Origin of the sequence: Sphingobacterium sp. HJSM2_6, from assembly GCF_049316305.1 — a bacterium.
Taxonomy (GTDB): Bacteria; Bacteroidota; Bacteroidia; order Sphingobacteriales; family Sphingobacteriaceae; genus Sphingobacterium.
In genome coordinates this window covers 115,343-230,685 of the sequence record NZ_JBMOXB010000001.1, presented here as the reverse complement: position 1 = coordinate 230,685, position 115,343 = coordinate 115,343, and the positions used below count along the sequence as shown (strand labels likewise).

The 115,343-nt window shown below is 36.7% G+C and carries 100 protein-coding genes, 2 tRNA genes, 1 other RNA gene and 3 riboswitches (1 of these 106 cut by a window edge); of the genes, 55 read left to right on the top strand and 48 right to left on the bottom strand.

Features of this window, described 5'->3' with window-relative positions; genetic code table 11:
• Positions 1–88 precede the first annotated feature (88 nt).
• Complete coding sequence (locus ACFRAE_RS00985; RefSeq protein ID WP_422795244.1) at positions 89–1,999, top strand: amidophosphoribosyltransferase; 1,911 nt, start codon at positions 89–91, stop codon at positions 1,997–1,999.
• An 82-nt stretch (positions 2,000–2,081) separates the two neighbouring features.
• Here the strand turns inward: ACFRAE_RS00985 and ACFRAE_RS00980 are convergent, their stop codons facing one another.
• Positions 2,082–2,867, bottom strand: a complete 786-nt coding sequence (locus ACFRAE_RS00980; protein WP_422795243.1) for a murein L,D-transpeptidase catalytic domain family protein — start codon at positions 2,865–2,867, stop codon at positions 2,082–2,084.
• A 69-nt stretch (positions 2,868–2,936) separates the two neighbouring features.
• Complete coding sequence (locus ACFRAE_RS00975) at positions 2,937–3,968, bottom strand: L,D-transpeptidase (protein WP_422795242.1); 1,032 nt, start codon at positions 3,966–3,968, stop codon at positions 2,937–2,939.
• A gap of 133 nt (positions 3,969–4,101) precedes the next feature.
• Between ACFRAE_RS00975 and ACFRAE_RS00970 the strand changes: the two genes are divergently transcribed.
• The gene (locus tag ACFRAE_RS00970) at positions 4,102–4,527 is read left to right on the top strand and encodes an NUDIX hydrolase (protein ID WP_422795241.1); all 426 of its coding nucleotides are present in this window, start codon (positions 4,102–4,104) and stop codon (positions 4,525–4,527) included.
• 59 nt (positions 4,528–4,586) lie between these two features.
• Here ACFRAE_RS00970 and ACFRAE_RS00965 read toward each other — a convergent pair whose 3' ends face one another.
• The gene (locus ACFRAE_RS00965; protein ID WP_422795240.1) at positions 4,587–5,180 is read right to left on the bottom strand and encodes an outer membrane beta-barrel protein; all 594 of its coding nucleotides are present in this window, start codon (positions 5,178–5,180) and stop codon (positions 4,587–4,589) included.
• Between the two features lie 309 nt (positions 5,181–5,489).
• A complete protein-coding gene (locus ACFRAE_RS00960) occupies positions 5,490–8,150 on the bottom strand; it encodes a heavy metal translocating P-type ATPase (protein ID WP_422795239.1) in 2,661 nt (886 codons plus the stop codon).
• A 132-nt stretch (positions 8,151–8,282) separates the two neighbouring features.
• Between ACFRAE_RS00960 and ACFRAE_RS00955 the strand changes: the two genes are divergently transcribed.
• A complete protein-coding gene (locus tag ACFRAE_RS00955; RefSeq protein WP_422795238.1) occupies positions 8,283–9,572 on the top strand; it encodes a Gfo/Idh/MocA family protein in 1,290 nt (429 codons plus the stop codon).
• On the opposite strand, the gene ACFRAE_RS00950 is transcribed toward ACFRAE_RS00955, so the two are convergent.
• Both ACFRAE_RS00950 and panB read right to left on the bottom strand, forming a co-directional pair.
• On the bottom strand, positions 9,569–10,171 hold the full coding sequence (locus tag ACFRAE_RS00950) for a hypothetical protein (RefSeq protein WP_422795237.1): 603 nt from the start codon (positions 10,169–10,171) through the stop codon (positions 9,569–9,571). The two genes, ACFRAE_RS00955 and ACFRAE_RS00950, sit on opposite strands and share 4 nt — an antisense overlap.
• Before the next feature lie 2 nt (positions 10,172–10,173).
• Positions 10,174–10,989, bottom strand: coding sequence for a 3-methyl-2-oxobutanoate hydroxymethyltransferase (panB, locus tag ACFRAE_RS00945; protein ID WP_422795236.1), 816 nt, complete (start codon positions 10,987–10,989; stop codon positions 10,174–10,176).
• 120 nt (positions 10,990–11,109) lie between these two features.
• Here panB and ACFRAE_RS00940 point away from each other — a divergent pair, with 120 nt between their 5' ends.
• The 5 genes from ACFRAE_RS00940 to ACFRAE_RS00920 all read left to right on the top strand — a co-directional run bounded on the left by ACFRAE_RS00940 (position 11,110) and on the right by ACFRAE_RS00920 (position 14,734).
• On the top strand, positions 11,110–11,853 hold the full coding sequence (locus tag ACFRAE_RS00940; protein ID WP_422795235.1) for an RluA family pseudouridine synthase: 744 nt from the start codon (positions 11,110–11,112) through the stop codon (positions 11,851–11,853).
• A gap of 3 nt (positions 11,854–11,856) precedes the next feature.
• On the top strand, positions 11,857–12,456 hold the full coding sequence (locus ACFRAE_RS00935) for a redoxin family protein (protein ID WP_422795234.1): 600 nt from the start codon (positions 11,857–11,859) through the stop codon (positions 12,454–12,456).
• Positions 12,457–12,458: 2 nt separating this feature from the next.
• A complete protein-coding gene (pyrF, locus tag ACFRAE_RS00930; protein ID WP_422795233.1) occupies positions 12,459–13,292 on the top strand; it encodes an orotidine-5'-phosphate decarboxylase in 834 nt (277 codons plus the stop codon).
• A gap of 85 nt (positions 13,293–13,377) precedes the next feature.
• Positions 13,378–14,127: a hypothetical protein gene (locus tag ACFRAE_RS00925; protein ID WP_422795232.1), complete on the top strand. Its 750-nt coding sequence runs from the start codon at positions 13,378–13,380 to the stop codon at positions 14,125–14,127.
• 4 nt (positions 14,128–14,131) lie between these two features.
• Positions 14,132–14,734 (top strand): hypothetical protein, encoded by a 603-nt coding sequence (locus tag ACFRAE_RS00920; RefSeq protein WP_422795231.1) that lies wholly within the window; start codon positions 14,132–14,134, stop codon positions 14,732–14,734.
• A 77-nt stretch (positions 14,735–14,811) separates the two neighbouring features.
• Here the strand turns inward: ACFRAE_RS00920 and ACFRAE_RS00915 are convergent, their stop codons facing one another.
• The 4 genes from ACFRAE_RS00915 to ACFRAE_RS00900 all read right to left on the bottom strand — a co-directional run bounded on the left by ACFRAE_RS00915 (position 14,812) and on the right by ACFRAE_RS00900 (position 20,523).
• Entirely contained in the window at positions 14,812–16,314 is a 1,503-nt protein-coding gene (locus ACFRAE_RS00915) for a hypothetical protein (RefSeq protein WP_422795230.1), read from the bottom strand.
• 659 nt (positions 16,315–16,973) lie between these two features.
• A complete protein-coding gene (locus ACFRAE_RS00910; RefSeq protein WP_422795229.1) occupies positions 16,974–19,217 on the bottom strand; it encodes a TonB-dependent siderophore receptor in 2,244 nt (747 codons plus the stop codon).
• Between the two features lie 3 nt (positions 19,218–19,220).
• Positions 19,221–19,400, bottom strand: a complete 180-nt coding sequence (locus tag ACFRAE_RS00905) for a hypothetical protein (protein WP_422795228.1) — start codon at positions 19,398–19,400, stop codon at positions 19,221–19,223.
• Positions 19,378–20,523 (bottom strand): PepSY-associated TM helix domain-containing protein, encoded by a 1,146-nt coding sequence (locus ACFRAE_RS00900; protein ID WP_422795227.1) that lies wholly within the window; start codon positions 20,521–20,523, stop codon positions 19,378–19,380. The genes ACFRAE_RS00905 and ACFRAE_RS00900 overlap by 23 nt, the downstream gene beginning before the upstream one ends.
• 317 nt (positions 20,524–20,840) lie before the next feature.
• On the opposite strand from ACFRAE_RS00900, the gene ACFRAE_RS00895 reads away from it, so the two are divergent.
• The 9 genes from ACFRAE_RS00895 to ACFRAE_RS00855 all read left to right on the top strand — a co-directional run bounded on the left by ACFRAE_RS00895 (position 20,841) and on the right by ACFRAE_RS00855 (position 31,217).
• On the top strand, positions 20,841–21,755 hold the full coding sequence (locus tag ACFRAE_RS00895; protein ID WP_422795226.1) for an AEC family transporter: 915 nt from the start codon (positions 20,841–20,843) through the stop codon (positions 21,753–21,755).
• Positions 21,756–21,856: 101 nt separating this feature from the next.
• Positions 21,857–22,822 carry a formylglycine-generating enzyme family protein gene (locus tag ACFRAE_RS00890; protein ID WP_422795225.1) on the top strand — a complete coding sequence of 322 codons (966 nt, stop codon included), beginning with the start codon at positions 21,857–21,859 and terminating at the stop codon, positions 22,820–22,822.
• 43 nt (positions 22,823–22,865) lie between these two features.
• Positions 22,866–24,179, top strand: coding sequence for a Gfo/Idh/MocA family oxidoreductase (locus tag ACFRAE_RS00885; RefSeq protein WP_422795224.1), 1,314 nt, complete (start codon positions 22,866–22,868; stop codon positions 24,177–24,179).
• A 2-nt stretch (positions 24,180–24,181) separates the two neighbouring features.
• Positions 24,182–25,192 carry an FAD:protein FMN transferase gene (locus ACFRAE_RS00880; protein WP_422795223.1) on the top strand — a complete coding sequence of 337 codons (1,011 nt, stop codon included), beginning with the start codon at positions 24,182–24,184 and terminating at the stop codon, positions 25,190–25,192.
• Positions 25,193–25,215: 23 nt separating this feature from the next.
• Positions 25,216–26,142, top strand: a complete 927-nt coding sequence (locus ACFRAE_RS00875) for a hydroxypyruvate isomerase family protein (RefSeq protein ID WP_422795222.1) — start codon at positions 25,216–25,218, stop codon at positions 26,140–26,142.
• Positions 26,143–26,242: 100 nt separating this feature from the next.
• Entirely contained in the window at positions 26,243–27,496 is a 1,254-nt protein-coding gene (locus ACFRAE_RS00870) for a nucleoside permease (protein WP_422795221.1), read from the top strand.
• Between the two features lie 12 nt (positions 27,497–27,508).
• A complete protein-coding gene (locus tag ACFRAE_RS00865; protein WP_422795220.1) occupies positions 27,509–29,194 on the top strand; it encodes a GMC oxidoreductase in 1,686 nt (561 codons plus the stop codon).
• Between the two features lie 17 nt (positions 29,195–29,211).
• Positions 29,212–30,636 (top strand): Gfo/Idh/MocA family protein, encoded by a 1,425-nt coding sequence (locus tag ACFRAE_RS00860; protein WP_422795219.1) that lies wholly within the window; start codon positions 29,212–29,214, stop codon positions 30,634–30,636.
• 11 nt (positions 30,637–30,647) lie between these two features.
• Positions 30,648–31,217 carry a gluconate 2-dehydrogenase subunit 3 family protein gene (locus tag ACFRAE_RS00855; protein WP_422795218.1) on the top strand — a complete coding sequence of 190 codons (570 nt, stop codon included), beginning with the start codon at positions 30,648–30,650 and terminating at the stop codon, positions 31,215–31,217.
• Between the two features lie 75 nt (positions 31,218–31,292).
• Here ACFRAE_RS00855 and ACFRAE_RS00850 read toward each other — a convergent pair whose 3' ends face one another.
• Positions 31,293–32,024, bottom strand: coding sequence for an acyl-[acyl-carrier-protein] thioesterase (locus ACFRAE_RS00850; protein ID WP_422795217.1), 732 nt, complete (start codon positions 32,022–32,024; stop codon positions 31,293–31,295).
• Positions 32,025–32,132: 108 nt separating this feature from the next.
• Between ACFRAE_RS00850 and ACFRAE_RS00845 the strand changes: the two genes are divergently transcribed.
• Together ACFRAE_RS00845 and ACFRAE_RS00840 are read left to right on the top strand one after the other, a co-directional pair.
• Positions 32,133–32,399 (top strand): hypothetical protein, encoded by a 267-nt coding sequence (locus tag ACFRAE_RS00845; protein WP_422795216.1) that lies wholly within the window; start codon positions 32,133–32,135, stop codon positions 32,397–32,399.
• A 191-nt stretch (positions 32,400–32,590) separates the two neighbouring features.
• Entirely contained in the window at positions 32,591–34,096 is a 1,506-nt protein-coding gene (locus ACFRAE_RS00840) for an NAD(P)H-hydrate dehydratase (RefSeq protein ID WP_422795215.1), read from the top strand.
• Between the two features lie 28 nt (positions 34,097–34,124).
• On the opposite strand, the gene rnhA is transcribed toward ACFRAE_RS00840, so the two are convergent.
• From rnhA to lon, 3 genes are all read right to left on the bottom strand, one after another.
• Positions 34,125–34,631 (bottom strand): ribonuclease HI, encoded by a 507-nt coding sequence (gene rnhA / locus ACFRAE_RS00835; protein ID WP_422795214.1) that lies wholly within the window; start codon positions 34,629–34,631, stop codon positions 34,125–34,127.
• Between the two features lie 69 nt (positions 34,632–34,700).
• Entirely contained in the window at positions 34,701–35,246 is a 546-nt protein-coding gene (locus tag ACFRAE_RS00830) for an FUSC family protein (protein WP_422795213.1), read from the bottom strand.
• Positions 35,247–35,653: 407 nt separating this feature from the next.
• On the bottom strand, positions 35,654–38,113 hold the full coding sequence (gene lon, locus ACFRAE_RS00825; protein WP_422795212.1) for an endopeptidase La: 2,460 nt from the start codon (positions 38,111–38,113) through the stop codon (positions 35,654–35,656).
• Positions 38,114–38,432: 319 nt separating this feature from the next.
• Between lon and ACFRAE_RS00820 the strand changes: the two genes are divergently transcribed.
• Positions 38,433–39,104, top strand: a complete 672-nt coding sequence (locus tag ACFRAE_RS00820; protein ID WP_422795211.1) for a tetratricopeptide repeat protein — start codon at positions 38,433–38,435, stop codon at positions 39,102–39,104.
• A 65-nt stretch (positions 39,105–39,169) separates the two neighbouring features.
• Here the strand turns inward: ACFRAE_RS00820 and ACFRAE_RS00815 are convergent, their stop codons facing one another.
• A complete protein-coding gene (locus ACFRAE_RS00815; RefSeq protein WP_422795210.1) occupies positions 39,170–41,203 on the bottom strand; it encodes a M3 family metallopeptidase in 2,034 nt (677 codons plus the stop codon).
• 105 nt (positions 41,204–41,308) lie between these two features.
• On the opposite strand from ACFRAE_RS00815, the gene ACFRAE_RS00810 reads away from it, so the two are divergent.
• Positions 41,309–41,749, top strand: coding sequence for a hypothetical protein (locus ACFRAE_RS00810; protein ID WP_422795209.1), 441 nt, complete (start codon positions 41,309–41,311; stop codon positions 41,747–41,749).
• A 114-nt stretch (positions 41,750–41,863) separates the two neighbouring features.
• On the opposite strand, the gene ACFRAE_RS00805 is transcribed toward ACFRAE_RS00810, so the two are convergent.
• The 4 genes from ACFRAE_RS00805 to argS form a co-directional block, all read right to left on the bottom strand.
• Positions 41,864–42,979 carry an MBL fold metallo-hydrolase gene (locus tag ACFRAE_RS00805; protein WP_422795208.1) on the bottom strand — a complete coding sequence of 372 codons (1,116 nt, stop codon included), beginning with the start codon at positions 42,977–42,979 and terminating at the stop codon, positions 41,864–41,866.
• A 99-nt stretch (positions 42,980–43,078) separates the two neighbouring features.
• Positions 43,079–44,275 carry an NAD(P)/FAD-dependent oxidoreductase gene (locus ACFRAE_RS00800; RefSeq protein ID WP_422795207.1) on the bottom strand — a complete coding sequence of 399 codons (1,197 nt, stop codon included), beginning with the start codon at positions 44,273–44,275 and terminating at the stop codon, positions 43,079–43,081.
• Complete coding sequence (locus ACFRAE_RS00795) at positions 44,275–45,348, bottom strand: Gfo/Idh/MocA family protein (protein ID WP_422795206.1); 1,074 nt, start codon at positions 45,346–45,348, stop codon at positions 44,275–44,277. Before ACFRAE_RS00795 ends, ACFRAE_RS00800 begins: the two co-directional genes overlap by 1 nt.
• Before the next feature lies 1 nt (position 45,349).
• The gene (argS, locus tag ACFRAE_RS00790) at positions 45,350–47,131 is read right to left on the bottom strand and encodes an arginine--tRNA ligase (RefSeq protein ID WP_422795205.1); all 1,782 of its coding nucleotides are present in this window, start codon (positions 47,129–47,131) and stop codon (positions 45,350–45,352) included.
• A 109-nt stretch (positions 47,132–47,240) separates the two neighbouring features.
• On the opposite strand from argS, the gene ACFRAE_RS00785 reads away from it, so the two are divergent.
• Positions 47,241–48,632: an arginine decarboxylase gene (locus ACFRAE_RS00785; protein ID WP_422795204.1), complete on the top strand. Its 1,392-nt coding sequence runs from the start codon at positions 47,241–47,243 to the stop codon at positions 48,630–48,632.
• A gap of 198 nt (positions 48,633–48,830) precedes the next feature.
• On the opposite strand, the gene ACFRAE_RS00780 is transcribed toward ACFRAE_RS00785, so the two are convergent.
• Positions 48,831–49,070, bottom strand: coding sequence for a hypothetical protein (locus tag ACFRAE_RS00780; protein WP_422795203.1), 240 nt, complete (start codon positions 49,068–49,070; stop codon positions 48,831–48,833).
• Positions 49,071–49,635: 565 nt separating this feature from the next.
• The gene (locus tag ACFRAE_RS00775; RefSeq protein ID WP_422795202.1) at positions 49,636–50,046 is read right to left on the bottom strand and encodes a hypothetical protein; all 411 of its coding nucleotides are present in this window, start codon (positions 50,044–50,046) and stop codon (positions 49,636–49,638) included.
• 203 nt (positions 50,047–50,249) lie between these two features.
• On the opposite strand from ACFRAE_RS00775, the gene rnpB reads away from it, so the two are divergent.
• Both rnpB and ACFRAE_RS00765 read left to right on the top strand, forming a co-directional pair.
• Positions 50,250–50,618, top strand: an RNA gene (rnpB, locus tag ACFRAE_RS00770) — RNase P RNA component class A.
• A 47-nt stretch (positions 50,619–50,665) separates the two neighbouring features.
• On the top strand, positions 50,666–52,045 hold the full coding sequence (locus tag ACFRAE_RS00765) for a sigma-54-dependent transcriptional regulator (RefSeq protein ID WP_422795201.1): 1,380 nt from the start codon (positions 50,666–50,668) through the stop codon (positions 52,043–52,045).
• Positions 52,046–52,614: 569 nt separating this feature from the next.
• Here ACFRAE_RS00765 and ACFRAE_RS00760 read toward each other — a convergent pair.
• From ACFRAE_RS00760 to ACFRAE_RS00725, 8 genes are all read right to left on the bottom strand, one after another.
• Complete coding sequence (locus ACFRAE_RS00760; RefSeq protein ID WP_422795200.1) at positions 52,615–53,796, bottom strand: homoserine dehydrogenase; 1,182 nt, start codon at positions 53,794–53,796, stop codon at positions 52,615–52,617.
• 1 nt (position 53,797) lies between these two features.
• On the bottom strand, positions 53,798–54,856 hold the full coding sequence (locus ACFRAE_RS00755) for a homoserine O-acetyltransferase family protein (RefSeq protein WP_422795199.1): 1,059 nt from the start codon (positions 54,854–54,856) through the stop codon (positions 53,798–53,800).
• Between the two features lie 50 nt (positions 54,857–54,906).
• Positions 54,907–56,208 carry an O-acetylhomoserine aminocarboxypropyltransferase/cysteine synthase family protein gene (locus tag ACFRAE_RS00750; RefSeq protein WP_422795198.1) on the bottom strand — a complete coding sequence of 434 codons (1,302 nt, stop codon included), beginning with the start codon at positions 56,206–56,208 and terminating at the stop codon, positions 54,907–54,909.
• Positions 56,209–56,456: 248 nt separating this feature from the next.
• A riboswitch (SAM riboswitch) is annotated at positions 56,457–56,570 on the bottom strand.
• A gap of 182 nt (positions 56,571–56,752) precedes the next feature.
• On the bottom strand, positions 56,753–57,184 hold the full coding sequence (locus tag ACFRAE_RS00745; protein ID WP_422795197.1) for a hypothetical protein: 432 nt from the start codon (positions 57,182–57,184) through the stop codon (positions 56,753–56,755).
• A gap of 185 nt (positions 57,185–57,369) precedes the next feature.
• Complete coding sequence (gene dapA / locus ACFRAE_RS00740; RefSeq protein WP_422795548.1) at positions 57,370–58,245, bottom strand: 4-hydroxy-tetrahydrodipicolinate synthase; 876 nt, start codon at positions 58,243–58,245, stop codon at positions 57,370–57,372.
• Between the two features lie 22 nt (positions 58,246–58,267).
• Entirely contained in the window at positions 58,268–60,286 is a 2,019-nt protein-coding gene (gene ligA, locus ACFRAE_RS00735) for an NAD-dependent DNA ligase LigA (RefSeq protein ID WP_422795196.1), read from the bottom strand.
• 123 nt (positions 60,287–60,409) lie between these two features.
• A complete protein-coding gene (locus tag ACFRAE_RS00730; RefSeq protein WP_422795195.1) occupies positions 60,410–61,441 on the bottom strand; it encodes a glycosyltransferase family 2 protein in 1,032 nt (343 codons plus the stop codon).
• A complete protein-coding gene (locus tag ACFRAE_RS00725) occupies positions 61,441–62,307 on the bottom strand; it encodes a lysophospholipid acyltransferase family protein (RefSeq protein ID WP_422795194.1) in 867 nt (288 codons plus the stop codon). Before ACFRAE_RS00725 ends, ACFRAE_RS00730 begins: the two co-directional genes overlap by 1 nt.
• 74 nt (positions 62,308–62,381) lie before the next feature.
• Between ACFRAE_RS00725 and ACFRAE_RS00720 the strand changes: the two genes are divergently transcribed.
• Complete coding sequence (locus ACFRAE_RS00720; protein WP_422795193.1) at positions 62,382–62,990, top strand: WbqC family protein; 609 nt, start codon at positions 62,382–62,384, stop codon at positions 62,988–62,990.
• A gap of 62 nt (positions 62,991–63,052) precedes the next feature.
• Positions 63,053–63,712, top strand: a complete 660-nt coding sequence (locus tag ACFRAE_RS00715) for a hypothetical protein (RefSeq protein WP_422795192.1) — start codon at positions 63,053–63,055, stop codon at positions 63,710–63,712.
• A 509-nt stretch (positions 63,713–64,221) separates the two neighbouring features.
• Here ACFRAE_RS00715 and ACFRAE_RS00710 read toward each other — a convergent pair.
• The 3 genes from ACFRAE_RS00710 to ACFRAE_RS00700 all read right to left on the bottom strand — a co-directional run bounded on the left by ACFRAE_RS00710 (position 64,222) and on the right by ACFRAE_RS00700 (position 66,361).
• Positions 64,222–64,836, bottom strand: a complete 615-nt coding sequence (locus tag ACFRAE_RS00710; protein ID WP_422795191.1) for a sugar O-acetyltransferase — start codon at positions 64,834–64,836, stop codon at positions 64,222–64,224.
• A 197-nt stretch (positions 64,837–65,033) separates the two neighbouring features.
• Positions 65,034–65,666, bottom strand: a complete 633-nt coding sequence (locus ACFRAE_RS00705) for a nitroreductase family protein (protein WP_422795190.1) — start codon at positions 65,664–65,666, stop codon at positions 65,034–65,036.
• Positions 65,667–65,698: 32 nt separating this feature from the next.
• The gene (locus tag ACFRAE_RS00700) at positions 65,699–66,361 is read right to left on the bottom strand and encodes a TetR/AcrR family transcriptional regulator (protein ID WP_422795189.1); all 663 of its coding nucleotides are present in this window, start codon (positions 66,359–66,361) and stop codon (positions 65,699–65,701) included.
• 64 nt (positions 66,362–66,425) lie between these two features.
• Here ACFRAE_RS00700 and ACFRAE_RS00695 point away from each other — a divergent pair, with 64 nt between their 5' ends.
• Positions 66,426–67,259: a patatin-like phospholipase family protein gene (locus ACFRAE_RS00695; protein WP_422795188.1), complete on the top strand. Its 834-nt coding sequence runs from the start codon at positions 66,426–66,428 to the stop codon at positions 67,257–67,259.
• Between the two features lie 22 nt (positions 67,260–67,281).
• Here the strand turns inward: ACFRAE_RS00695 and ACFRAE_RS00690 are convergent, their stop codons facing one another.
• Positions 67,282–68,106: an alpha/beta fold hydrolase gene (locus ACFRAE_RS00690; RefSeq protein ID WP_422795187.1), complete on the bottom strand. Its 825-nt coding sequence runs from the start codon at positions 68,104–68,106 to the stop codon at positions 67,282–67,284.
• A gap of 135 nt (positions 68,107–68,241) precedes the next feature.
• Between ACFRAE_RS00690 and ACFRAE_RS00685 the strand changes: the two genes are divergently transcribed.
• From ACFRAE_RS00685 to ACFRAE_RS00660, 6 genes are all read left to right on the top strand, one after another.
• Positions 68,242–68,315, top strand: a tRNA-Arg gene (locus ACFRAE_RS00685).
• 643 nt (positions 68,316–68,958) lie between these two features.
• A tRNA-Arg gene (locus tag ACFRAE_RS00680) sits at positions 68,959–69,032 on the top strand.
• Between the two features lie 71 nt (positions 69,033–69,103).
• Positions 69,104–69,673 carry an adenylate kinase gene (locus tag ACFRAE_RS00675; RefSeq protein WP_422795186.1) on the top strand — a complete coding sequence of 190 codons (570 nt, stop codon included), beginning with the start codon at positions 69,104–69,106 and terminating at the stop codon, positions 69,671–69,673.
• A gap of 25 nt (positions 69,674–69,698) precedes the next feature.
• Positions 69,699–70,697, top strand: a complete 999-nt coding sequence (gene obgE / locus ACFRAE_RS00670; RefSeq protein WP_422795185.1) for a GTPase ObgE — start codon at positions 69,699–69,701, stop codon at positions 70,695–70,697.
• 46 nt (positions 70,698–70,743) lie between these two features.
• Positions 70,744–71,517, top strand: a complete 774-nt coding sequence (locus tag ACFRAE_RS00665) for a TIGR02757 family protein (protein WP_422795184.1) — start codon at positions 70,744–70,746, stop codon at positions 71,515–71,517.
• A 20-nt stretch (positions 71,518–71,537) separates the two neighbouring features.
• Positions 71,538–71,604, top strand: a riboswitch (Fluoride riboswitch).
• 71 nt (positions 71,605–71,675) lie between these two features.
• A complete protein-coding gene (locus tag ACFRAE_RS00660; RefSeq protein WP_422795183.1) occupies positions 71,676–72,941 on the top strand; it encodes a voltage-gated chloride channel family protein in 1,266 nt (421 codons plus the stop codon).
• A 5-nt stretch (positions 72,942–72,946) separates the two neighbouring features.
• On the opposite strand, the gene ACFRAE_RS00655 is transcribed toward ACFRAE_RS00660, so the two are convergent.
• The 3 genes from ACFRAE_RS00655 to ACFRAE_RS00645 are packed head-to-tail and all read right to left on the bottom strand — an operon-like array spanning position 72,947 to position 74,993.
• Positions 72,947–73,381 (bottom strand): GNAT family N-acetyltransferase, encoded by a 435-nt coding sequence (locus ACFRAE_RS00655; RefSeq protein WP_422795182.1) that lies wholly within the window; start codon positions 73,379–73,381, stop codon positions 72,947–72,949.
• The gene (gene gap, locus ACFRAE_RS00650; RefSeq protein WP_422795181.1) at positions 73,378–74,379 is read right to left on the bottom strand and encodes a type I glyceraldehyde-3-phosphate dehydrogenase; all 1,002 of its coding nucleotides are present in this window, start codon (positions 74,377–74,379) and stop codon (positions 73,378–73,380) included. Before gap ends, ACFRAE_RS00655 begins: the two co-directional genes overlap by 4 nt.
• A complete protein-coding gene (locus tag ACFRAE_RS00645) occupies positions 74,376–74,993 on the bottom strand; it encodes a peroxiredoxin family protein (RefSeq protein WP_422795180.1) in 618 nt (205 codons plus the stop codon). The genes gap and ACFRAE_RS00645 overlap by 4 nt, the downstream gene beginning before the upstream one ends.
• Before the next feature lie 318 nt (positions 74,994–75,311).
• Between ACFRAE_RS00645 and ACFRAE_RS00640 the strand changes: the two genes are divergently transcribed.
• Both ACFRAE_RS00640 and ACFRAE_RS00635 read left to right on the top strand, forming a co-directional pair.
• Positions 75,312–76,193, top strand: a complete 882-nt coding sequence (locus tag ACFRAE_RS00640) for a helix-turn-helix domain-containing protein (protein WP_422795179.1) — start codon at positions 75,312–75,314, stop codon at positions 76,191–76,193.
• A 168-nt stretch (positions 76,194–76,361) separates the two neighbouring features.
• Complete coding sequence (locus tag ACFRAE_RS00635) at positions 76,362–77,519, top strand: Gfo/Idh/MocA family protein (RefSeq protein ID WP_422795178.1); 1,158 nt, start codon at positions 76,362–76,364, stop codon at positions 77,517–77,519.
• 76 nt (positions 77,520–77,595) lie between these two features.
• On the opposite strand, the gene secDF is transcribed toward ACFRAE_RS00635, so the two are convergent.
• Positions 77,596–80,610 carry a protein translocase subunit SecDF gene (gene secDF, locus ACFRAE_RS00630; RefSeq protein WP_422795177.1) on the bottom strand — a complete coding sequence of 1,005 codons (3,015 nt, stop codon included), beginning with the start codon at positions 80,608–80,610 and terminating at the stop codon, positions 77,596–77,598.
• 391 nt (positions 80,611–81,001) lie between these two features.
• Complete coding sequence (locus ACFRAE_RS00625) at positions 81,002–81,478, bottom strand: hypothetical protein (protein ID WP_422795176.1); 477 nt, start codon at positions 81,476–81,478, stop codon at positions 81,002–81,004.
• 214 nt (positions 81,479–81,692) lie between these two features.
• Between ACFRAE_RS00625 and guaB the strand changes: the two genes are divergently transcribed.
• Positions 81,693–83,168, top strand: coding sequence for an IMP dehydrogenase (gene guaB / locus ACFRAE_RS00620; protein WP_422795175.1), 1,476 nt, complete (start codon positions 81,693–81,695; stop codon positions 83,166–83,168).
• 179 nt (positions 83,169–83,347) lie between these two features.
• Positions 83,348–83,470 carry a 30S ribosomal protein THX gene (locus ACFRAE_RS00615; RefSeq protein WP_422795174.1) on the top strand — a complete coding sequence of 41 codons (123 nt, stop codon included), beginning with the start codon at positions 83,348–83,350 and terminating at the stop codon, positions 83,468–83,470.
• A gap of 47 nt (positions 83,471–83,517) precedes the next feature.
• On the opposite strand, the gene ACFRAE_RS00610 is transcribed toward ACFRAE_RS00615, so the two are convergent.
• Entirely contained in the window at positions 83,518–84,381 is an 864-nt protein-coding gene (locus ACFRAE_RS00610; RefSeq protein WP_422795173.1) for an AraC family transcriptional regulator, read from the bottom strand.
• Positions 84,382–84,516: 135 nt separating this feature from the next.
• On the opposite strand from ACFRAE_RS00610, the gene fucP (ACFRAE_RS00605) reads away from it, so the two are divergent.
• The 15 genes from fucP (ACFRAE_RS00605) to ACFRAE_RS00535 all read left to right on the top strand — a co-directional run bounded on the left by fucP (ACFRAE_RS00605) (position 84,517) and on the right by ACFRAE_RS00535 (position 103,382).
• A complete protein-coding gene (fucP, locus tag ACFRAE_RS00605; RefSeq protein ID WP_422795172.1) occupies positions 84,517–85,767 on the top strand; it encodes an L-fucose:H+ symporter permease in 1,251 nt (416 codons plus the stop codon).
• A gap of 11 nt (positions 85,768–85,778) precedes the next feature.
• Positions 85,779–86,108, top strand: a complete 330-nt coding sequence (locus tag ACFRAE_RS00600) for an L-rhamnose mutarotase (RefSeq protein WP_422795171.1) — start codon at positions 85,779–85,781, stop codon at positions 86,106–86,108.
• A gap of 14 nt (positions 86,109–86,122) precedes the next feature.
• Positions 86,123–87,778, top strand: coding sequence for a UxaA family hydrolase (locus tag ACFRAE_RS00595; protein WP_422795170.1), 1,656 nt, complete (start codon positions 86,123–86,125; stop codon positions 87,776–87,778).
• A 30-nt stretch (positions 87,779–87,808) separates the two neighbouring features.
• Positions 87,809–88,573: an SDR family NAD(P)-dependent oxidoreductase gene (locus ACFRAE_RS00590; RefSeq protein WP_422795169.1), complete on the top strand. Its 765-nt coding sequence runs from the start codon at positions 87,809–87,811 to the stop codon at positions 88,571–88,573.
• Positions 88,574–88,733: 160 nt separating this feature from the next.
• Positions 88,734–89,591 carry a fumarylacetoacetate hydrolase family protein gene (locus tag ACFRAE_RS00585; RefSeq protein ID WP_422795168.1) on the top strand — a complete coding sequence of 286 codons (858 nt, stop codon included), beginning with the start codon at positions 88,734–88,736 and terminating at the stop codon, positions 89,589–89,591.
• A gap of 12 nt (positions 89,592–89,603) precedes the next feature.
• Positions 89,604–90,434: an amidohydrolase family protein gene (locus tag ACFRAE_RS00580; RefSeq protein WP_422795167.1), complete on the top strand. Its 831-nt coding sequence runs from the start codon at positions 89,604–89,606 to the stop codon at positions 90,432–90,434.
• A gap of 5 nt (positions 90,435–90,439) precedes the next feature.
• Entirely contained in the window at positions 90,440–91,228 is a 789-nt protein-coding gene (locus ACFRAE_RS00575; RefSeq protein WP_422795166.1) for an SDR family oxidoreductase, read from the top strand.
• Positions 91,229–92,004: 776 nt separating this feature from the next.
• Positions 92,005–93,171: a glycoside hydrolase family 172 protein gene (locus ACFRAE_RS00570; protein WP_422795165.1), complete on the top strand. Its 1,167-nt coding sequence runs from the start codon at positions 92,005–92,007 to the stop codon at positions 93,169–93,171.
• A 6-nt stretch (positions 93,172–93,177) separates the two neighbouring features.
• Entirely contained in the window at positions 93,178–94,425 is a 1,248-nt protein-coding gene (locus ACFRAE_RS00565) for a DUF6786 family protein (protein WP_422795164.1), read from the top strand.
• A 10-nt stretch (positions 94,426–94,435) separates the two neighbouring features.
• Positions 94,436–96,199: an L-fucose isomerase gene (locus ACFRAE_RS00560; protein WP_422795163.1), complete on the top strand. Its 1,764-nt coding sequence runs from the start codon at positions 94,436–94,438 to the stop codon at positions 96,197–96,199.
• A 9-nt stretch (positions 96,200–96,208) separates the two neighbouring features.
• Positions 96,209–97,543, top strand: a complete 1,335-nt coding sequence (fucP, locus tag ACFRAE_RS00555) for an L-fucose:H+ symporter permease (protein WP_422795162.1) — start codon at positions 96,209–96,211, stop codon at positions 97,541–97,543.
• An 8-nt stretch (positions 97,544–97,551) separates the two neighbouring features.
• The gene (locus tag ACFRAE_RS00550; protein ID WP_422795161.1) at positions 97,552–99,198 is read left to right on the top strand and encodes a ribulokinase; all 1,647 of its coding nucleotides are present in this window, start codon (positions 97,552–97,554) and stop codon (positions 99,196–99,198) included.
• A gap of 28 nt (positions 99,199–99,226) precedes the next feature.
• Positions 99,227–101,299 (top strand): hypothetical protein, encoded by a 2,073-nt coding sequence (locus tag ACFRAE_RS00545; RefSeq protein ID WP_422795160.1) that lies wholly within the window; start codon positions 99,227–99,229, stop codon positions 101,297–101,299.
• A gap of 26 nt (positions 101,300–101,325) precedes the next feature.
• Positions 101,326–102,312 (top strand): LacI family DNA-binding transcriptional regulator, encoded by a 987-nt coding sequence (locus ACFRAE_RS00540; RefSeq protein ID WP_422795159.1) that lies wholly within the window; start codon positions 101,326–101,328, stop codon positions 102,310–102,312.
• 179 nt (positions 102,313–102,491) lie between these two features.
• Positions 102,492–103,382 (top strand): AraC family transcriptional regulator, encoded by an 891-nt coding sequence (locus tag ACFRAE_RS00535; protein ID WP_422795158.1) that lies wholly within the window; start codon positions 102,492–102,494, stop codon positions 103,380–103,382.
• 374 nt (positions 103,383–103,756) lie between these two features.
• Here ACFRAE_RS00535 and ACFRAE_RS00530 read toward each other — a convergent pair whose 3' ends face one another.
• Positions 103,757–104,200 (bottom strand): DUF6702 family protein, encoded by a 444-nt coding sequence (locus ACFRAE_RS00530; protein WP_422795157.1) that lies wholly within the window; start codon positions 104,198–104,200, stop codon positions 103,757–103,759.
• Between the two features lie 702 nt (positions 104,201–104,902).
• Between ACFRAE_RS00530 and ACFRAE_RS00525 the strand changes: the two genes are divergently transcribed.
• Entirely contained in the window at positions 104,903–105,478 is a 576-nt protein-coding gene (locus tag ACFRAE_RS00525) for a HupE/UreJ family protein (RefSeq protein WP_422795156.1), read from the top strand.
• Entirely contained in the window at positions 105,475–107,826 is a 2,352-nt protein-coding gene (locus ACFRAE_RS00520) for a M1 family metallopeptidase (protein ID WP_422795155.1), read from the top strand. Before ACFRAE_RS00525 ends, ACFRAE_RS00520 begins: the two co-directional genes overlap by 4 nt.
• A 51-nt stretch (positions 107,827–107,877) precedes the next feature.
• Here the strand turns inward: ACFRAE_RS00520 and ACFRAE_RS00515 are convergent, their stop codons facing one another.
• The 8 genes from ACFRAE_RS00515 to thiS form a co-directional block, all read right to left on the bottom strand.
• Positions 107,878–108,432 carry a GNAT family N-acetyltransferase gene (locus ACFRAE_RS00515; protein WP_422795154.1) on the bottom strand — a complete coding sequence of 185 codons (555 nt, stop codon included), beginning with the start codon at positions 108,430–108,432 and terminating at the stop codon, positions 107,878–107,880.
• Positions 108,433–108,495: 63 nt separating this feature from the next.
• Complete coding sequence (locus ACFRAE_RS00510; protein WP_422795153.1) at positions 108,496–109,206, bottom strand: HesA/MoeB/ThiF family protein; 711 nt, start codon at positions 109,204–109,206, stop codon at positions 108,496–108,498.
• A gap of 9 nt (positions 109,207–109,215) precedes the next feature.
• Positions 109,216–110,340 carry a 2-iminoacetate synthase ThiH gene (thiH, locus tag ACFRAE_RS00505; protein WP_422795152.1) on the bottom strand — a complete coding sequence of 375 codons (1,125 nt, stop codon included), beginning with the start codon at positions 110,338–110,340 and terminating at the stop codon, positions 109,216–109,218.
• A gap of 2 nt (positions 110,341–110,342) precedes the next feature.
• Positions 110,343–111,122 carry a thiazole synthase gene (locus ACFRAE_RS00500; protein WP_422795151.1) on the bottom strand — a complete coding sequence of 260 codons (780 nt, stop codon included), beginning with the start codon at positions 111,120–111,122 and terminating at the stop codon, positions 110,343–110,345.
• A complete protein-coding gene (locus ACFRAE_RS00495; protein ID WP_422795150.1) occupies positions 111,106–111,729 on the bottom strand; it encodes a thiamine phosphate synthase in 624 nt (207 codons plus the stop codon). The genes ACFRAE_RS00500 and ACFRAE_RS00495 overlap by 17 nt, the downstream gene beginning before the upstream one ends.
• Positions 111,713–112,333 carry a thiamine phosphate synthase gene (locus ACFRAE_RS00490; RefSeq protein WP_422795149.1) on the bottom strand — a complete coding sequence of 207 codons (621 nt, stop codon included), beginning with the start codon at positions 112,331–112,333 and terminating at the stop codon, positions 111,713–111,715. The genes ACFRAE_RS00495 and ACFRAE_RS00490 overlap by 17 nt, the downstream gene beginning before the upstream one ends.
• Entirely contained in the window at positions 112,330–114,144 is a 1,815-nt protein-coding gene (thiC, locus tag ACFRAE_RS00485; protein WP_422795148.1) for a phosphomethylpyrimidine synthase ThiC, read from the bottom strand. Before thiC ends, ACFRAE_RS00490 begins: the two co-directional genes overlap by 4 nt.
• A 25-nt stretch (positions 114,145–114,169) precedes the next feature.
• Positions 114,170–114,376, bottom strand: a complete 207-nt coding sequence (gene thiS, locus ACFRAE_RS00480) for a sulfur carrier protein ThiS (RefSeq protein ID WP_422795147.1) — start codon at positions 114,374–114,376, stop codon at positions 114,170–114,172.
• Between the two features lie 60 nt (positions 114,377–114,436).
• Positions 114,437–114,534: riboswitch (TPP riboswitch) on the bottom strand.
• Between the two features lie 290 nt (positions 114,535–114,824).
• Between thiS and ACFRAE_RS00475 the strand changes: the two genes are divergently transcribed.
• Positions 114,825–115,343, top strand: the 5' portion of a protein-coding gene (locus tag ACFRAE_RS00475; protein ID WP_422795146.1) for an EamA family transporter. It continues 339 nt past the right edge of the window; the window shows 519 of its 858 coding nt (coding positions 1–519); its start codon is at positions 114,825–114,827; the stop codon falls past the right edge of the window.

Genomic DNA, 115,343 nt, shown 5'->3' with positions numbered 1-115,343 from the left:
TGAGGGCAATATTTTTGCTGTTTTTTTACATTAAGATGTATAGCAGTTTTTTTTAATTTTCTGTACCTTTGTGCCATCAATTGAAGCTATGAGTGACGCTATAAAACACGAGTGCGGAATCGCACTTATCCGACTGCTAAAACCCTTATCTTATTATCAAGAAAAATACGGCACGCCCTACTACGGCATCAACAAATTGTATTTGCTTATGGAAAAGCAACACAATAGAGGCCAAGATGGTGCAGGTATTGCTACTATTAAATTTGATGTCAAGCCAGGTAATAGATACATATCCAGGTATCGCGCAATGGGATCTTCTGCAGTAGCAGAAATATTTGAGTATGTTCAAAAGAAATTTGCCGCTGTGCAAAAAGCCTATCCTGAGGAATCTAAGGATACGCAATGGCTTAAAGACAATGTAAGTTTTACCGGTGAAGTTTTATTAGGGCATTTGCGCTATGGTACGCATGGTAAAAATAGCATTGAAAGTTGTCATCCTTTCCTTCGACAAAATAACTGGATGACTAGAAATTTAGTGGTTGCAGGGAATTTCAACATGACAAATGTGGATGAACTATTGCAACAATTATATGATTTAGGGCAGCATCCTAAGGAGCAGGCTGATACAGTTACTGTATTGGAAAAAATCGGTCATTTCTTAGATGAAGAAAATCAAAAACTTTTTGATCATTTCAAACAAGATAGCTTATCTAATATCGAGATCAGTGCTCATATTGCGAAAAACTTAGATGTCACCAAGATATTAAAACGTTCCGCTAAAACATGGGATGGGGGATATACCATTGCAGGTATTTTTGGTCATGGCGATGCATTTGTCATGAGAGATCCCGCAGGTATTAGACCAGCTTATTATTATCAAGATGATGAAGTTTTAGTTGTAGCTTCTGAAAGACCTGTTATTCAAACGGCCTTCAATATTCCATTAAACTCGGTTAAGGAAATCAAACCTGGACACGCATTGATTGCGAAAAAGGATGGTACAGTATCGGAAGAAATGTTTAGAGAGCCTGTAGAGCAAATGTCTTGTTCTTTCGAACGGATCTATTTCTCTAGAGGATCTGATGCGGATATTTATAAAGAGCGTAAATCTTTAGGTCACTTGTTATGTCCTCAAGTATTGAAAAGTATCAATAACGATATTAAAAATACCGTATTCTCTTTTATTCCGAATACCGCGGAGGTATCTTATTATGGAATGATGGAGGGTATTAATAATTTCGTACGTAATTATCAAAAAGAAGTGCTACTTAACCGTTCGGATAAAATAACCGATGGCGAATTGGACGAAATGCTAAGTATTACTCCTCGTTTTGAAAAGTTAAATGTTAAAGATGCGAAGTTAAGAACCTTTATCACGCAAGATGCAGATCGACAAGATATGGTTCAACATGTGTACGATACAACCTACGGGATCGTAAAAGACCATACCGATACTATTGTCGCTATCGATGATTCTATCGTTCGGGGAACTACGTTAAAACAAAGTATCCTGACCATCTTAGATCGTTTAAATCCTAAGAAAATAGTGATTGTTTCTTCGGCTCCACAAATTCGTTATCCTGATTGTTACGGGATAGACATGTCACGTATGGGAGAATTTGTTGCATTTGAAGCTGCGATTTCTTTACTTCGTAAAAATGGCTTGGCTCATATAATCGAAGAGGTATATCAAAAATGTTTAGCTTCTGTAACTTTACCTAAAGATAAAGTGGAAAATTACGTAAAAGCAATTTATGAGCCTTTTACGATGGAACAAATTTCTGAAGAGATAGGACTAATCATCAGACCACATAATTTAAAAGCAGAGTTGGAAGTGATTTTCCAAAACCTAGATAATCTGCATGTGGCTTGTCCTAACCATAAAGGCGATTGGTATTTCTCTGGAAATTATCCAACACCTGGAGGCAATAAAGTCGTAAACAGAGCTTTTATGAATTGGATGGAAGGCAAGAATGTTCGTGCTTATTTCAGCAGTTAATAGAAGATATGAAATATAAAAAGAATGGCTTAGGATCTCCTAAGCCATTCTTTTTATACCTAAATACGAAAGTTGTAGTCTATTAATTTAAGATAGTTTTGCTATCATCTTCTACCGCTATCGGTTGTTTCGCAATTAACATATGGTTGCTGTCAATAGCTGGTTTCTTAACCATTTTAGTTGCAGCTAAATATTGTTTATTATTTGCATATATATAAACCAATGAGCCATCTTTAATGGTATTAATGATAGGTTTGTTTAACTCCCTCGGAAGAGCAGGACAGCCATAGCTTCTTCCCAAACGGCCTGTATTACGGATGACATCCTGACTGCAATAATCTGCACCATGTATCACAATAGCACGAGGTTTCGCTTGATCATTGATTCCTTTTTCCAAACCATCCAATCGTAGAGAATAACCATTGCCACCCATGTAAGTTCCTTCGGTCACATAAAATCCTAAGGAGCTCTGAAAAGAACCATGTCTATTGGAAAAACTAGTCGCGTATTTTTCACCACTATTTCTACCATGAGAAACGATAGTATGGTACAATAGTTTCTTTGCTTTCAAATCAAGGACATACATCCGTTTATCGGTAGATGGAAGTGTGAAATCTATAATCGTAATGATATTCTTATTCTTGGGTGCTAATTGATTATACCCTTGCATTGCTTCTTCAAAAGCTTCCCATTTAATAATTTCCTTTAAATTCAAAGAATCATATAAATCTTGAATAGGATTATTCTTAATGATTTCCGTTTTATTTTTAACGATGGGAATTAGTGTTTCAGTGGGTTTAGGGCTTAGGCTAGAAGTAAAAACAGAACTTGCAATTATTCCTAATGTTATCAATTTTAATTTATTCATAAGCACTATATCCTATTTGATGAATAACAAAATTAGGAAAAAATAAATAATAAAAATGTTAAAACTCTATTAATCAATGACAATCACTAGTGATTCAAAGGGTTTTGACATATCATATACAAATTTAGCATGAGATGACGCATTTCTGACACACATGTGCGATCGTGCTGTTGTCCCTAAAGACCAGCTGTATTCCACAATGGCTCCTTTAGGATTGTTTACCGGAACACCATGAATATAGGCTCCATTAGTAAATCGACTCGCATAGGGCGCAAATCCCTCAATACTCGTAGTACCATCCTTATAATAGAACATTTTAGCTTTCTTCTCTTGGATAAAAAAGATTCCAACAGGTGTTTCCATTGCATGAGGTGGTTTATGCTGTCCTGAGGTCGCAGGATTCATACTGCGTACCTTCCAGCTAAGTTCATCCGTACGTTCCAATAAACAGATATTTTGATTCGTAACATCAACAAAAGCAATGTGATTGATGCTAATTTCCTCACTGAGCGATTTGACGTATCTTTTCGGGACAAACCATTCCCCTTCGAATGATATCCCTTTTATCTTCACCATATCTGTCGTATCACTGCCAATGATACTGACCACAGATCCATCCCGACCATAAATACTTGGTTTAGCTGAAGTTTCAGCAGCATAAAGTGGAGCGGATTGGTATCGCTCGGTTCCTAAGGTGTCCGAAACTCTTTTGTAGGCATTCCTAACGAAATGTTCCACAACAGGAGCTTCCTTATTTTTATTCTTATAGTTTTGTAAAACCCCATAATGATGAGGTTCCCTTTGAAAGTTTTCTACATTTGCTAGGCGTTCTTTGATTTTATCAAATTGAAAATATCGACTCGTGTCTTTATAAGGATATGTTTCTTTTAACGTATGTTTATCATACGTTAGTTCGATATCCAAAGTGATATCTTTCGCTGTCCTTGGTCTTAAGCGTTCAATTTCTTCCGCTTTTTTAATTTGTTCTAATGAATCTTTTTTTTGCTGATCCGCTTTATCTAAGGGTTTTGAGCTTGGATTTTGACAAGCTGTAACACATAGTATTGCCAATACCAAGCAGTATAACACATAATTTCTCATCAATTATATCGGTATTTCTGGTTTTAAAAATCAATTTGCTTCGTAAGTCATGATTCTTATGAAGCTACAATAATTATCTTAAAAATCATTCCATAATTTAATTATCTTAAATTTAAATTCAATTATTAACAAGATGCAGGTAAATCCTTTTATAAAAATCGCTGTTGCTATCATCATAAATGATAAAAACCAGCTCTTAACGGTTCAAAAGTTTGGCTCTACCTATTATCAATTGCCAGGTGGAAAAATTGAAGCGAATGAAAAACCTATTGATTCGCTATTAAGGGAGCTCAATGAAGAATTAAATTTGCAATTCCAGGAGGACGATTGCCAATTTATGGCAGTTCACGAAGCACAGGCTGTCAATGAACAGGGGAAAACTGTACGAGGGTTTATTTTTAAAATAAAGTTGAACAATGAGTTAAGTGATCTAAAAGTTCAAGCGGAACTAAAGGAATTGCTTTGGCTTGATACTACAGCCATAGCGGATGTAAAATTAGCAAATCTATTAAAGCAATTTGCTTTACCTATATGGTTAGAAGATAACAGTGGAAATTAGGCATACAAAAAAAGCTGCTTCCATTAGAAGCAGCTTTTAAAACAATGATTATATTTTAATTAAAAATGGAAAGTAACACCTACAGATGGAGTAAATGAACTAGCATTTAAACCGTAAGTTTTCGATGTAGATTTTGAATCAGTACCTTCAGTTTTTGAAGTGTTGCTCTCAAAGTATAAACCTCTTACTTTAAAATCAATACCGATATTACTTGTCGGGAAAAATGCGATACCTGGAGCTAATTCAACACCGTAACGTTCAGTGGTTCCAGTTTTCGTATCGTTTCTTTTTTCAGTACCCCATGCCATAGGAACTGATAATTGTCCAAAGAATTTTACAGGACCTTGATTGGCGCTGTATAGTCTTCCGAAAGGCGCTACTACAAATGAGTTATTCGTTATTTTGTTATCTGAAGTTGAAATATTGTCACTCCAATTGTATCCAATGCCTGTACCAATTGCTATATTATCAGCAACAAAATAACCTGCCGAAGGAACAATTCCAAAAGAGGTTGTTTCTACATCATAATTTTTATATGACTTATTTTCAAAAGATACTTCACCACCTACTATAAATTTACCTTTTTCGGTTTGTGCTTGAGTTGCAAATGTAATTGCAGATACTGCAGTTAACGTAAGTAATAATTTTTTCATGTTATATATTTTAATTACTGACTCTATTGTCATATATGGTCAAATATTCAATCTCTGTGCCAAAACTTAAATTTAATACTTTAACCGTATGCTGATAATCTGTTGTTTTTTAATTAACGGTTTGATAGCAAGCTTTTTACGTCATTTGTAAAGTTTGTGTCATTTTGGTTAATGACAATTCTCTTACAATACCTAAGTAGCGCTTAATCTGACAATTTGGTTGAACAATAGCTGTTGTTGACAAACAGTCAGTTTAATAAATCATATTGTCAGTTAAACTAATTTCTTTTTGGCAGTTTCTAGCTATAGTTAGTTCAGTTTGCGATTATTCAACCTTAAGGAGTTAAGAATAACAGAAACCGAGCTTAAGCTCATGGCTGCAGCAGCTATCATTGGAGACATCAATATTCCAAAACTAAAATAAAAGAGACCTGCAGCGACTGGTATACCGATAACATTGTATAAAAATGCAAATCCTAAATTCTGTTTGATATTCCTAATCATCGCCTTACTCAATTGATATGCTTTATGAACGGCTGATAGATTTCCCTTCACTAAAGTAATTGCGGAACTTTGAATAGCGACATCTGTGCCATTGCCCATTGCAATCCCAACATCTGCTTGCGTGAGTGCTGGAGCGTCGTTGATTCCGTCCCCCATCATAATTACTACTTTTCCATCTCCTTGCAGTTTTTTTATACCTTCCAATTTATCTGCTGGCAAAAGGTTTCCTTTCACCTGTTTGATATTCACCATTTTTGCTATCAAATCTGCTGTGTGCTGATTATCACCTGTAAACATGTATACATCTAAACCTTCCTGTTGAAATTTCTGAATCACTTCTTTGCTGTTTTCTTTAAGGTCATCAAATGCAGCAATAATACCTGCAATTTGATGATCAATAGCTAAAATAGAAACCGAATTGCCTTCAAGCTGTAAGGCATCTATCTGTTGTTCCTGTTCCAAGTTTAAGGATATCCCTTGTTCTTTCATCAACCTTAGGGTGCCTAATAGAACCTGCATATGGAAAATTTTTCCTTGAACACCACGACCACTAAGATTTTCAAATTGGCTAACATCCAACAAAGCTAATTGAAGCTCATGCGCACGATCCAACATCGCCTGAGCTAAAGGATGGGTACTGCTTTTATTTACAGATGCGGCTATTTGTAAGATATCTTGCTCTTTAAATTGCGCATTCCAGGATTGTATAGTCGAAACGGTAGGCTTACCCGCGGTGATCGTCCCTGTTTTATCCACAACTAGCACATCCGCTTTCGCCATTTGCTCCAAAGCTTCGGCATGTTTTATTAAAATTCCATTTTTTGCACCTTTCCCAATACCCACCATGACAGACATAGGTGTTGCCAATCCTAAAGCGCAGGGACAAGCAACAATTAAAACAGCAAGCATGTTGGAAAAAGCTAATGCCACATTATTTTCTATTGCTAACATGATCCAAACAAGAAACGTCAATAGCGCTATTGCAATAACCGTTGGTACGAATATTTTGGACACTTTATCCGTAAGTTTCTGAATAGGAGGTTGACTGCGACTAGCATCATTGACCAGTTGAATTATTTGTGCCAATAAGGTTTCGGTTCCTACACGTTTCGCTTCCATCAATAGTTCATGATTCCCATTGATTGTTCCCGCAATAACAGTATCACCAATTACTTTTTCTACCGGAATAGGTTCACCAGTGATCATGGATTCATCAATAGCGCTCATACCTTCCGAGACGATACCATCCACCGGAATTTTATCTCCAGCTCGGACTTTCAATACATCACCTTGTTGAACTTGATGAATAGACACCTTAGTTTCTTTCCCATCGCGTACTAAAATTGCTTCCGCGGGACTAAGTTTTATTAATTCTTTGATAGCTGCATTCGTGCGAGAATGTGCTTTAGCCTCCATCAGTTGCCCGAGTAGTACTAAGGTTAAGATGACACATACCGATTCAAAATATAAATGAACCTCCCCATGATGCCCCTTCAATTCCGAAGGAAATAATTGTGGAAAGAAAAGTGCGAATAAACTAAACACAAATGCAGCGGCAGAGCCAAGACCGATCAAACTAAACATATTTAAATTCCAAGTTTTAAATGATGTCCAAGCACGTTCAAAAAACATCCAGCAAGTGTAAAAAACTACAGGTAAAGTAAAAATCAGTTGCAGCCAAGATTGAATATGATAAGGGATAAATTGGCTAATGGGTTGTCCAGGTAACATATCTCCCATAGAAAGGATAAATACTGGAATTGTACAAGCTAGACTGATCCAAAACTTTTTCAATAAATCTTGATAATGCTTATCCTCTTCTGGATCTGGTTGATTTACCTGTAAGTCCATTCCGCAAATTGAGCATTGACCCGGATGGTCTTGAACGATTTCAGGATGCATAGGACAGCTAAAGGTAACAGCTAAACTTGTCGTTGGAATTTTTTCCAAATTCATCCCACAAACTGGGCAATAGCCAAATTCATCGTACACCTTATCTCCCTCACACATCATCGGACAATAATATTTACCTGCTTGTGCAGATCGATTGGATGCAGAATGAATGTTATGTTGCTGGTATTCAGCACTAAAGTCAACCTTCTCTACCGGACGTAAATGCATGTGGCAAACCGGACAATTCCCAGGTTCGGCATAGGTCTTATCTTTTCCCTCGCAAAACATAGGACAGATGTACTGGTTACTTTCAGACACTTCGGCTTGATGTTGATGGCTAGTTGCTGGCTCATCTGAATGCGGATCCTGCAATTGATATTGACCACCTAAATCATTCAATTTTTCTTGTAATTCAGTAAATTGAATAGGACTATCCGTATGGATTTCGGCCTCAGCACGCTCTAAATTCACTTTCGCACGAACACCTTCCAGTTCATTTAACTTTTTTTCAACCATATTTCTACAGCCTCCACAGGTCATTCCAGATACTTTATAGGTGATGTGTTTGTGCATGATTTTCGTTTTAATGTATAGTACAAAGTTCGTTATAAACCATATATCCTTTGTTACACAATTTCCATAATATGTTATAAAATTATTGGCTTTGCCTAAATACTTTACTATTTTAGTACAAAACCTAATAATATGTCAATAAACCGTAGAGATTTTCTTTATAAGTCAGCAATGTTGATTCCCGCCTTGCAACTATCTCAATTATATGCAAAAACTGGTTCGAACTCGAAAATTAGAATTGGAGCCATTGGAATTAAAGGAATGGGCTGGTCCAATATCAATTCCATGCTTAAACATCCCGATGTAATTTGTACTGCCATCTGTGATATTGATGAGGCTGTGATTACAGAACGTTTGAAACAATTGAAAGAATTGGGGCAGCATCCTACGGTATATAAAAACTATCAAGAATTACTTCAGGATAATCAAGTAGATGCTGTTATGATTGGCACGCCCGATCATTGGCATTGTTTGATGATGGTCGATGCGGTGAAAGCAGGTAAACATGTTTATGTCGAAAAACCAATTGGCAATTCTATCGTTGAGTGTAATACGATGTTAGCGGCAAAAAATAAATACCAGAAGTTGGTGCAGGTCGGGCAGTGGCAACGGTCTCAAAAGCATTTTAAAGATGCCATAGATTTTGTGCATTCGGGGAAATTAGGCAAAATACGACTGGTAAAATCTTGGGCTTATTTAGGCTGGAAGCAGCGTGTGCCAGTAGTAGCAGATTCGGCAATACCTGCAGGTGTGGACTATAAGGCTTGGACTGGACCTGCAAAATTAACAGCTTTCAATGCCAACCGTTTTCATTACAACTTCCGCTGGTATTGGGATTATGCGGGTGGGTTAATGACCGATTGGGGAGTGCATTTATTAGATTATGCACTATTAGGAATGAAAACATCAGATCCAAAATCCATTATGGCGGCAGGAGGAAAGTTTGCCTATCCAGATGATGCAGGCGATACGCCAGATACGTTAACTACAGTTTACGAATTTGATGGATTTAACATTCAGTGGGAACATGCCACAAGTATCAGTGGTGGTCCTTACCAAAGGGAGCATGGCATAGCCTTTATAGGTAATAATGGCACATTAGTTTTAGATCGTAATGGCTGGGAAGTGATACCGGAAGGAACTAAAATGGAAAAAGTACCCTTACAAAAACGAGTAGATAATGGCCTGGATTTACATACTGTTAATTTTATCGAAGCGATAAAGGCGAATAATCCAGCGATGTTAAATGCCCCATTAGAAGTCGGAGCACATATCGCCAAATTCTCCCAAATGGGAAATATAGCTTATCGAACAGGCAAGAAGATTTATTGGAAAAAAGATACGCAATCCTTTGTGGAGTCCGAAGCAAATAAATTGCTTGCAGCATCGTACAATAATGGGTATAAAATACCTAAAGTTTAAATAATTGGGTAAAGAGAACTGGAACTTTTGACCTCGTAATTATCCTTCATCGTTTTAAAAAAACCTTTATTTACAGGGTTTACTTCTAAGATTAAGGGTAAATAAATTTGGTTATTATGTATTGTTAAGGCATAATAACCAAATAATATATCTTTATTTTTCTGAACAGATTTTACCTCTTTTATGGCTTGAATATCTCGAAGTAAGTTAAATTGCGTACGATTACCACTTGTCCATTCAAGGATTACTTCATTATTGGAGGGGTTGTACCAAACTTGTTGATTTTTAGCGTATTTCAATTGATTGTTTAATAACAATAATTGACTCATCAGGTATAAACTGATGGGTAGAAGGATTAATAAAATTTTTACTTTCATCGCTAGAAATATGATCAGTAAAAACAATATCAATCCAAAACCTGCCGTGGCGACCGTACTTTTAATAATTTTATTCAGTATTTGAGCACCACATTCTATGCCTATAAATCCTTGTTGCTGCTTTCGTTCGGCCACTAAGGAATTTCCTTTCATGACTATTTTTCGAGTAATAAAATAGAGCAGTATGCCAATCAAAGCGGCAATCAACACGAATTTTTGCATTTTTAGTATTGTTCTTTTTCGTTCGGATAATCTCCAGCTTTCACATCTGCCACATATTGACTAGCCGCTTTCGAAATTTCTTCAAATAGGTTAAGGTACTGCCTCAAAAACTTAGGTTTAAACTCCTGGGTTATACCTAACATGTCGTTTACGACCAGGACCTGACCGTCACAACCGTTCCCAGCACCTATACCTATGGTTGGAATAGCTAGTGTTTTTGAAACTTCTTCGGCCAATGCTGCTGGTATCTTTTCCAATACTATAGCGAAACAACCGGCTTCTTGCAATGCCAAAGCGTCTATTTTTAATTTTTCAGCTTCGGCATCTTCTTTCGCCCGTACGCCGAAGTCTCCAAATTTATAAATGGATTGGGGGGTCAAACCAAGATGACCACAAACTGGAATTCCGGATTGAACTATTTTTTTAATATTATCGATGATCTCTAGCCCACCTTCCAGTTTTAGGGCATGTGCTCCAGATTCTTTCATCATGCGTACAGCAGCTTTATAAGCATCTTCTGTAGCGCCTTGATAGGTGCCGAAAGGCAAATCCGCTAATACCATCGCTCGATTCGTAGCACGTGCAACGGAAGATGCGTGATAGATCATTTGGTCTAAGGTAATCGGTAAGGTAGTTTCATACCCTGCAAAAACATTTGCTGCTGAATCCCCCACGAGTAAAATCTCGACTCCTGCCTGATCCAATATGCGGGCCATCGAATAATCATAAGCCGTTAGCATACTGATTTTTTCGCCTTTATCCTTCATATCGCGAATGCTCGATGTGGTGATTCGCTTAATTACCTTATTTACCGACATGATACTTCTTTTTTGTTGCTAAAATAGACATTTTTATACTAGTATCCACTTGAATCTTAGTTCATTGGTTAAAAACGGCTGAATAATAGAAATTTAGCCTTTATTTCTTATTTTTGCAACATGGTTTCACAAGAACAAAATCACTTTAAATTTCCCAAATTTCAAGATTTAATCATCCATGAAGATGATAACTTGATTGTTATCAATAAACCCCCATTCATAGCTTCCCTAGATGCTCGTGATGGAGGAGAGATCAATATCCTTCGGTTAGCTAAAAAATACCATGCAGATGCACAAGTATGTCATCGCTTAGACAAGGATACTTCTGGGGTCTTATTGATTGCTAAAAATCCAGAAACTTATCGCCTGATGTCTATTGAATTTGAAAAGCGTCGTGTTGAAAAAATTTATCATGCTATCATCGGAGGAACCCATGTTTTTGAAGACCTAAAGGTTGATTTACCCATCTTGAATCAGGGTAATAAAAATGTGACTATAGATCGTTATTTAGGTAAACCTTCCGAAACGATTTTTAACAGTATTCGATACTTTAAACAATTTACCTTGGTGCAATGTAAACCCATTACTGGACGGATGCATCAAATCCGAATTCATTTAGCTACGCAACATGCCGCTATTGTCGGAGATACCCTTTATAAAGGAAAACCCGTTTATTTATCGCAAATTAAAAAGCGTGGATATACCTTATCCAAAGATCAGGAAGAACAAACCATTATGAAGCGCTTCGCATTACATTCTCGTTCGGTCAAATTTCAATTGAATGGTCAAGAATATGCGTTTGAGGCAGAATATCCAAAAGATTTTGCTACTTTGTTGAAGCAACTTGAAAAATTTGATACTTAAGCTATGACCAAGAAACCCATTTCCACCAAAAGTGTTGTTTATTATATTGTACTAATTATTGTTGTTCTATTGATGGTTATTCCTACAAGCCGGAAATGGATGGCAGAAGGAATGCAGAAAATTGGTCTGTTTAAGCCAGCCATTGAACAAGCTAAATCCGCATCCACCATGCCTGTTTCTCCCTTGTTGGCTGTAGAAACAGCTATGTTTTCGGATGATACTGGCAAAACATTCAGTACCCAAGACCTCAAGGGTAAAGTGGTATTTCTTAATTTTTGGGCTACTTGGTGCGGTCCTTGCCGTGATGAAATGCCTTCCATCCAAGCACTTTATAATAAGTATAAAGATCATGATCAAATCGAATTTTTACTTGTAGAAATTGAGCATAATGCCGACGGTGCCAAGGAATTTTTGGCGAAGGAAAACCTAAAATTACCTATTTTTTATCCCGAAAGTGAAATTCCCGAAGCCTGGTTGAGTGGATCCATTCCAAGTACTGTTGTATTAGATAAACAAGGAAATCGCGTATTCGATCATAAAGGTATGGCCGACTATTCGACCAAAGAATTTGAAGATTTTATCATCTCCCAAATTAATAAATAACGATGACCAAGCAAGGTTTAATAGATTTAATCAAAGCCAAAAAAAGTTTTTTATGTGTGGGTTTAGATACCGACATTAAGAAAATTCCAGCCCATCTATTAGATGAGGAAGATCCAATATTTTCGTTTAATAAAGCAATCATTGAAGCCACTTCAGATCTTTGTGTGGCTTATAAGCCCAATATAGCCTTTTTTGAAAGCTATGGTGTCAAAGGCTGGGAAGCGTTGCGGAAGACTAGTGAACTAATACCAAGCGATTGTTTCAGTATTGCTGATGCCAAACGCGGCGATATTGGCAATACGTCCACTCGCTATGCTGAAGCCTTTTTCAATCCAGAAGTTTCAGGTTTAAATTTTGATTCCATTACCATTGCTCCTTACATGGGTAAAGATTCTGTCACCCCATTTTTAGAGTATCCTGGGAAATGGGCAATAGTATTGGCTTTAACTTCCAATGCAGGAAGTTTAGACTTTCAAAATTTTACCAATGCAGCAGGAAAACAATTGTTTGAAGAAGTTATAGACAAAGTGAACACCTGGGGGACCACCGAGAACCTCATGTATGTAGTCGGAGCAACCCGTGGAGAAGCATTTCTTAAAATTCGTGAACATGCTCCAGATCATTTTTTATTAGTTCCAGGCGTAGGAGCACAAGGCGGTTCGCTGGCGGATGTTTGTCGATATGGGATGAATAAGGATTGTGGCTTACTAGTGAATAGTACGCGTGCTATAGTCTATGCCTCTCAGGGAAAAGACTTTGCAGAGAAAGCTAGGGAAGAAGCTTTGAAACTGCAGTTAGAGATGCAAGAACAATTAGAAATTCATGGGATAATCTAATCGTTTGGGAAAGAAATTCTTACTTTTTGTTAAATTTTTCAGGTTTGGCATAATAATTTGTAGATATGCAGGATTAAGAAGTAATATGAAAAAAGTAAGATTCACCCTTCCTGTAGTTATCATTGGTTTTGGATTAGCAATGTTCAGTTCTTGTAGTTCTGTATACTTACCAAATGTGCCTGCGACACCTATGTTTCAACATCAAGGCGAAGGGTATCTAGCAGCACATGTGAACCCAAAAAGTAATGTGAGTGGAAATGCAGGATTTGCTGTTACCGATCATTTGGCTATTCTAGCCAATGGGTCCTATGTAGATTACAAATCCACCAATCATGATTTTAAGCAATATGTTTACGAAGGTGGGCTTGGCTATTTTACAGCCATCGGCAAAAAGAAACAAACCGTCTTAGAATTTTATGCAGGTTATGGCCTAGGTTCGAGTACAGATGTGGATAAACGAGCGAGTACAACTGGAGCAGATCCAGTGGAAAGTCGGGAAACTGATTTTAATAAAATATTCATACAAACTAACTTTTCTTCCAGTAAAAAAGACAACATCAAGTTGTTTGGAAAAAAAAGAACATTAAATTATGGTACAGCCATTCGTCTGAGCCGTTTAAAAATGGATAATTTTCAACTCAATGGGTTGGAAAGTCCTTTGGAGGAAAATGTATTTGTAGAACCTATATTTTTTACTCGATTACAATTAAATAAAGGTTTACAATTGCAATATACCAATGGTTGGAATATTGGCCTCATGAAAAATGAATATCTAAAACCTGGTAATGCCGTATTTACCTTAGGATTGATTTATAATTTTGGAAGAAAGAAATAATTATATGAAAAAGTTAGTTGCTATTTTAGCAGTAAGTGTAATCTTCATGCTATCGGGATGTCAAGTGAATAAAAAAGCGCAGTTGAAAGCACTTGCAGATTGTGATTACGATGTGGAGTCGGTAGAAAAGGTAAAATTCAATGGTAAAAATTTGGAATCTTACAAAGGTTCAGACGGCAACTTTAGTGTATCTACTTTAGCCAGTCTTGCAGTCGCATTATTTAGTAAAGAGCTGCCATTGGAGGGACAAGTAAATATGAAAATTACCAATCCTGAGGCTAAAAAAGCAGCTTTCAATTCCTTTAAATATTTAATAGAAATTCAAGGAACTCCACTGTTTGAAGGTACAGTAGATCAAAATGTAAATCTTGCCCAAGGACAAAGTACCATTGTACCATTAACTTTTCAAGCGAATATTTTCAATAAGGCTCGGGAAAATGGCGTGGAGAAATTTTTAGATGAATTATTTAATCGCGATACGGAAGGATTCTTAGTCTTAAAAATCAAACCTTCTATTCGTATTGCTGGACAAAACTTATATTATCCAAGTTACATCACCATTGATAAGAATTTCGGCAAAAAGCTTTTTAAAATATTTAAACTTTAGACAAGTTTGTTCTGAATGTAGTCCAAGATAAAGCCATCTTTTTTTAAGAAGGCTTTTTTTATGGATACCTCGACTTTCTACTTGTTGGCTATTTGCTGTACAAGATACTGCCGAGTCCATAGGGGTTCAATATGGGAAATAACAAGGCGGCTTTTTTGTTGTTGATCCTTAACAATTTGATAGTGACAATGAATTTCTCCAATAGCTTGATAACCTTTTTCACCAAAGCCACTATGATTTGCAGGGATCCAATTATTGCCTAACTTTTTCAAGGTGTTCCGTATTATTTGATGATTGCGATTAGAAACTATATCGGAAGAAATATACCCGAATAAACCATGGTCTATCACAAAACGGATATTTAAAGAATCCTTGGTAGTTGGCATAGCATTAACTTCTAGATTTTCCAATAATTTATTCAATTCCCTAACCAATTGATTATATCCCTTTTTATACGAGATTTGATATCCTGATCGATGTATAGCATGGAAGTCTGCGGAGTCAGTCACTGATGCCGCGGTATTTGGTTTGATTTTAAAATTAGGGGATATTTTTGCCCCATTTCTACTGTTTAATGAGCTGGAAGGCAGAAAGGATGAAATAGAAACGATCTTTCTATCTTGCGGGCTATTGACCAAAAAATGAAAATTATAGCGAGATGGTACAATTTTATCTTGATATTTGGGGGGGGTTAATCTTGATAAAATGGATTCAAATTGTCTGATGAATACCGATCTAAATGCTTTTTCAGGATAATTTTCTTCAAAATTATACCCATCTATAGCTATCAATTCTTTCGTACCATCCGCATTAAATTGAACTTGGAGTTGAAAATTCTTCGGATAATCATTTTCAGCTAGAGGATAAATTGTTTTTGAGGTTATTTGATATAAGTGCCTACCAAAACTATCCTGATGTACAATCTTTCCTTTAAGGTTTAAAAAACTTAAATCGTTTACTAGTTCGTCCTTAAATAAAAGGGGGTTGAATAAATTAAACTCATCATAATCATCTTTTAATCGTTTTTTGTGATCGACTAATTTGATGCTGTCGATCTGCATGGTCACATTTCGACCGTTCTTGTTATATCCTATTTCTGCCTGATAATAAAACTTTAATTTTACATAGGCTGCTTGTTTCCCGCCGCTGCTAAGTTTTCCAATCCAATCACCGCTTGTTTTTAAAAGTTCATGTTTGATTGTTTGCTTTAACAAATTGTGGCTAAAGTCGAATTCGAAGAAGCCTAAATGTCCATTTTTATTTATGAACAGTGGTATAAGTACATTTTGTGGCGAGCTATAGGCAGAAAGTTGCGTGTTAAATAATTTTTCATTCAAATCCTCCTTCAGTATTTGTAAGCTACTATCTATTTTGTAGGCTATTGCATCTTCAGTAAAGACGGTGTAGCTTTTGTCAAATTCTTCAATTTCCCAATCTTGTATTTTGAATGGGTGCTTCGCATTCAATTTTTGTTGGAAAAGGTCTAAATCTAGCGGAATTTGAACCCCTTGAGTAAATCCATCATGGCTAAAAAAAAGATGAAAAATAAGTAAACATAAACAATAGGTTTTATTTTTCATTCAAACGTATTTAAAAAGTGATTTTATAGCAAGTGAATTCCTCATGCTATAAGATAAAGTTATTAATTAATTCAAGATAATACCCGTTAACGAACAGTTTTTTTAAACCACTCCTCTTGTGAATTTATGCATATGGCTACTTGCTTATTTATCTGATTTTATTTGGATTTGATCAAGCATATGCTTAACTCATTTAGGTGTTTCTTAGGAATTTTCAATATTCAAATCTTCCTTGTAATATTTTATATCCAACGCATCTCCTTTGGATCTTCTTCGGAACTCCATCGGATTTTGCACGAAATTTTGCGCAGAAAGTCCGAAGGAGATCCGTTGATTTTCCTCTAAATCAGCATATTTACACCAAGCTATTTGCTATGCTTTTGATGGAATAAAATCAAAAATTTCCGACTTAGGACGTACCCTTAATTTTTTTCTTCTTTTGGAAGAAGCTACATTCTCTACACAACAGGATGATGTTACTTTAGGTTAAAGAACTTGATATTATCAGGCAGAAGCTGAGTAGAAAATGCTTGACTAAGCAAGGAAATTTCTAAGTGTTTCTTGGAGGGTAAATTTAATTATTGAAGAATAGCCATAGAAAATGGGCCAGGCGTTTTACCACCTGACCCACAAGCTACTATTAAACTAAACAGATCTTTTTAGAATTTGTAGGTAATACTTCCTACGGCATTACTAAGTTTCTGAGGATTTGCTGTAGTATAGCCTATCCAATACTTTTCATTCGTTAAATTGTCTATCTTAAATCCTATTTTATATTTTTTTGTTTCGTAAAATACATTGGCATTGAGTACAAAATAGTTGTTTAAGGTGAATATACTTTCTACTTGCGTCATTGGGTTTATGCTATTGACAATTTTGTTGTCACTGGCGTAATTTCCACCAATACCTATACCTAATCCCTTAGCTTGGCCGCTATAGAAGAGGTAACTCGCATAGAAATTAACTAACCAAGGTGAAATGGCAATATTTGGTCTTCTACCTTCTACAGCGGCATCGGATTTAATGAATTTGCTGTCATTATAACTTAAACCTCCTATTAAGGAGAATCCTTTGACTAGATAGGCATTTATTTCCAGTTCCATACCTTGACTTCGCAGCTGTCCTGTTTGGTTTTGTATGGCAATAGAAGTATTCGGTACTGTTTCTCCAGAATTCAAAATAGTGTTTTTGACATCAATAGAGTAATAATTCACATTGGCGCTTAAGCGATCGTTAAATAAAACAGCCTTAAATCCTCCTTCCAATTGATTGGCAGTTTCAGGGTCAGATAATTTCAAATTACCACTGGCATCTCCTATGAAATAACCATTACTTTTAAAGCTGTTTTGGTAATTTCCAAATAGGGATAATTTATCTTTTAACAGTTCAACAACAAGCCCTACTTTTGGAGACCATGCCGATTGATTATATGCTTTTGCCTCGTTTGGACCAATTCGTCCGCCTTTAAAATCAATATTTTCATAACGTATAGCAGTCATCAAATGGATAGCTGATATAGGACTAAAGACGTTAGAGATGTATCCGCTATAGGTATTTTTCTGCGTTATGCTGTTCCATCTATTATTTTGGTCAAAATTGTAGTTTGGTCGATTTTTTAATGCTTGATAATAGTCATTTATTCGCTTTGCATTGAAATCGCTGTAATTAGATTGGTTAAATGCAACCCAGTCTATTTGTCCAAATATAAAACGACTGTTATCATCCGATTTATTAAAGTCAAAACCAGCAACCGTTCGATTTCGCATTGTTCCGAATTGGTAATCAAAATTAAAATTTTGCTGTATTTGAATATTTTTCTGCCAGGCATCTTCTGTAGATTGATCCGCACGGATAATTCCCAGTTCTGTTTCGTTCGCATTTCCAGATAGTGAACCTTTTGTCCCTAAGGAAAAATAGGGATTTGAGCCATTAGAACCACTGTAAGAATAACCAATATGACTGGAACTTCTAATATTCGGATTTATTTGATAGGTTGCCTTGGCAAAGAGATTGTGTACAAATGCATCGGTATGTAAACCCGAACCGATATAGGATTGTTTATAGTCTAATCCAGTGTTGGTATAAAGCGCTCTTAGATTGTCAAATCCAAGAGCTGGGGATAGGTAAAAAAACAATTGTTCTGGTAATGCTTTCGTCAGAAAACCTTCGTAATCCAGGGCTAAGGATAATTTATCGTTGGCATGAAATAATAGGGAAGGAGCTAGTGCGAGATAACGATTTTTAGCATTGGTCTTTTGAAATGTTCCTTCGGTCGTATAAGCCGTATTTAAGCGAAATAATAATTGATTGTTTTTGGTTAAAGGAGCATTGAAATCTGCTTGTGCTCTCCAGAAATTATAGCTTCCACCGGATACGCTCACATGGGTAAATAAACTATCCATAGGAACTTTGGTGACGATATTCATTATACCTCCGTAGGAACCAAAACTACTGCCATACAAGGTAGCAGAAGGGCCTTTCAACACTTCAAATTTTTCCATATTAACAGCGTCTAGGCTGGTGCTGTTTGGAGCGACAAATCCATTCCTTAAAGGTTTGTTGACGATGAAACCTCTCAAATTAAAAAAGGAACCTCCATCACCCGCACGATGGGTTGGGTTCCACATTTTTTGTAAGCCAGTAATATTTCTAAAGCCTTCATCAAGGGTGAAAAGCTGTTGATTTTCAAAAAATATTTTATCAATGGAAGAATATACTTGTGAATTTTCAATAGCCTTTAGTGGCATTTTGTTGCTGTATTCAGTGTCCTTTTTGATATATTTATTGATGAAGACTTCATCAATATTTTGTGTGTTCAAAGTATCTTTTGCGGTAGGTTTTTGATTTTGCGCGTGTACGGAAATACACGCCATAAGTGCCGTAGCCAGTAGGTAATTTTTCATGTGTTAGTGACGGTTAAAAAAGTATTTGTTAATAATCAATAAAAGGGGTATTGCCAATGCCATCCAACTCCAAATATCCCAAAGGATGGAGGAGCCAGCGAGTGCGATTATTAGTCCGAAAATGGATAGTAAGGCTATGGCTATAGGCATTCCCCAAAGCTTAAGTATAGGTGCTATTTTCATGATCAGGTTTATGTTTAGGGATGAATTGGATTTTCGCTTTCCTACGATGATACCATAGGTAGAGGCCGGTTATCAGTATGATGATGGAGGCGATATCGAATAATGCCCAGATAATTTTTAGTGGAAGTCCTCCATAATCACCAAAGTGCAAAGGTTGAGATAAAAATAAGGTATTCACGTACCAAGGCATGGGTCTAGCATCTGTGAACTCGCCTGTTTCAGCATCTATTAATACAGGCATTAGTAAACGAGCAGTAAGTTCTGTGTTGCCTTTCATAAATACGGCATAATGATGTTTGCTGGTGAATATTGTACCAGGAAATGCCACAAATACTACTTTCATGTGAGGAACTGTTGCTGAAGCCGTTTGAACGGCTTGGTCTAAAGAGCTTGGCTTTCCTAGGATAGGCGGGTAATGCTGGTATGGAGCCGTCATTTCCGCCAATTGTCCTTGTTGCCATAGGCCTAATACCACATCAGATAGGGTATTGATCACCCCAGTAAATCCAACGACAAAAAGCCAAGCCATCGTAGTTATTCCAATCAAATTATGTGTATCTAACCATCGGAGGCGATTGGATTTATAGTGACGAATCATTCCGAAGTCGTAATTCTTCATGATAGGGCCGTACAATACGATTCCAGAAATGATCGCTATCAATAGTAAAAGGCCCATGATTCCCAGGAAAAGTTTTCCGGGAATTCCGGCAAACAAGTCGGTATGTAATTTAAGCATGATGTACATGAAACCTTCATTTTTGGGTTCTATCAGTACCTTTCCGGAGTTTTCACTCATTAGAAAATAATTGCTTTTTTCGAAATCATCGGATGGCCTTTCGCTTAGATCGAGCAGTACCTGATTTGGATGTTCATCATAATCCCAATAGGCATAGCGTACTTTTTTACCTGGATTTTTTGATTCGGCTATTTTTATCAATTCATCTTGGCTTTTCTTTTGATTATCCGATTGCGTTTCAGTAGGTAATTTAGTCAGGTAATGTTCGATTTCTTCGGTAAAAATCAAGGGTAATCCTGTGATGCATAAGAGTAATAAAAAGAGGGTGCTAATTAAACTTGTCCATTTATGCCAGTTGAACCAGCGTTTTGCATTTTTAACTTGCATACAGATTACTTCAATTGTTAGGGGTGTTAAATTAGTTTCTGGTTAAAAAACTTTTCAAATATATGTTTATTTAGATTAATTAAAAATAAGATTGAATTTTTTTTAATTTTTTTGAACACGTAGTCAGCGCTAATCTTAGCTTGTATAGGAAGGAAACTAATGGTTTGATGAAACAGATACGGTCGTATAGCGTACTTTCTGACTGGGAAGAGTTTATTTAGCTCCGATTACGGAACGGAAGATTTCAAAAATTAGTAATATATTTAATCCAATTTTTCCGGCATTATTTAATTTTTAGCTGCCTATACCTTATTACTGTGTCAAATTTTATTTTAATTATATTTTGTCTATTCGCTGGTGCCATTGCTAGGAGATTGCATTGGGTTGCAAAGGATGGCTACAAAGCATTAAATGCTTGGGTATTGTATTTTGGTTTACCCGCTTTATCTTTCAGTTATCTGCCAACGCTACAATGGGATTCGGGATTACTCTTTACTTTAGTATGTCCATTGATCGTATTGTTAGGCTCTATACTGTTTTTCTATATTTTAGGGAATATACTCTCCCTCTCTACAAGATCGAAACATACGTTAATGCTGGTGGGTGGATTTAGCAATACCTCATTTGTTGGCTTTCCATTAATAACCGCCTATTATGGCGTGGAATATTTACCGTATGGAATCGTAGCCGATCAAATGACATTTTTTCTATTATCTACCGTTGGGGTGATTATTGGGATGAAAGGGAGTTTAAATAGTCGGAATAGCATCAGTATTCGCTATATATTAAAACGAGTGGTTACCTTTCCTCCCTTTGTTGGCTGTGTCCTGGCATTAACCATAGGTCGTTTGATTGATTTATCGGCCTTGGATCCATTTTTCAAAATGATATCTTCTACCGTTTCGCCTATAGCCTTATTTTCTATAGGACTACAATTGAATTTTGGAATCGTTAAAAAAGAGATTCCAAATTTAGCCTATGCTATAGGTTATAAATTGCTAATCGCTCCTTTATTGGTTTCCATATTAGCAGTCCTTTTGAAAGGAAGCGGATTTATTTATACAGTATCTGTTTTTGAAATGGCCATGCCTACGCTCGTTTCGACAAGTATTGTAATTGACCAATTCAAATTAAATAATAAGCTAGGGAATAGCGCAATCGGTTTAAGTATTCCATTAAGTTTGATTTCAAGTTACCTTTGGTATGAAATTTTGAAAATACTAATTCTGTAACCGAAATGTTATTGTTTATTCTACTATATTATTTATCTTTATTGCAAAGTAAACTAAGTTATATTCATAATTTAATAATTTAAGGTCGTAATTAGACATATATGAAACGAATTCTATTCTTCGCTTTGTTGGCAGGAATGCAAATGAGTAACGCACAAACAAAACATGAGCGTTATACCCAGAAAATTGATGGGACAAATTTAGAGTTCACTATGGAAGCGATTCCAGCTGGTGAATTTAAAATGGGAAGTGCGAAATCATCAAAAGCCGATGAAAAGCCAGTGCACCAAGTAAAGATTGATCCATTCTGGATGGGTACTTATGAAGTAACATGGAATTTATTTGAACCTTTTTTATATAAGGATTTCGAAGTCACTAAATCTACTGATGGGAAAGTTCCTGCGAATGTAGATGCGGTAACTAGACCAACCAAGCCATATTTAGATATGACTTTTGGATTTGGTAAAGATGGTCAACCTGCATTAGCCATGACTCATTATAATGCGATTCAGTTTTGCAAATGGTTATATATTCGTACAGGTGTTTTCTATCGATTACCTACCGAAGCAGAATGGGAATATGCCTGCCGTGCAGGAAGCACAAGTGAGTATTTTTTCGGGGATGATGCTGCTCAATTAGGAGATTATGCCGTATATAAAGATTCAGGCAATGGTAAAACTACGAAAGTTGGAACGAAAAAAGCAAATCCTTGGGGCTTGTTTGATATCCTAGGAAATGTGGGTGAATGGACGTATGATCAATACCAAGAAGATTATTATAAGCAGTTTGATGGAAAAGTTGCTGCTAATCCAGTGAATGTTCCTAGTAAACTATATGCACATGTGGTTCGTGGAGGATCATACGATAGTTCAGCAGAGGATTTAAGATCTGCGGCTCGTGCTGCATCAGATCCGTTTTGGAAGCAATTGGATCCTCAGATTCCTAAGTCGAACTGGTGGTTTCCAGAAGCTCCTTTTGTAGGTATGCGTTTAGTTAGACCAGTAACTCCGCCAAGCAATGAGGAAATCATGAAATATTATGATAAAGCTCCTATAAAGGATTTTTAATACAATAACAAAAATTATAAAACTCAAAAATAAATCTAAATAGATGGAAAATATAAAACGTAGAGATTTTATCAAATCTTCCACAGCTGTAGTAGGGGCTACAGCATTAGCGAGCAGTTCTGTAGGAAAGGTTTTTGCTGCTGGAACGGATGTGATTAAAATTGCTTTAGTTGGTTGTGGTGGCCGAGGAACCGGTGCAGCATTTGATGCGTTAAATTCTGGTCAGAATGTTCAGTTGGTGGCCATGGCAGATGCATTTAAAGACAATTTGGACTCCACTTACAATACGTTGAAAGAAAAGTTTGGCGATAAGATTAATGTGCCAGACAGCCGTAAATATGTGGGATTTGATGCGTATAAAGCCGCAATTAAAGATGCAGATGTTGTTTTGTTGGTAACGCCTCCAGGATTTAGACCTGCACATTTTGAAGAAGCCGTAAACCAAGGAAAACACGTGTTTATGGAGAAAGCAGTGGCTGCCGATATTCCAGGTGTTCGTCGTGTTCTAGCGGCTGCAGAAATCGCAAAAAAGAAAAAATTAAACGTGGTGGTAGGATTGCAACGTCGGTACCAAGCAAATTATCGCGAAACGATAAAACGTATTCACGATGGTTCTATTGGCGATGTGGTATCTGGCCAAGTATATTGGAATAGTGGTGGTGTTTGGGTAAGACCTCGTAAACCAGGACAAACAGAAATGGAATATCAAATGCGTAATTGGTACTATTTCAACTGGTTATGTGGTGATCATATCGTGGAACAACACGTGCACAATATTGACATTGCAAACTGGGTAAAAGGTAAGTATCCTGTTTCTATTCAAGGTACGGGTTCTAGAGCGCATCGTACAGGTAAAGAGTATGGTGAGATTTATGACAATTTCGCACTAGAAATGACTTACGATGATGGATCTGTAGTATATAGTCAATGTAGACATTTCGAAGGTATTCCAAATCGTGTCGATGAGCAATTCCAAGCGACTAAAGGTAGAGCATATGTATCTGCCAATGGTCAAGGTATACTTTGGGATGCGAAAGGGAAAGAGATTTTCCGTCATGATCCAAAAGGTAATCCAAACCCTTATCAACAAGAGCATAAAGAACTTTTCGAAGCAATTGCTAAAGGGGAATATAAATTTGAAAATGCGGAGTATGGTGCCTATAGTTCATTGACAGGTATCATTGGTCGTATCGCTTGTTATACAGGAGAGGTTATTTCTTGGGATAGAGCGTTAAAATCAAATATTGATTTAATGCCAGAATTATTATCATGGGATGCTAAACCAAAAATATTACCAAATGCAGATGGATTCTATCCAGTTGCAATTCCAGGACATGATGTGGCAAAATATATCTAATAGTGATCAACTATTTTAATACGATCCTATTACTATTAATTGGTTGCTTGGCCTATGGTCAGCAACCAATTTCTAATTTAAAGCAGTTTGAAATTTTTGGTGAAGCGCAAGGAACTACCTACCAAATCAGCTATTATCATGATGCTGCTATAATTTCAAAAAATAGCTTAGATAGCATTTTCCAAGTCATTGATCAGTCCATGTCTTTATATAAGAAAGATTCCAAGATCAATACATTTAATCAATCAAAGGACAAGTTTATGCTTCTGGACAACCATATGAAGGCGGTTGTTAAAAAGTCATTTAGGTTTTATAAGGAGTCTAAAGGTAAGTTTGATGTAACGGTAAAACCTTTGGTATCCCTCTGGGGCTTTGGTCCGGAGAAGACGAAAGTCATTCCAGATAGCGCGCTTGTTCGGGAGACCTTGAAAGATGTAGGGATGGAGAAGCTGGTATTAAAAGGGAATAAATTGATCAAAAAAGTTCCTAATATTCAGCTTGATTTGAATGGGATAGCGCAAGGCTATACGGTGGATGTTATTTACGAATATTTGAAAAAACATGCTGTTGGCAGTTTCCTTATTGAAGTGGGCGGAGAGATCCGAACGCGAGGATTAAAGCCCAATCAGGAAGAATATCGGATATTGATTGCCCGACCAGATTCCATGAATCAAGGCTCAAACTATGTAGTGGGTTTAAAAAATAAATCCATAACTACTGCAGGGAGTTATGAGAATTTTAGAACAGTAGGAAACTATAAGTTTTCTCATCACATGGATCCAAATACGGGATATCCATTGAAATCTACAATTATTTCGGCTACGGTGATCACGGAGTCGGCGATTGATGCGGACGGCTATGATAATGTCATTATGGCAATGGAACCTAAGGAAGCAATCGCATTTGCTAATAAAAAAAATAAAATGGATATTTATTTAATCTATTTGGATGGAGCAGAAATAAAAGAAGCTTATTCCAAAGGGTTTGAAAAATATATCCGAATCTATAAATAAAACACATTATAAATAATCCCTAAATGAAAAGATCTGATTTTATAAAAAACAGCTCGATGCTTGTTGGTTCATCTTTATTTGCCACTGGCCTGAGCGCTAATACCCAAGAGGAAAAATCTGAAATGGATAATCAATTAAATCAACCGTTTAAATTGGACTATGCACCACATCAAGGAATGTTTAGTGCTAGCGCTGGAAAAAGCATGTTGGATGAAATTAAATACTACCATGAACTTGGCTTTCGTAGTATTGAAGATAATGGCATGCCTGGACGTTCACCTGAAGAACAAAAGCAAATTGGTGATTTATTAGCGAAATTAGGTATGCGAATGGGGGTTTTTGTAGTTCCAAAAGGTGGAAACGGAGCCAATTCCTTAGCTGCAGGTAAGAAAGAATTTGTGGATATTTTTACCAAAGGATGTAAAGAATCGGTAGAAATTGCTAAACGTTGTAATGCAAAATGGGTGACAGTGGTACCTGGAGATTATGTGCGTCATTTACCGATTGGGGTACAAACGGCCAATGTGGTTGAAGGATTAAGAAGAGGAGCAGAGATTTTTGAACCGCATGGTATTACGATGGTTTTAGAACCATTAAGTGATACACCAGATCTTTTCTTAAGATTTACAGATCAAACTTATGAAATTTGTAAAGCGGTGAATAGTCCTTCTTGTAAAATTTTGTACGATGTGTACCATCAACAAAAAAATGAAGGTAATTTAATTCCGTTAATGGATTTATGTTGGAGCGAAATTGGGTATATCCAAGTTGGAGATAATCCAGGTCGTAGAGAACCTACCACAGGGGAGATCAATTATAAAAACTTATTTAAGTGGTTATATGAAAAAGGATATAAAGGAATAGTAGGGATGGAGCATGGGATGTCAGCATCTGGAAAAGAAGGCGAACAAAAATTAATTAAGGCTTACAGAGAAGTTGATTCATTCTAAAGCTAAACGCTTTTAGTGTTTGAAACAAATTCGATATACTGTTTTGAATTTAATTATTAATATTTATCTTTAAAATAATACTGTAAATAAACCTTAAATAATGTCTTCATCTATAAAGATTAAACTTTCTTTCATGATGTTCTTGGAGTTTTTTATCTGGGGCTCATGGTTTGTAACGCTAGGTACTTACTTAGGTAATACCTTAAATGCCTCGGGTATTGAGATGTCCAACATCTTTTCTACTCAATCTTGGGGTGCAATCGTAGCTCCGTTTATTATCGGAATGATTGCAGACCGCTATTTTAATGCTGAAAAAATCTTAGGTGTATTACATTTAGTAGGTGCTGTCTTAATGTACCAATTGTACAGCAGTGATTCTGTTGCTAATTTCTTCCCATACGTATTAGGCTATATGATTCTATATATGCCAACCTTATCCTTAGCAAATTCAGTATCGTTCCGTCACATGAAGAATCCAGAGAAGGAGTTTTCGTTGATACGAATCTGGGGAACCATAGGCTGGATAGTTGCTGGCTTGTCGATAAGTTATTTGTTTAAATGGGATAATGAAGAAGGAATAAAAGAAGGATTGTTAAGAAATACTTTTTTAATGTCAGCTGGTGCATCGGTAGTTTTGGGATTGTTAAGTTTCTTCTTACCGAAAACGCCTCCAAGCAGCCCTGCAATAAAAGGGGAAAAGGAAAGTATTTCAAAAATTTTGGGTTTAGATGCCATGAAACTCTTGAAAGACAGAAATTTTCTAGTATTTTTTATCTGCTCTATATTAATTTGTATTCCATTAGCGTTTTACTATCAATACGCGAATCCATTCTTAACAGCCACAGGCTTGGAGAATGCGACAGGTAAAATGACGATAGGTCAAATTTCTGAAGCGCTATGTTTACTGTTATTACCCCTTTTCTTTACTCGATTTGGATTTAAAAATACGATTCTGATTGGGATGATAGCATGGGTGTTTCGATATTTGTTGTTTGCATTTGGCGATGCCGGTGAATTGACATTTATGTTAATTTTAGGTATAGCATTACACGGAATATGTTATGATTTTTTCTTCGTATCTGGACAGATTTATACCGATTCAAAAGCAGGACCTCAAAACAAAAGTGCCGCTCAAGGATTAATTACTTTAGCGACTTATGGTGTTGGTCAGCTTATCGGTTTTCTGGTTGCAGGATATGTATTTGATTTATATAAAGCAGCAGTAGGAACAGATACCGCTTTATTATGGAATAAAGTTTGGGTGGTTCCTGCAGTCATTGCTTTTGCAGTATTTGTGATTTTCGGAATCTTCTTTAAAAAAGAAGAAATCCAAGAACAGGCGAAAACTATTTAAATATAAACTATAATGGTAGAGAATAATGTTTATGATGCTATTGTTATAGGATCTGGTATCAGTGGAGGCTGGGCAGCGAAAGAATTGACTGAGAAAGGTCTGAAAACAATCATGTTAGAACGTGGTCGAAACGTAGAACATGTAAAGGATTATCATGCTTTGAAGGACACTTGGGAATATGAACATCGAGGTGGACGTACTAAACAGATGGAAGCCGACTATCCGGTATTGAAGCGGGATTATCCCTTGAATGAGAAGAACCTAGATTTTTGGGTGAATGAAAAGGAGAGTCCGTATACCGAAGTAAAGCGATTTGATTGGTTTAGAGGTTACCATGTAGGTGGTCGTTCCTTAATGTGGGGAAGACAGAGTTATCGTTTAGGTGATTTGGATTTTGAAGCTAATCTAAAGGATGGTCATGGAGTAGATTGGCCAATTCGTTATGCGGATATAGCCCCTTGGTATAGCTATGCTGAGAAATGGGCAGGTATTTCCGGCAATAAAGATGGTTTATCCGTTTTGCCAGATGGTGATTTTCTGCCACCGATGGATTTTAATATAGTTGAAAAGGACCTTGCAGAGCGTTTGAAAAAACAATATGGCGGCAACCGCCATTTCATTATGGGACGTACGGCAAATATTACAAAACCACATCATGGTCGTATAAATTGCCAATATCAAAACCAATGTTGGTTAGGTTGTAATTTTGGGGCTTATTTTAGTACGCAATCTTCTACTTTGCCACCCGCTATGAAAACCGGTAATCTTACTTTGAGACCGTTTTCAATTGTTACGCGCATTATTTACGATAAAGATACGCAGAAGGCGAAAGGAGTGGAGATAATCGATGCGGAAACGAATAAAACCTACGAATTTTATGCTAAGATAGTGTTTGTATGTGCTTCTGCATTTAACTCTACTTGGGTATTAATGAATTCGGCTACCGATGTTTGGGAAGGTGGTTTAGGAAGTAGTAGTGGTGAATTGGGGCACAATGCAATGGATCACCATTTCCGTTTAGGTGCAGGAGGTCGCGTAGAAGGTTACGATGATAAATATACGTTTGGTCGAAGACCAACAGGTTTATATGTACCACGCTTCGTGAACGTGCCGGGAGATACTAAACAACGTGACTATGTTCGAGGGTTTGGTTATCAAGGTTCAGGAAGCCGGGGCCGCTGGTCTGGTGAAATTGCAGAAATGTCTGTAGGTGGAGCTTGGAAAGATGCAATGTGTGAACCAGGAAATTGGGGTGTAGGATTTACTGCATTTGGAGAAATTCTTCCTTACCATGAAAACCGTATTTTCTTAGATAAAAAGAATACGGATAAATGGGGTCTTCCGATCTTAGCAATGGATATGGAGATTAAAGAAAATGAACATAAAATGCGTAAAGATATGACTGAAGAGATGAAAGAAATGCTGGAATCCATCGGTGTTAAAGATGTTCATACGTATGATAGTGGGTATAATTTCGGAATGGGAATTCATGAAATGGGAACTGCTAGAATGGGTAATGATGCAAAATCTTCGGTATTAAATAAGCATAATCAAGTTTGGGATGCAAAGAACGTATTTGTTACGGATGGTGCAAGCATGACTTCAGGAGGTTGTGTAAACCCTTCTTTAACCTATATGGCATTAACCGCAAGAGCAGTTGATTTTGCAGTTAGTGAACTTAAAAAAGGAAATTTATAATATCTAAACCAATTAATATGAATAAATCAAATTCAAGAAGAGAATTTTTAAAAAATTCGGCAATTGCAGCTGCTGGATTCAGTATTGTTCCAAGACATGTATTGGGCGGTAATGGTTTTACTGCTCCTAGTGATAAGCTCGTAGTAGCTGGAATCGGTGTAGGTGGTAAAGGTGAAAGTGACATCAATGAATTTCACAAAAGTGGAAAAGCAGATATTGCTTTTTTATGTGATGTAGACGATCGTCGTGCAGCAAATTCTATAAAACGATTCCCTAAAGCTAAGTATTACCGTGATTATCGCGAAATGTTGGATAAGGAAGCAAAACATATCGATGCTGTTTCCGTATCTGGTCCAGATCATAACCATGCAATCCATGCATTAGCAGCGATGCAATTAGGTAAACACGTATATGTTCAAAAACCATTAGCACACGATGTTTGGGAAGCAAGAGTATTAACTCATGCCGCTAAAAAATATAAAGTAGTGACGCAAATGGGTAACCAAGGAGCGTCCAATGATGGACCTCGTTTAGCGAGAGAATGGTATGATGCAGGATTAATTGGAGACGTTCATACAGTATACTGTTGGACGGATCGTCCAGTATGGCCTCAAGGTATTCAATGGCCTACTCAAAAAGCGGCAATTCCTAAAGAGTTAGATTGGGATTTGTGGTTAGGTACTGCTCCAAGAAAAGATTTCGTAGATAAATTAGTTCCTTTCAACTGGAGAGGTTGGTGGGATTATGGTACTGGTGCATTAGGAGATATGGGATGTCACCTATTGGAAGTTCCTTTCAGTGTATTAGGTTTATCTTATGTACAAGATGTGCAAGCGTCTGTAGGCTCTGTATATGTGGATGAGTTCAAACGTGGATATTTCCCAGAGAGCTGTCCTCCATCTAGCCATGCTACGATGACTTTCCCTAAAGCAGCAAGAACTCAAGGTCCTGTAACCCTACACTGGATGGATGGTGGTATTCAACCAGCACGTCCAGAGGAATTAGGTCCTAATGAGCGTTTTGGAGATGGTGGTAATGGTATTTTAATGGTCGGTACCAAAGGTAAAATCCTAGCGGATACGTACGGAGATAATGCGCGTTTACTTCCTACTTCTCGTAAAGAACAAGTAGCACAGAAATATGCTCGTGTACAAAATGGTTCAGGTGGTCACTATGCACAGTGGGTTGAAGCTTGTATCGCAGGATATGGTAAAAAAGAAGTGAGTGCTCCATTTGAAATCTCAGGTCCATTGACAGAAGCATTATTGATGGCTAACTTAGCTATTCGTGGTGCCGATTTAAAAGTGGATGGTCAATATCCAGGACGTAACTTGAAATTGATTTGGGATAATAACAATATGAAAGTAACTAACTTTGATGTTGTAAATCAATTTATCAAACGTGAATACCCAGAAGGATGGGGAATTAATTATACTTTATAATTTATTTTATAATGAATAGAAGAGAAGCATTAAGGCGTGTAGCTTTTATCGTCGGAGGTACAGTAGTTGGTGCAAACTTGTTTTTAGAAGGTTGTACTAGACCGGCGACTAAAGATGTAGCGACCCTTTTCGAAAGTGAAGCTACCCATGTTTTAGGGGAGTTAGCAGAAGCTATTTTACCTAAAACAGCTACTCCAGGAGCTAAAGAAGCTGGTGTAGGAGAGTTTATTCCAATCATGGTACGCGATTGCTATGATGAAAAGGATCAAAAGGTGTTCTTGGATGGATTTAATGGACTAGAGGAACGAGCTAAAAAAGAATTTAGTAAGAGTTTCTTAACCTTAACTCCAGAAGAAAAACTTCAATTTGTCAATAATTACGATAAAGAGTCGAAAGAATACCAGAAGAACAAAAAAGAGGAAGATCCGAATCACTTCTTTAATCTGTTTAAGCAATTGACCTTAACTGGATTTTTTACATCTGAACTGGGAATGACCAAAGCATTACGCTATGTGAAAGTTCCTGGGAAATACGATGGAAATTTTCCTTATCAAAAAGGAGACAAAGCTTGGGCGCTTTAAGCTAATCTAACATACAGAAAAGGGCTATATTTTTTAAGATATAGCCCTTTTTTATGGCCTTCATTGGAGGAATTATCAGGAATTGTCGGATCGCTTCACCAACATTAAAAAGTGAATTCGCTGCTCTTTTTCTATACGAAATATCGTGGAATTTGGATGAAGCTGATGGGCTCCAATAATTACTTGATCTTGGTATTTTAATTCTTTTAAATAATTCATTTCTAAGGAACAGATGGTTCCATTCATCACCTCTTGTGCATCCAGGGAATCAAAACACCATTCCATATATTTTACATTATTTGCATGATTGACGATATCTAAATCGGATAATTTTACTTGATGAGTTCCAATGTTATTAAAGGCCATATTGGAATCCAATTTAGAAAGTTGGCCTTTGGTGCTTGACTTTTCAGGAAATAGTAATAGATGATCGGTGCTTAGGGCCAAGTCATCTGCTTTTCTCGTTTTGGTATTAAAAACTGCCCATAAACTAGTGGCACGTATGATGACCCGATCGTTAAAAAGCAGTTCGAAATTACGGGTGCTTTTACTGCCCGTAAAATCCTGAATCCAAGTTCTGATTTTTATTTCTTGGGTATAGGCAGGTAATTCATCTACTTCAATCAACATTCTACTAAGTACCCAAGATTGCCTGACTCGCCACATCTGTTTATAGCCGAATCCAATTCGCTCAGCGTGCTCACTTGCAGTGACTTGTAAGATGTTGTTTAGTTCACTATACTTTAATTTTCCATTTGAATAGCATTGAGTAAAATTTAATTTCCACTCTTTCTCAAAATATCCCATGTATAAACCAATTTAATGCGAATGTAACTAATTTAATATTCTAACGTAAAATCTTGTCTAAATATATAGAAATACTTAAATTGACGTTACCATATAAACGATTAAAACATGATTGGAACTTTAATTCAAAAAGAAGACGTCAATAAATTTAAGTTTATTCCCGCCGATTTAGATAATTCAGATAGATTCATGGCAAAGTTGCAAAATGCTTTGCGCTTAGGTAATGAATTTAAATCAAAAACAGATATAGTATTTAATACAGAAGATGGACCAAAGCGAATCGAAACTACTGTATGGTCCCTAACGGATAAGTATATTCAAATTAAACATGGTATATTAATTCCTTTAAAATCATTAATTGAAATCGAGTATTAACCAACATAATTTTTAAATCATTTTTGTAATAAGTTCATTCAAAACCAACAATTTGGTTTTCGAATAAATGGAGGATAATTTATCCCATGATTCCTAGTCTATGGATCGTTCTATAGCTGGGTCGGAAGGACTTTTTCGTATCTTTAGCAAGAATCTTTAACAAACCATAAAGCTTTAGTAATCCTTGATTCATGAAGATATTTAACGCTTTACAATTACGAGAAATTGATCGACGAACCATTGAAACCGAAGCGATAAGTTCTTGGGATTTAATGGAAAGAGCGGCTAGTCAAGTGGTTGATTATTTGCTCAATCATTATCCAAGCATAACTACCAAACCTATTCATGTAATCTGTGGGAAAGGGAATAATGGCGGGGATGGGCTTGCTATTGCTAGATTATTGCAGCAGAAAGCTGCAGCAGTTGATGTGTTTTTAATTGAAGCGGTAAGTTATTCCGCAGATAATTTGTTGAACCAAAAATTATTGCCCGCTGTACAGCTCTTTAATTCTTCTGATTGCTTGGATTTAAAACCTGAGGGCTATATTATTGATTGCCTATTTGGGTTCGGGTTAAATGAGGCATTATCGGAATCGTGGAATATGCTAATACAGCAAATTAATGACTATAGCGGAACAGTTATCTCTATTGATTTGCCCTCTGGACTTTCTGCAAGTATGCTCATTGATGTGAAGTCGCCTATTGTAAAGGCAGATGAAACATTGACTTTTCAATTTCCGAAGGAAACATTACTCTTGCCAGATTATGCACTTTTTGTAGGTAAATGGACTATCCTTGATATTCAATTAAACCATAGTGCAATAAGGGAAACGGAGTCGGATGTTTATTTTATAGACAAGGAACTGGTACAAAGAATTTTGAAACCAAGGTCTAAATTTTCCCATAAGGGTACTTTTGGTCATGTGGCAATTGTAGGAGGTAGCTTAGGAAAAATAGGGGCTGTCTTGATGTGCACAAAGGCTGCTATCAGAACTGGTTGTGGATTGGTAACTAGCTTTATTCCACGTTGTGGATATGCTATTATTCAAACGGCAGTTCCTGAGGCCATGGTGATGTTGGATGAAAGTGATGAGCTGGTTACGAATTTTACACATTTGAATGAATTTCAAGCGATTGCCGTAGGCGTGGGTTTAGGAGTTCATAAACAGACTGTAGATGGATTTTTAAATTGGCTTAACACATTAACTGAAAAGCAGCAAATCGTTTTTGATGCAGACGCACTTAATATTTTAGCTGCACATCCTGAATTTCTTTCCCTTATCCCTAAGGGAAGTATTTTTTCACCCCATCCTAAGGAATTGAAAAGGTTAATTGGCAATTGGAATTCTGATGCTGAGAAATTGAAATTAGCGAAGGAATTTGCAAAGCAGCATCAAATTACGTTGATAATAAAAGGAGCGCATACTGTAATTTTGACTTCCGATGGGCGTACCTATTATAATTCTTCTGGTAATTCAGGGATGGCTACAGGAGGCACTGGGGATGTGTTAACCGGTATGCTTGTAAGTTTTAGGGCGCAAGGGTATGCCAGTGAAGAAAGTGCCGTGGCAGCTGTTTATTTACATGGTCTAGCAGGTGATTATGCGGCGCAACAATATGGAGAAACTAGTCTTATCGCCACGGATCTTATTCAACATATAAGTAGCGCATTTTTGGCATGTAGTCCTACGCAATAAAATCCATTAATTTTTAAAGGATTTGGTTTTAAATGGCTAAACCTTTTTGTGCTTCTACCTCAAAGACGGTGTCGATCTTCCACTGCGCTTTGTCTTTAGAAGCTTGTACAGCCAGTTGGTCACAACGTTCATTCAAAGGATGTCCAGCATGTCCTTTGACCCAAACTAATTTCACTTGATGTAATTTATAGGTGTTCATTAATCTCATCCAGAGGTCTTTGTTTTTCTTTCCTGCAAAGCCTTTTTTTATCCATCCATGTACCCACTTTTTGTCGATCGCATCAATGACATATTTAGAGTCAGAAAAGATGGTGACCTGTTGATTGATATTTTTCAAAGCTTCTAGGCCGATGATTACAGCCAATAATTCCATGCGATTATTGGTGGTTTTTCTAAAGCCTCCTGAAAATTCTTTTTCAATAAGTTTGCCTTGATATTCAGGGTTTGTGCCTTGATATATCGCTCTAAGTATAGTGCCATATCCTCCAGGGCCTGGATTTCCGCTAGATGCTCCGTCTGTATATAATTCAATCATTGCTACAAAAATAGGTAAATATTTATGCCCATGCTAGATTAATATGTGTTTCCTGAATGGAATAGTAGCCTAGTTGCTGTTTTCTGAGCAATCTTGAAAAATTTCGTATCTGTTTTTGAAGTATTGCAGTATCGCGGAAGTAATAATAACGATAGACAAGCCTATAAAACATCCGATGGCGACTGAAAGCGCTCGATATATAGGCGTATAATTAAGCTGTGTATGATGGGGTTCAATCATAATTATTAAGAGTGCAACAATAGCTACTCGAGCCATATTCAAAATTTTAAATGCTCGGCAGAGTACAATGGTAATAATAATACCTGCCATGATCGAAAAGACACTGTTGGGTAATAACCATACGCAAGCCATAGCGACTGAAGAACCTACAAAATTTGACTTAAATCGTTCTATAGATAATCTTTTTGAATCTTTCTCCTCTGGCGAGATCACTAAGATTATGGACAATAAAGTCCAAAAGATCTCCAGTTCTTTGTAATGTTTATAAAGCAAATAGCCAATAATAAAACCGATAAGACATCTAGCAATATAAATTAAAAGCGGAGAATTAATCAATCTCTTAATACTGGGAGTAATTGATGGGATAAGGGACATTCCTGCAAATTTACTGCTTAATTTGTTCTAAAAAAATTATAAATGATTGGCTGCAAAGAAAAACTGGCCTTTATTTGGGATAAAGACCAGTCTTAGTGGAATGATTATTTATTTACTAAACATTTTGGGTGGGCACGATAAAAAACATGAAAATGTGTCTGATTTTTTTTATACAAATAGCTCATGAGCATTTAATGCAATTACTTGGTTTGTTAAAATCATTTATTTTTCAAGGTTAATAGTTTGCAGCTAATAGAGTGCTGCAAATCAAACACTAATATACTAGTTATCAATTTAATAACAAATACCTAATGTTAGGTATTTTTATTAAAATTCGATAATAAAAAAATAGGATCAAACCATTATCGATAGTTTGATCCTATAAAAATTACGAATTTGGTAATTTGTTAATTTTCTTTAATTAATATTTTTGGATTATTTACTTTATCTTTCATTAAAGCAAGTTTCACGACCTCCTGCATATCAGTCACGTAATGAAATGTCAAATCCTTGATGTAATCTTCTTTGATTTCCAAAATATCCTTTTGGTTTGTTTTACAAAGAATAATTTCTTTGATGTTAGCTCGTTTGGCAGCAAGGATTTTTTCTTTGATTCCGCCAACAGGAAGTACTTTACCACGTAACGTTATTTCTCCTGTCATCGCTAATTTCTGTTTGACTTTTCGTTGCGTAAATAAAGACGTTAATGCGGTAAGCATAGTGATACCTGCTGAAGGGCCATCCTTTGGAGTGGCACCTGCTGGAACATGGATGTTGACATCCCAGGTGTCAAATACTTTATAATCTATACCGAAATCTTCTGCATGAGATCTTAAATAGGCCATCGCAATGGCTGCAGATTCTTTCATGACATCCCCTAAATTTCCTGTTAGGCTTAATTTACCTTTTCCAGGACTTAAACTAGATTCGATAAATAAAATATCACCACCTACAGAAGTCCAAGCTAATCCTGTCACTACGCCAGCGATATCATTATTTTCATATAAATCTTTATCAAAAATTGGAGCGCCTAATATTTGTTCAATTTCATCCGAAGATAAACTAGGGTCATAAGGTTTCTCCATAACGATTCTCGTGGCAATTCCCCGAACAACGGATCCGATTTTCTTTTCTAAACCACGAACACCTGATTCACGTGTGTATTCCTCAATTATTTTTTCGATTAATTTAGGTTTTAAGTTCAAATCTTTTGTTTGAATGCCATGCATTTCGCGTTGCTTCGGCAATAGATGTTTTTTGGCGATTTCGATTTTTTCTTCGATGGTATATCCATTGACTTCGATGATCTCCATACGATCTAATAAAGCCGGCTGTATGCCGCTTAGAGAGTTTGCTGTAGCGATAAACATAACCTTCGATAGGTCATATTCCATTTCTACATAATGATCATAGAAATTGGTGTTTTGTTCTGGGTCTAATACCTCCAACAGGGCAGAGGAAGGATCACCTTTAAAGTCTGATCCAATTTTATCAATTTCATCCAATACGAAGACAGGATTTGATGTTCCAGCTTTTTTAAGGGATTGAATGATACGACCCGGCATTGCACCAATATATGTTTTACGATGGCCTCTGATTTCGGCTTCATCACGCACACCGCCTAAGGCCATACGGGTATATTTTCGGCCTAAAGCTCTTGCTATGGATTTTCCTAAGGATGTTTTACCCACCCCTGGAGGGCCTACTAAACAAAGAATTGGCGCTTTCATGTTGTTTTTTAATTTCAACACTGCCAAGTATTCAATGATACGTTGCTTAACTTTATCTAAACCGTAATGATCTTTGTTTAATACTTTTTCAGCACGGTGCAAATCAAAGTTGTCTTTGCTGTATTCGCCCCAAGGCAAATCCAGTAATAACTCTAAATAATTTAGTTGCACTGAGTAATCAGCAGCAGCAGGATTAATGCGAGCTAACTTTTCAATTTCTTTTTGAAAATGTTTAGCCACAGCATCGGGCCATTTTTTTGATTTAGCACGCTTTTTTAATTCCTCTAATTCCAAATCCGGTGTGCTACCACCTAATTCTTCTTGAATTGTTTTTAATTGTTGACTCAGGAAGTAATCGCGCTGTTGTTTGTCTAAATCAACACGAACTTTATTTTGTATTTGGTTTTTCAACTCCAACATTTGAATTTCAGTGGTCAAATGTTCTAAAAGTTGTTTTGCTCTTTTTACAAAATCTTTTGTTTCTAATAAATCTTGTTTTTGCTCCAATTCTAACGAAAGATTGGACGAGATAAAATTGACTAGAAAGGTTGGGCTCTCAATATTCTTAATGGCAATTCCTGCCTCACTAGGAAGATTAGGCGAGAGTTGAATGATTTGTAAGGCTAATTCTTTTACCGAAGAAATTAAAGCCTTAAATTCTTTACTACTCGTTTTAGGCTTATCTTCTGGAAAACGATCTATGCTTGCGATTAAATAAGGATCCGTTTGAATTAACTCTATCAGTCGGACGCGCTGCTTTCCTTGAATGATAACTGTCGTGTTTCCATCAGGCATTTGCAATATCTTAATGATATGTGCTACCGTACCCACTTTATGCAATTGATCAAACGTAGGGTCTTCTACATTCATGTCTTTTTGAGACACGACCGCTATGCTTCTATCGCCTTTGTAGGCATCTTTAATTAATTTTATAGATTTATCACGACCTACAGTGATTGGAATCACTACACCAGGAAATAAAACCGTATTACGTAAAGGAAGGATTGGAAGACTTTCAGGAATTTCAGCGTTCCGCATTTCATCCTCGTCTTGCTGACTTAACAAAGGAAAAAATTCTGTTTCTTCGTTTATGATAGGTAATGTTTGATTAAAATTGAATGCATCAAATTTGCTCATATGTATTTTTATCAGAGTTGCCGACATCTTGTCAGATGTTAAGCTAATTTTGTGTTATTATTTTGTAAACTTTATTATTGCAAGCCAAATGCCAACCTAATATTTTGGTATTATTTATGCTAATATACAAATGGTGCTGTTAAATCGTCAGTATGAAGAGCTGGTTTGGCACCTAAGTAAAAATCATTTTTATTAGTTATAACGTGAAATTGTGGAAATGTTTATAACTAATGATTGTGTTCTTAAACTATTTAACAGATTTTTACTCTAATACATGTAGTGTAAAAATTTTAACAAGAAAACTATATAATAATTGGATATGAATTTAAATTATTTTAATTCGCATATGAAGGCGGTAAAAATTGGATTAGCAACTGTTGCTTTAGCTTTGGTTACTGTGGGAGTACAAGCTCAACAAAAACAACAGCATAGTGATCCGAATGTTCGTGCGGGTGAAAAAGCTTTATTAGATGGAGATTTTAAAACTGCTGCCGCGCAATTTGAAAAAGCGATCCCTAGTTCTGGAAATGATCCAGATGTGGTTTATTTGTTGGGTTATTCACAATTTCAAAACGGTGAGTTTAAAAAATCAATATCCAACTTTACAAAAGTGATTAGCTTAGACGCAAAGAATGTTTCTGCTTATTATTATAAAGCAAAAGCTAATAATATTCTGGCAGTGAATCGGGAGGCTAAATTAACTCCGGTAGAGCGTGAAGGATTATTGAAATCCGCAATTACTGATTATACTAAAGCACTGACAGTGAACGCAAGTGATGCTAAATTATACCAAAATCGTGCAGTAGCTTACCGTGATTTAGGGATATTGTTAGGAACAACTGGTGCTGGAAATTACAATAAAGTTTCTGCAACGGATGCTTATAATAAAGCAGTTGCTGATTATGAGAAAGTATTAACTTTTGATGCTTCTCGTAAGGACATTCAAACAGAAGTTAAGAAAGCGAAAGTATATCGCGATAACTTAAAATAAGAACTTACAATTACAGTCAATAAAAAAAGGTGTCATTTGACACCTTTTTTTATTGACTGTAATTCTTAATCGATCAACAAACCTGCACGTCTTAATAAAGGTTCTACGGCTGGTTCTTTACCTCTAAATGCTTTGTATAATTTCATCGGATGAACAGTACCTCCTTTGGAAAGGATGTTGTCCTTAAATTTTTTAGCTACTTCAGGGTTAAATATTCCTTCTTCTAAAAAATACTCGAAAGCATCAGCATCCAATACTTCTGCCCATTTATAGCTGTAGTATCCTGAGGAATATCCTCCATTGAATATATGAGAAAATGATGGACTCATGGCATTATCCAATACGTCTGGATATAGGGCTGTGGATGCAAATTGCTCCACTTCAAATGGTTTAATTTGTTGGATATCTCTTGGATTTTGACCATGCCAAGCCATATCTAATAATCCAAAGCTAATTTGCCTAAGCGTAGCCATTCCTTCTAGAAAAGAAGCACTTTCTTTGATCTTTTTAATGTAATCCATCGGGATCGTTTCCCCTGTCTCGTAATGTTTTGCGAATAATTTTAACGCTTCTTCTTCATAACACCAGTTTTCCATTATTTGACTTGGTAGTTCAACAAAATCCCAATAAACAGAGGTACCAGATAGGGTAGGGTATTGCGTGTTGGCAAGCATGCCGTGTAAAGCATGGCCAAATTCATGGAATAAGGTTGTTACTTCATTGAAGGTAAGTAAAGATGGTTTTGATGCAGTGGCTGGTGTAAAATTGCAAACAATGGATACATGGGGTCTGTCATTGACCTTGTTTAAGATATATTGCGATTTAAATGATGTCATCCATGCGCCGTTGCGTTTCCCTTTTCTTGGAAAAAAATCTGCGTAAAATAAGGCTATGAATTGATTTTCCGTATCCCATACTTCATAGGTTTGGATATCGGGATGGTACTTGTCGATATGGTTTACTTCCTTAAAGTTTAATCCAAATAATTTATGTGCGATCGTAAATGCTCCATTTAAAACATGTGCTAATTGGAAATAAGGTTTCAATTTTTCATCATCTAAATTGAATTTCTGCTGTTTAAGTTTCTCAGCATAATAACTTGCATCCCATTTTTCCAATTGGTCTAAGCCATCTGTATGTTTAGCGAATTCGGTTAACTCTTGGAATTCGTTTAATGCTGCCGGTTTTGCTTTATCCAGCAGGTTCGTTAAGAAGGATTTGACTTCTGTTGGGCTTTGAGCCATGCGCTCTTCAAGGACGAAATCAGCATGAGTTGCATAGCCTAACAATTGTGCACGTTCATACCGGAGATTAACAATCTTTAATACAATTTCTTCATTGTTGTTCTCATTGTTTTGATAAGCTTTGCGACCTGCAGCTAGTGTTAATTCTTTCCTCAAATCCCTATTGTCTGCATAAGTAACAAATGGGATATAACTTGGATAATCTAATGTAAATATCCAGCCTTCTTTACCTTCCTGTTTCGCTAGTTCTTGAGCCGCCTCTAACGTGCCTTCAGGAAGTCCTGAAAGGTCGTTTATGTCCGTAATGTGAAGTTGGTAGGCATTATTATCTGCAAGTACATGCTCCCCAAAGGTTAGTTTCAAAGTGGATAATTCGCTATCTATTTTTCTTAATTCTTCTTTTTTAGTTTCGTCTAGCAGTGCTCCATTTCTAACAAAATCTTTGTAATATTTTGTCAATAAGGTTAACTCTTCTGTATGTAAGTTTAATTGATTTTTTTGATCATAAACAGCTTTAATTTTTTTAAATAATTCAAAATTAAGAGTGATGTCATTGCTTAATGCGGCTAATTTTGGAGCTACCACTTGTGCAATTTGATCAATTTCATCATTGGTTTCTGCCGATTGCAAATTGAAGAAAATATTGGAAATACGTTCTAAGGTTAGTCCAGAGAAAGATAATGCGGCTATGCTGTTTTGGAAAGTAGCTTGATCCTGGTTATTGACAATGGAATCAATTTCTTTTTTGGTTTCTTCAATAGCAAAATCAAAGGCAGGTATAAAATATTCGTTTCTTATCTGTGAGAATGGTGCACTTTGATGTGCATTTTCAAATGGATTCGTTAATATGTTCATCGAGTAAAGTTACGATATTTATTAAGGTATACCTATGGATTGTGATGGACTAACTGTACTTTTGAAGAAGTTTTATTCGTTTATAGAGTATATAACTATCAGCATATGAAATATTGGGTTTTAAGTCTTGCATTTGTTAGTTTAATGGCTTGTAATAATCGTCAAGAGCAGCAACAAAACGACCATCAGGATGCACTAGAAGATTTAGTGGGAAGGTATGAATTCCATAAAGGGAAAGATTCCATTCGCTTGGAATTGAAAGCGCATGGAGATACCTTAATGGGTCCATTGCAATACGCTTTTTTTGAAAAAGATAAAAACGTTGGCTTATTTAAAGGTGTAGTTCAAGATTCTATATTGATTGGAAGCTATACTTTTAATGCAGAGGGTGTTCGTTCTACTCGAGAAATTGTATTTGGAATTTTACCCAATGGATTGATTGAGGGTTTTGGGGATGTGAAAGAAGTTGAGGGTGGAATGGTATTTACAGATATTCGTGCTTTACAATACGATCATGGCATGATATTGACCAAGCAAGCTGATTGATAGGTAATAATGTAGATTTTAAATTTAACAGGAATTATCGATTTATTTTTAGTGTTAATTCCTGTTAGACAGTATAGCCTGTTCCCTCCTTTGGAGCAGGGTAGAATAAGTAATTTATTTAAGGTCTTGCCACCATTCTTTAAATTGGTTGGGCTTATTTAGATAAATAATTTGACCAATTTGAGGTGTCCAAATGGGTTTATTTCGATCTTTAGCTTCCTTGCTAATTCGTATCAGGGGTTCATCCCAATTATGATTTGCTAAAGGAAATTTAGAATTGTGTACCGGTAAAAGTTGTGATGCTTTCAAATCTTCTGCCGCTTGAATTGCCTCTTCGGGCATTAAATGGATGTATTTCCATAATTCATTGTATTGACCGTTTTCCAATATAGCTAAATCAAATGGTCCATATTGATTCCCAATTTCTTTAAAATGTTGGCCATAGCCGGAATCACCACCTAAAAATAGATTGTAGTTTGTAGAGGTTAAAATGAAGGAAGACCATAAACTGGTGTTTCTTTTAAACCAACGTCCTGAGAAATGACGAGCAGGAGCAGCCCTAACTTTTAAAGCTTCAATATGCACATCTTCCCCCCAGTATAATTCATGAATTTGACTTGTTGGATATCCCCATTTTTCCAGATGGGCACCCACACCTAAGCTGGTAACTACTGTTTTAGTGGTGTTTTTTATTTTTTGAAAGGTCGGGTAATCCAGGTGATCCCAATGGTCATGTGTGATGATTAATATATCGATAGGAGGTAAGTCCTCAGCCTTATATTCATAAGTCATAGGAAATGCTTTGATTCCTATCGGAACAGGAGAGGCATATTTACTAAATATAGGATCTACCAATATTCGTTTGCCATCAATTTGTAAGTAATAGGAAGAATGGCCAAACCAAACTATTAAGTCCTCCTGGGGGTTTAAGTTTTTTAAATCCGTCTGGATAACAGGGAGCGGGATTTTTGGAACGTTATTCGGTTCCTTACCAAAGAAAAATGTTTTTAATACTTCTATTTGAGATACTCCTTCTTTTATGGAAGGGGTATTTTCTAAATTCTCATACACAGAGGCTTTAAAAGTTTTATTGCCTTCCATCCGTTTTAAACGTTCACCAGTAGCAATTTTGCCTACTTGATCGCTTTTACCTAAAAAGTATAGGAAGCCAATAATTAAAATAACGATAGCTAAGAGGATATACATAAATGTTTTGAGAATTCTTTTCATGATTGTAGCTGCAAATAACAGGAATAAATTAAGAAAGACCGTAAGCGGAAAGTAAAAATTGCTTATGGCCTTTACCAAATGGAAGAATGGATTCGGTTTTTATAAATCTTGAGCAATAACATAGCCTGAGGCCCAAGCCCATTGGAAATTATAGCCCCCAAGCCAACCTGTAATATCCACTGCTTCCCCTCCAACATAAAGTCCAGGACTTTTCTTAATTTCCAAGGTTTTAGCGTTTAATTCATTGGTGTCAATACCACCTCGCATAACTTCGGCTTTGTCATAGCCTTTATCTCCTGCTGGTTTAACTTTAAACTGATGAATAGTCGATATGATGGTTTTTGCATCTGATTTGCTTAGTGAAGCTATTTTGATGTCGAGGGGTAGGTATTTTCCAAAAGATTCCACGAGTTTTTTACTAAAATAATCATGGAGTAATTGAGCGATCGTTCGTTTTCCACCATTATTTCGTTCTTGTTGGATTAATTTATCTAATGATTGGGTTGGTAATAAATCAATAGTAAATGTTTCGGAAGGCCGCCAATAAGAAGAAATCTGTAATATGGCTGGACCGCTTAAGCCCCAATGGGTAAATAATATATTTTCTTCAAATTGTATTTTATCGTTATATACTCGAGCAAATACAGAATTTCCAGCTAATGAGGCATACCAATCGGCCTCTTTTCCAGTAATCGTAAGGGGAACTAAAGCAGGTGCGGTGGGAATAATATTTAAACCAAATTTACGACCTGTTTTCAGCGCAAAATCTGATGCTCCCAATTTCGCTACAGGTAATCCTCCTGAAGCCAACACTACTTTTTTACAAAATACCCTGAATACGTTATTATCTCTATGAATCACTAATTCATAGCCACCCTCCACTGGAAGGAGATCTTTAACTTCCGAATTCAGCCATATATCTTGTTGGGTATCAAATAAAAGTTTCGTAAAAGTGGATACGATGTCTTTTGCTTTATTTGTTGTTGGAAACAGTTGGCCAAGTGTTTTTTCTTCACCAGATATACCCCCGTAGTTTTCAAAAAAGTTTATGGTATCATCTACTGACCACTGGGAAAATATGGAATTCAGAAAATGAGGGTTTTCAGAAACAAAGTTGTCCTTAGTCGTATGAAGATTCGTATAGTTGCATCGCCCACCTCCAGAAATTAATATTTTAGCTCCTGGTTTATCATTGCGTTCTACTACTAACGTCTTTTTACCCCGTAAGCCCGCTTGCGCCGCACACATTAATCCGCAGGCTCCTGCACCTATAATTATAGCATCAAACTGCTTCATTAAGATATTAACTCACCTGCTAATGATACCGTACGTTGTTCTTTACTCGATAATTCCGCCAATTCTAGAATGCGGATAACATCTCTTGCTTGTTCAGGTTTTACAAATAAATCTTCTTCCGCAAGTAATGCCCCTACTATATTCTTGTAGAAGTCTTGACCAGAGCCAATTTCGCTAACAACACGCTCATTTACATCTTGTCCGTTTTCAAGGATGGCTAATTGACCATAAAATTCCTCATTTTCACAGCCCCAGTTTTTATATTCGGAAGGTTTAACCCCATCACGAAGCAATTCTTCCTGTGGATCTACCCCCCATTTCACAAAACTACCATTTGTACCGTAAACAGCATATCTTGCTGTAGGTATTTTAGCTAGCATTTGTCCCTTTAGTGAAACCTTTAATCCAGGGTAGGATAGGATGAATTCAAAATCGTCTATGGCCTTCGCTTCATCACGTTGAACTCTTAAATCGGCAAATACAGAAATTGGAAGTCCGAAAGTTTGTAAGGCCTGATCAATTAAATGTGCACCTAAATCATAATGAATACCTGATCCGGGTAAGCTTTCTTCACGCCAAGCGCCTGGGCGAAGGAAATTACGAAAACGATCGTATCTCGCTTCATAGTTAACGACACGTCCTAATCTTCCTGAGGCGATTACTGATTTTACAGTTTTAAAGTCTGCATGAAAACGCGCATTATGATGGACCGATAATAACAAGCCTTTTGATTTTGCAAGTGCAATTAATTCATCGGCTTCCCATGAATAATTTGTGAATGGTTTTTCTACAACCACATGTTTTCCCGCTTCCAAAGCAGATTTAGCAAATGAATAATGCACATCATTTGAAGTAGCGATGACAACTAGATCAACTTCAGGGTCTTGAATAATCTCTTCTGCCGATAAAACTGCGATAGCTTCCGGATATCGCTCAGCAAGCATTTTTTGTTGCTCAGGTTTCCTTGCGCTAACTTTATAGAGCAATAAATTAGGGTTTTCATGAATAAAGGGGGCATGAAATACATGACCACCTATTGAAAAGCCAATAAGTCCAACTTTAAATTTCTTCATATTACATTTGCTCTGGAACTTGTATACCTAATAGACGCATGGATTCAGCTATGATTTTAGAGGCTGAAGCTGATAATTGCAATCTGAAGCCTTTTACATCTTCGTCTTCGGCTTTTAAGATAGTTTCTTCATGATAGAATTTATTATACAATTTAGCGACATCGTATATGTAATTCGCTAATTGCGCAGGACTAAATTCCATTGCTGATGCTTCAAGAATGGCAGGATAGTTCGATAAACATTGAACTAAATCGCGCTCAAAAGAAGATATGCTGCTTGGAACTTTGATGGAGGTTCCGTCGTATTTTGCTTTACGAAGAACTGACTTAATCCTTGCGTGGGTATATTGTATAAATGGTCCTGTATGGCCTTGGAAATCGACAGATTCATTTGGATCAAATAACAACCGTTTTTTCGGATCTACTTTCAATAGGAAATACTTTAAGGCACCCATTCCAATGGTGTTGTAAAGTATTGATTTTTCATCCTCCGTAAAACCTTCTGTTTTTCCTAGTTCCTCTGTTCTAGCCCGAGCAGTATCAACCATTTCGGCCATTAAATCATCCGCATCTACTACCGTACCTTCACGAGATTTCATTTTTCCCGATGGTAAATCCACCATGCCATAGGATAAATGGGTTGAGCCATATGCCCACTCTTTACCTAGTTTTTTTAGGATAGCGAATAAAACTTTAAAGTGATAATCTTGCTCATTTCCGACCACATAAATGAATTCATTCGCATGAAATTCATCATACTTCAGTTGTGCTGTACCTAAATCTTGCGTGATGTAAACGGAAGTTCCATCACCTCTTAAAACTAATTTTTCATCCAATCCTTCGTCTGTAAGGTCGATCCATACAGAATTATCTGCTTTTTTGAAGAACACATTTTTCTGCAATCCTTCTTGAATGATATCTTTTCCTAATAAGTAGGTGTTGGATTCATAGTAGAATTTGTCGAAATCTACGCCTAGTTGTTTGTAGGTTTTTTCAAAACCATCATATACCCAACTATTCATCATTTTCCAAAGCGTAATGACTTCTTGATCATTTGACTCCCATTTCTGAAGCATTTCTTGCGCTTCTTTTATTAAAGAAGCATTTTTCTTAGCCTCTTCTTCGGATTGCCCTGATTCTTTTAATTCCTCAATTTGTTTTTTATATTCCTTGTCAAATATGACGTAGTATTTTCCAACTAAGTGGTCTCCTTTTAAACCGGATGAACTAGGTGTTTCTCCTTCGCCATATTTCTGCCATGCCAGCATAGACTTACAAATATGAATACCACGGTCATTGACTAAATTCGCTTTAACAACATCATAACCATAGGCTTTTAATATTTCTGCAACAGAATACCCTAAGAGATTGTTGCGTATATGGCCTAAGTGCAAAGGTTTATTGGTGTTCGGTGAAGAGTATTCGACCATTAAGGTTTTACCGTTGGCAGGAAATTGACCAAATGTATCAGGTAAAATCGTTTGATTCAATAGATCAATCCAATAGTCATCCGATAAACTGAGATTTAGAAATCCTTTTATTACATTAAACGATTGGATGGAAGGAATTTGTTCCTGTAAATAGCTCCCCAATTCTGTTGCGGTTACTTCAGGTGATTTTTTAGAAAATCGTGTGATCGGAAAAACAACCAATGTAATTTGACCTTCAAATTCTTTCCTAGTCTCTTGAAGGGAGAGTTGTGATTCGGGAATTTCTGAACTATATAAAGCTTTTACTGCTTCCACTGTCTTCTCAATAAGCAGTGATTGGATAGATTTTGCCATGTAAATATTTCGTAATATTTTTAACTTTCTGATAATGAGAATAAAAAATAACACATATATTATTTATGTATTCATTATGAAAGCATATCTTTGCCAAAAATAAGAAAAAATGCAGAGCTATCAGGAATTTCTTGACTTAAGTGTTGGATTTCCCCAAGACGGATTTGATATTATCGATGACGAATTGTACTTCCACGATTTAAACTTGATGGAAATGATCGAAACGTATGGTACGCCACTACGTTTTACGTATCTTCCCATTATCAGTAAAAAGATCCAACAGGCCAAAATTTTATTTCAAACTGCAATGTTGAAATACAATTACCGTGGGTCATACAAATACTGTTATTGTACCAAATCTTCGCATTTTAAACATATTGTGGAGGAAGCTTTAAAGAATGATATTCACTTAGAAACCTCATCGGCGTTTGATATGCCTATGATTGATGCGCTCGAGAGACAAGGGAAAGTCAATAAGGATATCACCGTCATTTGTAATGGTTTCAAAACCTTCCAGTATAAACAATATATTGTTGACATGTTGCATGATGGCTACCACAATATTATTCCAGTATTGGATAATAAAGAGGAGTTCAATATGTATGACGATGAAGTGGAGTTAGCTGAGCCTTGCAATTTAGGAATTCGTATTGCAGCGGAAGAGCAACCAGATTCTCAATTTTATACTTCTCGTTTAGGAATTCGTTTAGAGGATGTTATTGATTTTTATAATAATAAAATTGTCGATAATCCTAATTTCAAAGTTAAACTTCTACACTTTTTTATCAATTCAGGTATTTCCGATACCCCTTATTATTGGAATGAATTGGAAAAATATGTTACACTTTACTGCAAGTTCAAAAAAATAAATCCAGATTTAGATACCCTTGATATAGGCGGAGGTATGCCATTCAAAGATTCGTTAGTTCATGATTTCGATTATGAGTACATGGTCAATGAAATTGTCAATCGTATCAAACAGATTTGTGCGCATCATGAAGTTCTTGAACCAGATATTATTACTGAATTTGGTAAATATACAGTTGCTGAAGCTTCAGGAATACTTTATAAAGTATTGGGTAGAAAACAACAAAATGATCGGGAGAAATGGTTGATGTTAGACGGTTCATTTATTACCAATTTACCAGATGTTTGGGCATTAAATCAGAAATATATTCTTTTACCAATCAACAATTGGGATTCAGAATATGAGCGCGTGAATTTAGGAGGTATAACTTGTGATGGGCAAGATTATTATAATCAAGAAGCGCATATGAATTCAGTGTTCATGCCTAAAACTAGAAAAGTACAATACTTAGGGTTCTTTCACACGGGTGCCTATCAAGAAGTGTTGAGTGGTTATGGTGGTATTCACCATTGTTTATTACCATCTCCTAAACATGTATTGATCCGTAGAAATCGAGATGAAACGTTCAACTATGAGGTTTTTGGAGAAGAACAAAATTCTAAACAAGTCATGAAATTGTTAGGTTACCAATAAGACCTATTGCATCAAATAATAAAAAAAGCATCGAATCTCGATGCTTTTTTTATGAAATAAAGATTAGGGATTCTTAGAATCTGATCTGAATTGTAATAAAACCTTTCATTGGTTCAAAGGATAATCTTTTATTTGGACTGAATGGCAAAATACTTTAGTTAATCGTGCTTTTATTTTCATGTAGAATCCCTAAATAAGTTAATCTATTGGGATGATCTTTGAGATTTCTTCTCTTATTTCCACGGGAAGCATCATAAAAATTTCTTTTTTTAAAGTGACATTACTTTCATCCAAACGAATGTTCTTTTCTACATGAATAAGGGATTCAAATCCCCCGATTAACCATTTCCCTTCACTTAATAAATAGGAACTGTATTTTTTATTTAAAGATTGTAAAGCCTCTTTTTGAGCTAGTATGGTTTGCGAATTGTTAATCATTTTTGTTTAGTATGGTATTTACCTGATATTAAAACGTAAGTTTCATTAAATTGTTACTTACATTTTGTTAAAAAAATATTTCAATAGCTGTCAATGTGAACATTTCCTCGTTTCATTAAGGATAGTTTTGTGTTCAGATTAACTCTTTTCCGTAAGGGTTAATGAATGGTGGTGTTTTCTGTGTTTGTTCTCTTTTGAGTGTTTTCGTTTTATTTTTAGAATAAAAAATTAAAATAGCTTTTTTAAATATTTTGTAAAAGTAATAGGATTTATATTAGGGAAGTAATTATGTTTTTGTCAATAAACTGTTAATGATTTGTTTTGCAGGTTTATTTTATACAATCGAGTTTACCAAGCAAATGAAGAGATTATAGGTCTATCCCTTTTATGAGTTTAAATATGCAGTAATAAAGCATGGAGATCAACTTTATGCTGCACTTGAAATAGAGATCTCTAAGAACGTTAAAAACAAATTGAAAGCCGCTGTTAGTGAACAGCAGCTATCAAAACGTGCAATGAGGTAGTAGTTTTCTTAACGAATCATATATTAGTTGAGAAAATAAGGTTAAAACGTATGTTTAAGCTCTTGAGTTAAATCTTTAACATCTTTGATGTCAAGATCTTTACCTTGTACTTTCTTACCATCAACTTGAATTTCAATAGAGTATTTACCTATTTTGTCAAAAGTTGCTTTTAAGCCGACAATATTACCCTTCTTTTGTTCCTCCATAATTACATCTGCATTTTTTGGTAATACCAAGTTAGCGGCAATTAACGTAGAATCGCCTCCTTTTGATTTAGTAATGGTAAGTGCAGTTAATTTCGCATCCTTATCAGTAGCTGACAGTTTGTAACTAACTTTAATTGACTTTGGTTTAGTAGGTATAGGCTTCACTTTTTTTTCCTTTTCGCAAGATGATGAAAATGTGATAACTCCTAAGGCTAAAGCAATTTTAAAAAACGAACTAATTTTCATGTTTTTAAGTTAAAAATTTTAGTAATTAAATAATAATAACACTTTGTCGACCTGTGTTTTTGGTTAAATACGTTTCTTTTTACGTAAACGCTACAGCAAAAGTAAAAATAATTTAATTAATATTATAATTCGTTTAGAAACAGCTACATAAAATTATTGTTAAAAAAATTACAACATAAAATTTTGTAGTTTTGTAAATATTGAAGCAAACTGGTTCTATCGCTGCTAAATTTATTTAGGAGAGGAAAGTCCGGGCAACATAGAGCAACACGCTTCCTAACGGGAAGGATACCTTTTAGGTAGACAGAAAGTGCCACAGAAAATATACCGCCATTCATGGTAAGGGTGAAAATGTGAGGTAAGAGCTCACGGTAGGTTATGGCGACATAATTTACGGTAAACCTCGTGTGTTGAAAGACCAAATAGGTTACGATATTAGAAAGCGGCTCGTTTTCTACTTTTTAGTAGTCGTAATGGGTAGGTTGATGGAGTTTATGTGTGAACATAAACCTAGATAAATGATAGAAATCCCTAAAAGGATACAGAACCCGGCTTACAAGGTTTGCTTCTTTTTCTAAATTTAAATTTTTACCTGAGTAATAAAGGATACTAAAAATATATGACCACAGTTTTAATCATTGATGATGAACGTCCTATACGTAGTTCTCTACGGGATATCTTAGAATATGAAGATTATAAAGTATTTGATGTAGATAATGGTGAAGATGGCCTCAAAATTCTTCAAAAAGAAAAAATTGATCTAGTTCTTTGTGATATAAAAATGAACAAGATGGATGGTATGGAAGTCTTAACGGCTGCCAAAGAATTTTGTGATATCCCATTCATCATGATCTCAGGTCATGGAACTATCGAAACGGCTGTTGAAGCAGCGCGTAAAGGCGCGTTTGATTTCTTAGAAAAACCGCTTGACTTAAATCGTTTATTGATCACTGTACGAAATGCATTAGAAAAAGGTTCTTTAGTTAAAGAGACAAAAGTTTTAAAAAGAAAAATCTCCAAAACTAAAGAAATTTTAGGCTCTTCGGCGGGCATTAATTTAATTAAAGATACGATCGATAAAGTTGCTCCTACAGAAGCTAGAGTCCTTATTACTGGAGAAAATGGCTCGGGTAAAGAATTGGTGGCTCGTTGGCTTCACGAAAAATCTGCTCGATCGAGCTCCCCATTAGTGGAGGTAAACTGTGCCGCTATTCCCTCTGAATTAATTGAATCTGAATTATTTGGTCATGAAAAAGGATCCTTTACTTCTGCCGTAAAACAGCGTATTGGAAAATTTGAACAAGCCAATAATGGCACCTTATTTTTAGATGAAATAGGGGATATGAGCTTATCCGCTCAGGCTAAAGTATTACGTGCCTTACAAGAAAATAAAATTACTCGTGTAGGTGGCGAAAAGGAAATTGATGTTCATGTGCGCGTTATAGCAGCAACAAATAAAGATTTACTGAAAGAAATTGAAAACGGTAACTTTAGGATGGACTTGTACCACCGATTAAGTGTTATTTTAATTCATGTTCCTTCTTTGACGGAAAGAAAGGATGATATCCCGACTATTGCAACTTCCTTTTGTGAAGAAATTTGTGCAGAGTACAGTATCCCTGTCAAATCCATAACGCCAGAAGGTATGAAGGCCTTACAATCCTTACCTTGGACTGGAAATATTCGTGAACTAAGGAATATGGTTGAGCGTTTAATTATACTTTGCGATAAGAAAATTACCGATGCAGACGTGTTTACGTTTGCGAATCCAGGAGGTCCAATTACTGCAAGTATATCCATGCAATCTAATCCGGCAAAAGGGCTAGATATGGAACAATTTAGCTCTTTCCAAGACTATAAAGATTATTCTGAATGTGAATTCATAAAATATAAATTGGATAAAAATAATTGGAATGTATCTAAAACTGCTGATGATTTAGATATACAACGTAGTCATCTATATAGTAAAATGGAAAAATTTGGCTTAAAAAGAGACTAGTCGAACCATAAAATAGGAGCCATAAAAAAATTGGGTTGAAATATAAATTCAACCCAATTTTTTTATGAATTATCGTATAATTAATCGTTATATTTTCTTTTCTGTCGACTATATAACATGAATATCACAACTATTAAGACGAGAACTCCAATGATTAAATAACCTATTGAAGAACTCTCGTGCGTATTAGTTGTGGAACTATCTTGGGCTAACAAAATAATAGAAACCAAATTTAGTGCTCCAAACACACACATTTTTCTCATGACTTTTATAAATTATTTTAAGTTTATTTTTAAATATACAATATTTATCTATCAAAAATCATGTCAGTTTTTTTTTTCGATTAAATTTTATTTCCAAATAGCAGTATTTATTGTAAAATTTCCTATACAATTGATAAAACATTTAATTTAATTCATAATTAGGTGTTTCAAGGGCTTTAAATAGCTGTTTAAACATTTATTTTATCCTGTTTGATAAGGAATGTTTTATTGCAATAGCTTGGCTGAACCATAAAAAAAGCATGAATAGTTTACCTATTCATGCTTGCTTGTAGTCAGATTTCTGACTTATACTATTTCTGCAAGAAAATTCCCTTGTTGATGTATTAATTCTCTTTTTTCGATAATCTCTTGGAGATTAATGTGGCCAATCACATATTTGTGATCCTCACTATAAAATCTTTCTGAAATACTATCAAAATTTATGTTTTCCAGCAAATCTTCATCTTCATACCTAAAGTACACTTTAAGTTGATAATCAGTGCTGTATGAAAGTTCTTTGCTTTCTAAGTGTTTCTTGTATTCGTATTTGTAATCGTAACGTAAGGCCGCAATATCCGATAGGACCGCTGAGCCTGTAGGATGACCACCAGCACCTTTACCATAGAAAAATTGTTCATCTGCAAATGCTGCTTTCACCAATACACCATTGTTTTCATTTTCCACATTGAATAAAATATTATTGTTGGAAATGAATTTTGGTAAAACATATAATACTACATGATTTTGATCCACCTCTTTAGCTAGAGGAATAAGTTTGATTTTGTAATTTTTCTCCCGAGCGTAGCGGATATCAGCATTACCCAAGGTGTCAATCCCTAAATTTAAAATCAATTCAGGATTAATATAAACCCCATACGCATGGGAAGCTACTATTGCTAATTTATATTTTGGATCATATCCTCCAACATCCAACGTGGGGTCAGTTTCTGCAAAGCCTAACTCTTGTGCTTTTTTTAATGCATCGGTATAACTCTGGTTTTCATTAAAAATCTTCGAAAGTATGTAATTGGAAGATCCATTAAAAATACCACTTATGGAATGCAGTAATTCGTTATCATAATATTCTTCGAGATTACGAATAATTGGGATACTACCACAAACCGCTCCTTCATAGAGTAGGGAAGTGCCGTGCTCTTGTTGAATTTCCGTTAGTTCCTCTAAATGTGTGGCGATCATTTTCTTATTCGCAGAAACTACATTCTTTCCAGAACTCAACGCTCTTTTGGTAATTTCAAATGCTGCATCTGCATCATCAATTAATTCTACAACAGTATTAATCTCTGGATCGTTCAATATCACATCGGGATCCGTTGTGAATAATTCTGCAGGTAAAGTTCTTTTTTTATCAGCATTTTTTATGACAAACTTTTTAATTTCTAAGTTTAAGTGCTTTGTTTTAATAATATCATACAACCCTTGCCCTACAACTCCAAAACCGAACATACCGATGGTAAGTTTTTTGCTCATTTTACTGGATTAAATTTAATTGATTTGCTGTTTTGTTTTTATGTTTCTCTAAGAATGTTCCTATTACCTGTGTTAAGATTTTAGTTTCTATTAAAAAACCATCATGGCCAAAAAAAGAATGTAATTCATAATATTCCGCATTAGGAATATTTTTGGCGATAAATTCTTGTTCTTGCGGTGGAAACAATACATCGGAAGGAATACCAATTACTAAGGTATTGATGTCTTGAAGCTGATGTAATACTTCTTCTACCGAACCGCGGTTTCTTCCTAAATGATGACTATCCATCGCTTTGGTTAGGTACCAATAACTTAAGGCATTGAATCTTTTAACCAATTTATCGCCTTGATAGTCTTGGTAGGATGACGCTTTGTATTGATCTGTTTTTTCAGGGTCAGATTCTACCTGTGTAGCGCAATACGCATTATAAGTTCTATACGACAGTAAGGCTATACTTCTAGCGGCTTTTAGTCCTCTAGCGCCTGCTTCAGCCTGACGATCATAAAAACTAGGATCAGCAGTTAACGCTAATCGCTGACTCTCATTAAATGCAATTCCCCATGGGGAGAAAAAGGCATTTGTTCCAATTGCGATTAGGTTATGTATTTTTATTGTTTTTGAGGCTGCCCATTCCAAAACTTGCTGCCCACCAAGAGAACCACCGATAAGACTATTTATTTCATAAATCTCCAGGTTGTCCGCTAATAGTTGGTGCGCCTGTACGATATCTCGTATAGTAAATTGAGGAAAATCTAAATAATAAGGCTCATTTGTAGAAGGATCAATCGACAATGGATTGGTCGTCCCATAATGAGATCCCAAAACATTGGCACAAATAATAAAATATTCTTGATCGTTAAATAATTCATGGGGACCAAAAAGCCCCGGCCACCAATCAAATACGTCTGAATTGGCAGTTAGCGCATGACAGACCCATATCACATTTGATTTATCTTCATTTAGCTTACCAAAGGTATGGTAAGCTATTTGAAGGTTTTTAAGTTTCTTTCCGCTCTCTAATTGAAAGTCTTGATCGTACTCGAATATTGCTAAACTCATTCTTTATCTTTTATCTTTCATCCCAAAAATCAAACAAGAGTTCCCCCTGCTTATTTGATTTTGTCAAAAGCCTGCTGTAGATCTGCTTTAATATCATCGATATGCTCAATTCCTACAGAAAGTCTTAATTGACCAGGAAACACACCTGCTTTTTGTTGTTCTTCAGTACTTAATTGTTGGTGAGTAGTAGCTGCTGGATGAATAATTAAGGATTTTGCATCACCCACATTTGCTAAATGACTTACTAACTCTAAGGAATCAATAAATTCATTTGCTTTTTCCACCCCACCTTTTACCGTAAAAGATAATACAGCGCCATATCCATTCTTCAAATATTTTTGAGCATTTTGATGATACGGATGGTTTTTCAATCCTGGGTAGCTTACTTTTTCTACTTGAGGATGTGCATCTAGCCATTGAGCTATTTCTAAGGCATTATCCACATGTCTTTGAACCCTTAGGGATAATGTTTCTAAGCCTTGTACTAATAAAAAGGAATTAAAAGGAGATAGGGCAGGGCCGAAATCTCTTAATCCTTCTACTCGTGCACGAATGGCAAATTGGATATTTCCAAAAGGACCATTCTCACCAAATACCTCAGAGAATACTAAACCGTGATAACCTTCCGAAGGTTCAGAAAATTGTTTGAATTTCCCATTTCCCCAATTGTAGTTACCACCATCAATAATAACTCCTCCTATACTTGTACCGTGACCACCAATCCATTTTGTTGCAGATTCCACAACCACATGTGCACCATGTTCTAATGGCTTGAATAAAAAGCCACCTGCTCCAAAAGTATTGTCGACGATAACTGGAAGGTCATATTTCTTAGCTACAGCAGCAATTTTTTCAAAATCAGGAATATTATAACTTGGATTTCCTATAGTTTCCAAATAGATTGCTTTGGTCTTGTCGTCAATCAACGATTCAATTTTGTCTGCATCGGTATCTTCAGCAAATCTTGCTTCAATGCCTAAGCGTTTGAAAGCCACTTTAAATTGATTATATGTTCCTCCGTATAGATTTGCTCCAGATACGAAATTATCGCCTGCTTCTAAAATGTTGTTTAAAGCAATAAATTGTGCGGCTTGACCCGATGATACAGCTAATGCTGCTACACCGCCTTCTAGTGCTGCAATGCGTTTTTCAAATACATCCGTTGTCGGATTCATGATACGCGTATAAATATTGCCAAATTGTTTTAAAGCAAATAAGTTCGCGCCATGTTCCGCATTTTCAAATACGTATGATGATGTTTGGTATATAGGTAATGCTCTAGATCCAGTGGTAGGATCTACTACTTGACCTGCATGAATTTGTAAAGTTTCGAATTTTAGGTTGTTTGCCATTGCTATTGTGGTTTATTAGTTTAAAAATTTTGTTCGTAAGTTGCTAGTTTGCTTTAATAGGCGGTCGTCGTTGGAGTATATCAATAATTACAAAGCCTAGAATCTTTGCAATTAGGAAATACAGACGACTAGCGCATTCGATTCGCAAAGCTTTGCAAACGAAAAATTGACGTATTGTAAATACAAGCTGAAAATTCAACTGCACACAATAAATTAGATTTTGAAGATTTTGATGTCATAGTCTATTTCATTTATATGCTCCTAGGCTTTATTGCTTCGGACAGGATTTGGCACCTTTTCAATCCTTATTGAAGGTTGCCAGTGGGTCATAGAGCCAGTCTCTCGCCACTTCTTTATAAATCAAGACCCATCGATATGAGAAGGTGTTGATTAGTGTACCACTATCGAAGTACTTTGCAAATATAGGTTTCAAAAATCAATTATGCAAAGATTTTTATTAATAATATCTCTTTTTTGTGGAGCTTAATGCCTCTAAATACCCTTAAGTTACACTAGGTGAAATCTTATTGGATATGCCGTTTTATTAAAATCTAGAGGTACTAGCTTCGCGAATGGCAATAATTTCATCGACTATATATCGGGTATTACCTCGCCATGGTAAAACACCATGATATTCTTTATAATGCAATTCGATATATTTCCCACTGTTTCTAGACAGGCTATCGTAAATTGCTTGGTCTTCAATAGAAAATTCAAACTCATTACTGGTCAATCCTGTACCAGCTTGCGGAGTTCGAATCCCATCCTGTATTAATTTCCCTTCATAGGTCTTAAAAATATTACCTTTTTTTACCGCAAAATTTAAGACACCAGATTTCACCCCATCGCCAAATACAAAATAATATTTAGCATAAACTATTCCTGATACGGAAAGAAATGCAATAAGAATAAACCAATTTAAAAATTTCCGAAATGTGGATGTCCCTTTAGATGGTACCTGGTCTGTAGATTTCATAATCTTTTTTTACTTTAAACAGCAAAAAGAATACCTAAAATAAGTTGTCAATTTTTATTGTAGCATTATAGCTAATTATTTGAACAGCTGATAAGGTATATTATACGTTTGAGGCTAAACTAAATAAAAAAAATCGCTTGAACTTTTTTTGTTCAAACGATTCATTCCTAACGTTAAATAGGAAATTATAAATTTTTCATTTCAGCAATAATTGCGTTTTGTGTTTTTTCACTCACAGGGACCAATGGCAATCGAACTTCATCTTTCCCCATTCCTTTTTGTTCCAAAATGAATTTAACCCCAGCAGGATTTCCTTCAACGAAACATAAGTCTATAATTTTCAGTAATTCTTCATGGATCTTACGTGCTTCTACAAAGTTCCCTTCCTGACATAAATGGGTTAATGCGGCTACCTTAGTAGGGTAGGCGTTACCCACCACCGAAATCAAACCCGCGGCTCCCATAGCCATCATCGGTAACGTAATCGGATCATCACCAGAAATTAATAAAAAGTCTTCGGGTTTATCGCGTAAAATCTCGCTAAACTGAGCAAAACTTCCTGATGCTTCTTTGGTAGCGACAATGTTCTTAAAATCTTTTGCTAAGCGCACAGTCGTAGCTGGACTCATATTACTCCCAGTTCGGCCAGGAACATTGTATAAAATAATCGGTAGCTTCGAAGCCTCGGCGATAGCCTTATAATGTAGATATATTCCTTCTTGCGTAGGTTTATTATAATATGGGGATACAGATAGTATAGCTATATAATCCAATACCTCAAACTCCTGCAGTTGTTGTACAATTTCTAACGTGTGATTTCCTCCTACACCTGCAACCAATGGAATCCGTTTATTGACATGCTTCGAGGTAAATGCCCAGACTTGCTTTCTTTCTTCAGCAGTAAGCGTTGCCGTTTCTCCTGTAGTACCTAAGGATACTAAATAATCTATTCCGCCTTCGATTTGATAATCAATTAATTTGCCTAATGTATCGAAATCGATGGTATTGTCTGTATTAAATGGTGTGACTAATGCTACACCTGCTCCTTGAAGCTCATTCATCATGTTTATTTTTATATGCTTTTTATGGATTAATCATCATTAATAATTCCTGTTCAGATATGATAGGTACCTGCAACTTTTCTGCTTTGGCAAGTTTAGAAGGTCCCATTTTATCACCCGCGACTAAGAAATTCAATTTTGATGATATACTGCTTATCATCTTCCCACCATGAGATTCAATTAATTGTGTTAATTCCTCTCGTGAATAGGCTGTAAATACACCAGAAATTAGAAACGTTTTCCCTAGTAAATTCTCTCCTTCCAAGACCTGTTCCTTTTCTACAATTTCAAATTGGAGTCCTACATTTTTTAACTTTTCTATTTCTTCCCAATGCGCTGGAACATGTAAATAGGCATGCACGCTTTCCGCAATTCGAATTCCTATATCTTGAACCGCTAAAATATCCGCTGCAGAAGCAGATTTAATAGCGTCTATTGTTTTAAAATGCTGGGCTAATTTTTTTGCTACAGTCTCCCCAATATGCCGAATTCCTAAAGAAAATAAGACCTTTTCAAAAGGCTTTTCCTTAGATTGTTCAATTCCATTGAGTATATTGTCTATGGATTTCTGTCCAAATCGTTCCAAATTTCCTAAAGCTTCTAAGCGTTCGTTTAGATAATACAAATCTGAAATTTTGGATACTAAATTGTTTTTATAAAGGGCTTCGATTGTTTCATCTCCTAAACCTTGGATGTCCATCATTTTTCGACCGATGAAATGTTGTAATTTACCCACAATTTGAGGTTTACAACCTGTTTCATTAGGACAATAATGAGCCGCTTCACCTTCTTCTCTTACAAGGGTATGCCCACATTCAGGACATTGCGTTGGATATTCAAAGGCTGCGGCATTGGCTAAACGCTTCAGATTATTCGCTGCAATAATTTTAGGAATAATCTCGCCTCCTTTTTCCACAAAGACAAAGTCCCCAACGTGTAAATCTAATCGTGCTATTTCATTCGCATTATGTAAGGAAGCCCTCTTTACAGTCGTTCCTGCTAATAATACGGGCGCTAAATTTGCGACAGGAGTAACTGCACCAGTTCTGCCGACTTGATAACTTATACTTTTTAATTGGGTTTCTGCTTGTTCTGCCTTAAACTTATAGGAGATAGCCCATCGGGGAGATTTAGCGGTAAAGCCTAATTCTTCTTGTTGAGAAAAATCATTTACTTTAATCACAATTCCATCTATTTCATAGGATAGCTTGTGTCTAGCTGTATCCCAATGGTGAATAAAGTCTACGACTTCGTCTATTGATTGGCAAACTTTACTATGTTCACAAACTGGGAATCCCCAACTTTTTACAGCTTCTATACTTTGCCAATGCGTTTCAAAAAGCTTATTCCTTTGTTCAGCATATAAAAAGTACAAAAAGCAATCCAATGGTCTTTTGGCTACTTCAGAAGAGTCTTGTAGTTTTATCGTGCCAGAAGCAAAATTCCTAGGGTTTGCATAGGTTTGTTCTGCATTTTCTAAACGCTCGTTATTTAAGCGTAAAAACGCCGGCTTATGCATGAAAATTTCTCCACGAATTTCAAAATTATCCGGATAATTGCCTTTTTTCAATTGATGTGGGATACTTCTAATGGTTTTTACATTATTAGTCACATCATCGCCTTGTATGCCATCTCCGCGAGTGACCGCCTGCTGCAATTTCCCATCTAAATATTGAATGGATATGGATAGGCCATCAAATTTTAATTCCACAACATATTGAACAGGCTGACCTATGGCTTTCTGGACTCTATGGTCAAAATCTTTGAGTTCTTGTTCATTATAGGTGTTTCCTAAGGACATCATTGGCCATCGATGTTTGACAGTTTGAAAACCTTGGGAAATGGATCCTCCTACTTTTAAGGTCGGTGAATTTGGATCCCGATATGCGGGAAATTGAGTCTCAAGTGCTTCGAGTTCTTTAAGTTTTTGATCAAAATCGAAATCTGAAATCAGCGATTCTGCTAAAACATAATATTGATAATTATATTCGTTTAGTTCTTTTGTTAAGGCCTCTATTTTCGCTTGAATTTCTAATGACATAGTTCACGAAAATACAAAATATTATACCCTAAGACCAATAAAATGAAACTTATTCTCCAAAATTGGAAAGCTACAAATTATTTTTAAACGATCTTTATTTTTAAATATTCAGAGCAATGGATATTAATGAAAATATTTTTCATTAATTGAAGAGAATTTATGGATTTTATTCACATAATAATCCCAAATGATTGATTTTCTATATTGGCCTTTTTTGTTTTCTATGTGAATTTGTTTGGATCTTTTCTTTGCCGTTTTAAAAAAGTTTTTGAAAAAATACTGATGACCTCTACTTACAGCCCATGCATCCTTAAATTGACCATCTACCAAAAATTTAATAAGGGCAAATAAATCTATCCACAAGCGTATTGAAATTACCCAAAGTGCTTTCCAGAAAGAAAGATTTTTTTGCAACATCAACAAATTGTTTCTAAAATTTAAATAGGTTTTTTGAGGATTACTCGTTTTTAATGTGCCACCACCAACATGATAAACGGTAGAATCTGGACAATATCCAATTTGATAGCCCAATCTTTTTAAGCGCCAACATAGATCTATTTCTTCAAAATGCGCGAAAAAATCAGGATCAAATCCTGAAGCCTCTTTCCAGGCGGCTGATTTAATAAATAAGGCTGCCCCTGATGCCCAAAACACTTCTAATTCATCATTATATTGCCCTTGATCTTGTTCGGTTTGATCCAAGATCCTTCCCCTGCAAAATGGGAATCCATAGCAATCTATAAACCCACCTGCAGCACCTGCATGTTCAAATTTATCTTTTAAATGATAGGATAAGATTTTGGGTTGACAGGCAACCAATTGATCATTTTTCTCCATCATCGCGACTACCGGTTCTACCCAACCTTCTGTCACTTCTACATCAGAATTCAACAGCACATAATAGGCCGCATCTACTTGTTTCAAGATTTCATTATACCCTCCAGCAAAACCTAAGTTTTCTTGGTTTCTAATAATCGTTATCGTCGGGAAATTGGCCTGCACATAGCTTATTGAATCATCAGTGGATCCATTATCTCCCAATACGAATTCTATATTTTTATAGGTGCTATTAAATACCGACGGCAAAAATTTCTCTAAGAAAAATCGCCCATTCCAATTCAGTATTACGACAGCTACCTTCGGATAATTCATCATTATGTTCTCCTTTTACGTTTCCAACGACGATGTGACCATAACCAATATGCTGGTTCTTCACGGATAATTTCTTCTGTGAATTTGTTGTGAATATGTGTTATTTCATGTTCGGCATAATCATCTGGGTTTTCCACTAACGTAGTAAATTTACAAGTATAATAACCTCTTTTTTCTTTTCGTCTAAGTTCACAAAAAACTACTGGATTTTTTGTTAATCGAGCTATTCGTTCGGTACCGGTATACACCAAAGTCTCTTGATTCAAAAATTCCATAAAATAATCTGAATCTTGATAGGTAGGAGTTTGATCGGCAACAAATACACTGAAATGAGGCACATTTTTCAATTTTAGGATATGCCTTAGTATTTGTTTCATAGGGACCATGGTCGCTCCAAACCTCGTCCTTATTCGATTGTGTATGATGTTGAAAATCTTATTATTTAAAGGTTTATAAATCACCAAACTAGGACGTTCTGTCATCAAGGATAAGCGATGAATAGCTAATTCCCAATTTCCATAATGTGCTGAAACGCCAATAACTGATTTTTGTGCATCAAAATGTCTATTTACTTCCTCTAGATTTATTAATTCAAATCTTTTAATTACTTCGGTTTTGGAGATACTCGCCATTTTTACTGCCTCCACTAATAAATCCGGGAAATAACGATAAAATTTCCTCGCTATCAAATTTATTTCCTCTTCATCTTTTTCTGGAAACGCGTTTTTCAAGTTCTCGAATACCACTCGTTTTCTGTAACCAATAACATAATAGAGAAGGATAAATAAGAAATCTGACAATAGGTAAAGGCACCAAAATGGGAGAAGTGAAACCGTAAACAATAATCCATAAACAAGTTTTTCCTTCATCCTTATTCCAAGTTCTTGACAAATATCCCTAAATAAAGTTATTTTTGCGAACATTTAATGCGAATATTTTAGATATGGCACAAGATTTAATTTTACCGACTTGCTATCTTCCTAACTTAAGTTACTTTAATCAACTTTCAAATGCTGATGCCGTTGCATTGGAAAAATATGAACATTTTCCTAAGCAAACTTTTCGGACTAGAACGCAAATTGCGACTGCTAATGGTATACTGGAACTTATTATTCCCATTATACATGGCAAAAAGGATCGCGTACCAATGAAAGATGTTCGCATCAACTACGATGAGCCTTGGCAGCGTTTACATTGGATGAGCATACAAACGGCCTATAGAAGATCAGCTTATTTTGAGTTTTACGAAGATGATTTTAGGCCCTTTTATGAACAAAAGGAAACTTTTCTTTTTGATTTCCATTTGAAACAATTGCAAGTATTGTTGAAAATGTTAAAATTGGAAAAAGAAATTCATTTTACCGATTCATTTGAAGAAATAGCGGATGCATCGCTGGATCGTAGAAAAATAATTCATCCTAAAAAACCCTCATTAATTAGTCATCCTGTACCTTATTATCAGGTTTTTGAAGAGAAAAATGGCTTCATTCCCAACCTAAGTATCATCGATCTGCTATTTAATCAAGGGCCTCAAGCCAAAGCGTATTTGTAAATCTTGATTCACTCGTAAAACATTTTAATGTTTTTTATTGTTTGCTAATAAAACAATGTTTTATGAAGTTATTAGCCTACTGTATCCTTTTGATCAGCACTATGCAGCTGTGCTATGCGCAAAGAGGTGCTGATACTTTACATTTTCGTAAGGTATATTATTTTGGAGGTACAGGCTTAGCATTACCTTTAGGGAAGACCAAAAATGTGCTTAGTACCAAGCTATTTACTGGAAGTATGGGCTTGGATATTTCGTTGAAAAATCCTAAATATTACCTACTGCCAACTTTGTACATGATGAGTTTTGGCTATGATCAGCTAGATAAAGACCAAGAGTATGATCGAACCTTAAAGAATGGCCGTGCATCAATTTATTTATTAAGTTTAGCAGGGGGATTTCGAAAACAATGGCAACGATTAAATACCTATAGTTATATTGGTCCGGCGGCGGCATTGACTGTAGAGCCACGTGCAGATCAAAATGAAGCCATTGAGCAAATCGACTTATCGTATAAATATAGTTTCGCTCCAGCGATTAAAGTAGGGGTTGGTTCTGATTATAAATTTAAAGGGTTTTTTCTAGGTTTTGAAGTAGGTTATATTCATAAATTTCAGAAGTTACAAGGAAACCCGGTGCATGTCTTGACGATGATGGTAGGTTTGAAATCAGATATCACCAAAATTAGCGATAAAGTGGTTGAAGTTATTTCAGGCAATAATTGATGATTTTAAGGTACTTTTATATTTTTTTAAGAAAATTTTAATTTTTAATCAAGGAATAATAATAAATTAATATTATCTTCGTTCTGTTAATATCTAGATAAATAGAAATATTTAGGTTAATAATTGGTTTGGTAAATACCTGGAGTTCTCCGCTTCAGGTATTTTATTTTTACAGCTAATTTAAATTTACCTGCATTGCAATTTTTACTTTACTTGATAGGACTAATTATTGCTCAGTAACTTAGCCTTATTTTCGATATTGGAAATAAAACAATTTTCAGTAGGTTAAATTGCATGTTTCTTAAAAAATTGTCCTGGGAATTGCAGGCTTTATGATTCGTATTTCATGAACTTTCCCTTTTCTAATTAAAAATATTTTAAATTTTATGCGCATTTACATAATATTATTCTTATCCGAACGTTTTTATAATAAATTCATAATTTCATAATTTAGGTTAATAATTGGTTTGGTAAATACCTGAGACTCCCCGTCTCAGGTATTTTGTTTTTTAAATCTGATCCTCGCTAGGATAGAGGCGATCTTGGTAATAGTAGATACGATCTTGTTCTGTAATGGAACGAATCACTTTACATGGATTGCCTGCGGCAACAACATTTGCCGGTATGTCTTTCGTCACTACAGACCCGGATCCTATTACTGAATTTTCTCCAATGCTTACTCCTGGATTGAGAACGGTATTTCCTCCTATCCATACCTGATTACCTATTTCAATGGACAATGAAAATTCCCATCCTTCTTTTCTTAAGGTCGGATCTATGGGGTGCCCGGCGGTAAAAATACTGACATTGGGCCCTATCATCACATCGTTTCCTATCGTGACTGCTGCACCATCTAAGATGCATAAGTTATAATTTGCATAAAAATTATCACCCAATTTGATATTATATCCATAATCACAACGAAAAGGAGGCTCGATAAAAAACTTTCCACTGCTGTGCCCTAGCAATCCTTTTAACAATTGATTTCTAGCTTTAATCCGTGTAGGATCAAGTTGATTATAGTCAAACAAGACTTTCTTTGCGTGTTGTCGATCTTGAAATAATTCTCCGCCTCTATCGAGAAAAGGAATTTCAGCCATCATTTTCTCTTTTGATGTTTTCATATTACGTTGTTAGAATAGGCAATTTATAAATTATACCATAGAGCGGCTGTATTTTATAGAAAAATTCCATGCTTCCAATTTATTTCAGGCTATTAAAGGCAGTTGTCGTTCTTAAATCAGTAATCTCCATTACCCTATAATCCAAAAAAAAGGAGGTTAATAATTAACCTCCTGATAACTTAGGGTTGAAAATGTGCTTAATTTAATTGAATCACAAATTCATCTTTTAATACCCGAACTTTTTTCAAGCTCACTAACCAATCTTGTTGTTCATCTCTATTTCCTAAAGCTAGTATGGTCACAGAGCGTAAGCCCAGCTGCGCTAAGCCTAATAGTTCATCGAGTTGGCTGTTATTAAAACCTTCCATTGGTGTGCTGTCTACTTTTAATTCAGCAGCAGCAGCAATGGCTAAGCCAAATGCGATATACGCTTGTCTAGCGGCATGATCAAAGTGTTCTTCTTTAGTTTTGCTGTTAAAGCTAGCTATCAGCATGTTTTTATAATCATCAGCAAAGCCTGCAGGAAGGTTTCTTTCTACTTCTTGCTGTTTAAAACTACGCTCGATACGTTCGGTACTATATTCATCATAGGCAGCAAATACCAATAAATGGGAGCTATCCGTAATTTGTGTTTGACCAAAAGCAATAGGCTGTATTTTGGCTTTTAATTCTGCGTTTTTAATTTCAATAATGCGAAATGGTTGAAGTCCAGAGGAAGTAGGGGCTAAGCGTGCGGCTTCAATGATTTTGTCAATTTTCTCTTGATCTACGCTAGTACCATTCATTTTCTTGGTTGCGTATCGCCATTGTAAATCTTCTAGTAATCTCATGTAATCTAAAATTTAATGTATTATTTTTTATTTTATTTTAAAATGGAAGTAATAAAACCATCCACAGCATCTTCTAAAATAAGGCCGGGACACTTTTCATTTTTTTTATCGAGTGCAAGCAATTCAAAGGCAATCACTCCATGCAGGATAGACCATAGGGTTTTAAATTTAAGGAGCTGGTCTATGGTATCTTTGCCACTTTCTTGTACCAACTCAGCTATCAGCCTGCGGAAAAGTTCAGATAAGTTTTTTATTGTTTCGTTGGATTGCGCATGTTCGCATGTCGGAATCCCAATTCCAAACATGACTTCGTAATGTTTGGGATGAGTTAACGCAAATTCATGGTATCCTTTTGCCAATGCATGCAGCTTTTCTGAGGCGGTTTTTGCTGAATTTATGTGTGTTTGAATTTTTAGAAGCAATAATTCAAACCCTTCATTAACAAAAAAGGAGGTAATTGCTTCTTTATTTTCAAAGTGTTTATAAATTACAGGAACGGAATATTCTATCGCATCCGCAATTCTTCGGATCGAAAGTGCAGACCAACCCTCTTCGTTGACGATAATGCGAGAGCAGTCAATAATTTGATTTTTTAATTCTTGTTGCTGCCTTAATTTACGTTGTGAAACACTCATTTTCCTCTTTTTGTTAACAGTGTTAGCAAAAGTAACAACGATATCTAAATGTTGTAACATTTATTTTATTTTTAGACGAAAAAATGACATTTGAGCAGAATGAAAATTAGTTTTATCTTTAGTCATGAACTTTATTAAAAGTAAACGCAAAGTCTCCTTAGTCTTAGGAAGTGGTGGTGCACGTGGTTTAGTCCAAATCGGAGTAATCCGAAAATTAGAAGAATTAGGCTATGAAATTGATGAAGTAGTTGGTTGTTCCATAGGATCTTTAATTGGGGCTGCTTATGTAGAAGAACGTTTGGATGCATTGGAAGATTGGATGCGAAGTATTACGAAACGTCAAGTATTTCGCCTAATGGATTTTACCAATCCGAAATTTGGTCTGTTAAAAGGAGAGCGAGTCTTTGATAATTTAAAAGATATTTTTCCAGATAAAAACTTAGAGGACTTACGGATCCCTTTACGCATTATTGCTACCGATTTGAAGAATGAGTGTGAGGTGCTTTTTGAATCTGGAAGTGTCTATAAAGCGATCCGTGCATCGATTGCTATACCCGCAGTGTTTACCAGTATAGAGTCTGATAAATCTTACCTGGTCGATGGAGGGGTGATCAACCCTTTACCTATCAATTATGTTAAAAGGAAACGAAGAAATATCATCATTGCAGTGAATCTGGATGGCAAGCCTGATCCGAAATTTGGACCTTTGGCATTTGATAAAAGCCTCAATTCATTGGGCATACTACAGGAGGCATACTTATTAATGCGAAGAAGACTTTCCTATATGGCTGTTGAATTGTGGAAACCAGATTATTTGTTGGATGTACCGCATAATATTGCAGGCATTTGGGATTACGACAAAGCATCCTCCTTAATTGAAGCAGGAGGGATAATTACCGAAAAAAATATTCCAAGAGCACCAGTTAAAAAAAATGCTAAATCATCGACAAATGAATGATGTAGCATCTATTATCCTTGGATTATATGCCGACTAGGAATTTGTTCATTTGTAAGTTAAATAGTTTCGGATTTTCCAAATTTGGTAGATGACCACAGTCTTCGAATTCCATATATTTTGATTGCGGAATCGCTGCAGCCATCTCTTCCATGAGTGCTGCTGGCGTGATTTTATCTTCTTTACCGCGTATAATCAATGTAGGCACATGAATATCTCCTAAAGTTTCAGAACAATCTGTGCGCGAGGCTAATGCTAGCAAAGTTGCACAAATGGAAGTAATACTATTTCTACGGATACTGCTTTTAATTAATTCTACAGCTTCTGGATTTTGATTTAATGTTTTTGGAGCGAATACATTTCCTACAAAGCCAATGGCATAAGGTCTACGGCCGTGTTGTAATACTGCTTGAATTCCATCAAACCTCTTTTGCTTTCCTTGATTATCGTCGGCCTTGCTATGGGTATCGCATAGGATTAATCCACTTATTCTATCCGAAAACAGTTGAAAAGCTCTTAAAGCGATATATCCTCCCATGGATATGCCACAGATGACAGCTTGTTCAATCTCCATTTTTCGCATAAATATGCCTAGATCTTTGGCAAATACATCTATTGAAAAAAAGCCATGTCCTTTCGTACTATTTCCATGTCCCCGAATGTCCACAGCGATTCCTGTGATATCATCTTCCAAACTTTCCAGCTGTTCTTTCCACATGTTTTTGTTAAATGGAAATCCGTGAAGAAAAATGATCGTTTTATTTGGATTTTCTGTAGCTTTTTTGATGTGATAAGCAATGCTAATATCGCCAATTCGGATTTTGCTGCTTTTAATAATTCTCTCTGCCATAATTTAAATATATAGATATCAATACAGTAAGCAAAATATTGTTTTATTTTATTGAAAAATTGCCAAAACCGTTGATAAAGTTTAAAAAAGTATCGATATTTGCGCCACTGAAAAGAACAATAGTTCAAGCAGTATGCGCTCATAGCTTAATTGGATAGAGCATCTGACTACGGATCAGAAGGTTAGGGGTTCGACTCCCTTTGAGCGCACATCATTTAAATTTTTGCTGTTTTCTGGCTACCCAAACTCCCATTTTTTTTATTTACCGAACATGTTACCCGCAATAACTTGTGCAATAATTAAGCCGTGTTTTGTTGAAAGTTCTAATTAATGAAACGAGAAGTATGCTATGGATGATTTCCAATGATCTTTAATCCAAGCCATATTGACTTATTGGAATTTCCTGCACACTGCTATTCTTTACGTTTATGGATTCGTTCAGTCCTGTCTCCTTGATATACGCTAACTCTTAGATTCTCCTGCCTTTGGCTGCACGGAGTTGATACCTTGTTCGAGGGGATGGTAAACTAGGGGTTCAATTGCTCGCCCAAATTTTTGGAATTTTCATCCTTGCCACATTTCTCTCTTGCGCATCTTCTTCGGATCTCTTTCGGACATTCGTCGGAAGAGACCCGAGTGGGAGCGAAGAAGATCCATTGAAGGTGCCTACAAAATACGATGGTAAGCAATGACGTTAAAGACTTGTGTTTTCTAAAGTAGAATTGAAAAACTATCTCATTTATCTTTAGGGAGTTTCATGAATTTTGAAAAAAAAGTTTTGCTTGGATATTTATTTCCTTATATTTGCAACACCAAAACAGAAAGGGCATATGTCGTGGAGTAATGGTTATCGCGCTCATAGCTTAATTGGATAGAGCATCTGACTACGGATCAGAAGGTTAGGGGTTCGACTCCCTTTGAGCGCACATAAATGAGCCTAATCTTGTAAGAGATTAGGCTTTTGTTTTTTATCATCAACAATAAAAATACTCAAATTATGCTAAACCTTGTATTATTCGGGCCTCCAGGAGCAGGAAAGGGAACTCAGTCCGCTAAATTAATTGAGAAGTATGGTCTTCACCACATTTCTACTGGCGATATTTTCCGTTCGCACATTAGTAATCAAACGGAATTAGGTAAACAAGTTAGTCAGATTATTGCTGATGGTAACTTAGTGCCAGATTCGATTACTATTGCGATGTTAGAGGAAGAAATTCAAAGCAATAAGGATGCTAAAGGCTTCATTTTTGATGGCTTTCCAAGAACTGTAGCTCAAGCAGAAGCATTGGATGCCTTTTTGGAATCGAACAATACGGGAATTACAGGTGTTATTGCATTGGATGTTGATGAACAAGAGTTAACACAACGTATCGCTAAACGTCAAGAAATATCTGGTCGTGCTGATGATGCTGCAGATAAATTAAAAAAGCGCATTGAGGAGTATTTTGGTAAGACAATTCATGTATTACCTTATTACGAGAATCAAGGGAAATTAAGCAAAGTAAATGGTATCGGCGATATCGAAGCAATTTTTGCGGAGTTAAGTGCCGTTATCGATCGTTATTAATAGTAATAAATAGAACAAGGGAAATATGGCGCAAGGGTCTAATTTTGTGGATTATGTAAAAGTATGTTGTCGTTCAGGTCATGGTGGTGCTGGATCAGCACATCTTCATCGCGACAAGCATACTGCAAAAGGAGGTCCTGATGGTGGAGATGGAGGTAGAGGTGGCCATATTATATTGAAAGGTTCTTCCCAACATTGGACTTTACTGCATCTAAAATACAGGAAGCATATTATTGCCGATAATGGAGAGTCTGGTGGTAGTGCATTACGTACAGGTGCTACTGGAAGAGATGAAATCTTGGAAGTACCATTAGGAACAGTTGCAAAAGATGCTGATACGGGAGAAATCTTGTTCGAAATTACTGAAGATGGCCAAACTAAAATATTAACTCCAGGTGGAAAAGGTGGTTTAGGAAACTGGCATTTTAAATCTTCAACCGTACAGACACCTCGTTTTGCTCAACCGGGTTTACCTGGAAAAGAAGAATGGGTGATTTTGGAATTGAAGGTATTGGCTGATGTCGGATTGGTAGGGTTTCCTAATGCAGGAAAATCAACCTTATTATCTGTCTTATCTGCTGCAAAACCTGAAATTGCAGATTATCCGTTCACGACAATAGTGCCAAATTTAGGAATCGTTAGCTACCGCGATAATAAATCTTTTGTGATGGCTGATATTCCGGGAATTATTGAAGGTGCTTCTGAAGGAAAAGGTTTAGGTCATCGTTTTTTACGTCATATCGAACGAAACTCTGTGTTGCTATTTATGGTTCCCGCAGATACGGATCGCACGATAGCGGAAGAATACGAGATTCTATGGAAGGAACTAACAGCCTATAATCCGGAATTGTTGGATAAACCGAAATTATTAGCCATTACCAAATCGGATATGCTTGATGAACAGTTGGAGCAGGAAATGTCTGAACAAGTTCCCAAAGGAATTCCATATTTGTTTATTTCTTCCATAGCTGGGAAAAATATAACTCCGCTGAAAGACCTCATTTGGAAAGCTATTAATTCTTAATAAAAAATAACAAAGCAACTTCGGTTGCTTTTTTTATGTTTGCGCTATGGATCTATCGATAAAAGATTTTCTAGATAAAAAATATTTGGAATACAATCAACCCGATTTTATTCCGCATGACCCAATTTGCATTCCACATCAATTTCATAAAAAACAAGATATTGAAATTATGGGTTTCATAGCGAGTATTTTAGCTTGGGGACAACGAAAAACCATCATCAATAAATGCAATGAATTGATCGATCGAATGGATGGAGCTCCCCACGATTTTATCTTAAACCATCAAGACCAAGATCTTAAACAGCTGTTAGGTTTTAAGCATAGAACTTTCAATGATACCGATTTATTGTACTTTATATCTTTTTTTAACTATCACTACCAACGGTTCGAATCTTTAGAAGATGCGTTTTTAATTTCGCCATCTGAAAAATTTGAAACAATGGAAATTGCCTTAAATAATTTTAAAGCGTATTTCTTTTCTTTAGCAGATTTTCCCTTAAGAACGAAAAAGCATGTCAGTTCTCCATTCCAAAAATCCACCTGTAAACGATTGAATATGTTTATGCGTTGGATGGTCAGGAAGGATAATCGAGGAGTAGACTTTGGGATATGGACCAGGATTCAACCTAAGGATTTAATTTGCCCCTGTGATGTACATGTGGAACGAGTAGGGCGAAAATTTGGATTGATACAGTCGGAAAAAGTAAATTGGAAAACGGCTATCGAATTAACAGAAAACTTGAAAGATTTTGATCCTTTAGATCCTGTAAAGTATGATTTTGCCTTATTTGGATTAGGCGTATTTGAGGGATTACAATAAATTTTATATTTTTAGAAGAGATCGATCAAGGAAATGGTGTACTTCCTTACCCAACCGCTATTAAAAGCTGATGACACCTGGTTAAATACCTAAAATGAATGTTATTCAGGTGATATATGGTCAAGTTGAAAAATCCTAATCATTTTCGTGGAATACGAATGAGGGTTAACGTATTTTTTCGAAATAACCCTACATTTCCTTATTTGGTCAAATGGATATGCATCAGTTTAGGCATAAGCTTAGCGATTGGATCGGCTTCTGCTGGCTTTTTATATTCCCTACAATGGGTCACCGATTACCGAGAACTACATCCGTATTTAATAGGTTTTCTTCCCTTAGCGGGTTTGGCTATAGGCTTGTTGTATCATTATTATGGAAAGGACGTAGAAGCCGGAAATAATTTAATTATTGATCAAATTCATAAGCCAAGTCAACACATTCCTCTTCGGATGGGAATTTGGGTGTATTTAGGGACGCTTGTTACTCATCTATTTGGAGGTTCTGCTGGTCGAGAGGGAACTGCATTGCAAATGGCTAGCTCCATAGCTGTACAGATTACGGCTCCACTGAAACTCAAAGCTATTGATCGTAAAATACTACTGATAGCTGCTGTAGCTGGAGGATTTGGATCAGTATTCGGTACGCCAATAGCAGGAGCATTTTTTGCGATGGAATTTTTTCGCGTTGGCAAGATCAATTATTTGGCGTTATTTCCAGCGATTTTGACAGCCGTTTTTGCTGATTTGATTGTTAAATGTTGGCATGTTCCTCATACTCATTACCATATTGATGTTATTCCATCATTAAGTTTTCTTTCCATTTTTTATGTAATACTGGCTGGAATATGCTTTGGTATTTGCGCAAGATTCTTTAGTCAAGGGGTATTTAAGTTGGGTGAAGTGTTTAAAGCTAACATTTCTTATCCTCCATTTAGACCTTTTATTGGGGGGATTGTTGTGGCATTGATCGTTTTTTGTATGGGTACGACTAAATATATTGGTTTAGGTATACCCACTATTGTCGCTTCCTTTGAACAGCAATTGCCGGCCTATGATTTCTTGATTAAAGCCTTGTTGACCATACTGACGATAGCTGCTGGATTTAAAGGGGGAGAGGTAACTCCACTGTTTTTTATTGGAGCGACCTTAGGAAATGCCTTGGGGTTAATCATTCCTTTGCCTATGGGTTTATTGGCGGGTATGGGATTCGTTTCCGTTTTTGCTGGTGCTAGTAATACGCCAATCGCTTGTTGTTTGATGGCGATGGAGCTGTTCGGTGTGGAGTGTGGAATATTTATAGGGATATCTTGTGTGGTTGCTTATTTTATGAGTGGTCAACACAGTATTTATAGACAGCAGGAAATCGGTCAATCTAAACAACAGCGAAATAAACAGCAGGAGGGAAAGCGCCTATCCGAATTGTAACTAAATTAAAACTGCATAAACATTTCTTTATGTGCACCAATGCCGGGTATATCAAATTCATCAGACATATAGGCGAATCCTAAACTTTCATAAAAGGGATATGCAACTTCGCGCGCGTTAAACCAGAGGTAGTCGGCATGCAATTGCGTAGCTATATGTGTTATAGCCGCTTGGAGTAATTCTCGTGCATAGCCTTTTCTCCGCGCATCTGGATGTGTGGCCATACCACGTAGACGATAGCCAGTATGAGGTAATTTCGGGTGATTAGTCTGTTGGCAAGTTAATACGGCTTGTAGTAGATTTTGTTCATCAAAATAACCCAAATGAAAAGTATCAAGTTTCAAATCCTCGGGATTAATGCATTGTTGCTCTGGTTTTCCCGATTGCAACACTGCAGACCTTAAAGCTAAGGTATCTTGGATTTGTATAAACCTAATCATGATTCGGAACGTATTTTTAGTAAATCAACCAAACGATTAGAATATCCGAACTCATTATCATACCAACCCACGACCTTCACTAATCCACCTACAATACTGGTTAATTCCGAATCAAAAACACAGGAGTACGGATTGTTTATGATATCAATGGATACAATAGGGTCTTCAGTATAGGAAAGTACATTTTTCAAATTACCTTCGGCGGCTTCTTTAAATTTTTGATTGATTTCTGCTACGGTCGTTTTCTTCGCCAAGGTACAGGTAAAATCAGTTAGGGAACCATTGAGTACGGGTACCCGAATTCCTGCTCCCCCCAACTTACCATCTAGATGTTTGAATACGTTCGTAATTGCTTTCGCAGCACCTGTGCTGGTCGGGATGATGGATGCGGAAGCTGCTCGGGATCTTCTTAAATCCCGATGTGGGGCATCATGAAGATTTTGATCTCCAGTCATCGAATGCACGGTAGTGATATAACCATCTTGTATTCCCCAGTTTTCATCTAAGATCTTAATTAATGGTGCCACATTATTTGTGGTACAAGATGCATTGGAGAAAATAGGGGTCTCAAAGTCAAAATCCAAGTCATTGATGCCTAAAACTACGGTTGGGATTTCTTTATCAGGTGATGGGGCAGAAATGATGACTTGTTTTGCTCCTGCAAAGAGGTGCTTCTCGGCCTGTTCTTTGTTAGTAAATAACCCTGTTGATTCGACCACAAGGTCTACGTTCAATGCTTTCCATGGCAGGTCTGCTGGGTTCTTCTGATTGCAGATGAGTATGGATTGTCCATCAATAAATAAATGATTTTGATCATGACCAACTTCGCCTGAATAAGGCCCATGTACTGAATCATATTTAAATAGATGAGCTAAAGTTGCCGCATCGGCTAAATCATTGATAGCAACTACTTGTACATTCTTTAATTGACGTAATCGTAAATTGCGTAAGGTATGTCTACCGATGCGACCAAAGCCATTGATAGCTATATTTATCATTGATTGAATGCCGCAATTACTTCATTGATATTTTTTTCGCCTTCCCAATAGGTTTTTAATTTTCCGTCAGGTCCGTAAACATAGTTTGCAGGGAACATTTTAGGGATATGAAATCGCTGTACAAACTCTTGGTTACGATCGTACAACATTTCTATATTGGATTTACCATCTAATTCCTTGCCGAAATTTTGAAAAAAACTAACCATTAAGGCTGGATCATTCATGGAAACATATAATACATTCACATTTTTGATTTTGTCGTAGTTTTTGCCTAAATCAGTAGCCTCATGTTGGCAATGATTGCATGAAGGATCAAACAATACAAAAACAGTGTTTTTTCCAGAAGGGATATCTACTTTACTAAAAGATATTCCCGACTTGACTTTAAAGAAGGTGAATTCAGGGATACTAAGTGCAGCGGCTTTAACAGTTTCTGGAGCTTGCGGAGCTTCTGTATGTGCTTCTTCAGCGGAATGATCATGACCTGCATGTGGGTCGTTAGTAGCAGTCTCCGTGCTGGGACTGTTTTCTACTTTCTTTTCCTGATTATTACAGCTGATTGCTGCGCTAGCCAAAAATAATCCTACTAATGGGATGACAAATTTTGTTCTCATATTGTGTAATTATACACCAAAATTACTAAAAAATAAAGATTTTGCCTGAGCATGAAAACCATTATTATAGAACATGACATTAAAACTATCATTTAGGGAAACAATCTTTAGGTATTAGCTTTTAGGATTGAGTTTTTTACAAGGCCGCTCTTTATTTTAACACTTCATGCACGATCAACTAGCTTATGCAATAGTAAAGATGCTGTTATAATCGCATTTTAGATGCTAATCATGGTATAGAAAGGAGTTTAATCCTTAACTTATAGAAGTATTTCACAATCAATCAATTTAAACTTTTATTCAAGTGTACTTTAACCTATGAAACCATCTCTTTTTGATGTTCAATCTTTGTTGAAAAATGGTATCCATGTAAAAGAAATTCAAGAGGAATTTATAAGTGACCAGTTACATTTTCATAATGCCTATGAAATTGCTTTTATCGTAAAAGGGCATGGGCGTAGAATTGTTGGCGATTCTGTTAACCATTTTACGGATTTAGACCTCACGATCATGCCTCCTTTTATGCCGCATGCGACTTATACCGAGGCAAAGCATCATATTATTACCAAGGATCAGTCGGTTCATGCAATAGTTGTTTATTTTTTACCCCTTTGGTTTGATCAACAAGTGTTTAATGCGGTTGAATTTGCGCGAATTAAAACGTTGTTTTCGCATTTGAAGAGAGGTATAAAAGTATTTGATAAGCAACATACCAACATTCACTTATTAATGAAGGCTCTTGTTCGTGCAAATCCTGGTATTGAAAGTTTAATCCTCATGCTTCAGATACTGAAAGAACTTTCAGAGATCCCTCAATTTGATTACTTGAGTTCTGTGTTTTATACTTATAGTGATGAAGGGGAACATATTGAAAAAATTAACAAAATATATAAATATGTGATGGAGAACTTCACGAACAAGATTACGTTGGAAGAAGTTGCGGATATCGCTTTTATGACTCCGCCGGCATTTTGTAAATATTTTAAACAAAAAACCAATAAAACCTTTTCCAATTTTGTTAATGAAATTAGAATCGGATTTGCTTGTGAATTGTTAATGAACGAACCATTAGATATCTCTAAAATAGCATTCCATGCTGGCTTCAATAATTTTACATCTTTTAATAAGAATTTTAAGAAATTCACCAAGTTTACGCCTTCGGAATTTCGAAATAAATTGAGTAGCAAAAGGATTGATTAAAATAGTTTTAATGGAAGATAAATGGATTAAAAACTTTTTCTAACAATCTTAATATTTTAGAAGTTGAGATAGCTTTTTGAAAAGGTATTTAGAAATATAGTAATTATAAGCCGATAAGATACCTCTACGTATGAAGCGTCTGTTTGTAAATTAAATCGATGATAAAACATGACTACACGAAGAAAATTTTTACAACAACTGGGTTTAGGTACGCTGTCCTTACCTGTTTTTAATGAGTTGTCCATGGCGCATGCAGGCACTGGATTAATCGATTTGCATGTTGGACATTGGGGAGATCGGAAGGTTAAAGTCGGTCTAGTTGGGTATGGATTCTCTAAATTCTCTGCAGATTTTGGCTTTCAAGATCATCCCAATGTGGAGATTGTCGCTGTAAGTGATATTATCCCTGAACGATGTGAAGCACTATCTCAGCATGTTAAATGTGCAAAAAAATACGCATCTCTCGAAGAAATGGTTAAGGATGATCAGATCGAAGCCGTTTTTATCGCGACGGATGCTCCCAATCATGCTCGCCATGCTATCCTTGCCTTGAAACACGGGAAACATGTCGCTGTCGCTGTCCCTGCTGTGTTTGATAAGGTGGAAGAGGCTTATGAATTGAAAGAGGCTGTGGAGAACAGCAAGAAGGTGTATATGATGTTTGAAACATCTTGTTACCGAGAGGATTTGTATGCTATGAAAAAGCTATATGATGCAGGTGGGTTCGGTAAAATAGTGTATTCGGAAGGGGAGTATTTTCATTACAAGCCCGTGGGTATTCCTTCTTACTTAGGTTGGAGGGATGGCATGCCTCCAATGTATTATTTAACACATGCTACCGCGTACCATCTTGCGGTAACTAACGGCGCTTATTCGGAGGTTTCTTGTTTTGGTAGGGTAAGTCATTTGGCCTATCTGAAAGAAGGTAAGAATAAATATAAGAATAGATTTGGTACGGAGGTGGCCATATTCAAGACTGCCGATGGAGCTATTTCTCGTATGATGTATACCAACGATACGCAAGGACCTTTTGCTGAGGAGGGACGTATTCGTGGGGAGTTAGGTTCGTATTCGCGTGCTGGAAAGTATCAAGGACATTTAAAGTCCTTGCCTGACCTACGTAGACCAGTGCTCCCTGCTGCTGTTCCTGCGGGAGGTCATGGTGGTTCGCATGGTCAATTGACGCATGATTTTATTGGTTGTATACTGGAAAATAAAAAGCCTTGGCTTGATGTGAGCTTGTCTCTAAACCTAAGTGTTCCGGGTATTATAGCGCATCAATCGGCATTAAAGAATGGTAAGACAATGAAAATACCTAAATTTTAAAAGACTCAATTACTCGTATAAAAGACAAAGCCTCGATCATTGATCGAGGCTTTGTCTTTTATACTGTATCCTTAAATTAAGGAGTTACTACTTTTGCTTGTTTTTTCTCTTCAATGGAAGGATCAGCAGCTAAGTGTTTTCCGCCACTCAAATCATAAATAGCAGGTGCTGCTAAGAAGATGGACGAATAGGTTGCTACAACAATACCAATTAAGATAGCGAAGGAGAATCCACGGATAACTTCACCACCAAATATGAATAATACAGCTAATACGAAAATAACGGTTAAGGAAGTAATTACTGTACGGCTTAACGTAGAGTTGATTGCTTTAGTAATCGTTACACCCATATCTTCTTTATGTGCATTAGGTTTTTTCAAGTATTCACGTAATCTGTCAAATACTACTACTGTATCATTTACGGAATAACCAAGAACAGTAAGAATAGCTGCCACAAAGTGTTGGTCAATATCTAAAGAGAATGGTACTAGGCCATCCAATATAGAGAACAATCCTAATAAGATGATACCATCGTGGATAGTTGCAATTGCCGCACCAGCAGAGTAATGCCATTTATGGAAACGGACTAAAATATAGGCTGCAATAACAAGGATAGATAGGATAGAAGCATAGATAGCACGATCTCTAATATCGCTCGCAATGGTAGGTCCTACTTTCTGTTGAGATAGAATCTCGTATTTAGCACCTTCCGTTTTTGATAGTCCTTCATTTAATTTGGCTAATACTTCTTTATCAGCTTCATCACTAGTTTCTTCAATATGGTACGAAGTCGTGATTTTCAATTGACTCTCATTTCCGAATGTTTTTACTTCGGTAGTTGTTCCAAATACATCATCTAGGTTTTGACGTAAATCTTCTGGATTAACAGGTTGATCATAACGAACAGTGTATGTACGTCCACCTTGGAAATCTACCCCATAAGAGAAACCTTTAATGGCGATAGAAGCGATAGAAATAATGATTGCAATGAATGAAATTGTATAAGCAAGCTTTCTTTTCTTGATGAATGCAAAATTAGCGTTTTTCAACGTGTGATTTGACCATGGGAAAGCGACAGAGATTTTGATGTCTTTATCCAACATGTATTCAAAAATCAAACGAGTGATGAAAATTGCTGTGAACAATGAAGTCACAATACCGATCATCAATGTAGTCGCAAAACCTTGGATAGGACCACTACCTGTAAAGAATAGGATTAAACCTACTAAGAATGTAGTGATTTGTGAGTCTAAGATGGAAGGCATGGCATGCTTGTAACCATCTTCTACAACTTTACGCATGGATTTCCCTAAGCCCATCTCTTCACGCATACGCTCGTAGATTAGTACGTTGGCATCCACAGCAGTACCCATTGTCAATACGATACCTGCAATACCTGGCAGGGTTAATACTGCATTTAATGATGCAAGTACACCCATTAAGAAAAATACGTTGAAGATTACAGCAATATTAGCTGCGATACCAGCACGGTTGTAATAAGCAATCATAAATGCCATTACAATGATGATACTGAATACAGCAGAGTTTACACCAGAGTCGATGGCTACTTGTCCTAATGAAGGACCAACAATTGCTTCTTCTACGATTTTAGCTGTTGTAGGTAAACGACCTGCTTTTAAAACGTTCGCTAAATCTTTCGTGTCTTCAAAAGTAAAGTTTCCTGAAATTTGGGAACTACCTCCTGAAATTTCATCACTTACAGATGGTGCAGAATAAACTACATTATCTAATACGATCGCGATAGCATCTTTGTTTTGTGCAGCTCTTGCTGTTATACGACGCCATTGATTTCCACCTTCAGCATTCATATCCATCGATACGATAGGGCTGTTGGTTGTTGGATCAGTACCTGGACGCGCATCAATAATTACATCACCTGTTAATACGGAGGTATTATCAGAGCCAGTAGTTTTGATCGCATAAAGAGTTAATTGATCTTTTGTTTGATTATCAGGTTTTACCGCCCACAATAATTTTAAATTGCTAGGGATAATTGATTTTATTTCAGGACGAGCTAAATAGGCGTTTACTTTTGCTGTATCTTTCAAATGTGCTTGCCCTACCATAGGGCCATTTATCAATTGAAGTTGACCGTTTTGACCTGGAGCCACTGCGGGTCTTAATACAGTGAAAAGTGGTGCGTTAGCTTCAGCTGCTAAGTCTGTTTGAGCATTTGAGTCAGCTGAACCTTTGTTAGCTCCTAAATTCGCCAATAGGTTTTCTTCTTTCTTAGCAGTATCAGCGGTAGCTACAGTTTGTGCTGTAGAATCAATTACTGCTGGAGCTGTAGAAGAAGACTTTAAGGTCGTCGATAAAATATTATTAATGTTTTCTAGCAAAGAATAGATTTGCGAATTATTATAGGTTTCATAAAATTCTAATTTTGCGGAACCTTGTAATAATTTGCGTACACGCTCTTGATCATTAACACCCGGTAATTCAATTAAGATACGGTTAGTTCCTTGTTGAATTTGGATGTTTGGGGATGCAACGCCGAACTTATCTATACGAGTACGTAAAACTTTATACGAGTTTTGAATGGCATTGTCTGCTTCTAATTGTAAGAAGCTTTTTACTGCAGCTTCAGAACTGGTAGCCTGAATCGCTGAAGAGTTATCCTTAGTCGCAAAAAATGAAGCTATAGGAGTTCCAGCCCCTGTCGCTTTATATTCATTGATAAACAAATCTATTAAAGAAGTGTTGTTGGTTTTGCTCTTTTGAATCGCTGTAGCTAATGCTTTATTGAAGTTAGCATCTTTAGGATTGTTTGCTAAGTTAGAAATCAACTCATCCAAGGAAATTTCCATGGTTACGTTCATTCCACCTTTCAAGTCAAGGCCTAAAGCTAATTCATTAGCTTTCGCTTCGCGGTAAGTGAATTTTGCAATTCCTAGGTTGTACACATTCTCGCTTGCAATTGAATCTAGATAGGCTTTTTCTTTTGCCATATCGCCATTCGCATATGCTGCAGCATCTTTTTCTACTTTACGTGTTACAAAAGTGAATGATAAGGAGTAGAGGCACGCTAGGGAAACCACTATCACCAAAAATTTAATCAGCCCTTTACTCATTGTCTAATCGTAATAAATTATGGTTTTATACTGTTTTTTTAAGCTTAATAATATTTTACCAAGAATCGCAAAGGTATAAAAAAAATACATAATGAAAATAAATTACAAAACATAATGCATAAAAAATTGTTATTCGAATTTTATTAAAATTGAAGGACTTATATTTTTCTTATCGTACTTTGCTTATTCTTTCGGACTGTAATCCAAAAATAGGCTGTTAGAAGGTCATTGAGTCAAGGTATTAAGTAAATCAAGCTTTTTAATTTTGTCAATTTCTTCTTCTTTCTTCGCTGCTAAGTAAGTCCTTGAGCGATTGGTTCTACTGCCATAAAAAACAAAAAAGACCTGGAACCTCCAGGTCTTTTCTGTTTAAGTATTTTTATAGGTAGGCTTATTTCAATACGAATTTAACACCGAATGTGAAACCACCACCATCAAAACCAGTATCGTTATTTAAACCTAAGTATGGTTTGTAGTCTAAGTGCATAGCGATAGGAATTGTAGGGATTTTGTATTCCAAACCTACTTGAGGACGAATTCCGAAGAAAGTTTCTGAATTTCCATCATAACTCCAAATACCAACTTGAGCACCAACACCTGCATACCATGCTAATCCATCAGCATTAGGAATTGCTTTTTCATATTGCCAATCACCACCAAAAGAAACCCAATGGTTACGGAATGATGCTTGTAATTGTAAAGCTGAAGTTGTCGTTAAGGCAGTTTTATATTGAATACCTACGTTTGAACCATCGTAGCCATCGAATACAATACCTAGCGCCGATTTGTACGGAGTTTGAGCTTGAGCTTCAGAAGCAGCGAAAGTTAATGCTGATACAGCAAAAAGAGATAAAAATAATTTTTTCATGTGAATTAATTTATTGTTTTCATTAAAGCACCGTTATCATTACGTTAATAATTATTCGGTTGTTTGGTTCTATCGGAGCAAATAGTTTGCCAAAAATCTCATATTTATAATTTTTTTGTCATTAAATTTGTCTAAAAGATTTAATTATTTGGTTGGAAAGGTAATAAATATTAAATTTGCCCTGCAAATAGAAAACCCCCATATAATATTTGCTATGCAATTAGATCCAAACAAATTTGTACAAGAAGGCCTTACTTACGACGACGTATTATTAATTCCAGCTTATTCTGAAATATTACCTCGCAACGTAGATACAAGCACTTTTTTGACCAGAAAAATAAAATTAAATATTCCTTTAGTGTCCGCAGCAATGGACACTGTAACTGGTGCTGATTTAGCAATTGCAATTGCGCAGGCTGGCGGTATAGGTATGTTACATAAAAATATGACCATTACTGAACAGGCTGCGGAAGTTCGTAAAGTAAAGCGTTCAGAGAGTGGAATGATACAAGATCCTGTTACTTTATTGGAAACTGCTAATGTAGGTGATGCCTTTCAAATCATGAAGGAGCATAAAATCGGTGGTATACCTGTCATAAATTTAGATGCACAATTAGTTGGAATAGTTACTAACCGTGATCTTCGATTCCAAAAGGATATGACTAGACCAATCAGTGAGTTGATGACCAAAACCAATCTAGTTATTGCTCCTGAGGGAACCGATTTAATTAAAGCCGAAGAAATTCTTCAGAATCATAAAATTGAGAAACTTCCTGTTGTAGATGCCAATGGAAAATTAAAAGGCTTAATCACGTTTAAGGATATTCAAAAATATAAACACTATCCTAATGCAGCGAAAGATGAACATGGCCGTTTATTGGTTGGTGCTGCTGTTGGCGTTACTGCAGATACCCTTGAACGCGTAGAAGCGTTGGTAAAAGCAGGTGTAGATGTGGTAACTATCGATACAGCCCATGGACATTCCTTAGGTGTAGTCAATAAATTGAAAGAAGTAAAAGCTGCATTTCCTGATTTACAGGTGATTGTAGGTAATATAGCAACTGGAGATGCTGCCAAGATGTTGGCTGATGCAGGGGCAGATGCCGTAAAAGTAGGTATAGGTCCTGGATCTATATGTACCACTCGTATTATTGCAGGCGTAGGCGTACCGCAATTGTATGCTGTTTATGAAGTAGCCAAAGCGTTAAAAGGAACGGGTGTTCCTCTAATTGCGGATGGTGGTATTAAACAAACAGGTGATATTGCGAAAGCTATTGCTGCTGGTGCTCATACCATTATGGCGGGTTCATTATTCGCTGGAGTGGAAGAAGCTCCAGGAGAAACTATCTTATTAGAAGGACGGAAATTCAAATCTTACCGTGGTATGGGTTCGGTAGAGGCGATGGAAAAAGGATCTAAAGATCGTTATTTCCAAGACGTAGAAGAAGATATCAAGAAGTTAGTGCCTGAAGGTATCGTAGGACGTGTGCCCTATAAAGGAACGTTAGCAGAGGTGGTTTACCAATACATCGGCGGACTTCGTGCCTCTATGGGCTATTGCGGAGCGGCAAGTATTGAAAAATTACAAGAAGCTAAATTTGTACGCATTACAGGTGCAGGGTTGAGAGAGTCTCATCCACATAATATTCAGATTACCAAAGAAGCCCCTAACTATAACAGTAGAGGATAGGATCAGCCATCATTGGGGTCTAAAAAAACAGGTCAACGGATGCGTTGACCTGTTTTTTTTGTCCTATGTTGTGCTAATTTCATTATTAATTACCTGTAAATATTTGATTTTAAATAATTTATACCTAGATTAGTTATCCAAACATTGTTTTTAATATCAATAAACATAAACTATATCGTATGGGAAAAGGAGATAAGAAGTCGCGTAAAGGTAAAATTATAATGGGTTCTTATGGGAATAAGCGACCTAGAGATCCTTATAAGACCTACAAACCTGCAGTGGAATCCAAAAAAGAAGATTAAAATCTTCCTGTAGAAAAATGAGGCTATGGTTTAGGTATACCATAGCCTCATTTTCGTTTAATGTTCAATTTATAAGTATTGGGAGTTTCTCCGGTATATAATTTGAATAACTTATGGAAACTCACAAAGTTATTAAAGCCACTGTCATAGCAGATTTCTTTCAAGGATGCATCGCTGTTTCGCAATTGAAAACAAGCATGACTAATGCGGATTTCCGTAAGAAACTGAATAGGAGTTTTACTCGTTTTCTGTTTAAAATATCGACAAAAAGAATTTTCCGTCAATCCTGCAATATGCGCTAAATCTTCTAATCTAATCTTTTGTTTAAAGTTTAATCGGATATATTCCATCAAACTATTCATTCGATATTGATCCTCCGTATGGTTTAATCGGGCATAATTCTCACTGGTCAATAACTCCACCGGCAATCCACTCATGCCATCCAGAAACTGAAGCAATAAACTAAATTTACTTATCCCTGCATGATTATCTATATCTCCTAAATAAGTTGGGCTGAGCTTGTCAAATTGATGGCTTAAGAAGGCCCCTCTTGCAGCGGTATCCAATAATCCCTTGATGTTGCTAAACTCTGGAGCATGAAATATTTGAGGAATATTAAAATCTTTAAGAAAATGAATCACTAAGCAATCGATCGTAGATTCCTCTAAATTATTCGGGTAATCATCAAATAACCAGTAATGAGGTATTTGAGGACCTATAAGCGCGGTGTCTCCAGATTCAAAGGGTTTGATGCAATCCCCTAGAAATAATGTTCCTGATCCTTTAAAAACATGCACCATTTCCAATTCTTCATGGTAATGCCAAACCGATTGGTGTCTCGGTTTAAAATCTCGACGGATATGAAAACTTTGATGACTTGTTTTTGGAACAGCTAATTGTTTAATGATCATGTTTAACAAATTTATTCTTTTATTTTAATGATCTCTGGTCTATTATGTTAAAATAATTTATAAAATTGGTAATATACTTCAATATTTTGCATAAAATAATCCATTATTTAGATATTCCAATATGAACTATCGAATATGAGTAAAGTCAACAACACAGTCGCGATCATTTTAATCACCTCTTTATTTTTTTTCTGGGGATTTATCCATAATCTGGACCCCATCTTAATATCTCATCTTCGAAGTGCTTTTAGTCTAACCCATTTACAAGCCTCTTTAATCGACTCTGCAGTTTTTGTAGCTTATTTTATTATGGCGATTCCAGGAGGGATGATCTTAAAGAAATATGGCTATAAAACCGGGATATTAATAGGTTTAGTGGTATTTGCTATTGGCTGTTTCTTGTTTGTGCCAGCAGCCAATACCATGAGCTATACCTTCTTTCTATCGGCTCTATTTATTTTGGCATGTGGTATCACCATTATTGAAACGGCTGCCAATCCATACATTACAGTACTAGGCGATCCCTCCAAAGCAGCACAACGACTTAATTTTGCGCAATCTTTCAATGGATTAGCCGCATTTTTAGCTCCTTGGATAGGCGGCTATATTATTTTGGCCAAACCACCACTATCGCACGATCAAGTTGCTGCATTATCAGCAGTGGATAAGTTAGCCTATATTCAAGCCGAAACAGCCATTGTAAAGGGGCCATATATCGTATTAGGATGTGTGATTCTATTAGCGGCTGTTTTATTTTTATTTACCAAATTGCCTGAAGTAAAAGATGAAGAAGAATCCTCGACAGGATTCTTTCATGCATTTAAACATAAAAATGTAGTTTGGGCGGTAATAGCTCAATTTTTCTATATTGGAGCGCAGATTTGTGTATTAAGTTTCATGATTGTATTCGCTACCGAAGTCGCTGGTATTACCGCATTTGAGGCAAAGGACTATGCCGCTATTGCAGGATTAGTATACATGGTCGGCAGATTTTTTGGAACCTTTTTAATGCGCTATATTTTGCCAATAAAACTATTGCTCGTTTATGCCGTTATTTGCTGCGGATTGACCTTACTGTCCATATTAGGTACCGGTATGATTACTTTATATAGCATGATCGGAATTGCCTTTTTTATGTCTATTATGTTTCCTACCATATTTGCCATTGGTATTCAAGATACAGGGGCAGATACTAAATCAGCCTCAAGTTTAATCATAATGGCTATTGTTGGGGGTGCTATTTTTCCACCCATATTAGGATATATTTCAGACCTAACCGGCAATATGCAAAACGGATATTACGTTGTTTTGCTATGCTTTCTTGTCGTTGTACTCTTTGCCATCTACAATAAAAAATCATCAATCAATAGTACCGTTAGTCATTAAAATTTAGAACCATGAAAAGATATGCATTAGCTTTAGATTTAGTCGATGATGCCATCATGATCGAAGAATATGATGCGCATCATCAAAACGTATCCGCCGCAATTAAGCAATCGATTACCGATGCAGGAATTACTGTAATGGATATTTATCGCTTTGGAAATCGGTTGTTTATGATTATGGAGGTAGATGAAAGCTTTAGCTTTGAAAAGAAAGATGCCATGGATGCTGCAAATCCAAAAGTGCAGGTATGGGAAGCCTTGATGTGGAAATATCAGCAAGCCATACCTGGAGCCCAAGCTGGTGAAAAGTGGGTGATGATGAACCAAATATTTGAATTATAAAGATGGCCGAAGAAATGAAAAACGCTTTTTTGCAAATACATCCAAAAGATAATGTATTCGTTGCATTAAGAGATTTACCGCAGGGATACCAAGTTAACGTTCAGGATTTAAGCATTACCTTAAAACAAGCGGTTCCCGCGAAGCATAAATTTACGATTCAAGACTTTGAACAAGATACAGAAATCTTTATGTACGGAGTATTGGTAGGGAAACTCAACCTACCCTTAGCTTCAGGATCATTAATCGATGTAGAAAATTTAAGACATGCTGCCGAGTCCTACCAATTAGGTCTTCGAAAACTAAATTGGACTAAACCTGATGTTTCCGCCTATAAATCTAGATTCTTCAAGGGCTTCCATCGCAGTAATGGCAGCGTAGGAACCGCAAATTATTGGTTGGTTATTCCGTTGGTATTTTGTGAAAATCGGAATGTTTTGACTTTAAAATCCGCCTTGGAAGAAAAATTAGGCTATAGTATACAAACTAAGGATTATTCACAAGAGGTGGACCGTTTAATACAATCCTATCAATCAGGAGCGCCAATACATACCCTCATGGACCTCGATTTAAATGCCGCAAAGGAACAAAAGGACAGCAATAGATTGTTTCCTAATGTCGATGGGGTTAAGTTTTTGAATCATGAAATGGGTTGTGGAGGAACTCGGATGGATTCCGATGCTTTATGCGGCCTATTAGCCGGTTACATCACACATCCTAATGTAGCTGGTGCGACTGTATTAAGTTTAGGCTGTCAGCACGCACAGGCGTCTATTTTGAAGCAAGAAATTGCAAAGAGAGATCCTCAGTTTACTAAACCACTCTATATATTCGAACAACAAACAGAAGGCACTGAACAAGAATTGATGCATAAAGCTATTAAATCCACCTTTGCTGGTATGGCTGAAGCAAATAAGCAAACTAGAAAACCCGCAGGATTAGATAAATTATGTATTGGTTTGGAATGCGGGGGTTCAGATGGATTTTCTGGAATATCTGCCAATCCAACATTAGGTTATGTATCAGACATCATGGTTGGCCTAGGCGGATCGGTGATCTTATCGGAATTTCCAGAATTGTGCGGAGTAGAGCAGGAACTTAGTGATCGATGTATTGATGAGCCTACAGCAGAGCGGTTTATGCAATTAATGAATAGCTATAACGCGAAAGCGGAAGCAGATGGATCTGGATTTTACATGAATCCTTCACCTGGAAATATCCGGGATGGATTGATTACCGATGCCATTAAATCTGCAGGAGCAGCCAAAAAGGGAGGGACCTCACCCGTTCAGGCGGTAATTGATTATCCCGAATTAGCGAATGGTTCCGGTTTAAATTTATTATGTACACCGGGTAACGATGTAGAAAGTACCACCGCCGAGGTCGCTGCAGGTGCAACAGTTGTTTTATTTACCACCGGATTGGGTACTCCAACCGGAAATCCCATCGTTCCGGTTATTAAAGTATCATCAAATACGAAGATATTTGATAAAATGGCAGATATTATCGATATTAATTGCGGAACCATTATCGACGGAACGGAAAGCATTGAAGATGCGGCGCATCGATTAATAGATTATGTCATTCAAGTTGCAAGTGGAGAAATTACCGCAAAGGCGACCCTGTTAGGTCAAGATGATTTTATTCCTTGGCGTAGAGGCGTTTCCTTATAAAATAGTCAAACAATTATTGAAATTTAATATATGTCAAAATTAACAAGTAAAGTTGCCATAATCACCGGAGGAGGAAGTGGAATAGGCCGAGCAATTTCAGAATTATTTGCTCAAGAGGGTGCTGAAGTCCATATTTTGGACCTCAATATTAGTGGTGCCAATGAAGTCAAAGCGCATATTTTACAACAAGGAGGTCGTTGTGAAGTACATGCCTGCAATGTCGCTAAACAAGATGAAGTTTTGGCTGTGATAAATGGCTTAGCGAAAATCGATGTATTGGTAAATAATGCAGGAATAGCCCATGTGGGCAATTTAGAAAATTGCAGTGAAGATGATTTTGATAGGGTATATCAGGTCAATGTAAAAGGTGCATATAATGTGTTATTTGGTGTAATTCCTAAGATGAAAGCCAATGGTGGTGGAGCAATATTGAACTTAGCGTCTATCGCAACGCTCATCGGTCTTCCAGATCGTTTCGCTTATTCTATGAGTAAAGGAGCGATATATGCCATGAATCTGTCCATCGCGAGAGATTACCTAAAAGATGGTATTCGTTCAAATTCCATATCTCCAGCTCGTGTTCATACCCCATTTGTGGATGGATTTATTAGCAAGAATTATCCAGGACAGGAAGCGGAGATGTTCGAGAAGTTATCCCAAACACAGCCCATAGGCAGGATGGCTAAGCCTGAAGAAATTGCAAAATTAGCCTTATTCCTTTGTTCAGATGATGCAGGATTTATCACTGGAAATGATTATCCTATCGATGGTGGCTTTGTGAAATTGAACAATTAGATTTCAGACCTTAGCGTACAGCTAGTCGAGGCGAGAAAATAGCTAATAGAAGATAGCCCTAAGAAATAAGATACTAGGCTTCAGAAATCAAATAAAATACGGAGACTGTGATTAAATCGCACATCTAAAGTCTCCCACCTAACTAAACTAAATAAAAGAAATGAAACTAATCCGTTATGGTGAACCTGGACATGAAAGAATAGGGGTTCAAATAAATGAAGTAAATTATGATGTTTCTGCATTTGGCGGAGATTACGATGAATCTTTTTTTGCGAGCAATGGTTTGGCTCGTTTAGATGAATTTGTAAAGGCCAATGCGGGAAACTTAATAGCGATTGCCGAAGAGGAACGCATTGCCGCTCCTTTTACAAGACCATCTAAAATTGTTTGTATTGGCTTGAATTATAAAGATCATGCCGAGGAAACGGGGGCAACTATTCCTGCAGAACCCATTATTTTTATGAAATCAACTACCGCATTGGCAGGTCCAAATGATCAGGTAATGATCCCTAGGAACTCTAAAAAAACCGATTGGGAAGTAGAATTTGGGATTGTAATCGGTAAAAAAGCAAGTTACGTGGATGAATCAGAAGCGTTAAATTATGTGGCTGGATATGTCTTGCACAATGATGTTTCGGAGCGTGAATTTCAAATTGAGCGTGGTGGAACTTGGGATAAAGGAAAAGGATGTGATACGTTTGCACCGATGGGTCCCGTGTTAACTACTGCCGATGAAATACCAGATATTAATCAGGTTGGATTATGGCTTAAGGTAAATGGTAAATTATATCAAAATGGCAATACTTCCAATTTAATATTTTCTGTTCCTTTTATAGTTTCTTATGTATCCCAATTTATGACATTGCTTCCTGGAGATGTAATATCTACTGGAACTCCAGCAGGGGTAGGCTTAGGATTTAATCCACCGATTTACTTACAAGCAGGTGATATTATCGAATTAGGTGCAGATTATTTAGGGACTCAACGTCAGGAAGTTATCGCATTTCAGAAAAATTAAAAAAACGAAGGTATGCGCATAGATGCTCATCAACATTTTTGGTTATTTGATCCTCTTAAAGATGCATGGATTACGGAAGAAATGAAAGATTTAAAAAGAAATTTTCTTCCAAATGATATCAGTTTGATCATGAAAACGAACCAAATCGATGGAGTTATTGCAGTGCAAGCCGATCAAAGCCTGAGGGAGAACGGTTTTTTATTGGAACTCGCTCAGGCTTACGCTTTAATCAAAGGAATCGTAGGTTGGGTAGATTTGCGTTCAAAAGATCTGGAAGAGCAGCTAGATCATTATGCCCAATTTCCAAAAATCAAGGGATTTAGACATCTTGTGGAGGCGGAAACCGATCCTGATTTTTTGATGAATGCCGAATTTCTACAAGGCATTTCTGCATTGAGCAAGCGAAATTTCACCTATGATTTATTAATTAAACCAATCCATTATCAAAGTACTTTAGCTTGTGTTAAGGCCAACCCATCCCAACGATTTATGTTGGATCATATGGCAAAACCTCCCATAAAAACGCAAGAATTTGACGACTGGGCGGTATTTATTGCGGCGCTGTCAACCTTCCCGAATGTTTATTGTAAAATATCAGGCTTAGGCACTGAAGCCGATTGGAAACAGTGGAAACTGGAACATTTTACCAGCTATATAGCCCATGCCATTCATAGCTTTGGTCCTGAACGAATAGTGTTTGGTTCCGATTGGCCGGTTTGTCTATTGGCGGGTACCTATGAAGAGAATCTGAGCATCGTGGAAAGCCATTTAATGGATTTTTCGGCGGAGGAGAAGAAGGGATTTTGGGGATTGAATGCTGTGGCATTCTATGGATTAAAATAAGAAATATGAACCTAGAATTAAAAGATAAAGTCATCATTGTGACTGGAGGAGCGAAAGGAATTGGGAAAGGCATTGTTTTAGCCCTGGCTCAAGAGGGCGCGATCCCAGTGATTGTAGGAAGAAAGGAAAGTGACAATGTGTTATTGTTGCAGGAACTAGAGGCATTTGGGGCAAAAGGATATGCTATTGCTGCGGAATTAACAAAACCTGAAGCCTGTAAATCGGCTGTGGAGGAAGTAATGCGTGTATTTGGTAGCATTGATGGACTAGTGAATAATGCAGGTTTGAATGATGGCATTAGTCTTGAACATGGTAACTATGAGGAATTTGTATCATCCCTCCATAATTCTTTAATACACTATTTCCTGATGGCGCATTTTGCATTGCCAGCATTAAAATTGAGTAAAGGAAATATCTTGAATATCAGTTCGAAAACCGGTGAAACAGGGCAAGGGGGTACATCGGGATATGCCGCATCCAATGGTGGACGCAATGCACTCACCCGTGAATGGGCGGTCGAGTTATTACCTTACGATATTCGTGTGAATGCGATTATTGTATCGGAATGTATGACACCTCAGTATGAGAAATGGATTCAAACTTTGCCTAATCCGCTTGAAACTTTGCAAAAAATAACGAATAAAATTCCTTTTCAAAATCGAATGACCACCATCGAAGAAATTGCCAATATGGCTGTGTTTTTATTGTCCTCTAAATCAAGTCATACAACTGGACAATTGATTTATGTAGATGGAGGATATGTACACTTAGATCGCGCACTGATTAATGATTAGTAAAGCGATAGCTTAAATATTTTCAGCTTACCTGAATAAAGGCCTTCTAATTTTTAGAAGGTTTTTTAGTTTATACCGCATTAAAAAGCCTGAATAGCTACGATAGAAGCTCATTTAGAGATTAACAGCGAATTATGCTAATCGACCGAACAGGCGACCCAGGTCGCTAATCCATATTTGTTTACAGAAAGCTTCCGAATTTTTTCCATGTTCTAAGGCATGTAATTAATTTAACCAAAGTTTCCAATGGATTTTGGACCTTGCTACGACGCATATCCTTCGGATATCCTTTGGATTTTTGCGGATGATCTCCGAAGCTGATCCGACTAATATCCGAAGCAGTGAAAAATTTATAGCCTATGTCTTATACTTCGATAATTGTGGGCGCTTAATACCTGATTTGTAGAATCAGTACCTGTTTTTAGGAGTTTTTCAGCATTTCTGGGAATGTTAGGTTTGGGAAACAATCTTTATTTTCAAGCGGTGGAAGCGTTATTGTGCTGATTGTCAATAGATTTTTTAAAAAATATTTGGAATTTAATCGATTAAGCATTAAAATTGTTCTTATAAACTTAAAAGATCTTAATCCTTATTAGCAAAGCAATTGACAGCAATAAAATTACTTATTGCAAGTTGCTTAATCGATTAAACAACTAATTTTCAATTTATAAATAATTGAAATAATAGATACATAACCAATAGAGTGGCTAAGCTTGGATAGGCTATTCCAAATAGATAAGCACTCTTTATATGAAAAATAAACTAAAAAATAAACCATGAAAATTAAATTATTAGTTGCGAGCCTATTGCTTTCCAGCTTTGTTTATGCACAAAAAGACCAAAAGTTTAATGGCGTTGATATGAGTTTGGGGACGCTATCCAAATTGTCGGATGCGAAGACTCGTTCCATCAGTCCTGAGAATTTTACTGGGGAAAAAGGAAAAGGCGGGATGGCAGATCCTTCCAGTCAAAAAGACAAAAGAAATGTTGCAAATGCCCATCATGCGGCACGAGAACTTGGTGTAGGATGGAAAGTTAATCCATTTATTACCATTCAACCCGGAGAAACATTCACTATGGCCGAGATCAATGAATCTGGTGTCATCCAACATATGTGGATGACACCAACAGGAAATTGGAACCATACGATTTTTAGGATTTATTGGGATGGGGAGGAAACACCTTCCGTTGAATCACCAGTAGGTCCATTTTTTGGTATGGCCTGGAATCGATTTTCCCCTTTGAATTCATTGGCAATGACCGTTAATCCGGGTAGTGCATTTAATTCGTATTGGAAAATGCCATTTCGAAAAAGTTGTAAGATTACAATGGAGAACATCAGTGCTGATCCTATGAATTTATACTATCAGATCGATTATACAGTAACAGAAGTAGACGCCAATGAAGCATATTTTCATGCACAATATCGTCGTTCCAATCCAACCAAAGGCGCATTACATACCATCATCGACGGTGTAAAAGGTAAAGGTCACTATGTGGGTACCTATTTGGGCGTTGGAGTCAATAACATTGGATGGTGGGGAGAAGGAGAGATCAAATTCTTTATGGATGGAGATCAGGATTATGCGACTATCGTAGGTACGGGATTAGAAGATTATTTCTGTGGATCCTACAATTTCGAAAATAAGGCAACACGACAATACCAGGAATATTCCACAGCCTATGCAGGTTTACATCAGGTCATTCGTCCTGATGGACTTTACGAATCCCAGCAGCGTTTTGGTATGTATAGATGGCATATCATGGATCCTGTTCGTTTTGAGAAAGATTTAAAAATTACCATTCAAGATTTAGGTTGGCGCTCCGAAGGAAGGTATCTACCCCAGCAGTCAGACATGATATCCGTTGCCTTTTGGTACCAAGCAGAACCGCATACTAAATTTCCAAATTTACCAGCGAAAAATTCGCTGGAAGTAAACTAACCCCTTATGAAGACTTTCGTAAAATTTTTAGGTGTCGCTAGCTTTTGTTGTGGCGTTTTGTGGAGCTGTCAACAACAAGCATCAAATAAACAATCCTCAAGCACAGATACATTGAAAAAAGAATTTTCATTAGGAACCTTTGGGTACGATCTCCAATTTTTAAATAAATACGATAGTTTAATTGTTTTAAAATCTGGAGATGGAATAGGCCAAATCATTGTATCCCCCAAGTATCAGGGTAAAGTTTTTACCTCTACAGCCTCAGGAGAAGAGGGCCGTAGTTTTGGATGGGTGAATTATAAGGCCTTTGATGCTCCGATTGATGCGCATATGAATGCGTATGGAGGGGAAGATCGGTTATGGTTGGGTCCAGAAGGAGGACCATTTTCGTTGTATTTTGCTCCTGGAAAAGAAATGGTCTTTGAGAATTGGAAAACTCCAGCAGCAATTGATACTGAAGCATGGGAATTAATTGCTGTAAATGAGACCAAAGTTAGTCTTCAAAAAAACACACAATTAGTCAATTATGCCGGCACGACCTTGGATATTAGCTTAGATCGGTCTGTTGAAATATTAACCAAAAACAACATTCAATCCAATTTAGGCATTCAGTTTTCCGAAGCGGTACAAGCTGTAGGATTTAGTACTATAAACGGAATCAGGAATGCTGGTCAATTGGCTTGGGATAAAATATCTGGAGCACCTTGTCTTTGGAACTTGAATATGTTTAATCCTTCGGATAGTACCATCATTATTGTGCCTTACAATGAGCAAGGGGAAGGCAAAATCATGACTTCCGATTATTTTGGAGAAATCCCTCAAGATCGAATAGCCAATAAAAATGGAGTTATTTATTTCAAGGCAGATGGAAAATCCAGAGGTAAAATAGGAATAACATCTCTCCGAGCGAAGAACCTAGCAGGGAGTTATGATTTAAATACCGGAGTATTAACGGTCACCAAATTTACGGTTGATTCGCACAAGATATACTTAAATCAAGAGTGGACCACGAAAAAGTATCCTTTTGTAGGAGATGCAGTCAATGCCTATAACGATGGACCATTGGCGGATGGAGGGCAGATGGGGCCATTTTATGAAATCGAAAGTGTTTCACCAGCGGCATTTTTACAGCCAAATGAACGCTTAGAACATCTGCATCAAGTTTATCATTTTGAAGGTGATAAAGCGGAGGTTGCACAGATCATGAAGAAATTATTTACGATTCAAGTAGCTGATATCCAAGCTGCTTTCTAAACCTAAAACCATGAATAATTATCCAAAAATAGGTATAAGACCCATTATTGATGGAAGACTCGGAGGTATTCGAGAATCCTTAGAAGAAACGACCATGAATATGGCCAAGGCAGTGGCAGCCTTATACAGTTCCACGTTAAAATATCCGGATGGAACAGCCGTAATTTGTGTCATAGCAGATACTTGTATTGGTGGGGTGAAAGAAGCTGCAGATTGCCAAGTCAAATTTGATCGTGAACAAGTGGGCCTAACCTTATCCGTCACACCTTGCTGGTGTTATGGTTCAGAAACTATGGATATGGATCCATTAAGACCTAAAGCAATATGGGGATTTAATGGGACAGAAAGACCTGGCGCTGTATATTTAGCTGCAACTGTAGCTGCACACAATCAGAAAGGGCTACCTGTATTTAGTATTTATGGACATGATGTCCAAGATTTAGGCGATCAGTATATTCCAGAAGATGTAAAAGGTAAATTGTTGTCTTTTGCCAAGGCTGGTCTGGCAGTGGCTTACCTGCGAGGAAAAAGCTATTTAGCGATAGGATCGGTCTCTATGGGTATCGTTGGATCTATAGTTAATGCCGAATTCTTCCAAGAATACTTGGGAATGCGGAATGAATATGTAGACGCTAGCGAGGTGTTAAGAAGGATACAATTGGGAATATTTGATCCTTCTGAATTTGAACGAGCCAAAACTTGGACTTCAAAATATTGTCAAGAAGGGGAAGACTTTAATCAATCACATAAGGTAAAGAATCGTGCGGAAAAAGATCAGGATTGGGAATTTGTCATCAAGATGACCTTAATCATACGGGATTTAATGTTTGGAAATCCTAAACTCGCCACGATGGGATTTGCGGAAGAGGCGCAGGGACATCATGCTTTTATCTCTGGATTTCAAGGTCAGCGGCAATGGACCGATTTTCTGCCCAATGGTGATTTTCCAGAAGCAATTCTCAATTCCTCTTTCGACTGGAATGGTATTCGACAACCCTATATGGTTGCGACGGAGAATGACTCGCTGAATGGAGTCTCTATGGCATTTAATCATTTATTGACTAATACAGCGCAAATTTTCGCAGATGTCAGAACCTATTGGAGTCCAGAAGCAGTAGCACGTGTGAGTGGATGGAAACCTAGCGGAATAGCAGAAAATGGCTTTATTCATTTAATCAATTCTGGCTCGGCAACCTTAGATGGTACCGGCAGGCAAATTGCGGATGGGAAACCTGTCATGAAACCCTATTGGGAAATTTCCAATAATGATATGGAAGCTTGTTTAGCGGCCACTGTTTGGTATCCTGCCAATCGGGATTATTTTAGAGGGGGAGGATATTCATCCAATTTTTTAACGCGTGGAGGAATGCCTGTCACCATGTGTCGATTAAATTTAATTAAAGGCTTGGGACCAACTTTGCAAATTGCAGAAGGCTGGACAATTGATTTGCCTACAGAAGTGCATCAAGTACTGAATGATCGGACAGATAAGACATGGCCTACGACATGGTTCGTTCCACAGTTAACCGGAGAAGGAGCGTTTACGGACGTATATCAGGTTATGGCCAATTGGGGTTCTAACCATGGTGCTATAAGTTATGGCCATATCGGTCATGACTTAATCAGTATGGCGGCCATGCTTCGTATTCCTGTTTGCATGCATAATGTTGCTGCCGATCGATTATTTAGACCTGCTACATGGTCTGCCTTTGGCATGGATGCCGAAGGATCTGATTATCGTGCTTGCGCAGCTTTTGGACCTTTATATCGATAAATAAACCTTATGGAAAACAAGAAAAAATCGTTATTCTCAGATGATCAAGGTAGAAATCTGCTGGTTCCCTTTTTATTTATCTGTAGTTTATTTTTACTATGGGGATTCGCTCATGGGTTCTTGGATGTGCTAGATAAGCATTTTCAAGATTTGTTACATGTTTCTAAAGCACAATCAGGCTTCGTTCAATTTTCCTTGTATATAGGTTATTTGGCCATGGCGATTCCAGCGGGATTGTTCATTAAAAAGTATGGCTATCAGAAGGGTATTATTTTTGGATTGGTATTATTTGCGATTGGTGCATTTCTATTTTATCCTGCCGCAAAATTAGCTGCATTTATCCCTTTTTTAACCGCCTTATTTGTAATAGCCTGTGGTTTAGCATTTTTAGAAACGGCAGCCAATCCGTATTCGATCGTGTTAGGAGATCAAGAAGGTGCGGCACGAAGAATCAATATTTCCCAATCTTTCAATGGTTTAGGTTGGATTCTCGGACCCTTAATAGGAGGTTTGATGATTTTTGGTACAGAGGCTGAAGGGGAGCATGATAAATTTGATTCCTTAGTGAAGCCTTATTTAGTCATAGGTTGTATTGTTGTGCTGGTGGCTATTGTCTTTCTTTTGATAAAACTACCAGAAATTAAAGAGAAGAAAGAGGGAGGGGAAGTAGAAGAGAACCCCCCAATGCGAAATCTACTGAAACATCCGGTATTTATTTTTGCAGTAATTGCTCAGTTTTTATATGTTGCAGCGCAAACAGGGACCAATTCTTTTTTTATCAACTATGTGATTGATGCTATTCATGATTTGAAAACACCTATTTCAGAAATCATGGATAAGTTGGGTTATTTTGGGGAATTTTTTATGCCTAAAAATAATGAACAAGCGGCTTCGCTCATTTTAGCAATCGGAGGAATGGGCGCATTTTGGATAGGACGATTATCAGGTTCCTATTTAATGAAGTTTGTCGCTCCAAAAAAACTATTGGCACTTTACGCCTTCATCAATATCATCTTAAATATCGTCGTGTTTCTTAATATAGGATGGATTTCAGTCATCGCTTTATTTAGTACATATTTCTTTATGTCTATTATGTTTCCGACCATATTTGCTTTAGGGGTTTCAAACCTAGGCACTTTAACGAAGAAAGGATCTTCCTTTTTGGTTATGGCGGTTGCGGGAGGTGCGTTTTGTCCACCGCTAATGGGATTAATTGCTGATCATAGTAATATGGCCACTGGATTTATCATTCCAGTTTTATGCTATGTAGTTATTGCCATTTTTGCCCAGTGGGGTGTTGGCAAAGTAGAAGGAAAATTAGATATGTCAAACCCTGTTCATTAAAAGAGCATATGAAAGAAGCTTATGTGATTGGAGTAGATTTTGGAACCGATTCTGTACGTGCGATATTGGTCGACGCCTACAATGGAAAAGAAATAGGAGCCAAAGTCTCTTATTTCGAACAATGGAAAACAGGAAAATATTGCGATCCACAAAACCAGCAATTTAGGCAACATCCGCAAGATTATATCCAAAGTTTAAAGGAAAGTATAATGGGCTGTCTAGCAGGACAACCTGAGCCTGTAAAAGCATCGGTTATGGCGATTGCCATAGATGCGACAGGGTCAACGCCTGTGGCGGTAAATCGTGCAGGATTACCGCTAGCGTTAGATCCTGCATTTTCTGATAACCCGAACGCCATGTTTTTTTTATGGAAGGACCATACGTCCATACAAGAGGCTATGGAAATAAATGAAAAAGCAAAAAAGTTTGAACCTAATTATTTAAGCCATGTAGGTGGTAGTTATTCTTCAGAATGGTTTTGGTCCAAATTATTATATGTTGCTAGGCATGATCCACAAGTCATCCAAGCGACTTATGCTTGGGTAGAGCAAAGTGATTGGTTGCCCTATTGGTTAACTGGAGGTGAAGATGCCGATTTAATAAAAAGAAATGTATGTGCAGCAGGCCATAAGGGCTTGTGGGCAAAGGCATTTGGGGGTTATCCAGCGCGCGCTTTTTTTGAAGAATTGGATGAAGGTATCTTAGCTATTTATGATCGCATGAACCATGCGGTTTTTGAAGCCAATGAACTGGCGGGTACCTTGTCTGAACATTGGGCGGAGCAGTTTGGATTATCGAGCAAGGTATTAATCGCAGTAGGAGCAATAGATGCGCATGTTGGAGCGATTGGTGCTGAAATAGAACCTGGGCAGCTGTGTAAAGTCATGGGAACCTCTACTTGTGATATGATAGTTATTTCTGAGGAAGAACTACAAGGTAAGCTAGTAGAAGGGATTTGTGGCCAAGTGGTCGGCTCGATCGTGCCAGGCTTAGTTGGACTGGAAGCAGGACAATCGGCATTCGGTGATGTTTATCAATGGTTTAAACAGGTGTTGCTATGGCCACTACAGCATATGGGACCAGAGGTGGGGTTAAGCCCCGAACAGCTCAATCAGATTTCTGATACCATCTTAATGGAATTGTCAACACAAGCAAGCAAATTGGAAATAAAGAAAACAGATCCCATATCCCTAGACTGGTTGAATGGAAGAAGAACCCCATTTGTCAATCCATATGCGAAAGGGGCTATAGTTGATATTTCTTTGGGGAGTAATGCTGTAGATATTTTCAAGTCATTGGTCGAGGCAACTTGTTTTGGTTCCAGAGCGATCGTAGCAGATCTAGAAAGGCAAGGAATTCCTATATCGAGTGTAACAGCTCTAGGAGGCATTGCTAAGAAATCAAGTTATGTCATGCAAACATTAGCTGATGTTTTGCAAAGACCAATTCGTGTGCACCAATCCAACGAAACTTGTGCCTTAGGTGCTTGTATGTTGGCTGCTACCGCTGCGGGTATTCACACAAACCTGGCAGAGGCGATGAAACATATGGGTTTAGGTTTTGAAAAAACCTATACGCCGAATCAAGGATTAGCGGAATTATATCAATTTCGTTTTAATCGATATCAGCAATTAGGGGAACAATTGTACCATTAACGAAAAAAAAGCCCAAGAAGTCCATATCATGCTTAGATTTATTTTAACCGGAATAACGTTATTGTGCGCCCATGCATTGTTGGGTAAAGGGCTTCAAATAGAACTACCTAAGACCTTAAAGCAATATATTGCCAAAATTAGTGTAGATCCCATCAAGGAGGTAACTCCTTCTTGTGAGCTTACCCTAATTTCAAAAAATGTATACCGTTTAAAGGTCAGTTGGGAATTGAAAACGGCACTAGCTTTAACATCTTGGGATATTGTGATTGAGCCTAACTTTCAACCTCAATTTCATTGGGCACCACACCTTACTCCAACAGCTAATCACATTATTAATCAGCATGTTTTTCGTTCAGCAGCGATGATAGTGACCGATAGTAAGCATTTTTTATCCATCATACCCGATGTAGATTTATTAGCCGAAATACCCAAGGTGGATTGGTTTATGGACATGAATGCAAAAGAAAATAAGTTAGTACTGGGCTTTGCAGATGCAAAAATTACCGATCATGTGCTTTATGAAAAAATGCCTACGACTTATTTTAAACCAGGGAAATATGAGTATGCGGCTTATCTAGTAATAGATAATGCTAAAGCGGTTCTTAACAACCCATTTGGGCGAGTAAATAAAGTGATGTGGGATTTTTGGGGATCGAAATTATGGCTGAAACAGGAGCCTTTAGGAAGCGTTTCCATGGAAGAATATGTGAAACATACCTATGATTGGGCCTTTAAGCATTGGAAAGAACAGGTATGGCAGGAATTTGAATTGGCTGGAAAAACTGTGGGCGCACCGACTTTTATTGTTAATGTTACGCAAAGCCCCAATTACCCAGGAGAAGTGAATGAGCACGAGTTTAGATCCATTTGGAACCAAGCCTGGTTCAATTCATTGCGTTCTGCTTCTGGTTTGATGCGTTATGCCCAACGTTGGAATCTGGAAGAATTGAAATTGTATGCATTAAAAACAAAAGAATTAGCTTTATCTTTTCCGCAGCGTAATGGTTTTTTTTCGGGCCTAATTGCTACGGAGATGAATGAAGTACCGGTAGGGAATAACAAATTTTGGCGGTCTATGGGTTGGAATACGTATTATTTTGGAAACTCAAACAGAAATCCATTTACGGGAGATCCTAAACAAGCCCCTTATCATGTATTGGACATGAGTTATACCGCCAGTTTGATGCTTTCATGGTTTAAAGAATTGGAAAAAGATGAACGATTACTGCATTATGCACGGCAATATGGAGATGCTTTAATTCAAATTCAACGAGCTGATGGTTTTTTTCCTGCCTGGTTGGATTTGGTCACTCAGAAGGATATGCAAGTGCTGAGTCGTAGTCCAGAATCTGCCATGTCTTGTACTTTTTTATTGCAATTGTATGAATTAACGGGAGAGGATAAATATAAATCAGCAGCGCTTAAGGCTATAGATGCCGTGGTAGCTACCAATAAGAACTTGGGTCAATGGGAAGACTTTGAAACGTATTGGTCTTGTAGTCGCTACGGTTCTGAAGAATTGGTGGGAAAAAAAGTGGAGCGAAATAATATGTTTAAACAAAATACCTTAAGTATCTATTATTTAGCTCAGGCACTTTATCAGGCGTATTCAACTACTGGAAATAAGCGCTATCTTCCCTTAGGACAACAGGTATTAGACGAATTACTGCTATGGCAGGCAGTATGGCAACCGCCCTATATCCATATACAAGCATTTGGAGGATTTGGGGTGATGAATGCCGATGCGGAATGGAACGATTCGAGACAAAGTCTATTTGCTGAATTGATTATGAATTATGGCAAAACATTGAACCGTACGGATTATATACAACGAGGGATTGCAGCATTGAAAGCTTCATTTGTATTAATGTACTGTCCAGAAAATCATAAAACCAAAGAGCAGTGGCAAAAACGATGGCCTTTTTTAGGTGCACAAGATTATGGTTTCATGATGGAAAACTATGGACATGATGGGAAAACCAATCGCGAGGGTTTAGGAATCGGAGAATTTACGATATACGATTGGGGAAATGGTGCAGCAGCAGAGGCGTATAACCGTATACTGGACCATTGGGGTCCTGCGATATTCCAAACAAAGTAAAATTTGAATATTTAAAATTTAGCATTATGCAAAAGAAGGTTTCACTAAAAGATATAGCTCAGCGAGTGGGAGTTTCCACCGCATTAGTATCTTATGTTTTAAGTGGAAATGAAGAAAAAGGAAGGGTGGGAAAAGATACTGCCCAAAAAATTAGGGAAGCTGCGGCAGCATTAAATTACCAACCTAACCATATCGCTAAAAGTTTAAAGACTGGTAAAACGAATACCATTGGGTTGATTGTGGCTGATATTTCAAATCCATTTTTCGCAACGATAGCCCGAGGTATTGAAGACGAGTCTAGTAAATTTGGATTGACAACAATCATGGGAAGTTCGGATGAAAGTCCGGAGAAACTTAAAAAGTTAGTGGATGTCTTTATGAAACGACAAGTAGACGGTTTTATCATTTCTCCAGCAGATCATTCGGAAGAAACGATTCAGTATATCCGCCAAGTGGGAATGCCTTTGTGCCTCATCGACCGTTGTTTTAAAACTATTGAAACCAATTATGTAATCACGGATAATTACTATTCCATGTTTGATGCGGTTATTCATTTGAAAGAAGAAGGAAAAACGAACATGGCTTTGATCACCTATAAGAGTAATTTGCAACATATGCAGGATCGAAAATTAGGTTTTCTTAAAGCAAGTCAGGGTCAGGATGTTAAGGTGTTTGAGATCGATTACTTTAATCAAACTGAAGAATTGAAAGAAGTGATTGAAGAAGTTTTGAATGATAAGAAATGGGATACCTTGGTGTTTAGTACGAATACGCTATCCATAGCTGGATTGAAATTGTTAACGCAACGAGGCTTACAGATTCCGAAAGATATGCATGTTTTGTGCTTTGATGCAAGCGAAGTTTATGATTTCTTTGAACACCCTATTTTACATGTTAAACAGCCTATCGAAAAGTTGGCAGAAGAAAGTGTTCGTATTTTAGTTAATCAAATCAATAATGTAGACCAGGTAGAACAAGTGGTGTTGAATTCTAAATTAATTGCGGTAAGATGATGAAGTCGTGGTTTCAGCAATTAAATCCTTGTTTAACCAATATTACCATCGAAATTCGCCAGGTTCGTTCACATGTTCTTTGTTCCCTAAATTTATTTAATATATTTGTTCAAACTAAATTATGAGTTTTTGGATCTGAGCAGGTTTTTCAACCAGAAAGCTGCAATAGCAAAAGCATTATGGAAGCAATAAAAAATAGGGAAGTGAAACATCCAATAGAATTTACTGTGCCTGCATCTGGCACAGGGTCATTTTATATTCAAGAGGATTTCCGTGAGGAGTTTTATAGTCATTATCATCGGCATAAGGAAGTTCAGATTTCTTATATCATTAAAGGGAAAGGTTCTGTAGTTATTGGTAATTTGATACAGCCTTTCTTTGAGGATGAAATATATATTTTAAAAGCGAATGATCCCCATATTTTTATCAATGAAGGTGTAGCCGGGGAATCCATACATGCGATTCATATTTTTGTGGCATTGGATAAATTACGTTCATTTTTCGAATTGCAGGAATTAAATCCAACACGTGATTTCTTTAAACAGTTAAATTCTTCGAAAAAGTTAGACCAACAATTTGGTGAGGCTATAAAGGGTAAGTTTTTGAATTTACAACAGACGGAAGGATTAGGAAAGCTGATGAAAGTCATTGAAATATTTGAATATTTACTCCAACATGAAAGTAATTTGATATCCTTATATTCCGGCCTGCACGAGACGTTCTTCAACGATAAGGTTGGTGTGCGGATCAATGAAGTGCTTCGGTATACCTTGGATAATTTTAATAAAGAAATAGGCATTGACGAAGTAGCTCAATTAATTCACATGACACCGTCTGCTTTTTGTAAATACTTTAAAAAACATACCATGAAAACGTATGTTACCTTTTTAAATGAAATCCGTATAGAAAAAGCGTGTCAATTATTGATCAATCGATCTACCGAGAATATTTCAGAAGTAGCCTATTTATGTGGTTTTAATACCGTAGTACATTTTAATCGTGTGTTTAAACATATACTTCACAGTTCACCGAGTGAGTTTATCCATAAACATAGCGCAGTGCGAAATTAAGTAGATCGGGTGGGGATAGAATTTAGCCAAGTGTTTTACTGGTCAATTAAGAGTCATTTATAGTTAATAGCGTAAATTATTTGCATATTGGTTCAATTTTTGTTATATTGCATGTAATCATAAAAGAAAGGTTAATATATATGATAAAATTAGATAATATGAAAAAACAAAAATTAATTCGAAACCCTTACATTTATTATGTAACTAATTGGGGATTTGTAAATTCAAATCCAGAAAACAACAACAACCCTAGAAGTGTTAACAAAAAAAGTTAACCTTCTAATTAACACAAGTCAAACAATTAAAAATGATGTGCTTTTTCTAATCGAAAAGCATTTTGTGTTTTTAGCCCTCGCTACTTCGGCCTGTAATCCTTAAAAATTGAATTCCACTATTCGTTTAGGATTATCTAATTTCTGGCTTTTTCTTTCTTTATTTACTGTTGCGTGAATGATATTCGTTTGTGTTTTAAAGTCCTGATATAATAATTGATTAACCACTTCTAATTTTTGGATTTGTTTTACAGCTGAAATTTTAAAATAACACCAAGCGACATCATTATCAATTTCATAGCCCACATATTGAAGCTTTTGAACTTGTCCATTGATTCGGACCTTCACTTGTTGCTTATAGTATGATGAGATAATGGAATCAACCTCTGCTTTATGGATAGGCTTGATCACATTGATTTTTTTCTTGAAGTGATTTTGCAATGCAATTTCCAAATCATCAAAAAAAATGCTGGTGGAAAATTCCAATTGCTGCTTTCCTTGATTGAAATCTATTTGGGTGATGCTCACATAAAAAGGATGTGCCATGAGCTGTAGGAATGATAAAATCAAGGTAATGGAAAAAATATATTTTAGATAGGTTCTGCGCATTAGGACTAACTGTGTTATTATTAAAAGCTAAATTAATTCTTTTTTAGTGAAGCTTGGTTGGTATAGGACGATTATTTTTTTTTGGTCATTTTTATTGTGGAGGTATCTTTTATTTAATTTAACGAAGCTCCTAAGTAAATGCATGATGGAGGATCCATTTCATTTTAATTTTTAATGGAAATATATCGCTTTTATATACAGGCTTGTTTTTTTAGGTGTTGCACTTTTTGAATTTTCAATGATATCCTGTGAAAATTACCTAGTTAATGAATTTATTCTATGCCAAATAACCTTTTTGAAGGACTATTATAAAGATTTGTTAGGTAATAAAATCCGAATGGTTAACTAAGGCTAAGGTAAGATCTAAAATAAGGGGGTTTTTCTATGAAAATATGTCAAGAAGCTCTTTCTTAGTTTCATTTCAGGTGCTTTATAAGAATATGATTGTGTTTGATGTGGCTTTATAGGGGGTATGATGCTTAAAAATGGAATTATAATTTGAAAATTTCCAATATCACACGCAATAGAAATAGGCTGGAGGATTCTTTGAAGTAATTATATTTCTAATTTTAGCTTCTAGGAAGTTCCTCCTTAGGAAATTTATGCTAAATTTGTTTAAAGCATTACATTTCCTAAAAAATGAGCGACTTTTCTATTTATTTTCAATTAGGCTGGCAACATATTTTAGATTTCAATGGATATGATCATATCTTATTTGTCTTAGTCTTATGTTGCAGTTATACCCTCAAAGAGTGGAAGAAGATTTTAATCTTAGTCACCGCTTTTACTGTTGGTCATTCCATAACCTTAGCATTAGCTGCATTTAAATTCGTTCAAGTTAATAGTTCTTGGATAGAGTTTTTAATTCCAGTAAGTATATTGGCTACTGCATTATACAATCTACCAAAGCGTAGAAAACAACGAAGCGTCACTTATTTATATGTGATTACTTTGCTTTTTGGGTTAATTCATGGTCTTGGATTTTCAAATTATTTACAATCTTTATTAGGAAAAGAAACCAATATCGTAGGTCCTTTGTTATCCTTTAATATCGGACTGGAGTTCGGTCAACTTTTAATTGTATTTTTTGCTATCTTACTTTCAGAATTGATGCTTAAAATATTTCGAGTTACGCAACGGGATTGGAGCTTCTTTTTATCATCAGCCGTTATTGGAATATCATTTATTATGGCACTTGAACGTATACCTCTATGAAAATAAAAAACCTACTTTGCAATTCTGTAGCCTTAGCCATAATGACTAGCGGTAGTTTTAATTTGGTTTATGCACAAAATAATCCTGGATCTAATCACGGTAATAAGTTTGAGCAATTGGGCTCATTAATTAGTGATCCAAATATTTTCAGAACTGCTTCTGGTGCACCAGGATCTATGTATTGGCAACAAAAAGCGGATTATGTAATCCATGCGGAAATTGATGAAGTTAACCAAATCCTTAAGGGTTCTGAAACAATAACCTATACCAACAATTCACCGGATGAATTAAGGTACCTCTGGTTGCAATTGGATGAAAATGAACATGCCGATAACGCTGAGAATAAGATTTTTGACGAAAGCACCTTAAATGCCCGCATGTCTGTTGATCAATTGAAAAGCTTTGTTCCAGAGAAGAAGGGTTTTGGTGTCAATATCTTGAAGGTAACCGATGCCAGCAATAAAGCGCTAACGTACAGCATCAATTACACGATGATGCGTATTGAATTACCATTGGGCCTTAAACCGGGTGGAAAATTTGTGTTTAATATTGATTGGAATTACAAAATATCCGATCGAATGGTGGAAGGTGGTCGTGGAGGATTGGAATATTTTCAAAAAGATGATAATTACCTATATACGATCGCACAATGGTTTCCACGGATGGCTGTTTACTCAGATTTTCAAGGTTGGCAAAATAAACAATTTACTGGTAGAGGTGAGTTTGCTTTAGCATTTGGTGATTATAAAGTGAATATTACCGTTCCAAGTGATCATATTGTTGGCGCAACAGGAGAATGCCAGAATTATGCGCAGGTCTTGAATGCTACACAAATGAATCGTTGGAAGCAAGCGCAGCAAACGAAAGAGCCTATAGAAATAGTGACCTTAGACGAAGCTAAACAAGCTATGCAAAATAAGTCTAAGACAAAAAAGACTTGGGTTTATGAAGCAAAGAATGTGCGTGATTTTGCATTTGTGTCTTCTAGAAGGTTGGTATGGGATGCTATGAAGGTAAATGAGGGGGTAGAAGGAAATAAACCGATGGCCATGTCTTATTATGGGCCAGAAGCTTATCCGCTATACCGAAAGTATTCTACGAAGGCAACTGCGCATACCTTGAAGGTTTATTCTAAATACACGATTCCATATCCGTATCCTGTGGCTATTTCAGTAGAGGCCGCAAATGGTATGGAATATCCAATGATTTGTTTCAATTATGGACGTGCAGATGAGGATGGTACGTATTCAGAAGCGATTAAATATGGGATGATCGGCGTAATTATCCATGAAGTTGGGCATAATTTTTTTCCCATGATTGTGAACTCTGATGAGCGTCAGTGGACTTGGATGGATGAAGGATTAAACACTTTTTTACAATATTTAGCAGAACAAGAGTGGGATAAGGATTTTCCTTCGCGTCGTGGGCCAGCGCATAAAATTGCTGATTATATGAAATTGCCAAAGGATCAATTGGAACCTATAATGACCAATTCGGAAAATATAGTGCAATTTGGTCCGAATGCCTATGCAAAACCTGCAACAGCATTAAATATATTAAGAGAAACCATTATGGGTAGAGAGCTGTTTGATTATGCTTTCAAAGAATACGCAAGACGTTGGGAATTTAAACACCCTACGCCAGCGGATTTCTTCCGTACGATGGAGGATGCATCTGCTGTGGATTTAGATTGGTTTTGGAGAGGTTGGTTCTTTGGAACAGATGCTGTTGAAATTGCCTTGGAAAATGTGACGCAATACAGCATGACCGGCGCCAATCCACTGAAGACAGCCAAGGAAGGGAAAGAGGCATTTGATAAAGATTTAAATACCATTAGTAGACAACGGAATATCACAGAGAACTTGGAGTTTTTAGTGGAGAAAGATACTTCTTTATTGGATTTTTACAATAAATGGGATCGTTTTGCAGTGAAACCTAGTGATGAGGCTGGATACCAGAATTTCTACAAAAGCCTGGATCAAAAGGCTAAGGATATATTCGATGGAAAAATCAGCTTTTATGAGTTGAACTTTAAGAATAATGGCGGACTGGTGATGCCATTAATTATAGAGTGGACGTTTGCAGATGGTTCTAAGGAACTTGATCGAATTCCTGCTTATATCTGGCGTAAAAATGAGCTTGAGGTTAGTAAAGTGTTTGCTAAGAGTAAAGAAGTAACAGCCATCAAATTGGATCCTTATCGTGAAACTGCCGATATAGATGAATCTAATAATGCCTGGCCTAGACAAGCTAATCCTTCCAGATTCGAGATATTTCAAAATCAAGGAAGTGTAGTAAGAGGACAGTCTTCTGCAACTAATCCTATGAAGGAAGCTAAAAAGAAATAAAATAACTCGATATAAGCTGATGGTTTGTGTGTATAACTAATTAACCATCAGCTATTGTTGGGTGTTAAATTCAACTTTCAATAGGGAGAAAATCTTCAAATCTCTATATTTATTTTCAGATACCCATTCCCCATTTCTACGTATACCTTCGAATGTAAATCCTAATTTATTAGGAATAGCTATACTTTTCTCATTACCCACTGCACAACAAATTTGGATTCTTTCCATCTTTAAGTCTTCAAATAGTTCTTTTATAAGGGAATAGTTTGCTTTCGTTGTGATTCCTTTGCTTTGATATTCCTGGGATATCCAATATCCTAATTCCGTATGTTTGTTAAAATAATCCGTATCTTTTGTACCAATGAGTCCAATTAGTTTATCTACTTCACATATTTTGTATAGAAAATCTTTTCCTGCATTTCTTTGAAGTATCGCATGAGCGATAAACGATTTTGTATCCTGAACATGTTTGCTGAATTGTATGAAGGGAAGCCAATCAGACAGGTAAGAACGTTCCCGTTGAATGATGTTAAATATCGTGATTGCATCACTCTGAACAACAGCTTTGAGTCTATAGGGTCCTTCGATGGGAATTATTCTTTTCATTCAGTCTAACTAATTGATATTCAATGAAGCATCAAGCTACTAAAAATAATTAAATGGGCTGCATTAAAATTCAATTAAATGAAATTTCCAATGCAGCGAATCTATGACAGTTAATTGATTTGTCTCGACAGGAAGGTTTAGGGTCATTTTTAAGGTCAGCAGTGCCATCATACTGCCTACTATTCCTGCTAATGGTCCTAATACACCCAAGCGATCGCAATTTTGATTATCGGCATCATCTGGAGGAGCAGGAAACAGATCTCTCAGCTGTTTACTGCTTTGATAATTAAATACAGCCACTTGCCCTTCAAAAGACAAAATGCTCCCATATACGATGGGTTTTTGAAGTAATATGCAGGTGTCGTTGATGAGGTAACGGGTCTCAAAATTATCCGAGCAATCTAAAATAATATCGTAATCTTTCAATAGTTCAAAAGCATTCCCTTGATCTAATCGCTTGTGTATAGCGATGAAGGTAATATCAGGATTAATAGTTTGGACGAATTGCGTGGCACTATGCACTTTTGGGTGACCAATATAGTTTTCCGTATGAATAACCTGCCTTTGCAGGTTATGAATTTCCACCTCATCGGCATCTATTACCGCTAATGTGCCTATTCCCGCTGTCGCCAAATATTGGATCGCTGGCGATCCCAATCCACCAGCACCAACTATCACTACCTTAGCCTCCATAATCTTACGTTGGCCCGCTATTCCAACTTCCTCCATGAATATCTGTCGGCTATATCTCGAGAAACTATCTTTAGATTTCATTAACAATCATTATATGGAATTATTAAACGCCACATCCCAATCTTTCATAACAGGGTCATAGCCGGCATGTTGGATGATTTGTTTAAACTCAGCCAAGCTACGTTCATCAGAGATCTCAAATTGTTCTAAGGACTGAGGATCCACAGCATATCCACCAGGATTAGTCTTAGAGGCGGCACTCATACTCGTAACGGCTATCGGAATTATGTGATTTCGGAAGTGTTCACTTTCTCGCGTAGAAATAGAAATTTCTAAGTCAGGATTCCAAATGCGGTAAGCACAAAGGAGTTGCATTAAATCCCTGTCTTCCATAATGAAATTAGGTTCTACAGATCCTTGAGCAGGTCTTAATCTAGGAAAGGATACCGAATATTTTGTTTTCCAATAAGCTTTCTGCAAGTAATCGATATGCAATGCATTAAAAAAACTATCCACACGCCAATCTTCCAATCCCAACAGTACGCCTAATCCAATCTTATGAATATTAGCCTGTCCGATGCGGTCAGGCGTGTCTAGTCGGTATTCAAAATTTGATTTCTTACCTTTCGGATGATAGGTTTTATAAACCTCTTGGTGGTAGGTTTCCTGATACACCAATACCGCATGAACACCTGCTTCGTACAATAGTTGATACTCTGCAGTAGATAGAGGTTGCACCTCGATCGATATATTGGCAAAATAGGGTTTCAATACTTTTATGGCCTGCAAAAAATAGGCTGTATCTACGGTCTTGTTGGCTTCCCCAGAAACCAATAATACATGATTGATTCCGCTGCTTTTAAGGGCAATGGCTTCTAATACAAGTTCAGCATTGGTCAATGTTTTTCTTTTAATCGAGTTATCCATGCTGAACCCACAGTAGGTACATATGTTTTGGCATTCATTGCTCAAGTACAGGGGGGCATAGAGTTGAATGGTTTTACCAAAACGCTGTTGAGTAATTTGTTGAGCAAGCTGAGCCATGCTTTCCAATTCCTGACTTGCAGCTGGAGACAAGAGCGTTAGAAAATCTGACAATTGTCTTTGAGGATTCAGCAAGACAGAACGAACTTGTTCTATACCTGTTGCATAGATTTGCGCTTGAACATCTTCCCAGCTGTAGCGTTGCATCTCCTCTTTAAAAGTTGTTAACATAATTAATCCATTAAAAATGAAGTGAGGGGAGAAGAGGCTTGTGCCAAATTAGTTTTTGAAGCTAATCCAGCTAAATAAGCGGCTCTACCTGCATTTACAGACCATTTGAACGCTGAAGCCATACTTATAGGATCCATCGCAGTGGCTATCGCGGTATTTACAAGAACCGCATCAGCTCCCAATTCCATAGCTTTACAGGCATCCGAAGGAGCGCCGATACCTGCATCAATAATAACTGGGACTTTGCGCTGTTGGATAATAATTTCTAAGAAATCAATTGTTTTTAACCCTTTATTACTTCCAATTGGAGAACCTAGAGGCATAACCGCAGCCGTTCCGACATCCTCCAAGCGCTTACATAATACCGGGTCAGCATGAATATAAGGAAGAACCACAAAACCCTGTTTAGCCAATTCCTCCGTCGCTTTTAATGTTTCTATAGGGTCGGGGAGTAAGAACCTTGGGTCAGGATGTATTTCCAATTTAATCAGATCTGTTTCCAAGGCCTCCCTTGCCAATTGGGCAGCTAAGATTGCCTCTGCTGCCGTACGCGCACCAGATGTATTCGGTAATAGCTGAACATGAGGAAATGTTATTGCATTTAGTAATTCATCCTGATTATCCCCATAATCAATTCGTTTCAATGCTAAAGTGATGAGTTCAGCGCCTGAGGAAATTAGCGAATTTCGCATTAAATCCATATTTCCGTATTTCCCAGTACCTACAAATAGCCTGGAGTTGAATGTATATTTGCCAATGTGTAAACTATCCATATTGTACATTGAATTCTTGAATGTCTGTATATTTTAATTGATGTATGAAATTAGAGGCCGCTATACCGTAAACCCCGATATTAAATAACTCTTCAATATCTTCCTGCTGAATACCACCAATAGCATATATGGGCGGGCAATTCGCTTCTTGCGTTAGTTTAGCTAAGATGGATAAATATCCTGAAAGGCCTAAAATTGGACTTAAGTTTTTCTTATTCTCGGTATAGCGATAGGGGCCTAATCCTATGTAATCACATTCGTTTTGAATGTGAAGTTGAATATCCTGGAGCGTATTAGCTGTAGCACCAATTATTTTATCTTTTCCCAATAGTATTCTTGCATGAGCAATTGCATCATCCTGAAGTCCAAGGTGTACTCCATCAGCATTTAAAAGATCAGCTATATGGATGTGATCATTAATAATCAATTTAGCTTGGTATTCCTTACATAACTCTTTAATTAACCAACCCAAATGTTCGATATTAACCAAATTACCTTCCTTCCACCTCAATTGTATCCAGTTGACACCCTTATCCAGCGCCATACGAATATTATTATATTGATCATCCAACGTTAATCCCTGGGATATATATTGAATTTTACTGTATGGTTTCATCTATCCTTTGATTTTTTATAGCGTCGACCCTGGTTTTGCAGTTCAAAAAAGCAGTTATTGGCTGATCCGCTAACCATATTGTACCCAATAAGGCAATCGCATCAATATTATGATTCAGGGTATTATCGATATTTTCCAATGCAATTCCACCTAAGCCAACCAATTGAACCTGATCATTTGATCGCATAGTTAATTGATCAAATAAAGCTTCATTTCTTTTTTTCTCCGGTTTAGAAATACTTTGGTATAAAGGACTGATAAAAGCATAAGACCAGCATGTATCTAGCCTATTAAAATCATCCATATGGTGGACAGAGGTCGAAAGGGTAAACTGCGCTAAACTATTCAAATGATGGTTTGCCCTTCGATCTGCTTCGTTATAATGCAATCTGTCGATTGTTAATCGATTAGCCAAATGATGATGACTATGCAGCACCAATTGCCCCCTATATTTCATGTCAATTTGATTTACATAATCGATGATTTCCTGATCAGGCATGCCGTATTTTCGAATATGAAATACATCCAAACCATGCTCGAAAAGTTCATTTACAAAAGACGTTTCCTCATTTATGTGCTGAGGAGGTGAAATCACGACGATCATAAGTAAATTTCCTTTCCACGTTCAATAAATTCCAATGATTTTTCAAACATTCCTGTTTCTGTAGCTTCCCTAATTTCTTGAGTAATTTTCATTGAACAGAACTTAGGTCCGCACATAGAACAAAAGTGCGCTACCTTAGCAGCATCTGCAGGTAATGTTTCATCATGAAACTCCCTAGCCGTATCAGGATCTAAAGAAAGGTTAAATTGGTCTTCCCATCGAAACTCAAAACGTGCCTTACTTAAGGCATTATCTCGATACTGTGCTCCAGGGTGTCCCTTAGCCAAGTCAGCAGCATGCGCTGCCAATTTATAGGTTATTACGCCATCTTTCACATCCTTTTTATTCGGCAGACCCAAATGTTCCTTAGGCGTCACATAGCAAAGCATGGCACATCCGTACCAACCGATCATTGCAGCACCAATAGCAGATGTGATATGGTCATATCCAGGAGCAATATCGGTTGTTAATGGCCCTAAGGTATAAAATGGGGCTTCATCACATTCCTCCAATTGCTTTTCCATATTTTCCTTTATAAGGTGCATTGGAACATGTCCGGGACCTTCAATCATGACTTGCACATCGTGTTTCCAGGCGATTTTAGTCAGCTCCCCTAAAGTTTCCAATTCTGCAAACTGCGCAGCATCATTCGCATCGGCAATTGCACCAGGTCGTAAACCATCACCAAGTGAAAAGGAAACATCATATTGCTTCATGATTTCACAGATTTCTTCAAAATGTGTATATAGAAAGTTTTCCTTATGATGGAACAAGCACCATTTTGCCATGATCGATCCTCCTCGAGAAACAATACCTGTCACGCGCTGTGCTGTCAAATGGATATACCTCAACAATACCCCAGCATGAATAGTAAAATACGAAACCCCTTGTTCTGCTTGTTCAATTAAGGTATCACGAAAAATTTCCCAAGTTAAATTTTCTGCAATCCCCTTTACTTTTTCTAACGCTTGATATATCGGAACTGTCCCTATAGGTACAGGGGAATTTCTAATAATCCATTCCCTGGTTTCATGTATATTTTTACCAGTAGATAAATCCATGATGGTATCTGCACCCCAACGACAAGCCCATACGGCTTTTTCCACTTCTTCATCAATACTGGAGCTCACGGCACTGTTGCCTATGTTTGCATTGATTTTTACCAAAAAGTTTCGCCCAATAATCATCGGCTCACATTCCGGATGATTGATATTACTTGGAATGATTGCTCGACCAGCGGCAATTTCGTCCCGTACAAACTCAGGACTGATGTATTTCTTTGCAGTTCTAGAAGTAAAACTCTCACCTGGATGTTGATGATCCATCCCCTTCGTAGATTCAGCCAGTTGTTCTATTCGTTGATTTTCACGAATAGCTACATATTCCATTTCTGCGGTGATTATTCCTTTTCTAGCATAATGCAGTTGAGACACATTCATGCCTGGTTTAGCTCTTTTAGGTTGATGTGTATAGGCAAATCGAAGATCATCTAAACTAGCATCTGCCAAACGTTCTAATCCATAACTCGATGAAATCCCAGGGAGCGAATCCACATCTTTCCGTTGGAGTATCCATTCCTCTCGAATCCGATCTAAGCCTTTACGAACATCAATTTGGGCTTGTTCATCCGTATAAGGTCCTGAACTATCGTATACCGTAACAGGAGGGTTGTGCTCTATATTTCCATTACTCAGTTTGGTAGCACTTAAGCTTATTTCTCGCATAGCTACCTGAATAGGGTATAGTTTGCCAGGTATGAAAATCTTTTTAGAATTGGGGAATGGCTGGGTAGTAATGTGTTGTTCAATCATGGTCAATATATTATAAGTAGAAGGTTTAGCCTCCTTGTGTAGCATTAATAATTAATATGGAATCATTTTCTTGGACAGGAGTGGTATCCCATAGGTTTTTGGGAATAACTCGATAATTTAAAGCAACAGCGATGCCTTTTTTAGAAACATCCGTTTCTAATTGAACAATATCCGCTAAGTGTTGCGGAGGAGCAATAAATTCTTTTGTTTTTTGATTGATGGTTAGTTTCATTCCTTATGTTTATGTAAATAAAACTTTAGGAATGACCACAATAGTGCAGATACGCACCCATGAAGACATTTTACTTTTCCCTACGCCAGTATGATCTGGATCAGGTTATAAGGGTAAAATCTCAGCCTGCAAAAATGCAGACACCCCTAAAGTTGAAATAAATATAGGATTTTTTATTAATAATCTAAAAATCTTTATTGATTTTGAATTAAGATACACGAATGGAACTTAATATAAAGGAATATTTTAACCCTGAATATGAATATAAATAATTTATTAATGTATCATTAAATCAAATCGATAAATGGAACTTTTTTACAGGTTTTTATTAATTAATAGTATATTAGTTTATATTTTTTATAAACTTACTTTCTCTTTTTTAAATGAAACTTTATCATGAAGAATCCTTTATTAAAATTAGTAAGTTTTAATAGCCCTTTATTAAGAAATGAAAAGTACACAATTAGCCGTAGCCGCCGCACTAATATCTATGGTATGTGTTCAAGGAGGTGCTTCCATTGCTAAACAACTTTTTCCAGCCTTAGGTCCCATTGCAACTGCAACTTTGCGTATAGGTCTTTCAGCAATCATTTTATATTTAATTAATAGACCAAATTTTAGCAAACTCAATAAGCAACAGTGGCTTTATTGTGGCATTTATGGGGTTTGTTTAGCATTTATGAACCTAATTTTTTATGCTGCTATTCAGCGCATTCCATTAGGTCTAGGCGTTACTATCGAATTCATAGGTCCTTTATTTCTTGCTTTTGCCCTTTCTAGAAAGTGGTTGGATATTTTATGGGCAAGTTTCGCATGTATTGGCATTTTATTGATTGTACCATGGCAGAACAATCATTTAGATGGTGTAGGATTGTTATTAGCCTTTCTTGCGGGTACATTTTGGGCTTTTTACATTTTAACAGGGAGTAAAGTTTCTAAAATCATGGAAGGCAAACAAGCCGTGACC

Excerpts from the sequence above, each read along its gene's own strand:
- ACFRAE_RS00910 (WP_422795229.1), bottom strand. The coding sequence starts at position 19,217 with ATGAAAAATTACCTACTGGCTACGGCACTTATGGCGTGTATTTCCGTA.
- ACFRAE_RS00495 (WP_422795150.1), bottom strand. The coding sequence starts at position 111,729 with ATGAAACCATACAGTAAAATTCAATATATATCCCAGGGATTAACGTTG.
- ACFRAE_RS00795 (WP_422795206.1), bottom strand. The coding sequence starts at position 45,348 with ATGAAGAAATTTAAAGTTGGACTTATTGGCTTTTCAATAGGTGGTCAT.
- argS (WP_422795205.1), bottom strand. The coding sequence starts at position 47,131 with ATGGCAAAATCTATCCAATCACTGCTTATTGAGAAGACAGTGGAAGCA.
- pyrF (WP_422795233.1), top strand. The coding sequence starts at position 12,459 with ATGACCAAGCAAGGTTTAATAGATTTAATCAAAGCCAAAAAAAGTTTT.
- fucP (WP_422795162.1), top strand. The coding sequence starts at position 96,209 with ATGGAAAACAAGAAAAAATCGTTATTCTCAGATGATCAAGGTAGAAAT.
- ACFRAE_RS00965 (WP_422795240.1), bottom strand. The coding sequence starts at position 5,180 with ATGAAAAAATTATTACTTACGTTAACTGCAGTATCTGCAATTACATTT.
- ACFRAE_RS00760 (WP_422795200.1), bottom strand. The coding sequence starts at position 53,796 with ATGAGCAAAAAACTTACCATCGGTATGTTCGGTTTTGGAGTTGTAGGG.
- ACFRAE_RS00855 (WP_422795218.1), top strand. The coding sequence starts at position 30,648 with ATGAATAGAAGAGAAGCATTAAGGCGTGTAGCTTTTATCGTCGGAGGT.
- ACFRAE_RS00515 (WP_422795154.1), bottom strand. The coding sequence starts at position 108,432 with ATGAAAAGAATAATTCCCATCGAAGGACCCTATAGACTCAAAGCTGTT.
- ACFRAE_RS00840 (WP_422795215.1), top strand. The coding sequence starts at position 32,591 with ATGAAGATATTTAACGCTTTACAATTACGAGAAATTGATCGACGAACC.
- thiC (WP_422795148.1), bottom strand. The coding sequence starts at position 114,144 with ATGATTGAACAACACATTACTACCCAGCCATTCCCCAATTCTAAAAAG.
- ACFRAE_RS00635 (WP_422795178.1), top strand. The coding sequence starts at position 76,362 with ATGACTACACGAAGAAAATTTTTACAACAACTGGGTTTAGGTACGCTG.
- ACFRAE_RS00810 (WP_422795209.1), top strand. The coding sequence starts at position 41,309 with ATGAAATATTGGGTTTTAAGTCTTGCATTTGTTAGTTTAATGGCTTGT.
- ACFRAE_RS00755 (WP_422795199.1), bottom strand. The coding sequence starts at position 54,856 with ATGAGTTTAGCAATATTCGAGTACGATCAAGACTTTCAATTAGAGAGC.
- ACFRAE_RS00575 (WP_422795166.1), top strand. The coding sequence starts at position 90,440 with ATGAACCTAGAATTAAAAGATAAAGTCATCATTGTGACTGGAGGAGCG.
- ACFRAE_RS00560 (WP_422795163.1), top strand. The coding sequence starts at position 94,436 with ATGAATAATTATCCAAAAATAGGTATAAGACCCATTATTGATGGAAGA.
- ACFRAE_RS00935 (WP_422795234.1), top strand. The coding sequence starts at position 11,857 with ATGACCAAGAAACCCATTTCCACCAAAAGTGTTGTTTATTATATTGTA.
- ACFRAE_RS00925 (WP_422795232.1), top strand. The coding sequence starts at position 13,378 with ATGAAAAAAGTAAGATTCACCCTTCCTGTAGTTATCATTGGTTTTGGA.
- ACFRAE_RS00950 (WP_422795237.1), bottom strand. The coding sequence starts at position 10,171 with ATGCAAAAATTCGTGTTGATTGCCGCTTTGATTGGCATACTGCTCTAT.
- ACFRAE_RS00800 (WP_422795207.1), bottom strand. The coding sequence starts at position 44,275 with ATGAAGCAGTTTGATGCTATAATTATAGGTGCAGGAGCCTGCGGATTA.
- lon (WP_422795212.1), bottom strand. The coding sequence starts at position 38,113 with ATGAGCAAATTTGATGCATTCAATTTTAATCAAACATTACCTATCATA.
- ACFRAE_RS00960 (WP_422795239.1), bottom strand. The coding sequence starts at position 8,150 with ATGCACAAACACATCACCTATAAAGTATCTGGAATGACCTGTGGAGGC.
- ACFRAE_RS00595 (WP_422795170.1), top strand. The coding sequence starts at position 86,123 with ATGAAAAACGCTTTTTTGCAAATACATCCAAAAGATAATGTATTCGTT.
- ACFRAE_RS00545 (WP_422795160.1), top strand. The coding sequence starts at position 99,227 with ATGCTTAGATTTATTTTAACCGGAATAACGTTATTGTGCGCCCATGCA.
- ACFRAE_RS00625 (WP_422795176.1), bottom strand. The coding sequence starts at position 81,478 with ATGAAAAAATTATTTTTATCTCTTTTTGCTGTATCAGCATTAACTTTC.
- fucP (WP_422795172.1), top strand. The coding sequence starts at position 84,517 with ATGAGTAAAGTCAACAACACAGTCGCGATCATTTTAATCACCTCTTTA.
- ACFRAE_RS00730 (WP_422795195.1), bottom strand. The coding sequence starts at position 61,441 with ATGATGAATTATCCGAAGGTAGCTGTCGTAATACTGAATTGGAATGGG.
- ACFRAE_RS00540 (WP_422795159.1), top strand. The coding sequence starts at position 101,326 with ATGCAAAAGAAGGTTTCACTAAAAGATATAGCTCAGCGAGTGGGAGTT.
- ACFRAE_RS00970 (WP_422795241.1), top strand. The coding sequence starts at position 4,102 with ATGCAGGTAAATCCTTTTATAAAAATCGCTGTTGCTATCATCATAAAT.
- secDF (WP_422795177.1), bottom strand. The coding sequence starts at position 80,610 with ATGAGTAAAGGGCTGATTAAATTTTTGGTGATAGTGGTTTCCCTAGCG.
- ACFRAE_RS00940 (WP_422795235.1), top strand. The coding sequence starts at position 11,110 with ATGGTTTCACAAGAACAAAATCACTTTAAATTTCCCAAATTTCAAGAT.
- ACFRAE_RS00490 (WP_422795149.1), bottom strand. The coding sequence starts at position 112,333 with ATGATCGTCGTGATTTCACCTCCTCAGCACATAAATGAGGAAACGTCT.
- ACFRAE_RS00705 (WP_422795190.1), bottom strand. The coding sequence starts at position 65,666 with ATGAGATTACTAGAAGATTTACAATGGCGATACGCAACCAAGAAAATG.
- ACFRAE_RS00885 (WP_422795224.1), top strand. The coding sequence starts at position 22,866 with ATGGAAAATATAAAACGTAGAGATTTTATCAAATCTTCCACAGCTGTA.
- ligA (WP_422795196.1), bottom strand. The coding sequence starts at position 60,286 with ATGTCATTAGAAATTCAAGCGAAAATAGAGGCCTTAACAAAAGAACTA.
- panB (WP_422795236.1), bottom strand. The coding sequence starts at position 10,989 with ATGTCGGTAAATAAGGTAATTAAGCGAATCACCACATCGAGCATTCGC.
- ACFRAE_RS00675 (WP_422795186.1), top strand. The coding sequence starts at position 69,104 with ATGCTAAACCTTGTATTATTCGGGCCTCCAGGAGCAGGAAAGGGAACT.
- ACFRAE_RS00780 (WP_422795203.1), bottom strand. The coding sequence starts at position 49,070 with ATGATTAACAATTCGCAAACCATACTAGCTCAAAAAGAGGCTTTACAA.
- ACFRAE_RS00720 (WP_422795193.1), top strand. The coding sequence starts at position 62,382 with ATGGCACAAGATTTAATTTTACCGACTTGCTATCTTCCTAACTTAAGT.
- ACFRAE_RS00860 (WP_422795219.1), top strand. The coding sequence starts at position 29,212 with ATGAATAAATCAAATTCAAGAAGAGAATTTTTAAAAAATTCGGCAATT.
- ACFRAE_RS00845 (WP_422795216.1), top strand. The coding sequence starts at position 32,133 with ATGATTGGAACTTTAATTCAAAAAGAAGACGTCAATAAATTTAAGTTT.
- ACFRAE_RS00510 (WP_422795153.1), bottom strand. The coding sequence starts at position 109,206 with ATGAAATCTAAAGATAGTTTCTCGAGATATAGCCGACAGATATTCATG.
- ACFRAE_RS00640 (WP_422795179.1), top strand. The coding sequence starts at position 75,312 with ATGAAACCATCTCTTTTTGATGTTCAATCTTTGTTGAAAAATGGTATC.
- ACFRAE_RS00585 (WP_422795168.1), top strand. The coding sequence starts at position 88,734 with ATGAAACTAATCCGTTATGGTGAACCTGGACATGAAAGAATAGGGGTT.
- dapA (WP_422795548.1), bottom strand. The coding sequence starts at position 58,245 with ATGAATGAGCTTCAAGGAGCAGGTGTAGCATTAGTCACACCATTTAAT.
- guaB (WP_422795175.1), top strand. The coding sequence starts at position 81,693 with ATGCAATTAGATCCAAACAAATTTGTACAAGAAGGCCTTACTTACGAC.
- rnhA (WP_422795214.1), bottom strand. The coding sequence starts at position 34,631 with ATGATTGAATTATATACAGACGGAGCATCTAGCGGAAATCCAGGCCCT.
- ACFRAE_RS00920 (WP_422795231.1), top strand. The coding sequence starts at position 14,132 with ATGAAAAAGTTAGTTGCTATTTTAGCAGTAAGTGTAATCTTCATGCTA.
- ACFRAE_RS00615 (WP_422795174.1), top strand. The coding sequence starts at position 83,348 with ATGGGAAAAGGAGATAAGAAGTCGCGTAAAGGTAAAATTATAATGGGT.
- ACFRAE_RS00580 (WP_422795167.1), top strand. The coding sequence starts at position 89,604 with ATGCGCATAGATGCTCATCAACATTTTTGGTTATTTGATCCTCTTAAA.
- ACFRAE_RS00875 (WP_422795222.1), top strand. The coding sequence starts at position 25,216 with ATGAAAAGATCTGATTTTATAAAAAACAGCTCGATGCTTGTTGGTTCA.
- ACFRAE_RS00695 (WP_422795188.1), top strand. The coding sequence starts at position 66,426 with ATGAACTTTATTAAAAGTAAACGCAAAGTCTCCTTAGTCTTAGGAAGT.
- thiH (WP_422795152.1), bottom strand. The coding sequence starts at position 110,340 with ATGTTAACAACTTTTAAAGAGGAGATGCAACGCTACAGCTGGGAAGAT.
- ACFRAE_RS00850 (WP_422795217.1), bottom strand. The coding sequence starts at position 32,024 with ATGGGATATTTTGAGAAAGAGTGGAAATTAAATTTTACTCAATGCTAT.
- ACFRAE_RS00715 (WP_422795192.1), top strand. The coding sequence starts at position 63,053 with ATGAAGTTATTAGCCTACTGTATCCTTTTGATCAGCACTATGCAGCTG.
- thiS (WP_422795147.1), bottom strand. The coding sequence starts at position 114,376 with ATGAAACTAACCATCAATCAAAAAACAAAAGAATTTATTGCTCCTCCG.
- ACFRAE_RS00610 (WP_422795173.1), bottom strand. The coding sequence starts at position 84,381 with ATGATCATTAAACAATTAGCTGTTCCAAAAACAAGTCATCAAAGTTTT.
- ACFRAE_RS00830 (WP_422795213.1), bottom strand. The coding sequence starts at position 35,246 with ATGTCCCTTATCCCATCAATTACTCCCAGTATTAAGAGATTGATTAAT.
- ACFRAE_RS00955 (WP_422795238.1), top strand. The coding sequence starts at position 8,283 with ATGTCAATAAACCGTAGAGATTTTCTTTATAAGTCAGCAATGTTGATT.
- ACFRAE_RS00890 (WP_422795225.1), top strand. The coding sequence starts at position 21,857 with ATGAAACGAATTCTATTCTTCGCTTTGTTGGCAGGAATGCAAATGAGT.
- gap (WP_422795181.1), bottom strand. The coding sequence starts at position 74,379 with ATGATAAATATAGCTATCAATGGCTTTGGTCGCATCGGTAGACATACC.
- ACFRAE_RS00915 (WP_422795230.1), bottom strand. The coding sequence starts at position 16,314 with ATGAAAAATAAAACCTATTGTTTATGTTTACTTATTTTTCATCTTTTT.
- ACFRAE_RS00750 (WP_422795198.1), bottom strand. The coding sequence starts at position 56,208 with ATGGCAAACAACCTAAAATTCGAAACTTTACAAATTCATGCAGGTCAA.
- ACFRAE_RS00520 (WP_422795155.1), top strand. The coding sequence starts at position 105,475 with ATGAAAATAAAAAACCTACTTTGCAATTCTGTAGCCTTAGCCATAATG.
- ACFRAE_RS00690 (WP_422795187.1), bottom strand. The coding sequence starts at position 68,106 with ATGGCAGAGAGAATTATTAAAAGCAGCAAAATCCGAATTGGCGATATT.
- ACFRAE_RS00590 (WP_422795169.1), top strand. The coding sequence starts at position 87,809 with ATGTCAAAATTAACAAGTAAAGTTGCCATAATCACCGGAGGAGGAAGT.
- obgE (WP_422795185.1), top strand. The coding sequence starts at position 69,699 with ATGGCGCAAGGGTCTAATTTTGTGGATTATGTAAAAGTATGTTGTCGT.
- ACFRAE_RS00550 (WP_422795161.1), top strand. The coding sequence starts at position 97,552 with ATGAAAGAAGCTTATGTGATTGGAGTAGATTTTGGAACCGATTCTGTA.
- ACFRAE_RS00660 (WP_422795183.1), top strand. The coding sequence starts at position 71,676 with ATGAGGGTTAACGTATTTTTTCGAAATAACCCTACATTTCCTTATTTG.
- ACFRAE_RS00665 (WP_422795184.1), top strand. The coding sequence starts at position 70,744 with ATGGATCTATCGATAAAAGATTTTCTAGATAAAAAATATTTGGAATAC.
- ACFRAE_RS00870 (WP_422795221.1), top strand. The coding sequence starts at position 26,243 with ATGTCTTCATCTATAAAGATTAAACTTTCTTTCATGATGTTCTTGGAG.
- ACFRAE_RS00500 (WP_422795151.1), bottom strand. The coding sequence starts at position 111,122 with ATGTACAATATGGATAGTTTACACATTGGCAAATATACATTCAACTCC.
- ACFRAE_RS00815 (WP_422795210.1), bottom strand. The coding sequence starts at position 41,203 with ATGAACATATTAACGAATCCATTTGAAAATGCACATCAAAGTGCACCA.
- ACFRAE_RS00785 (WP_422795204.1), top strand. The coding sequence starts at position 47,241 with ATGCAGAGCTATCAGGAATTTCTTGACTTAAGTGTTGGATTTCCCCAA.
- ACFRAE_RS00700 (WP_422795189.1), bottom strand. The coding sequence starts at position 66,361 with ATGTTACAACATTTAGATATCGTTGTTACTTTTGCTAACACTGTTAAC.
- ACFRAE_RS00535 (WP_422795158.1), top strand. The coding sequence starts at position 102,492 with ATGGAAGCAATAAAAAATAGGGAAGTGAAACATCCAATAGAATTTACT.
- ACFRAE_RS00865 (WP_422795220.1), top strand. The coding sequence starts at position 27,509 with ATGGTAGAGAATAATGTTTATGATGCTATTGTTATAGGATCTGGTATC.
- ACFRAE_RS00525 (WP_422795156.1), top strand. The coding sequence starts at position 104,903 with ATGAGCGACTTTTCTATTTATTTTCAATTAGGCTGGCAACATATTTTA.
- ACFRAE_RS00530 (WP_422795157.1), bottom strand. The coding sequence starts at position 104,200 with ATGGCACATCCTTTTTATGTGAGCATCACCCAAATAGATTTCAATCAA.
- ACFRAE_RS00980 (WP_422795243.1), bottom strand. The coding sequence starts at position 2,867 with ATGAATAAATTAAAATTGATAACATTAGGAATAATTGCAAGTTCTGTT.
- ACFRAE_RS00905 (WP_422795228.1), bottom strand. The coding sequence starts at position 19,400 with ATGAAAATAGCACCTATACTTAAGCTTTGGGGAATGCCTATAGCCATA.
- ACFRAE_RS00655 (WP_422795182.1), bottom strand. The coding sequence starts at position 73,381 with ATGATTAGGTTTATACAAATCCAAGATACCTTAGCTTTAAGGTCTGCA.
- ACFRAE_RS00745 (WP_422795197.1), bottom strand. The coding sequence starts at position 57,184 with ATGAAATCTACAGACCAGGTACCATCTAAAGGGACATCCACATTTCGG.
- ACFRAE_RS00570 (WP_422795165.1), top strand. The coding sequence starts at position 92,005 with ATGAAAATTAAATTATTAGTTGCGAGCCTATTGCTTTCCAGCTTTGTT.
- ACFRAE_RS00975 (WP_422795242.1), bottom strand. The coding sequence starts at position 3,968 with ATGAGAAATTATGTGTTATACTGCTTGGTATTGGCAATACTATGTGTT.
- ACFRAE_RS00985 (WP_422795244.1), top strand. The coding sequence starts at position 89 with ATGAGTGACGCTATAAAACACGAGTGCGGAATCGCACTTATCCGACTG.
- ACFRAE_RS00710 (WP_422795191.1), bottom strand. The coding sequence starts at position 64,836 with ATGAAAACATCAAAAGAGAAAATGATGGCTGAAATTCCTTTTCTCGAT.
- ACFRAE_RS00805 (WP_422795208.1), bottom strand. The coding sequence starts at position 42,979 with ATGAAAAGAATTCTCAAAACATTTATGTATATCCTCTTAGCTATCGTT.
- ACFRAE_RS00725 (WP_422795194.1), bottom strand. The coding sequence starts at position 62,307 with ATGAAGGAAAAACTTGTTTATGGATTATTGTTTACGGTTTCACTTCTC.
- ACFRAE_RS00765 (WP_422795201.1), top strand. The coding sequence starts at position 50,666 with ATGACCACAGTTTTAATCATTGATGATGAACGTCCTATACGTAGTTCT.
- ACFRAE_RS00600 (WP_422795171.1), top strand. The coding sequence starts at position 85,779 with ATGAAAAGATATGCATTAGCTTTAGATTTAGTCGATGATGCCATCATG.
- ACFRAE_RS00565 (WP_422795164.1), top strand. The coding sequence starts at position 93,178 with ATGAAGACTTTCGTAAAATTTTTAGGTGTCGCTAGCTTTTGTTGTGGC.
- ACFRAE_RS00775 (WP_422795202.1), bottom strand. The coding sequence starts at position 50,046 with ATGAAAATTAGTTCGTTTTTTAAAATTGCTTTAGCCTTAGGAGTTATC.
- ACFRAE_RS00900 (WP_422795227.1), bottom strand. The coding sequence starts at position 20,523 with ATGCAAGTTAAAAATGCAAAACGCTGGTTCAACTGGCATAAATGGACA.
- ACFRAE_RS00820 (WP_422795211.1), top strand. The coding sequence starts at position 38,433 with ATGAATTTAAATTATTTTAATTCGCATATGAAGGCGGTAAAAATTGGA.
- ACFRAE_RS00645 (WP_422795180.1), bottom strand. The coding sequence starts at position 74,993 with ATGAGAACAAAATTTGTCATCCCATTAGTAGGATTATTTTTGGCTAGC.